This is a genomic window from Streptomyces sp. RPA4-2 (assembly GCF_012273515.2).
GTDB classification, from domain to species: Bacteria; Actinomycetota; Actinomycetes; order Streptomycetales; family Streptomycetaceae; genus Streptomyces; species Streptomyces kaempferi.
Genome location: NZ_CP050975.2, coordinates 3,383,973 through 3,499,315, shown reverse-complemented (window position 1 = coordinate 3,499,315; position 115,343 = coordinate 3,383,973). Strand labels below are relative to the sequence as shown.

The following is a 115,343-nucleotide window of genomic DNA, read 5'->3' as shown; positions in this document are numbered from 1 at the left end:
GATGGCTGCTGGCGCTCACCGTGCTCATAGGCACGCTGAGCACGGCCGGGGCGGCCACCGCCGCCCAGCCGGAGGCCACCACCGGCACCACCGGCACCACCACGCAGGACATCAAGGACCGTCTCCTCGCGATACCGGGCATGAGCCTGATCGAGGAGAAGCCGTACACCGGCTACCGCTTCTTCGTCCTCGGCTACACCCAGCCGATCGACCACAGGCACCCGTCCAGGGGAACGTTCCAGCAGCGCATCACGGTGCTGCACAAGGACACCGCGCGCCCGACGGTCTTCTACACCGGCGGCTACAACGTCTCCACGACCCCGAGCCGCCGCGAGCCGACCCAGATCGTGGACGGCAACCAGGTCTCGATGGAGTACCGCTTCTTCACCCCGTCCCGCCCCGAGCCGGCCGACTGGTCCAAGCTCGACATCTGGCAGGCGGCCAGCGACCAGCACCGCATCTTCGAGGCCCTCAAGCCGATCTACCACCAGAGGTGGATCTCGACGGGCGGCTCCAAGGGCGGCATGACCGCCACGTACTACGAGCGCTTCTACCCGCGCGACATGGACGGTGTGGTCGCCTACGTCGCCCCCAACGACGTGGTGAACGACGAGGACTCGGCGTACGACCGCTTCTTCAGGAACGTCGGCACCAAGGAGTGCCGCGACAAGCTGGACGCGGTGCAGCGCGAGGCGCTGGTGCGCCGGAAGCCGCTGGAGAAGAAGTACGCCCAGTACGCCGCCGACAACGGCTACACCTTCACCACGATCGGCAGCCTGGACAAGGCGTACGAGGCCGTCGTCCTCGACTACGTGTGGGGCTTCTGGCAGTACAGCCTGCTGGCCGACTGCGCCACGATCCCCGCCGACGCGCCGCACGCCACGGACGACGCGATCTGGGACTCCGTCGACACCATCTCCGGTTTCTCGGCCTACACCGACCAGGGCCTGGAGACGTACACGCCCTACTACTACCAGGCGGGCACACAGCTCGGCGCGCCCACGATCCACTTCCCGTACATCGAGAAGAAGCTGATCCGCTACGGCTACCAGCCGCCGCGGAACTTCGTGCCGCGCTCCATCCCGATGACGTTCCAGCGGTCGGCGATGCGGGACGTGGACACATGGGTCGCGCACCACGCCCACCACATGCTCTACGTCTACGGCCAGAACGACCCGTGGGGCGCGGAGCGCTTCCGCCTCGGCAGGGGCGCCCGTGACGCGTACGTCTTCACGGCTCCCGGCCTCAACCACGGTGCCAACGTCGCCGGTCTCGTACCCGACGAGAAGGCGCTCGCGACGGCCCGCATCCTGCAATGGGCCGGCGTCGCCTCCGCGGCCGTCCAGGCCGACCCGTCGGCGGCCCGGCCGCTGGCCGGATTCGACGCGAGGCTCGACCGGCGCGACATCGAGCGCGAGCCCGCGCTGCGCCCGTAAGGCACGGCTGCGCCCGCCCACCGGTCACACCGGGCGGGCGCAGCCCACCGGTCTGCCGCCGCCCAACTGGACGTAGAGGGCCGTGACGGACGGGCACTCGGAGCGCTCGGCGACCGCCGAGGTCACCCGGTACTCCGGGGGCTTCCTGCCCTTGCCGTCGCAGGCGGTCTCGCGGACCTGACCGCTGCCCGCGCTGTAGACGCAGTCGCCGACGATCGTGCGGGGGCCTCCGCCGCCGCCCGGGTCGCCGGGGTGCGGGGCCTCCAGCTTGCGCATGCAGGCGTAGCCCTGCGGGACCGCGCTGTCGCCGTTCCCGTCCGCGGCGGCCCGGGTCTCGCTGATGTGCAGGACGAAGTCGGTGGTCGGCGGGCACGGCGGGCCGTCGGTGACCCCGCCGTCGTAGCGGGCGACCACGCGGGCGGCGGCCCGTTCGCTGGTGCAGGGCACCTCGGTGAAGCTGGTCGTCCCGAAGGAACTGCACTCGTCGACCGCGAGGAACACCGCGCCGTAGCCGGAGGGTCCGGCCGACGTCGTCACCGCGCCGGGTCCGGCGCTCCTGGAGTCCGACCAGTGGTCGCAGCCGGTGAGTGCGGCCACGGTCAGCAGCAGCGCGCACATCACCCCGGCGCAACGCCGACCCACCGAGCTGGCTCGCATGTCTTCCCCCCGATACCCCTGTCCAGCGTGACCCGCCGCGGCGGGCACACGCCAGACATCCGGGGTGCTTTGCGTATGTTGGGGGTGGTGCGCCCGGTCTGCGGCGTAGGGCTAATACGTCAATCCGTACCCGATCGGATACAGCACCTGAGCAGGGTCGTCCGCCCGCTGGACCGCGACCGGAAGCCTGCCCCGCGGCTTGACCCGGCCGGCGATCACCCGTGCGGCGGCCCGCAGTTCGACGTCTGTCCAGGAGTATGCGGCCAAGTGGGCGTCGGCGGACGGAAGGTGAGCCACGTCGTACGGATTGCGGATGGCGATCACGACGACCGGCACGCCGGTGGCGACCAGCCGGTCGACGAGCGTCCGCTGGGAACTCGCCGCCGTGACGTTGTACGTCCCGACGACCACGGCGTCCGCTCCCGCGGCGGCCGCGACCGCGCCGTCGATGGCCGCCCCGGTGGGCGTCGTCCCCGTGGACAGCGCCGTGGCCGTGAAGCCCAGCGCGGTCAGCGCGGTCGCGAGGACGGTGGTGGGCGGGCCGTCGGTGCCGGAGGGCGAGGCGGGGTCGGCGCCCACGACGAGCACGTTCCTGTGCGTACGGCGGGAGAGCGGCAGCAGGCCCCGCTGGTTGACCAGCAGGGTCGTCGTGCGTTCGGCGATCCGGTCGGCCGCCCTGAGGTGGGCCGCGGTGCCGACCGAGCGGTCGACCCCGCCGTCGCTGACGTACGGGTTCTCCAGCAGCCCGAGCCTCGCCTTGAGGCGCAGGACGCGCAGGAGCGACTCGTCGAGGCGGGCCTCGGTCAGCTCGCCGCCGCGCACCGCGTCGAGCACGGCGTGCCAGGCGACGTCGATGGACGGCGGGTTGAGGAGCTGGTCGACGCCGGCCTTCAGGGCCAGCACGGGGACGCGGTCGTCGCCGTACTTCGTCCGCACGCCCTCCATGCCGAGCGAGTCCGTCACCACCACACCGTCGTAGCCGAGTTCCTCGCGCAGGATGCCGGTGAGGATGGGGTGGGAGAGCGTGGCCGGGTCGCCGGCCGGGTCGAGCGCCGGGACCATGATGTGGGCGGTCATGATCGAGTCGATGCCGGCCCGGATCGCGGCACGGAAGGGCACGGCGTCGAGGTCCGACCACAGCTCACGGCTGTGTGTGATGACCGGGAAGCCGAAGTGACTGTCCACGGCCGTGTCGCCGTGCCCCGGGAAGTGCTTGGAGGTGGCGGCCACGCCCGCGCCGCGGTATCCCTCCACCTCGGCCGTCACCAGATGGGCCACCGCGTCCGGGTCGGCGCCGAAGGAGCGCACGCCGATGACCGGGTTGGCCGGGTTGACGTTCACGTCGGCGACCGGGGAGTAGTCCTGCCGGATGCCGAGCGCGCGCAGTTCGGCCCCGCCGAGCCTCCCCACGGTGCGGGCGTCCTCCCGTGAGCGGCCCGCGCCCAGCGCCATCGCGCCCGGGAAGAGCGTCGCGGGCTTGCCGACCCGGGCCACTATGCCGTGCTCCTGGTCGGTGGAGATCAGCACGGGCAGGCCGCGCGGCTGGGCCAGGGAGACCCGCTGGATACCGTTGGACAGGGCCGCGATCTGGTGCGGGTCGCGGGTGTTGTGGGCCCAGGTGAAGTAGATGATGCCGCCGACGCGGTAGCGGGCGATCAGCTCGGCGGCCGTTCTGACGCCGAGTTCCGCGAGGTTGGCGTCGATGTCCGCCTGGTCGGGGGCGGTGGCCGAGTGACCGTACACCCGCATCACGAAGAGCTGGCCGACCTTCTCCTCCAGCGTCATGCGGGAGATCAGGGCGCGGAGTGACGTTTCGTCATGGTGGCCCCCGGCGGCTCGGGCGGGGTCCGTGCCCAGGGCGAGAGCGGCGGTGGTTCCGGCGGTGGCGGCGAGAACCGTACGTCTGGACGGTTGTGCGGTGCTTCCCGTGCTGGAGTCGCGCACGAGCGCTCCTTCCCTCGTGAAGGAAACTTCCGAGGAGTCACGAATATCCTGGAAGTTTCTTCCAGTCAAGAGTGTGCACAGTAGCCGGACAGGGGCCGTCACCGGCGCAGTTGGAGGGGGGCGCGCCGGTGACGGTGTGCTGCCGGCCGCAGGCGGCGGAGAGGGTGGTCAGCGATCGCAGCCAGCAGCGAGGCCGACACCGCGCTGCGGAGACTCGTGCGGCAGCATGCGGATTGGACGAGCCGGCACCGGTCCGGGTTCCCCGATTCCGGCTGATCGGCGAAGTCGGTACGGGAGTGCCGGGCGGGTCCGGTGGGGCGCCGGGGCGCCGCTCACGGGGCGTCGTGCCGGGACGCCGAGGCCCAGTGGGACCGGAGCGTACGGACCGTCTCCGCGATGGCAGGACGCCGCGCCGCGCCGGTGCGCCACAGCGCGTACAGCCGTCGTACGGGCATCGGGTCGAGCGGCACCTCCACCACCCCGTCGGGAAGCGCGCCGCGCCCGAGCCGGGGGATGAGCGCGACCCCGAGCCCGGCCGCGACCAGGGCGACGAGGGTCGGGTTCTCGTCCGCCTGATGGACGATGTGCGGCTCGCAGCCCGCCGCACGCAGGGTGCGCACCAGCCAGTCGTGGCACACCCGCCCGGGCGGCTGGCAGATCCATCGCTCGCCGGCCAGCTCCTCCCGCCGCACGGACACCCGCCCGGCGAGGGGATGCCCGGCGGGCACGAGGAGGTCGCAGAGGTCGTCCCCGATCACCGCCTGCTCCACGCCCGGCGGGGCGGGGAGCCGCGCGATGTCCCAGTCGTGCGCGACGGCCACGTCGACGGCGCCCTTGGCGACCAGGTCGACGGAGAGATGCGGGTCGACCTCGGTGAGCCGGGTGTCGAGGGCCGGATGCCGGACGGCCAGATCGGCCAGTACGGCGGGCAGCAGCCCGCGTGCCGCACTGGCGAAGGCGGCGAGGTCCAGCCGGCCCGCGGGCACTCCGCGACGCTCCTCGAGTTCGGTCTCGGCCCGCTCCACGATGGCCATCAACTGCTGTGCCGTGGAAGCCAGTTGAAGGGCCTGTTCGGTGAGCCGCACACCGCGTCCGCGCCGTTCGAGCAGTACGGTCCTGGTCTCCCGCTCCAACTTGGCGATCTGCTGGGACACGGCGGAGGGCGTGTACCCGAGCGCGGCCGCGGCGGCGCCGACCGTGCCGTGCACGGAGACGGCGTGCAGGGCACGCAGCCGCTGGAGATCGAGCACGACCCGCCCCTTTCATCAGGAATGCTTCATCCAACCATGCAGCAGGATTCGCTGGTGCTTAACGGTTCGTGGGCGTGATCCTCGACCCATGCGACCTGCCCACCTCTGTCTCGCCGTCCTCGTCGCCGCCGTCTGGGGCGTGAACTTCACCGTCGTCGAGATCGGCCTCGGCCACTTCCCGCCCCTGCTCTTCTCGGCACTGCGTTTCCTGGTGGCCGCGCTGCCCGCGGTGTTCTTCGTGGGGCGGCCCAAGGTCGCGTGGAAGTGGATCGTGGCGGTGGGACTCGTCCTGGGCGTCGCCAAGTTCGGACTGCTCTTCATCGGCATGGACGCCGGGATGCCGGCCGGCCTGTCGTCCCTCGTCCTCCAGATCCAGGCGGTCTTCACGGCGCTCATCGCCCATGTCGTCCTGGGTGAACGGCCCACCGGCGTCCGGCTCGCGGGTATGGCGGTGGCGCTGTGCGGCGTGGCCCTGGCCGCCGTGGACGAGGGCACCGGCGGCCCTCTCGGCGCCTTCGCCCTGGTGATCGCGGCGGCCGCCTGCTGGGGCGTGTCCAACGTCCTCACCCGCAAGGCGTCCCCGCCCGACTCCCTCAACTTCATGGTGTGGGTGAGCACCGTCCCCGTACTGCCGCTGCTGGGCCTCTCGCTGCTGACGGAGGGCCCGGCCCGAGACCTCGACGCGCTGCGCGCCCTCGACTGGCGGGGCGCGGGAATCGTGGTCTACGTCGCCTGGATCACGACCGTCCTCGGCTTCGGGGCATGGGGCCGGCTGCTGCACCGCTACCCCGCGTCCACGGTCGCGCCCTTCTCCCTCCTGGTCCCGGTCTTCGGCATGTCGTCGGCGGCCCTGTTCCTGGGCGAGCCGATCGGCCCACTGCGCTGGGGAGCGGCGGCGCTGCTGGTGGGAGGGGTGGCCCTGACCTCGCTGGCACCCTCGCGGACGACCCGCGCGACGGTCCGTCCGGCGGACGGGCCGACGCGGGACCGGATCGGGGAGCCGGCATGAGTTCCCGGGTTTCCGGGGCCGCCCGTCAGTGCGGGATGCCGTCGATCAGTTCGCGGGCTCCCTGGCGCAGCAGGGCGACGGCGACCGACGTGCCGAGGGTCGCGGCGTCGAGGCGGCCCGCCCACTCGTGCGCGTGCAGGACCGTCTTGCCGTCCGGAGTGAACACGCAGGCGCGCAGCGACAGTTCGCCGCCGCGGTCGACCTTCGCCCAGCCCGCGATCGGTGAGTTGCAGTGGCCCTGCAGGACATGCAGGAACATGCGCTCCGCGGTGGCCTCGCGGTGCGTGTCCGGGTCGCCGAGGTCGCTGATCGTCTCGATCACGTCCGTGTCGCCCTCGCGGCACTGGAGGGCCAGGATGCCCGCGCCGATCGGCGGCATCATCGTCTCGGGCGACAGGACCTCGCTGATCACGTCCGCGCGGCCGATGCGTTCGAGCCCGGACACCGCGAGCAGCAGCGCGTCCGCCTCACCCGCCGCCAGCTTCTCCAGCCGGCGGTTGGCGTTGCCCCGGAACGGCACACACTCCAGGTGCGGGTGCGAGGCGGCGAGCTGCGCGACGCGCCGCACGGAGGACGTGCCGATCCGGGTGCCCTGCGGCAGCTCGTCGAGGGTGAGCCCGGCGGGGTGGATCAGCGCGTCGCGGATGTCGTCCCGGGCGAGGAAGGCGGCGAACATCGTTCCCGCGGGCAGCGGGCGGTCCGCGGGGATGTCCTTCACGCAGTGCACCGCGAGGTCGGCCTCGCCCGCCAGCAGCGCCGCGTCGACCTCCTTGGTGAACGCGCCCTTGCCCTCGACCTTGGACAGGTCGCCCATCCACTTGTCGCCGGTCGTCTTCACCGGGACGACCTCGGTGCGGATCTCAGGGTGGATCGCGCTCAACTCGGCGCGTACGCGCTCCACTTGGGCCAAGGCCATGGGGGAGTCGCGGGAGACGATACGGATCAGTTCCGGGGCCGACATGCCGCCCACGATAGCCGGTTTGCCGGGGGTGGGTGGGGGTAAGGCGATCGCCCCAGGTCGTGGCGCGGAATCGGGTGGGGGTGGTTCGCGGCGATGGGGGGGATGGTGGGGGTGGTTCGCGATCACGGGCGCGGTGGTGGGGAGGCCGCGTGGGTGATTCGCGGGCGCGGGTGCTGCGGCGGGGTGCGGTGGCGGGTGCTCAGCCGGTGGCCGGGGCGCCGGGTGGCTCAGCGGCCGGGGCGCCGGCCGGCTCGGAGTCGGTGTCCTTCGCGCTTCGGAGTTCGGCCGTACTCGCGCCGACGGCCACGACCGCGAGCACGCACAGCAGCCCGCCGCTGACCAGGGCGGTCGTACCGGAGGTCCAGCCGGCCACCAGGCCTCCGCGCAGGCTGCCCAGGTTGGGGCCCGCCTGGCCGACGATCTGTTCGGCGGCGGTGACCCGGCCGAGCAGCGCGTCCGGCGTGCGCGTCTGGACGATGGTGCTGCGGGAGATGACGGACACGGTGTCGCCGGCACCCGCCAGCACCAGCAGCCCGAGACCGGCCCATGGGTTCGTCGTCAGACCGAAGAGGGCGAGGGCGATGCCCCAGACGGCGGCGCCACAGAGCATCACCGGACCCGGGTGGGTGAGGCGGGTGAGGGAACCCGACAGGGCCGAGGCGGCGACGCCGCCGACCGCGAGCGCCGACAGGAAGAGGCCGAGCATGCGCGGGTCGTCGCCGAACCGTTCGGCGTTGATCAGCGGGAACAGGCTCATCGGCATCGACAGCACGGTCGCGGCCAGGTCGGTGATCAGGGCGCCGCGTACCACCCGGTGGCCCGCCAGGAACGCCAGCCCGTCCAGCACACCGCGCAGCCCGGCCCGTGACTGCTCGGCCTCGGGCGGCAGCGGCGGCAGCCCGAACGCGGCGTAGAAGGAGAAGCCGAAGCTGACGGCGTCCACGAGATAGCAGACGCTCACGCCTCCCCAGCCCAGGACGAGACCGCCGAGCGCCGGGCCCGCCAGCAGCATCGCCTGGAAGAAGATCTGGTTGAGGGCCAGCCCGGCCGCCACCTGGTCCTTGGCCAGCAGCCGCGGCACGAACGTGCCCGCCGCCGGACCGCCGACCGCGCCGAAGGCGGACTGCGCCGCGACCAGGGCGAGCACCACCGGCACCGGCGGGTGTCCGGCGAGGGCCTGCACCGCCAGCAGCGCGGAACAGGCCGCCTGGCCCGCCGTGGAGGCCAGGTACAGCCGCCGCCGGTCGCCGCGGTCCACCAGCGAACCGGCGAACAGTCCGAACGCGATCAGCGGCAGCGCCTGCGCCAGTCCGACCGCACCGGTCCACACCGTGCTGTGCGTGGACTGCCAGACCTGGTACATGACGGCGACCATCGTCATCATGGTGCCGAGCACGGAGGCCGTCCGGCCGATCAGCAGCCGGCGGAAGACGGGTGAGGTCCGCAGCGGCCGGACGTCGATCAAGGTGTGCGTCAGGCCCACGGGGTGGCCCGGATTCGGGTGGGACGGTGCTCGTTCACCGGCGGAGGCTAACCACTGACCCCGTGCTCGTGCCAATCAGTTTGGTTCCCGCGTGGTCATGCTCCGGTCCGCGCGGGCGGCCGGGGCCGGGTTCGGAAGGGGCGGCGCGGGGCTACGCCGACTCGTTCAGCAGACGCCCGAGGTGGTCCCGGCCCGGACCCAGCAGTTCCGGAAGCGGCGCGGCGGCCTCGTACCACCGCTTCTCGTACTCCCAGCACAGCCAGCCGTCCCAGCCCTCCCGGGAGAGCAGCTCCACACACTCCGCGAGCGGCAGAACACCGGCGCCCAGCGGGAGCGGGGTGGTGTCCTCGGCGGAGGCGATGTCCTTGACCTGCACATAGCCGAGATACGTGCACAGTGCCGCGTACGTCGTCGGCGGCTCCTCGCCGCCGAGCCAGGTGTGCATGACGTCCCACAGCGCGCCCACGTGGTGATGGCCGACCAGGCCCAGGATCCGCATCGCGTCCGCGCCGGTGCGGTGCGAGTCGTGGGTCTCCAGCAGGATGCGTACGCCCACGTCGGCGGCGTACTCCGCGGCCGTGCCGAGCCGTCGCGCCGCCGTCGCGTCGGCCTCCTCGGTGCTCTGTCCGGCACTCGCGCCCGGGAAGACACGGACGAAGGGGGCCGAGAGGTCCCGCGCCAGGTCCAGGAGTTCGCGGATCTCGGCGACGACGGGGGCGTCGTCACCGGGCGTCGCCACCCGTGCGTACCCGGCCAGACCCATGATCTCGACACCGCCCGCCTCGAACGCCGCGGCCACCCCGGCCCGCTCGGCCGGCCCGAGCCCGGGATGCACCGGCTCCTCGGGGTGTGCGCGCAGTTCCACACCGTGATAGCCGTGCGTGGCGGCGAGTCGTACGACGTCGGGGACGGGGAGCGCGGGCACGCCTAGCGTGGAGAAGGCCAGCTTCATGGACCGGGACCCTACCCGGCACCGCGGATCATCCCGGGGAGACGTGCAGGTCCAGTCGCCAGTCCTGGCCGACGAGATCCGCGCCGAAGGATCGGTGCGGTTTCTCGGCGACGAGGGAGAAACCGTGGCGCCGGTAGACGCGGCCGGCCGCGGTCAGGACGTCGTTGGTCCACAGGACGAGGTCCCGGTAGCCGCCGTCCCGCGCGAAACCGACGACCGCCTCGACCAGCCGGTCCCCGATGCCGAGGCCGCGGGCGTCCGGCTCGACGAGGAGCAGACGCAGCCGGGCCGTCCCCGGGGCGTCGTCCCGCACGCACATCACGCCTCCCACCGGCCGTCCGGCCAGCTCGGCGATCCAGACCCGCTCCAGGTGCGGATCGTGGTCCTCGGCGAAGTCCGCGACGATGCGGGCGACCAGGCCCTCGTAGTCGGTGTTCCAGCCGTACTCGGCCGCGTACAGCGCGGCGTTGCGCTGCACGATCCAGCCGAGGTCGCCGGGGACGGGCTCACGCAGCACGACGTCCTCGCGGTGACGGCGCGCGCTCGGGGCGGGGCGACGGGAGGACAGGAGCGTGCGCACGGTGTGCATCGCCTCGGCGAGGCGGGGGCGGTCGTCGGCCGGGACGGTCGCCAGCAGGGCCCCGACGGATTCCCGCGAGCGCGCGTCCAGGACGGCCGCGGTCTCCCGGCCGCGCTGCGTGAGCGTGATCCGGCGGCGGCGCGGGTCGCGTTCCGAGGGCGTCCGTTCGATCAGTCCGTCCTGCTCGAACTTGCTCAGGATCCGGCTCAAGTACCCGGAGTCCAGCGACAGTTCGCCACGGAGGTCGGCGGCGTCGGTGTGCGGGGAGTGGGCGAGCTCGTACAGCACGCGTGACTCGGTGAGGGTGTACGGGGCGTAGAGGTGGCGGCCGTAGTCGAGTGCGCCGATGACGTTCGTGTAGAAGCGGTTGAAGGAGCGGATGTCCTGGACGGTCATGGTCAACCCCGGATGTCGGCTCTGAGTGTCGGCTCTGGGCGATCGGTGCGGGTGGATGTGGGGGGAGTGGCGGGGGCTGGACTGGGCGAGTGGTGGGGACGGTTGACTCAGTCAGAGGTACGGGTCGAGCGTACGGGGGCGGACGAGGCGGAGTCCACGGGGTGGGCGTGTCCGGCGGTCGTGGAGCCCACGTGAAGGCGGCCAAGTCCCGGCAACGGCCGGGCGACGTTCCGGCGGCCCGGGTCATGGCTTGGCCAACCCCTTTCCGTGCGTTGTCCACAAGTTCACCGCGCGCCTCTGCCAACCCTCCAAAACCCCTAGGAGAGTGAAACGGCGGGGCCGTCCCGGCGTGCCCCCGCAGTTCGACTCCGGAGAGCTGACGAGGTCTCAAGAAGGGGCATCCGTGACTGAGTTGACACGTCGTAGACTCCTGGGTTCGGCCGCCAGCGCGCTGGGCGGCGCCGCGGCACTCTCCCTCCTCCCGCCGAGCGTCCAGAAGGCCGTCGCGGCCGGACCGCCCCGCCGCGGATCGCTCCGCGACATCGAGCACGTCGTCATGCTGATGCAGGAGAACCGGTCCTTCGACCACTACTTCGGCACGCTGTCGGGCGTCCGGGGTTTCGCCGACCCCCACGCGCTGGAGCTCGACACCGGGCGGTCGGTCTTCTACCAGCCCGATGCCGTGAACCCGAAGGGGTACCTGCTGCCCTTCCACCTGGACACGCACACGTCCAGCGCTCAGGCCATCCCCTCCACGAGCCACGCGTGGGCGGTGCAGCACGAGGCGTGGAACGGCGGCAGGATGGACCGGTGGCTGCCGGCGCACCGCAAGGCGGACGGGGCGAACGGTCCGTACGTGATGGGGTATTACACGCGCGAGGACATCCCGTTCCAGTTCGCGCTCGCCGAGACGTTCACCATCTGCGACAACTATTTCTGCTCGGTGTTCGGGCCCACCTGGCCCAACCGGCTCTACTGGATGACGGGGACGATCGACCCGGGCGGGACCCAGGGCGGACCGGTCCTCGTCAACAAGGCGCCGACGCCGTACCGGTGGACGACGTACGCGGAGCGGCTGCAGGCGGCCGGGGTCAGCTGGAAGGTGTACCAGCAGGACGACGACTACGGCTGCAACATGCTGGAGCAGTTCGCGAACTTCCGCGCCGCGCAGCCGGGATCCGACCTGTACGAGCGGGGGGTACGGCCGCAGCCGGAGGGGACGTTCGAGGACGACGCCCGCAACGACCGGCTGCCGGCGGTGTCATGGATCATGCCGACCAGCTACCAGTCGGAGCATCCGGACTATCTGCCCGCGGCGGGTGCGGATTTCGTCGCCTCGAAGATCGAGGCGATCGCGTCGAACCCGAAGGTCTGGCGGAAGACGGCGTTCATACTCAACTACGACGAGAATGACGGCCTGTTCGACCATGTGCCGCCGCCCACCCCGGCGGCCGGGACGGCCGACGAGTTCGTGCAGGGGCTGCCGATCGGCGGTGGGTTCCGGGTGCCCGCGATCATCGTCTCGCCGTGGACGGTGGGGGGCTGGGTGGCGACGGAGTCGTTCGACCACACGTCGGCGCTGCAGTTCCTGGAGCGGTTCACGGGGGTCGAGGAGCCCAACGTCAGCGACTGGCGTCGGTCGGCGTTCGGTGACCTCACGTCCGCGTTCCGTTTCTCCCACTCCCGTCCGCGTGCGCCGCGGCTGCCGGACGACACGGCGGAGCAGTTGGAGATGGCGAAGGAGGAGGTGGCGACGCTGCCGAAGCCGACGCTTCCTGGTGCCGACCAGTCCTTCCCGCATCAGGAGCGGGGCGGCCAAGCCGCACGTGTGAGCGGCTGTCGGTGGGGGGTGGGGCGGGGCCGTGCCGGTGTGTCGAGGCCGTCGCCGCCGGATCAGGCGTGGGCCGGGCATGCGAGCCGCTGCTCGATCCGAACGTAAGCGACGGCCTGCGACACACCGGCACGGCCCCTCGCGTGCGTCGGCGGCTGCGGGAGGGGGCTTCCCCGGTGCGGGTGCGCATCTCCGGGCCGTTCGGAACCGTTCGGTGCAGGCCGGTGTCTCCGGGCCGTCCGCGACCCTTCAGCGCAGGTCCGCACCCTCAGCCCGTCCGGCGTTCGAGGACGAGCCCTTCGGGCGATGCGGGGGGCCAGGGGGTGCAGCGCCCTTGGCGGGGTCTCGGGGCGGAGCCCCGGGATGATGGGGTCCCCCTGCTCGAGCGAAGCCGAGAGCTTGGGGGAGGGTAGGGGCGGCGGGGGCGAGGAACCGTTCGGGGGCGCCCGGCAAGAGGGCGGGGCGCCTCAAGTCTTGGGCACCCCGGTGGACCCCCGCACCATCAACTCCCCCCGCACCGTGGCGATCCCCCCGGGGGGAGCCTCCTCACGGCCCATCGCGACCCGCCCCGCCCGCGCCCCCGCCTCCGACAACGGCAACCGCACCGTCGTCAGCGCGGGCACCACGTCGACACTGAACGGCAGATCGTCGAACCCGGCGACCGACACGTCGTCCGGGATACGCAACCCCGCGTCACGCAACGCCGCGCACGCGCCGAGCGCGACGGTGTCGTTCGCGGCGACGACCGCCGTCAGACCCGGCTCCCTGCGCAGGAGCTCGACCGTCGCCTCGTACCCGGAGCGACGGTCGTAGCGTCCGTGCACGGTCCACCGCGGATCGTCCTCGATCCCGTGCGCGGCGAGCGCGGCCCGGTGCCCCTCCAGCCGGTGCCGGGTCGTGGTCCGCTCCTCGGGCCCGGCGATGTACCCCATCCGCCGATGCCCGAGTCCGATCAGATGCTCGGTGAGCCGCTGCCCGCCACCCCGGTTGTCGAAGGTGAGCGCGATCGCCTCGGGGGCGTCCGGCGCGGGCGGCCGTCCGCACAGGACCACCTGTGTCCCCGCCTCGCCGAGCTTGCGCAGCTTCGCCGCGACCGCCGCCGCGTGCGGCGCGTCCTCGACGGCGCCCCCGGTCAGCACGACCGCCGCGGCGCGCTGCCGCTGAAGCAGCGTGAGGTACGTCAGCTCGCGCTCCGCGACGCCACCGGTGTTGCACACCACCCCGAGCCGCTCCCCGCCCGCACGGCCCCCGGGGCCCTCGATCTCCGACTGGATCGCGGCCGCCATGATCCCGAAGAACGGGTCGGCGATGTCGTTGACCAGGATCCCGACCAGGTCGGAGGTGGCGGCGGCCAGCGAACTGGCGGGCCCGTTCAGTACGTAGTCCAGGTCGTCCACCGCGCGCAGCACCCGCTCGCGCGTGGACGCCGCGACGGGATAGTTCCCGTTCAGCACCCGGGACACGGTCGCGGGCGAGACCTGCGCCCGCGCCGCCACGTCCGCCAGGGTCACGGTCATCTCGTCGTCCTCCGGTCACGCGTCTCGTTGTCGTCGTGCAAACAGGCGGGTGCGAGGAGTCGGGGCGCTGACGTGCACGGGCAGGCGTCGCGCACACCCCCCCGCACCCGTGTACGCCCGCCACGTGCGGGTCCATCCGATCGTGCCCGCGCCCTCAAGTCCAGACGTCCGGCCGGTCGAACATCTCGTCACCCGCGTGGTCTTGTCCGATCGGCTGGACAGAGGCTAGCTTCTCTCTTGGATAGAAAGCGCTTGCTGTCACGCTCGTCAGTGGGGCGTACGCGGCGCGGAACCCGCGTACGAAGGGGAAGACGTGACACGCAAGACGGTGCGTATCGCCATGAACGGCGTGACGGGACGCATGGGCTACCGCCAGCACCTCGTCCGCTCGATCCTCGCCCTGCGCGACCAGGGCGGTCTGGATCTGGGCGGCGGTACGACGCTGTGGCCCGAGCCGGTCCTCGTCGGCCGCCGCGAGCACGCCCTGAGGACGCTCGCCGAGCGGCACGGGCTGGAGCACTGGTCGACGGACCTGGACGCGGTCCTCGCCGACCCGGATGTCGACCTCTACTTCGACGCGCAGGTCACCTCCGCCCGCGAGGAGGCCATCCGGAAGGCCATCACGGCGGGGAAGCACGTCTACACCGAGAAGCCGACCGCCACCGGTCTCGACGGCGCCCTGGAACTGGCCCGGCTCGCCCACGCGAAGGGCGTCAAGCACGGGGTCGTGCAGGACAAGCTCTTCCTCCCGGGGCTGCTGAAGCTCAAGCGCCTGATCGACGGCGGCTTCTTCGGGCGGATCCTGTCCGTGCGGGGCGAGTTCGGCTACTGGGTCTTCGAGGGCGACTGGCAGCCCGCCCAGCGTCCCTCCTGGAACTACCGCGCCGAGGACGGCGGCGGCATCGTCGTCGACATGTTCCCGCACTGGGAGTACGTCCTGCACGAGCTCTTCGGCCGGGTCACCTCCGTCCAGGCACTCACCACCACCCACGTCCCGCAGCGGTGGGACGAGCAGGGCAAGCCGTACGACGCCACGGCCGACGACGCCGCGTACGGCGTCTTCGAGCTGGAGGGCGGTGCCGTCGCCCAGATCAACTCCTCCTGGGCCGTGCGTGTCAACCGTGACGAACTGGTCGAGTTCCAGGTCGACGGGACGGAGGGCTCGGCTGTCGCCGGGCTGCGCGACTGCCGTGTCCAGCACCGGTCCGCCACCCCCAAGCCGGTCTGGAACCCCGACATCCCGGCCGCCTACTCCTTCCGCGACCAATGGCAGGAGGTCCCCGACAACGCCGAGTTCGACAACGGATTCAAGGCGCAGTGGGAGCTGTTCCTGCGGCACGTCTACACCGACGCGCCCTACCGCTGGGACCTCCTGGCCGGCGCCCGCGGCGTCCAGCTCGCCGAACTGGGCCTGAAGTCCTCGGCCGAGGGCCGCCGTCTCGACGTACCGGAGATCTCGCTGTGACCGTGCGACTGCCGGACCCGGCGGGCGGGGTGAGGCTGTACGAGCCGCGCGCCGAGCCCCTGGCGCTCACCACCGGGGCCCCCTTCACCTCCCGTACCGTCTTCTCGGCGGCGCACGTCGTCGCCGACCCGTACGCCGACGTGTCCCCCGACTCGCCCGCCGCCGTCGACTGGGACACCACCCTCGCCTTCCGCCGCCATCTGTGGTCCCACGGCCTCGGTGTCGCCGAGGCGATGGACACCGCGCAGCGCGGGATGGGCCTGGACTGGGCGGGCGCCGCCGAACTCGTCCGCCGGTCGGCCGCGGAGGCGAAGGCGGCCGGCGGCCGGATCGCGTGCGGGGTGGGGACCGACCAGATCACCGCCGGCTCCCTGGCGGAGGTCCGCGCCGCGTACGAGGAGCAGCTCGCGCTCGTCGAGGAGACCGGCGCGCAGGCCGTCCTGATGGCCTCGCGCGCCCTGACCGCCGCCGCGCGGGGCCCCGAGGACTACCTCGACGTCTACGGGCATCTCCTGCGTCAGGCCTCCCGGCCGGTGATCCTGCACTGGCTGGGCCCGATGTTCGACCCGGCGCTGGAGGGCTACTGGGGATCCGGCGACCTGGACGCGGCGACGGACGTCCTCCTGGAGGTGATCGAGGCCCGTCCCGACAAGGTCGACGGCGTCAAGGTCTCCCTCCTCGACGCCCGGCGCGAGGTCGCCCTGCGCCGCAGGCTCCCGCACGGGGTCCGCTGCTACACGGGCGACGACTTCCACTACCCCGAGCTGATCGCGGGCGACGAACAGGGCTTCAGTCACGCCCTGTTGGGCATCTTCGACCCGCTGGGACCGCTGGCGGCCGAGGCGGTGCGGGTACTCGACACGGGGGACGTGAAGGGATTCCACGAGCTGCTCGATCCCACCGTCGAGCTGTCCCGTCACCTGTTCCGGGCGCCGACCCGCTTCTACAAGACGGGAGTTGTCCTCCTGGCGTGGCTCGCCGGACACCAGGGGCACTTCACGATGGTGGGCGGCCTGCAGTCGGCCCGTTCCCTCCCGCACCTCGGGCGTGCGTACGAACTGGCCGACGGGCTGGGTCTGTTCCCGGACCCGGCCCTGGCGGAGACCCGGATGAAGAACCTGCTCACGGTGCACGGAGTGGATCAGTGAGCGCGGTCGGGCCGGTGAGTCCGGTGAGTCCGAGGGGCCCGGCGGGCAACGCCCTTGAGCGGTTCAGCATCAACCAGATGACCGTCAAGCAACTGGCGATGCCCGAACTGGTCGCCGCCTGCGTCGAGTCGGGCGTCCCCGGTGTGGGGCTCTGGCGGGAGCCGGTCCGGTCCTACGGCATCGAGGCCACCGCCAGGCTCGTGCGTGACGCGGGGCTGTCGGTGACGACGCTGTGCCGCGGGGGGTTCCTCACGGCGATCGAGCCCGCCGAACGGGCCCGAGCCCTGGACGACAACCGCGCGGCGGTCGACGAGGCCGCGACGCTCGGCAGCGACACGCTGGTCCTGGTCTCCGGCGGCCTGCCGGCCGGGTCGAAGGACCTGCGCGGGGCCCGTGAACGCATCGCCGACGCACTGGCGGAACTGGGTCCGTACGCCGCCGGGCGCGGCGTACGGCTGGCCGTCGAACCCCTCCACCCGATGTACGCCGCCGACCGCTGCGTCGTCTCGACCCTCGCCCAGGCCCTGGACCTCGCGGAACGATTCCCCGCCGACCAGGTGGGCGTCACCGTCGACACCTACCACGTCTGGTGGGACGACACCGCGCCCGCCCAGATCGCCCGTGCGGGGGCGTCCGGACGTATCCACAGCTTCCAACTCGCCGACTGGACGACCCCGTTGCCCGAGGGAGTCCTCAACGGCCGCGGCCAGATCGGCGACGGAGCCGTCGACATGCGGGAGTGGCGGGGGTACGTCGAGGCGGCGGGCTACACCGGTCCCATCGAGGTCGAGCTGTTCAACGACGGGCTGTGGGCCCGTGACGGGCGGGAGGTGCTGGCGGAGACGGTGGCGCGGTTCGTGGAGCATGCCGGGTAGCCGGGTAGCGCTAGCGGGTGCCGGGTGGCCGTGGCGGCGCCGTCGTCGGAGCGCGCGGGGAGGCTACTTCCGCGTTCCGCGGGCGGCCCGCTTGGTCAGGACCGACAACAGCACCGGGATCACCAGTTCGATCACCCGGGCCACCGTCGCCGGAGGCAGCCCCGTCTTCCTGGCGACCGCGTTCGCGACCGGCCTGCTGATGCGGGCGAGCAGTCCGCCCATCAGGCCGCCGGCACCCATGCCGCCCAGACCGCCCAGGGTGGCCACACCGCTCAGCGGGGCCTCCTGCGCCTCCGCGTAGGCCTGCTGGACCTCGCCCGGATCCGTGACCGCACGGTCCTGGAGGCCTCCCGAGAATTCCGACACCGTCGTGCCGACGACCTCGCGCGCTCCGGCCGCGTCCGTGCCGAGCAGACCCGCGATCTCCTGGAGCCCGGCGTCGTCGAGCGCGTCGAGCACGTCCTGCTGGAGTGGCTCCTCGTTCATGCCGCAAACGCTACGTGCACCCCGGTCGGTCGGCACGCCGAAAAAATCCCGGAAGTCCGTACAACCATCCCCGCACCTGGTGGGTCGTACTTGGCATCAGGACTTCTGGAGGGGGGATCTGGGGGGATCGCGGGGGTTCTGATGCGGAGGGGAACCCGAGGGGGCCCGGTCGACGGACCGGGCCCCCTCGAAACGTTCCGGAAGCGCCCGGACACCGGTGCCTAGAAGAACACCCCGCACCGCAGCAGCACGTTCGCGTACGGCCGAGCCTCCCCCGTGCGGACGATCAGCCGCGCGCCCGCCGACAGCGACTTCAGTTCCTCGTGCGGGACCAGTTCCAGCGTGGGAAAGCGTGCGGTCAGCAGCGCGGAGGCCGCCGGGTTCGCCGCGTGGACCTCGCGCGCGGCGGTGGCGCCCTCCACCACCAGCTCCGCCAGCAGCCCGTCGAGCACCTCGGCGAACGACGGCACCCCGGCCCGGAAGGCCAGGTCCACGACGCGCGGCCCCTGGGGTATCGGCATCCCCGCGTCGCACACCAGCACGCCGTGCCCATGGCCCAGTTCGGCCAGGGCGCCCGCGAGATGGCGGTTCAGAATTCCGGCTCTCTTCACAACGACTCGACCTCCTCGGCGGTCGGGAAGGACTCCTGGGCACCGGGCCGGGTGACGGCGACGGCGCCCACCCGGGCCGCGTACGCGGCGGCGACGGACAGCGGCTCGCCGAGCCCCAGCCGCCAGGCCAGCGCCGCGGTGAACGAGTCCCCCGCGCCCGTCGTGTCCACGGTCTTCACCCGCACGGACGGCACCCGCGCGGCTCCGTCCGCGTCCGCCACCAGCGCGCCCCGCGCGCCCAGCGTGACGACCACCGAGCGCGGGCCCAGGGCGAGCAGGGCCGTCGCCCAGTCCTCGGGCTCAGGACCCGCGCCGTCGCCCAGCACCACCCGGGCCTCGTGCTCGTTCACGATCAGCGGGTCGCAGGCCGCCAGCACCTCGGCGGGCAGCGGCCGGGGCGGCGACGGGTTCAGCACGAAACGGCTGCCGGGCGCGAGGGTCCGTACGGTCTCCACGACCGTCTCCAGGGGGATCTCCAGCTGTGCCGAGACCACCCGGGAGGCGCGTACGAGATCCGCGGCCGCGCGGACGTCCTTTGGCGTCAGCCGGCCGTTCGCGCCCGGTGAGACCACGATGCTGTTGTCCCCGGACGGGTCCACCGTGATCAGCGCCACGCCGGTGGGTGCCCCGCCGACGAGCACGCCCGCGGTGTCCACGCCGGCCGCCCGCTGCGAGTCGAGCAGCAGCCGGCCGTGCGCGTCGTCGCCGACCCGGGCGAGCAGGGCCGTACGGGCTCCGAGACGGGCGGCGGCGACCGACTGGTTGGCGCCCTTGCCGCCGGGGTGGACGACGAGGTCGGAGCCGAGCACCGTCTCGCCGGCCGCGGGCCGCCGCTCGACCCCGATCACCAGGTCCGCGTTGGCCGAGCCCACGACCAGCAGGTCGTAGTCGTACATGAACTGTCTCCCTGTGTAGCTGAGGTGAGTCGGGGCGGCCGGCCGGTCGCGTGGACCGCCCTGCCGCCCCACCGCCGGTCGGCTCAGCCGGTGAACCCGGCCACGTTCTGCGCCGTGACCACCTTCACCGGCACCATCACGGTCTTCTCGACCTTCTTGCCCTCGGCGGACTTCAGCGCGTTCTCCACCGCGATCCGGCCGAGCTCCGTCGGCTGCTGGGCCACGGAGGCGTACAGCGTGCCGTTCTTGACCGCCTTCAGTCCGTCGGGGGTGCCGTCGAAGCCGATGACCGAGACCGACTTGCCGGCCTTGGAACCGAGCGCCTTGATCGCGCCGAGCGCCATCTCGTCGTTCTCGGCGAAGACACCCTGGACGTCGGGGTGCGCCTGGAGCAGGTTCGTCATCACGTCGAGGCCCTTGGTGCGGTCGAAGTCCGCGGGCTGCCGGGCGACGACCTTGATGCCGGGGTAGGCCTTCAGGCCCTCGGCGAAGCCCGCGCCCCGCTCACGGCTCGCGGACGTGCCGGCCAGACCCTGAAGGATGACGATCTTGCCCTTGCCGCCCAGCTTCTCGGCGAGCGCCTTGGCGCCCAGCTTTCCGCCCTCGATGTTGTCGGAGGCGACGAGCGCGGCCGTGTCCGCCTTGTTCACACCCCGGTCGACACCGATGACGGGGATGTCGGCCTTGTTCGCCGAGCGGACCGACGGGCCCGCCGCGTCCGAGTCCACCGGGTTGACGATGATCGCGCCGAGGCCCGAACTGGTGAAGTTCTGCAGCTGGTTGGCCTGCTGGGAGGCGTCGTTCTGGGCGTCGGTGACCGTCAGTCGCACGCCGAGCTTCTTCGCCTCCTGCTGCGCGCCCGCCTTGATCTGGACGAAGAAGGGGTTGTTCAGCGTGGAGAGGGACAGGCCCACCTTCTTCGACGCCGTCGAGGAGGAGCCGGTGTGCAGGAAGGACATCGCACCGACGATCGCCGCCGCGACCACGGCCGCGATGATGTAGGTCGCCGCCTGCTTGCCCCGGTTGCCCGGGGTACCGGCCCCGGCGGCCACCGGGGTCGCCCCGGCCTTGCGCCGCACCGTGTCGAGCAGCACCGCCAGCGCGATCACGACACCGATGACGACCTGCTGCCAGAAGGCGGAGACGGACAGCAGGTTGAGGCCGTTGCGCAGCACCGCGAGGATCAGCGCGCCGATCAGCGTGCCGGACGCCTTGCCGGTGCCGCCCGCGAGCGAGGCACCGCCGATGACGACCGCGGCGATCGCGTCGAGTTCGTAGCCCTGCGCGGCCTGCGGCTGCGCGGAGGAGAGCCGGGAGGCGAGCACGATGCCCGCGGCGGCCGCGAACAGACCCGACAGGGCGTAGATCGCGAGCTTCTGCTTCTTCACCCGGAGGCCGGAGAGGCGGGCCGCCTCCTCGTTGCCGCCGATGGCGTACATGGAGCGGCCGATGTACGTACGGCCGAGGATCACGGCCGTGATCAGGCCCATGACGACCATGACGAGGACCGGGACGGGCAGCCAGCCGCCGAGGGTGTCACCGAGGTGCGAGACCGAGGAGGGGAAGGCGATCGGGCTGCCCTGCGAGATCACCAGGGACAGACCGCGGCCCACCGAGAGCATGGCGAGCGTCGCGATGAACGGCGGCAGTTTCCCGTACGCGATCATCACGCCGTTGACCAGGCCGACGGCGATGCCGGCGGCGATCGAGACGATCACCGCGATCCAGACCGGAACGCCCTGCGTGGTCGCCATCCAGGCGAGGACGGTGGCGGAGAGCGCGGCGACCGAGCCGACCGACAGGTCGATGCCCGCCGCGACGATGACGAAGGTCGAGCCGAAGGCGAGGATGGCGGTCACGGCCGCCTGGACGCCGATGTTGAGCAGGTTGTCCGTCGTCAGGAAGTCGCCGGACAGCGCCGCCATCGCGATGACGAGGGCGATGAGCGCGGTGAGCGCTCCGTTGTCGAGCAGGAGGCGGCGGACCGCCGAGGCGCCACTCGCGCCCGATGTGCTCTTGAGCGTGTCAGTGGCCACGGGAGCCCTCCACAGCGGTTTCGGAGTTGGTGGTCGGTGTGCTGACGGCGAGTGCCATCACGGAGTCCTGCGTGGCTTCGGCCGCGGACAGTTCGCCCGCGATCCGGCCCTGGGCCATCACCAGCACCCGATCGCTCATGCCGAGCACCTCGGGCAGATCGCTGGAGATCATCAGGACGGCCGCGCCCGCGGCCGTCAGTTCGTTGACTAGCTGGTAGATCTCGACCTTGGCGCCGACGTCGATGCCGCGGGTCGGCTCGTCGAGGATCAGCACCTTGGTGTCGGCCAGCAGCCACTTGCCGATGACGACCTTCTGCTGGTTGCCACCGGACAGGGTGCGTACGTGCTGGCCGAGACCGGCCATCCGGACGCCGAGCTGTTCGGCGATCCGTGCGGCGGCCACCCGCTGACCCCTGAGGTCGACGAGTCCGCCGTGGGTCGCGCCCCGCATGGTGACCAGGCCGAGGTTCTCCTCGACGGAGGCGTCGAGGAGCAGTCCCTGGCCCTTGCGGTCCTCGGGGACGAGCCCGATGCCGGCCCGCATCGCCGCGTTCACGTCGTGGCGGCGCAGCTCGGCGCCGGCGACCTTCACGGCGCCCTTGTCGTACGGGTCGGCGCCGAAGACCGCGCGGACGACCTCCGTACGTCCGGCGCCCACGAGCCCCGCGATGCCGACGACCTCACCGGCCCGCACCTCGAAGCTCACGTCGTGGAAGACACCGTCACGGGTCAGTCCCTCGACGGTCAGCAACGCGGTCCCGGTACCGGTTCCGTCACCGGTCCCGGCTTCGGGGCGCTCGCGCGGATACTGCTGTTCGATCGAACGGCCCACCATGAGGCGGACCAGTTCGTCCTCGGGCGTGGTCGCGGGCACCTGGCCGACGCTCTTGCCGTCGCGGATGACCGTGACCCGGTCTCCCAGGACCGCGATCTCCTCCAGGTGGTGCGTGATGAAGACGATGCCGACCCCGTCCTCGCGCAGTTGGCGCACGATCGCGAAGAGTTTCTCGACCTCTTCGGAGGTGAGCACCGCGGTCGGCTCGTCCATGATCAGGACGCGCGCGTCGAGGCTCAGTGCCTTCGCGATCTCGACCATCTGGAGGCGCGCGATGCCGAGTTCACGCACCCGCGCGCGGGGCGACACGTTCACGCCGACCCGTTCGAGCAGCGCGGCGGCCTCGGCCTCCATCGTCCGGCGGTCGATCAGCCCGTAGCGGCGCGGCTGCCGGCCCAGGAAGATGTTCTCGGCGACCGTCAGATCGGGAACGAGGTTGAACTCCTGGTAGATGGTCGCGATCCCGAGGCGCTCGGAGTCCTGCGCCCCGTGGATGCGCACCTCCTCACGGTCCACGAGGACGCGCCCGGAGTCGGGCTGATAGGCGCCGGAGAGCATCTTGATCAGCGTGCTCTTGCCGGCGCCGTTCTCGCCGAGCAGCACGTGCACCTCGCCGCGGCGCAGATCGAAGTCGACGCTGTCCAGCGCGACCACGCCGGGGAAGGTCTTGCGAATGCCCTCGATGCGCAGCAACTCGTCCTGGTTGCTCACGACTGGCTCCTTTGTACGGGGGACTGCTGTGCGGGGGTCGTCTCTTGGGGGGTCGGTTGTGCGGGGGGCGGTTGTACGGGGGTCGTCCGTACCGGAGGCGGCTCGCCGCACGAGCGGCGGACGACGAGACGGGCGGGGAGGGTGACGGACTGCGGGGGCGCCCCTCGATCCGGTCGACGAGCGCGCGTACGGCGGCCCGTCCCAGCTCACCGGTCGGCTGGGCGATCGCGGTGATCGGGGGATCGGTGTGCACGAACCAGGGGATGTCGTCGAACGCGGCGAGCGCGATGTCCTCGGGCACCCGCAGCCCACGTGCCCGGACGGCGTCCAGCGCGCCGAGCGCCATCAGGTTGTCGGCGGCGAAGACGACCTCGGGCGGTTCGGCCAGGTCCAGGAACCGTTCGGTGGCGCGGCGCCCGCTCTCGGCCTGGAAGTCGCCCTGCCCGATGTAGGCGTCCGGCAGGGCGATGCCGTGGGCGGCGAGCGCGTCCCGGAACGCCTCGACCCGCTCGCTGCCGGTGGTGGTCGCCGCCGGGCCCGTGATGATGGCGAGCCGGCGGTGGCCGAGACCGTGCAGATGGGCGACGAGGTCACGTACGGCCGTGCGTCCGTCCGCCCGTACGACGGGGACGTCCACGCCGGCGATCCAGCGGTCCACGAAGACCATCGGGGTGCCGGCGCGCGCCGCGTCCAGCATCGCAGGGGAGCCGCCGTCGGTGGGGGAGACCAGCAGACCGTCGATGCGCCGGTCCAGCAGGGTCCGTACGTGGTGGTCCTCGATCTCGGGCCGCTCGTCGGCGTTGCCGATGATCACGCTGTAGCCGAGGGCGCGGGCCTCCTCCTCGACGGAGCGGGCCAGTTCGGTGAAGTACGGGTTGAGCACGTCGCTGATGACCAGGCCCAGGGTGCGCGTCTGGTCGGTGCGCAGCGAACGGGCGACGGCGTTCGGGCGGTAGCCCAGGTTCGCCACGGCCGCCAGCACGCGAGTGCGTGCGTCCGGGCTGACCGACGGGTGGTCGTTCAGCACACGGGAGACCGTGGCGACGGACACACCCGCCTCCGCGGCGACATCCTTGATGCTCGCCATGACCGCCCCACCTCCTCGTGGAATCGATTACACGGAGGATTGGAATCGATTACACGGGCATCGGGCAAGGGTCCAAAGACCCTCTGAGACCGGATCGTGATGAAACCCCGCCGCGAGGGCGCCTCCCGTGCCGGGGCCGCCCGAGCAGGCAGGGCCCGCGATGTCGGTCCCCGCGGGTACCTTCGGATCATGTCCAAGCAGGAGGGGACCGGGGCACGGCAGCAGGCCGTCCTCGAAGGCGTGCTGGAGCGGATCACCTACGCGAACGAGGAGAGCGGCTACACGGTCGCGCGGGTGGACACCGGCCGCGGCGCGGGGGACCTGCTGACCGTCGTCGGCGCGCTGCTCGGCGCGCAGGTCGGCGAGTCGCTCAGGATGGAGGGCCGCTGGGGCTCCCACCAGCAGTACGGCAAGCAGTTCACGGTGGAGAACTACACGACGGTCCTCCCGGCCACCGTCCAGGGCATCCGCCGCTACCTCGGTTCCGGCCTGGTCAAGGGCATCGGCCCGGTCTTCGCCGACCGCATCACCCAGCACTTCGGGCTGGACACGCTCCGGATCATCGAGGAGGAGCCGAAGCGGCTCATCGAGGTCCCCGGCCTCGGCCCGAAGCGGACGAAGAAGATCGCCGACGCCTGGGAGGAGCAGAAGGCGATCAAGGAGGTCATGCTCTTCCTCCAGAGCGTCGAGGTGTCGACGTCGATCGCGGTGCGCATCTACAAGAAGTACGGCGACGCATCGATCTCCGTCGTGAGGAACCAGCCCTACCGGCTCGCCGCCGACGTCTGGGGCATCGGCTTCCTCACCGCCGACCGGATCGCCCAGTCCGTCGGCATCCCGCACGACAGCCCGGAGCGCGTCAAGGCGGGCCTCCAGTACGCCCTTTCGCAGTCCACCGACCAGGGGCACTGCTATCTCCCGGAGGAGCGGCTGATCGCGGACGCGGTGAAGCTCCTCCAGGTGGACACGGGCCTGGTCATCGAGTGCCTGGCCGAACTCGCGGCTCCCCCGGAGGGCGACGTGGAGCCCGGTGTCGTACGGGAGAAGGTGCCCGGTCCCGACGGCGGTGAGCCGGTGACGGCCGTCTATCTGGTGCCCTTCCACCGCGCCGAACTGTCCCTCTCCGCACAGCTGTTGCGCCTGCTGCGCACCGACCAGGACCGGATGCCCGGCTTCCGGGACGTGGCCTGGGACAAGGCGCTGACCTGGCTCGAGGGGCGTACGGGCGCGGAGTTGGCGCCCGAGCAGGAGGAGGCCGTGCGGCTGGCGCTGACCAGGAAGGTCGCCGTGCTCACCGGAGGCCCCGGCTGCGGCAAGTCGTTCACGGTCCGCTCGATCGTGGAACTGGCGCGCGCCAGGCGGGCGAAGGTGGTCCTCGCCGCGCCCACGGGCCGCGCGGCCAAGCGGCTCGCCGAGCTGACGGGGGCCGAGGCCTCGACGGTGCACCGGCTGCTGGAGCTGAAGCCGGGCGGGGACGCGGCGTACGACAAGGACCGGCCGCTGGACGCCGACCTGGTGGTCGTGGACGAGGCCTCCATGCTCGACCTGCTGCTCGCCAACAAGCTGGCCAAGGCGGTGCCGCCGGGCGCCCACCTCCTGTTCGTGGGAGACGTCGACCAACTCCCCAGCGTGGGCGCGGGCGAGGTCCTGCGGGACCTGCTCGCCGAGGGCGGCCCCGTCCCGTCGGTCCGGCTGACCCGGATCTTCCGCCAGGCCCAGCAGTCCGGGGTGGTGACGAACGCCCACCGGATCAACTCCGGGCAGCACCCGGTCACCGACGGCCTGAAGGACTTCTTCCTCTTCGTCGAGGACGACACCGAGGAGACCGGGCGGCTGACGGTGGACGTGGTGGCACGGCGGATTCCGGCCAAGTTCGGGCTCGACCCGCGCCGTGACGTGCAGGTGCTGGCGCCGATGCACCGGGGGCCGGCCGGCGCGGGCACCCTCAACGGCCTGCTCCAGCAGGCGATCACGCCCGCGCGCCCCGAGCTCGCCGAGAAGCGCTTCGGCGGCCGGGTCTTCCGCGTCGGCGACAAGGTCACCCAGATCCGCAACAACTACGAGAAGGGCGAGAACGGTGTCTTCAACGGCACCGTGGGCGTCGTGACCTCGCTCGATCCGGTCGAACAGCGTCTGACGGTGCTGACGGACGAGGACGAGGAGGTGCCGTACGACTTCGACGAACTGGACGAGCTGGCCCACGCGTACGCGGTGACGATCCACCGTTCCCAGGGCAGCGAGTACCCCGCGGTGGTGATCCCGGTCACCACGGGGGCCTGGATGATGCTCCAGCGCAACCTCCTCTACACGGCGGTCACCCGGGCCAAGAAGCTGGTCGTCCTCGTCGGCTCCCGCAAGGCGATCGGCCAGGCCGTCCGCACGGTGTCGGCCGGCCGGCGCTGTACGGCCCTGTCCTTCCGTCTCGGGGGCCGCCCCTTGTCCCACGCGCCCGCTCCGGAGCCGGCCCACCGGCCCTGACCCGCTCCGGCCGGTCCCGGCGCACGGTCGGTCTCGCCCCTTCGGTCAGGTGTCCCAAAAAAATGATCGATCAAAGGAGTCGTAAAGGTCACACACCACTTCCGGAACCAGGGCGAAGGGGGGCAGGATGAGCAGGCTGGCGGCACTCAGTGCCGCCGATAGGCCCAATGGTCGACCCCGAGTGCACTCTCCAGGGCCAAATGGGGGATGGTAGAGACAGTCAGGGCACCTCGAAGAAGAGGCACAACGTCGGTGAGGGATGACGTGAGCGACAACTCTGTAGTACTGCGGTACGGCGATGGCGAGTACACCTACCCGGTGATCGACAGCAGCGTCGGCGACAAGGGCTTCGACATCGGGAAGCTCCGCGCCCAGACCGGGCTGGTGACGCTGGACAGCGGGTACGGCAACACCGCCGCCTACAAATCCGCGATCACCTATCTCGACGGTGAGCAGGGCATCCTCCGGTACCGCGGCTACCCGATCGAGCAGCTGGCCGAGCGCTCCACCTTCCTGGAGGTGGCCTCGCTGCTGATCAACGGCGAACTGCCGAACGTGGACGAGCTCTCCACCTTCAAGAACGAGATCACGCAGCACACCCTGCTGCACGAGGACGTCAAGCGCTTCTTCCAGGGCTTCCCGCGCGACGCGCACCCGATGGCGATGCTGTCGTCGGTGGTCAGCGCCCTGTCGACGTTCTACCAGGACAGCCACAACCCGTTCGACGAGAAGCAGCGGCACCTCTCGACGATCCGCCTGCTGGCCAAGCTTCCGACGATCGCGGCGTACGCCTACAAGAAGTCGATCGGCCACCCCTTCGTCTACCCGCGCAACGACCTCGGGTACGTCGAGAACTTCCTGCGCATGACCTTCTCGGTCCCCGCCCAGGAGTACGAGCTCGACCCGGTCGTCGTCTCCGCGCTCGACAAGCTGCTCATCCTGCACGCGGACCACGAGCAGAACTGTTCGACCTCCACCGTGCGCCTGGTGGGCTCCTCGCAGGCGAACATGTTCGCCTCGATCTCCGCCGGCATCTCCGCCCTCTGGGGTCCGCTGCACGGTGGCGCCAACCAGTCCGTGCTGGAGATGCTCGAGGGCATCCAGGCCTCCGGCGGCGACGTCGACTCCTTCATCCGCAAGGTGAAGAACAAGGAGGACGGCGTCCGCCTGATGGGCTTCGGGCACCGCGTCTACAAGAACTTCGACCCCCGGGCGAAGATCATCAAGGCGGCGGCGCACGATGTCCTCTCGGCGCTCGGCAAGTCCGACGAGCTGCTGGACATCGCCCTCAAGCTGGAGGAGCACGCGCTCTCCGACGACTACTTCGTCTCGCGCAGCCTCTACCCGAACGTGGACTTCTACACGGGTCTGATCTACCGCGCCATGGGCTTCCCGACCGAGATGTTCACGGTCCTGTTCGCCCTCGGCCGCCTCCCGGGCTGGATCGCCCAGTGGCACGAGATGATCAAGGAGCCCGGCTCCCGCATCGGCCGCCCGCGCCAGATCTACACGGGTGTCGTCGAGCGCGACTTCGTGCCGGTCGAGGCTCGCTGATCATCTTCGTACGGGCATAGCCGTACGAAGGGTTCGAAACCGAGCGAACCGAACAGAACCAGCAAAACGGAAAGCGCCCTGCTACCGGTCCCCCCACGGGCCGGCAGTCAGGGCGCTTTCCTTGTCCCGGTGCGGATTCCCCCCACGGGATCCGGCCGGGCGTCTGTGGACAGCGCCTGAATCGCTGCGAGCAAAACGAGCAGAACTCTTCGTGCTACCGCGTGCTCCCGCACGCGCTCCGGTGCGATCTGCCGGGACCCGTACCGACGGGAGGGCCGCTCAAAGCTCCCCGCTGTACGTGCCCCGGCAACGCAGTTCCGGGAACGTCCCCCAAGACATCCCCAGATGTCAGAAACGCCCCCCAAGACGTCTCTGGCATCGCCAACTTAGACTCACGAACCCCTTCGCTGGTTACGTTCACATCACTGTGATCTGTGTCTCTTGCGTATGTCCTGAAGATACGCAAGAGCCCCGATACGGGAATCGGGGGCCAAGCGTAAGGAAGATGCGCGAGCCTTGTGAAGAGCTTATGTGAGGCTCCCGTTGGACTCTAGGGGGACTCTTACTCCGTCGTCATGAGAATGTCCTGAGTCGAAGGCTGTTCGTCACCACGAACACGGACGAGAAGGCCATCGCGGCCCCCGCGATCATGGGATTGAGGAGTCCGGCCGCGGCGAGCGGCAGCGCCGCCACGTTGTAGGCGAAGGCCCACACCAGGTTTCCCCGGATCGTGGACAGCGTCCTGCGGGACAGCCGGATCGCGTCCGCCGCCACCCGGAGATCCCCGCGGACCAGCGTCAGATCGCTCGCCTCGATCGCCGCGTCCGTGCCCGTGCCCATCGCGAGGCCGAGGTCGGCGGTGGCGAGCGCCGCCGCGTCGTTCACCCCGTCGCCGACCATTGCCACGGTCCGCCCCTCGGCCTGCAGCCGCCGGACGACGTCGACCTTGTCCTGCGGCAGCACCTCGGCGATCACGTCACCGGGGTCGATGCCCACGGCGCGCGCCACCGACTCCGCGACCGCCCGGTTGTCACCGGTCAGCAGTACGGGGGTGAGCCCCAGGGCGCGCAGTTCGCGCACGGCCTGCGCGCTGGTCTCCTTGACCGTGTCGGCGACGGTCAGGACGCCGAGCGCTTCCCCGTCCCGGGTGACCACGACGGCCGTCCGCCCGTCCGCCTCGGCCCCGGCCTTCGCCCGGGCCAGCTCCTGCGGGAGCGATCCCTGATCGAGCCGCCCCACCCGGACGTCGTGACCCTCCACGCGCCCGCGCACGCCCAGGCCGGGGGTGCTCTCGAAGTCCCGCACCGCGGGAAGGGCTCCAGCCCGCTCCTGGGCGCCCGCAGCGATCGCGCGGGCCACCGGATGCTCGGAGGCGTGTTCCAGGGCGCCTGCGAGCCGCAGGAGCTCCTTCTCGTCGCCGCCCGCGGTGACGTACACCTCGCGCAGCGTCATCCGCCCGGTCGTCACCGTGCCGGTCTTGTCCAGGACGACGGTGTCGACACGGCGGGTGGACTCCAGGACCTCGGGGCCCCGGATGAGGATGCCGAGCTGGGCGCCGCGGCCGGTGCCGACCATCAGGGCGGTCGGGGTGGCCAGGCCCAGCGCGCACGGGCAGGCGATGATCAGCACCGCGACGGCCGCGGTGAAGGCGGCGGCCGTGTCGCCGGTGGCGCCGAGCCAGACCGCGAAGGTGCCGAGTGCGATCAGCAGCACCACCGGTACGAAGATGCCCGAGATCCGGTCGGCGAGCCGCTGCACCTCGGCCTTGCCGTTCTGCGCGTCCTCGACGAGCCGGGCCATCCGCGCGAGCTGGGTGTCGGCTCCGACCCGGGTCGCCTCGACGACGAGCCGGCCCCCGGCGTTCACGGTCGCGCCCGTCACCACCGAGCCCACCGTGACGTCGACCGGCACCGACTCGCCCGTCAGCATGGAGGCGTCCACCGCGGAGGCGCCCTCGACGACGGTGCCGTCCGTGGCGATCTTCTCGCCGGGCCGTACGACGAAACGGTCACCGGCCGTGAGCCGCTCGACGGGGACGCGCACCTCGCGGCCGTCCCGCAGCACCGCCACGTCCCTGGCGCCCAGTTCCATCAGCGCCCGCAGCGCCGCTCCCGCCCGCCGCTTGGAACGGGCCTCCAGGTAGCGGCCGAGCAGGATGAACGCGACGACCCCCGCGGCGACCTCGAGATAGATCGTCGACGATCCGTCCGTGCGGGAGACGGTGAACTCGAAGCCGTGCCGCATGCCGGGCATCCCCGCGTGCCCCCAGAACAGCGCCCACAGGGACCAGCCGAACGCGGCGAGCGTGCCCACCGAGACGAGCGTGTCCATGGTGGCGGCGCCGTGCCGCGCGTTGGTGAACGCGGCCCGGTGGAACGGCAGGGCGCCCCAGACGACGACGGGCGCGGCGAGCGTCAGTGAGAGCCACTGCCAGTTGTCGAACTGCAGCGCGGGGACCATCGACATCAGGACGACGGGGAGGGCGAGCAGGGCGGAGACGACGAGCCGCTCGCGCAGGGAGGCGAGTTCGGGGTCCTCGGCGGCGCCGGCGGCCGGTTCCGGCGTTCCGGTCGGTGGCGGTGGGGGTTCCTCGGCCGTGTATCCCGTCTTCACGACGGTGGCGATCAGGTCGGCGACGGGTACCCCCACCGGGTACGAGACCTTCGCCTTCTCCGTCGCGTAGTTGACCGTGGCGGTGACGCCGTCCATGCGGTTGAGCTTCTTCTCGACGCGGGCCGCGCAGGAGGCGCAGGTCATTCCGCCGATCGTGAGTTCGACTTCGGCGGTGACGGGGGCGGCGGCGGTCGGGGAGGCGGTCGGCGGCGTCTTCGCTATGGGTGACTCGGGTGCTGCGGTGGTCATGGTCCGGCTCCAGGGAATGAGCCGGGCCGTACGGAGCCAGTATCAGCTGGTCGGTACGGCCCGGTGTGGAGAGCTAGGTGGAACTGGGCGGAACTGGGCTGTGCGCTCAGGCCTTGGTGACGAGCTCGAAGCCCGCCTCGTCGACCGCGGCACGCACGGCCGTCTCGTCGAGCGGCGCGACGGAGACCACGGTGACCTCGCCCGTCGCGGCCACGGCCTGGACCGAGCTGACGCCGGCGATCGCGGAGATCTCACCGGAGACGGAGCCCTCGCAGTGCCCGCAGCTCATGCCGGTCACCTGGTAGACGGCCGTGATGGAACCCTGGGTGTCGGTCTGCGTGGTCATGGCGTGCTCCTCGTCGAGGCGTGTGCGGGGTCGCGGGGTGAGCAGTGTGGGCGGAGTGTCGGAGGTGGGTCGCGGCGTGATGCCTGTGGGCCGAAAGGGTCCTGAGATTCCAGGGTTCCCTTCGATGTTCACAAGACTATACCCCTAGGGGGTATTTTTCCAAGGAGGGTCCGGGCGGGCGCGGATGGGTCCCGGGGGCGGGGTGCATCTCGGAGGGTGAGGGATCTCGGACGATTTGTCCGAACCTTATGGCAGGGAACTGCCATGTCGCAGTGTTCTGCGTGTCCGCCCGGTTGGCGGGCGCGACCCGGCGACCGGGGGGCGTGCGCGGCCTACCGGTCGGGGGTGTTCCGGAGGGCCGGGGGCCCGGGTCAGGGCTGGGTGGCGAGGGTGTCGGGGGTGAGTGCCTTGCCGTCCGTCAGTGGTTCGACGTAGCGGAACAGGACGTTCTTCAGCTCCTGGATGTAGGCCGCCCGCTCGGCCCCCTCGTTGGCGAGGATCAGTTCGAGCCCCGCCTTGTAGATGCCCAGGCACACCTGCGCCGTGCGTGTGATGCCGGCGGCGGGCGTGTCGGGCAGGAACGCGGAGAGCAGTCCCTCGACGCGGGAGATCAGGGTCAGGTGCAGCGCGTCGTGATCCTCGGCGATCCGGCCCGGGATGTCGGGGCCGTGCATCAGGGCGAAGAAGACGGGGTGGTCGCAGTTGAAGGCGACGAAGCGGTCGACCGCGGCGCCGACGGCCTCCTCCAGTGTGGTCGCGGGGGCGACCGGGCCGAGCGCCTCGCCGTAGGTGGCCCGCATCTCGTGCATGAGCCGGTCGCCCAGTTCGATCGCGATGGCTTCCTTGTTCGGGAAGAACTGGTACAGCGTGCCCGGTGAGACGCCGGCCTCCCGGGCGATCGCGTTGGTGCTGGCGGCGGTGTAGCCGGTGGTGCAGAAGACGGAGGCCGCGGCCTCCAGCAGCTGGGCGATCCGGCGTTCGCCGCGGGCCTGCCGCCGGCGGGGCCGCTCGTCGTCGGCGGTCCGGTCGCCGAGGGTCCGCGCGTCGGCGGTCTGCGCGTCGGTGGTCCGCGCGTCGGCGGTACGCCGCTTCTCGGGCTTGTCGGGCACGAGTTATCCCCAACTCTCCGAACGTGTTTGACAAACGCGAGCGGTCGCTCGCATTCTGGTGAAACGCGAGCGATCTCTCGTGTTTGTCGATTCTATGGCAATGACCGACCCATGCTGCCTGAGCGCACGGACGGACGTGGACGCGCGGACACAGGGTCACGGTGAAGGGGACACCGCGCGATGACCGAAGTCAACAGCGCAGATCAGGACCGGGGCAGGGGTGCGGGGCGCGGGAGGGGCGCGCGAGGCGGAGACGGTGCGGACGGTGCCCCGCCGACGGATGAGGCCGCGCTCGCGGGCCACCGTCCTCGGCCGGGTGACACCCTTCGGCCGGGCGGCAGCGCGCGGACGGGTGGCAGCGCGCGGACGGGTGACGGGCCACGGGTGGGCGGCTGGACCCGGTTCGTGACCGCGCGGCCCCGGCTGTCCCTGCTCGTCGCACTGCTGCTCACCGCCCTGGCGGTGGTCGCCGGCAGCGGGGTCGCCGACCGGCTGGGCAGCGGCGGCTGGCAGGACCCGACCGCCGAGTCGACGTACGCGACGAAGGCGCTGGAGCGGGAGTTCCCCGCCTCCCAGCCCAATCTGCTGCTCCTGGTCGACTCCGGGCGTGCCGCGGTCGACGCTCCCTCGGTGGCCGCCGAGGCGAAGCGGCTGGCGGCACGGCTCGCCACCGAGCCGGGTGTCACGGGAGTCGGTTCGTACTGGGAGTCGGGCGCCCCGGGGCTGCGCGCCGCGGACGGCCACGAGGCACTGATCGCCGCGCGGATCACGGGCGACGAGAAGATGGCGAGCGAGACCCTGGACCGTCTCGCGCCGTCCTACCGCGGCACGCACGGCCCGGTCGAGATCAAGGTCGGCGGCCCCGTCGCCGTGCAGCACGAGATGCAGACCACCATCCGGGAGGACCTGACCCGGGCCGAGGTCATCGCCCTGCCGGTGACCCTCGTGCTGCTGGTGATGGTCTTCGGCAGCGCGATCGCCGCGCTGCTGCCGCTGGGCGTCGGCATCGTCGCGATCCTGGGGACGAACGCCGTGCTGCGCGGTCTCACGGAGTTCACCGACGTCTCGGTCTTCGCGATGAACCTCACCACGGCCCTCGGACTCGGCCTCGCGATCGACTACGCCCTGTTCATCGTCCGCCGGTTCCGCGAGGAGCTGGCGACCGGTGCCGGGCCGGTGACCGCCGTCGGCACCACCCTGCGCACGGCGGGCCGCACGGTCCTCTTCTCCTCCCTCACGGTCGCCGTGTCGCTCGCCGCGATGCTGCTCTTCCCGCAGTACTTCCTGCGGTCCTTCGCCTACGCGGGCATCGCGGTGGTGCTGCTGGCCGCGGCGTCCGCGCTGATCCTGCTCCCGGCGGCCCTGGTGCTGCTCGGCCACCGGGTCAACTCCCTCGATCTGCGGCGCCTGTTCCGGCGCGGCGAGCCGCGTACCTCCGGCGACGGCGCGGCCTGGGGGCGCATGGCCTCTCTCGTCATGCGCAGGGCGCCGGTCTTCGCGGTGGCCACCACCGTCGGGCTGGTCGTCCTCGGACTGCCCTTCCTGGGCGTGAAGTTCGGCACCGCGGACGACCGGCAGCTGCCCTCGGGCGCGGTGTCCCACGTCGTCCAGCAGCACATCCGGGACGGCTTCCCGGGCAGCCCCGGCGGCGGACTGGAGATCCTCGCGGAGGGCCGGGCCACCGAGGCGCAGTACGCGGCCTACAGGAGCCGCATCGCCGCTCTCCCCGGGGCGCTGCGAGTGGACGGGCCCCTGGTGAAGGGCGACGCCGCGTACTTCACGGTGCAGCCGAGGGGCGAGGCCGTCGGTGACGGAGCCCAGCGCCTGGTGCGTGAACTGCGGGCGACGGACGCCCCGTTCGGCACGGCGGTGACGGGCACGGCGGCGGTCCTGGTCGACTCCAAGCACGCGATAGCCGACCGGCTCCCCTGGGCGGCGGCGTTCATCGCGATCGTCACGCTGCTGCTGGTCTTCCTCCTCACGGGCAGTGTGCTGATCCCGGTCCAGGCGGTGCTGCTCAACGCGCTCAGTCTGACGGCGATGTTCGGCGCGGTGGTCTGGGTCTTCCAGGACGGCCATCTCTCCGGCCTGCTCGGCTTCACCAGCCCGGGATCGGTCGAGACGACCCTCCCGGTGCTGATGTTCTGCGTCGCCTTCGGCCTGTCGATGGACTACGGCGTCTTCCTCCTCTCCCGTATGAAGGAGGAGTACGACCGCACGGGCGACCACCGGGAGTCGGTCCGCTTCGGTCTCCAGCGCACCGGCGGACTGATCACCGCGGCCGCGGTCATCCTGGCGGTGGTGATGGTCGCGATCGGCACCTCGCGGGTGACCAACACGAAGATGCTGGGGCTGGGCATCGCGCTCGCCGTCCTGATGGACGCGATGGTCGTGCGCAGCCTGCTGGTCCCGGCGGTCATGCGCCTCACCGGGCGCGCGACCTGGTGGGCGCCCGCGCCACTGCGCCGCTTCCACGACCGGTTCGGACTCAGCGAGGGCGAGACACCGGAGCAGGCGGCCACGAAGGAGGCCGAACGCGGCACTCCGAGCGAGGAGGCGGACGACCGGGACCGGGACAAGGCCGAGGTGCGCGGCTAGCGTTCACCCCTGAAGGTGATCTTCGGGCGGAGGGTGGCACGGATGCGGGCAGTGGTGTTCGAGCGGTACGGGGAGCCGGCCGGGGTCCGTGAGGTGGCGGACCCGGCGCCCGCCGACCACGGAGTGGTGGTGCGGGTCGAGGCCACCGGGCTGTGCCGCAGCGACTGGCACGGCTGGATGGGCCACGACCCGGACATCACCCTGCCCCATGTACCGGGCCACGAACTCGCCGGAGTCGTCGAGGCGGTGGGCGCGCGGGTGATGGGCTGGCGCGCCGGCGACCGGGTCACCGTCCCGTTCGTCTGCGCCTGCGGGAGCTGTCCCTCCTGCGCGGCGGGCGACCAGCAGGTGTGCGAGCGGCAGACCCAGCCGGGGTTCACGCACTGGGGGTCCTTCGCGCAGTACGTGGCACTGGAGCAGGCCGATGTGAACCTGGTGGCGGTGCCGGACGGGATGTCCTTCTCGACGGCGGCGTCGCTGGGCTGCCGGTTCGCCACGGCGTTCCGCGCGGTGGTCGCGCAGGGCCGGGTGACCGCGGGGGAGTGGGTCGCGGTGCACGGCTGCGGGGGCGTGGGCCTCTCGGCGGTGATGATCGCGGCGGCGGCCGGGGCGCGGGTCGTGGCGGTCGACCTCTCGCCCCGGGCCCTGGAGTTGGCGCGGACGTTCGGGGCGGTGGAGACCGTGGACGCCGCGCGCACCGAGGACACGGCACATGCGGTGCGTGAGCTGACCGGTGGCGGCGCCCACCTCTCCCTCGACGCGCTGGGCTCCCCGGTCACCTGCGCGGCCTCGGTGAACGGGCTGCGCCGCCGGGGGCGTCACGTCCAGGTCGGTCTGCTGCCCGAGGCCCCCGCCGTTCCGATGGCCCGGGTGATCGGCCTCGAACTGGAACTGCTGGGCAGCCATGGGATGCAGGCGCACGCCTACCCGCGGATGCTGGAGCTGGTGCGCGCCGGTGTCCTCCGGCCCGACCTCCTGGTCACCTCCACCCTGGCACTGGACGGCGCGCCGGCCGCCCTCGCCGCGATGGGGACGGCGCCCGGGACCGGGGTGACGGTCATCGAGCCCTGGAGCTGAGCGTGTCCGCCGCGGGACGACCACGATGGACGGCCCACTCGTCGGCGAGGATCGCCCTCGGCGTCTCGGATGACGAGTTCAAGGAGCAACGGGATTCGGGGCCGTGCATGGCGGGGGAGAGGGGAACGGGTTCTTGTGTCCCGCCCCGTCCGGTGGAGACCGGGCGGGACGGGACAGGCCGGGGACAGTGGACGGGGATGTGAGGCAGGGCCGTGCCGGGGGCCGGGACGGGACGTAGGCGCGGACCGTGGGCCGTGGGCCGACGGATGGGGTCAGTCGGATCTGCGGCCGCGGTTTCCCGGGCGGGAGGCGACCCAGGCGCGGACGGTGTCCGCGTACCAGTAGGGCTTTCCGCTCTCCACGTGGTCAGGAGGGGGCAGCAGCCCGTGTTTGCGATACGACCGCACGGTGTCCGGCTGCACCTTGATGTGCGCCGCGATCTCCTTGTACGACCAGAGCTTTCGGTCGGTCATGAGGGGCACCTCCCTGCGCGCGCCGCGGCGGCGGCCGGGGGCGGCCGTCGGGGGAGCCGGGCGCTGCGCTGGTGATCACAAAGCCTGTGCCCGGTGAACGACACAGCGTCAGCGCAGGGCAGTGCTTGTCGACCGGGTGTGACGCAAGACCCGCGTACACGGGACATGTGTGACAGGAAGGTGGCATTTGTGACACAGGTGACGCAATGGGAGGGAGCGTCGAGTGGGTGCGGGCGCGGCGGGGGCACTCGTCGCCCCCGCGCCCCGGCCCGCCGTCCGCCCTATCCCCGGCCCCGGATCCTCGTCCGCCTACGTGCCCCGCGGATGCCCCGAGGCCGTCAGGCCCCGCACGACCGCAGGAACGCCCGGGTCCGCTGGGCGATCGGCAGCGGCTTGTCCGGCGGGCACGGGTACATGTCCTGCTCGACGATCGCGAAAAGGTCGATGTCGAGCTTCTGCGCGGCGGCGAGCACCGGCTCCAGCGCCGGCACGCCGGACGGCGGCTCGCACATCACGCCCCGGGCGACGGCGGGCCCGAACGGCACCTCGTTCGCCCGCACCTCGGCCAGGATCGACGGATCCACCTGCTTGAGGTGCAGGTACCCGATGCGCTCCCCGTACGTCTCGATGAGCTTGACGCTGTCGCCGCCGCAGTAGGCGTAGTGCCCGGTGTCGAGGCACAGCGACACCAGCGAGGAGTCGGTCGAGTCGAGGAAGCGGGTGACGTTCTCCTCGCTGTCGATGTGCGTGTCGGCATGCGGGTGGACGACGATCCGCAGCCCGTACCGCTCGCGCACCTCATGGGCGAGCCGCTCGGTCTGGGCGGTCAGATCGCGCCACTGCGCGGGCGTGAGGGTGCTGTCCTCCAGCACCTCGCCCGTCTTGTCGTCCCGCCAGAAGGCCGGGATCACGACGAGGTGCTCGGCGCCCATCGCCTGGGTGAGCGCCGCGATGTCGGAGACGTGCGCCCAGGTGGCGTCCCACACATCCGGCCCGCGGTGCAGCCCGGTGAAGACGGTGCCTGCCGACACGGTGAGCCCGCGCCGCGCGGTCTCCTCCCCGAGGACGGCCGGGTCGGTCGGCAGATAGCCGTAAGGGCCCAGTTCGATCCACTCGTATCCGGACTGGGAGACCTCGTCGAGGAAGCGCTGCCAGGGGACCTGTTGCGGGTCGTCGGGGAACCACACGCCCCAGGAGTCCGGAGCCGAACCGATCCGGATGCGGGACAGTGAGGACTGGGGTGATGTCTGCGGTGACAACGACGTCATGGGCGTCAGCTTCCGACGGCCCCGGTGAGGGTGTCAAGGCCTGGTCCGAATGTCTGGACAAACCGTTGACAGGGCGTCCCGCTCAGAGCTAGACCTTGGGGAGGCCGAAGCGAAGGGAACTCGATGGCGTACGACCTGATCACCATGGGACGGATCGGTGTGGACCTGTATCCGTTGCAGACGGGGGTCCCGCTGGCGAGGGTGTCGTCCTTCGGGAAGTTCCTCGGCGGCTCGGCGACGAACGTCGCGGTGGCGGCGGCCCGGCTGGGGCGCGACACGGCGGTGATCACACGCACGGGCGACGATCCCTTCGGCACCTACCTTCACGAGGCGCTGCGCGACTTCGGCGTCGACGACCGCTGGGTCACCCCGGTCGCCGGGCTGCCGACACCGGTCACGTTCTGCGAGGTCTTCCCGCCGGACGACTTCCCCCTGTACTTCTACCGGCAGCCCAAGGCCCCGGATCTGGAGCTCGACGCGCACGACCTCGACCTGGGCGCCGTCCGTGAGGCGCGCATCTTCTGGATGACGGGCACCGGCCTGAGCGAGGAGCCCAGCCGCACGGCGACGCTCGCCGCGCTCGCCCACCGTGACAGGTCCGGTACGACGGTCTTCGACCTCGACTGGCGTCCGATGTTCTGGAAGGACCCGGACTCCGCGCGGCCCTTCTACGCCGAGGCCCTGCGTCACGCCACCGTGGCCGTCGGCAACCTCGACGAGGTCGAGATCGCCACCGGCGAGCGCGAACCGCACGCGGCCGCCCGCGCGCTCATCGACGCCGGTGTCGAACTCGCCGTGGTCAAGCAGGGACCCAAGGGAGTCCTGGCGGTCCACCGCGACGGCACGTCCGCCGAGGTCCCGCCCCTCCCGGTGACGGTTCTCAACGGACTCGGTGCCGGTGACGCCTTCGGCGGCTCCCTCTGCCACGGCCTGCTGTCCGGCTGGGACCTGGAGCGGATCATGCGGCACGCGAACGCCGCGGGCGCCATCGTCGCCTCCCGGCTGGAGTGCTCCTCCGCGATGCCGACCCCCGAAGAGGTCGAGGACGCGCTCGTGGCGGGAGCGGTCCGATGAGGGCGGGGCGCGTGGGACACGAGGGCGGCGATCCCTCGGCTCACGGACATCAGGACGGCCATGACGGGCGCGACGGGCACGACGGCCGCGCGGGCGACACCGGGCGTGCCGGCGACACCGGGCGCGGCCCGCACGACACGCCCGACGGCCCCACCGGACGTACTGGCCCCACCGGCCCCATCGAGCGTGACAGCCACACCCCGCGCGCCGGCCACACCAGCAACGCGGGCCACACCAGCGACGCGGGCCCCCGGAACGTCGACGTCGCCGCGCTCGTCCAGCTGCGTGCCCGCCACCCGGAGGCCATCGCCGAGGCCGCCGCGCGCCGCCCGCGCCGGCCCCTCCTCGACGACTCCGGCCGGCTGATGATCGTCGCCGCCGACCATCCGGCCCGCGGGGCGCTCGCCGTCGGCGACCGCAAGTTCGCCATGGCGAGCCGCGCCGACCTGCTGGAGCGGCTCTGCCTCGCCCTCTCCCGCCCCGGCGTCGACGGCGTGCTCGCCACCGCGGACATCCTCGACGACCTGCTGCTGCTCGGGGCCCTGGACCACAAGGTGGTCCTCGGTTCGATGAACCGCGGCGGTCTGGCGGGAGCCTCCTTCGAGCTGGATGACCGCTTCACCGGCCACCGCCCGCGGGACATCGAGCGGTTCGGCTTCGACGCGGGCAAGCTGCTGCTGCGCATCGACTACGACGACCCGGGCTCGCTGCGCACCCTGGAGTCCACCGCCCGCGTGATAGACGAGATGGCGGAGCGTCAACTCCCGGTCTTCGTGGAACCGTTCCTTTCCCGTCGCCGTGCGGACGGGAAACTGGTCAACGATCTGAGCGCCGACGCCGTGATCAAGTCCATCGCCATCGCCAGTGGCCTGGGCGGCAGCTCGGCGTACACCTGGCTGAAGGTCCCCGTCACCGAGAACCCGGACGACATGGCCCGGGTCATGGAGACCTCCACCCTGCCCGCCGTACTGCTCGGCGGCGACGTCGGCGAGGACCAGGAGGGCGCGTACGAGAAGTGGCGCGGCGCGCTCCAGCTCCCCACCGTGCAGGGCCTGGTCGTAGGCCGCTCGCTGCTGTACCCGGCCGACGGCGACGTGACCGCCGCGGTGGACACCGCCGTAGGACTGTTGTGAGGATCCGATGACGAGCAACGACCTGTACGTCCCCAAGGGCGCCACCGCCGGGGGGCCGTACGCCGTCGACATCAGCCCCGAGCGGGCCGGCTGGACCCACAGCAGCCTGCGCGTGGTGGAGCTGGAGCCGGGAGGTACGCACACCTTCACCACCGGTGACAGCGAGTGGATCGTGCTTCCGCTGAACGGCGCCTGTACGGTGCGCACAGAGGACGAAGAGTTCCAAATCCTGGGTCGGGAAAGCGTGTTCGCGGGGGTAACCGACTTCGCGTACGTGCCCCGAGACGCCCGGGCACAGATCGCCTCCGGCGCGGGAGGCCGCTTCGCCCTGGCAGGAGCGAAGTGCGAGCGCCGACTCCCCGCCCGCTACGGCCCCGCGCCGGAGGTTCCCGTCGAAGACCGCGGCAGCGGCAGCTGCGCCCGCCAGGTGCGCAACTTCGCCTCTGCCGACGCCTTCGACTGCGACAAGCTCATCGCCGTCGAGGTCATCACCCCCGGCGGCCACTGGTCCTCGTATCCGCCGCACAAGCACGACGAGCACCGGCCGGGCGAGGAGAGCGAGCTCGAGGAGATCTACTACTTCGAGATCGACGGCCCGAACGGATTCGGCTATCAGCGCGTATTCCCTTCGCGTGAGGGCGGAACCGACGTCCTCGCCGAGGTCCGCACCGGCGATGCCGTGCTCGTCCCCGACGGCTGGCACGGTCCGTCCGTCGCCCAGCCCGGCCACACGATGTACTACCTGAACGTGATGGCCGGGCCGGGCGAGGAGAGGGAATGGCGGATCTGCTTCCACCCGGGACACGTAGAAAGCACAGAGGGCTACCGATGACGGATCCGATGACGAAGACGTCAGAGGCGCCGACGACGACCAGGCTGACGGTCGCACAGGCGCTGGTGCGGTTCCTGGCCGCGCAGTACACGGAGCGGGACGGCGAGCGGCAGCGGCTGATCGGCGCCACCTGGGGCATCTTCGGCCACGGCAACGTCGCCGGGATCGGCCAGGCGCTCGTCGAGTACCCGGACGAGATGCCGTACCTCCAGGGCCGCAACGAGCAGTCGATGGTCCATGCCGCGGTCGGCTACGCACGGCAGAGCAATCGGCTGTCGGCGCACGCCGTGACCACGTCCATCGGTCCCGGCGCGACCAATCTTGTCACGGGCGCCGCGCTCGCGACGGTCAACCACCTCCCGGTGCTCCTCCTGCCCGGTGACACCTTCGCGACCCGCCCCGCGGACCCGGTGCTCCAGCAGCTCGAACTCCCGTACGCGGGCGATGTGTCGGTCAACGACTGTCTGCGCCCGGTGTCCAGGTACTTCGACCGGGTGACCCGCCCCGAAGCGCTGATCCCGGCCGCCCTGCAGGCCATGCGCGTGCTCAGCGACCCGGTCGAGACCGGCGCCGTCACGCTCGCGCTGCCGCAGGACGTGCAGGCGGAGGCGTACGACTGGCCGGTGGAGTTCTTCGCGGAGCGGACCTGGACGGTGCGGCGCCCGGCGGCCGACGCGGCCGAGCTGGCCGCCGCCGTCACGGCGGTCCGCGCGGCCCGGCGCCCGCTGATCGTCGCGGGCGGCGGCGTGCACCACAGCCGTGCCGAGGAGGCGCTCGCGGAACTCGCCGCGTCCACCAGGATCCCGGTCGCCTCCACCCAGGCGGGCAAGGGCTCGCTGCGCTGGGACCACCCGCAGGACGTGGGCGGCATCGGCCACACGGGCACCGCGACCGCCGACGAGCTCGCCCGCACGGCCGACCTGGTGATCGGCGTCGGCACCCGCTACACCGACTTCACCACCGCCTCCGGCACGCTTTTCACCGCGCCGGGCGTCCGCTTCCTGAACGTCAACATCGCGCCCTACGACGGCCACAAGCTCTCCGGGATACCGCTGGTCGCCGACGCGCGGGCCGGGATCGAGGCCCTCACCGAGGCGCTGCTGCTGCACGAGCACCGTGCCGAGCCCGGGTACGTCACCGAGTACACGGACGACAAGGAGCGCTGGGAGTACCGGGTCGACGCGGCGTTCGAGGCCGAGGACATCGACCTTCGGCCCACCCAGCCGCAGGTCCTCGGCGTCCTCGACGAGCTGGTCACCGACGACGACATCCTGATCAACGCGGCCGGTTCGCTCCCCGGTGACCTGCACAAACTGTGGCGGGCGCGGTCGCGTGACCAGTACCACGTCGAGTACGGCTACTCGTGCATGGGCTACGAGATCCCGGCCGCGATCGGCGTCCGGCTCGCGGCACCCGACCGCCCCGTGTGGGCGCTGGTCGGCGACGGCACGTATCTGATGATGCCGACCGAGATCGTCACCGCCGTGCAGGAGGGCGTCGCGATCAAGGTCCTCATCCTGCAGAATCACGGCTACGCCTCGATCGGCGGCCTCTCCGAGTCCGTGGGCGGCGAGCGGTACGGCACCGCGTACCGCTTCCGCTCCGAGGACGGTACGTACACGGGAGCCCCGCTGCCCGTCGATCTCGCCGCCAACGCGGCCAGCCTCGGCATGCGGGTGCTGCGTGCGAAGACCGTCCGTGACCTGCGCTCGGCCCTGGCCGAGGCGCGCGCCGCGGACACTCCCACTTGTGTCTACGTGGAGACCAGAACGGCAGACACAGTGTCGGGCGCGCCCCCGGCCCAAGCCTGGTGGGATGTACCCGTGGCCGAGACCGCGACCCGAGTGTCGGCGGTCAAGGCGCGTGAGGAGTACGACCGGCACGTCGCCGCCCGACGCCGCCATCTGTGAAGGAGTTCTTGGCCATGACGAAGACCGTCGACCACTGGATCGGTGGCAAGCCCGTCGCAAACGCCGCGGGCGAGTCGGGTACGTACGGGCCGGTCACCGATCCGGCGACCGGCGCCGTGACCACGCGGGTCGCCTTCGCGACCGTGGACGAGGTGGACGCCGCGGTCGCCGCGGCGAAGGACGCCTACGCGACCTGGGGCCAGTCCTCGCTGGCGAAGCGGACCACGATCCTCTTCAAGTTCCGGGCGCTGCTGGACGCCAACCGGGACGCGATCGCCGAGCTGATCACCGCCGAGCACGGCAAGGTGCACTCGGACGCACTCGGTGAGGTCGCGCGCGGCCTGGAGATCGTCGACCTGGCGTGCGGGATCACCGTGCAGCTGAAGGGCGAGCTGTCGACGGAGGTGGCCTCCCGGGTCGACGTGGCCTCCATCCGGCAGCCGCTGGGCGTCGTCGCGGGCATCACGCCGTTCAACTTCCCGGCCATGGTGCCGATGTGGATGTTCCCGATCGCCATCGCGTGCGGCAACACCTTCGTGCTGAAGCCGTCCGAGAAGGACCCGTCGGCCGCCATGAAGCTCGCCGAGCTGCTGGCCGAGGCCGGCCTGCCCGACGGTGTCTTCAACGTCGTGCACGGTGACAAGGTGGCCGTGGACCGGCTCCTGGAGCACCCGGACGTAGCCGCCGTGTCCTTCGTCGGCTCGACGCCGATCGCCCGCTACATCCACACCACCGCCGCCGCGCACCACAAGCGTGTCCAGGCCCTGGGCGGCGCAAAGAACCACATGCTGGTCCTGCCGGACGCCGACCTGGACGCGGCCGCCGACGCCGCGGTCTCGGCCGCGTACGGCTCGGCCGGTGAGCGCTGCATGGCGATCTCCGCGGTCGTCGCGGTGGGCGCGATCGGCGACGAGCTGGTCGCCAAGATCCGCGAGCGCGCCGAGAAGATCAAGATCGGTCCCGGCGACGACCCGGCCTCCGAGATGGGCCCGCTGATCACGGCGGCGCACCGCGACAAGGTGGCGTCCTACGTCCACGGCGCGGCCGCGCAGGGCTCGGAGGTCGTCCTCGACGGGACCGGCTACACCGTGGAGGGCCACGAGGACGGCCACTGGATCGGCCTCTCGCTGCTCGACAAGGTGCCCACGACCGCGGACGCGTACCGGGACGAGATCTTCGGCCCGGTGCTGTGCGTGCTGCGCGTGGAGACGTACGAGGAGGGCGTCGCCCTCATCAACGCCTCGCCGTTCGGCAACGGCACCGCGATCTTCACCCGGGACGGCGGCGCGGCCCGCCGGTTCCAGCTGGAGATCGAGGCGGGCATGGTCGGCGTGAACGTGCCGATCCCGGTGCCCGTCGGCTACCACTCCTTCGGCGGCTGGAAGGACTCCCTCTTCGGGGACCACCACGTCTACGGCAACGACGGCACGCGCTTCTACACCCGCGGCAAGGTCGTCACGACCCGCTGGCCGGACCCGTCGGAGGCGCCCTCCGGCGTCGACCTGGGCTTCCCGCGCAACCACTGAGGCCCTACGGCCACCGGTGCCCCGCTCCTCGCACGAGGGGCGGGGCACCGTCGTGTCCGGCCTACTGCCGCGTGGCGGGCGGGGCCTTCACATCGGCGGCGGCGCCGAACTTCTCGAAGTCCATGGTGACCGTCATGGTGCCGATCACTTCCCGGAGTGCGGACCAATCCTGGTCAATTTCGATGCCTCGACTGCGGTTCTCGCCATGCGGTGATGAAACGGGTACCGCAGGCAGATTGGTGACATGACCTTTGAAAGCAAGGTCACACTCCAGTGGGTATTGATGATTGGCACGGAAAGGTGGCAAGGCCTGGGAAAGCGATGCGGTGTGCGCCGCTCCGCTACTGCGAATTCCGAAGGTAAACGGCCATTGACGCAACGGTTTCCGTCAAGGTTCCATCAACGCGGGAGCGGACGACGAGACGTACGACACGAGCCGCCGGAGGCGATAGCGCTCCCGCCCGAACCACCTGACGCACGAGTCGATCGGAACCGCTCCATGACCGACACGCTCCGCCCTGTCGAGACCGCTGCCCCGGACACCGCCTCCACGGCCTCCGACAGCCCCCAGAAGCTCAAGCGCTCCATCGGCATCGTCGGAGGCACCCTGCTCACGCTCTCCTGCGTGACACCCGCCTCCACGCTCTTCGTGGTCGTGCCCGACCTGTTCTCGTCCCTCGGCACCGCGACCGCGCTCACCATCGCGATCGGCTCGCTGCTCTGTATCGCCGTGGCGTTCTGCTACTCGGAACTCGGCACCCTCATCCCCAGCGCGGGCGGCGAGTACGCCATGGTCTCCACGCTGGCCGGCCGGCTCGCGGGCTGGCTGGTCTTCGTGCTCTCCCTGCTCGTCGTCATGATCGTGCCGCCGGTGATCGCGATGGGCACCGCGGACTACCTGGCACCGATCGTGCACCTCAACGCGTCGCTGGCCGGTGCGGGCGTGATGCTCCTGGCCACCCTCGCGGGCCTGCTCGACCTGCGGGCCAACGCCTGGATCACCGGTGTCTTCCTGGTCCTGGAGGTCATCGCGGCGGCCGTGGTGGCCGTCCTGGGCTTCGCGCACAGCCAGCGCGGCGCCGGCAGCCTCGTCTCGATGCAGGTCGCGGGCTCCGGCGGCCACACGGACACCGTGACGGCCATGCTGGTGGTCTCCGGACTCGCCATCGCCCTCTTCATCACCCAGGGCTTCTCGACCGCGGTCTACCTCTCCGAGGAACTGGAGAACCCGCGCCGCAACGTGGCCCGTACGGTCCTGGCCACCCTCGCGATCTCGTCCGTGATCATCCTGGTCCCGGTCGTCGCGATCACCATGGGCGCCCCGGACCTCTCGGCCCTCACCGGCGGCGACATCAGCACCATGGTCACCGCCTGGTCCAACTCCGCCGTCGGCACCTTCGTCAGCCTCTGCGTCGCCCTCGCGATCATCAACGCGGGCATCGTCATGGTCATCCAGAACTCCCGGGTGCTGTTCGCCTCCGCCCGCGACAAGGCCTGGCCCGGACCGGTCAACAAGGGCCTCTCCCGGCTCGGCCGCTTCGGCTCCCCGTGGGTCGCCACCCTCCTCGTCGGCGTGCCGGGCGCCGCCCTCTGCTTCGTCAACCTGGACACGCTGTACGGCGTCACGGGCGTGTCCGTGACGGCCATGTACCTGCTCGTCGCGGTCGCCGCGCTGCTCGCCCGGCGCGGCAGCCACGCCCACACCCCCGCCTGGCGCATGCCGCTGTGGCCCGCCGTGCCCGTCCTGCTGATCGCCGTCCTCGCCTACATCCTCAGTCAGCAGGAGACGGTCTACCTCGTGTGGACCGGCGGCATCACGGCCGTCGCCACCCTCTACTGGGCCTTCTACCTGCGACCGCGCCGCGAGACCCGCTGGCTGGTGTCGATCCCCGAGGACGCGCAGGCCTGACCCTCACGTGAAGTCCCACGTCACCACCGTGCACGTCCCGTCGTCCTCGCCACCCGCACTGCGGTACGCGGCGAGGGCGACGTCGTTCCCGGTGTCCACACCGACCCACATCCCGTAGCAGCCGCGTTCCCGGGCGAGCGCGGCGAGCGTCAGGACCAGGGCCCGACCGGTGCCGCGACGCCGGAAGGGCCCGGCGACCGCCAGCTCGTACAGGAACATCTCGGCGCCCTTGTCGGGATGGACGGTCTCGACACCGCTGACGAATCCCACCGGGCCGCCGTCCTCGTGGGCCAGGAACAGGTGATGACCCGGGGAGTCCAGGAAGCGCCGGGCCCACTCGGGGCGAACGGCGTGGTCGAAGAGGTGCTCGGCCGCCACGAGTTCGGCGACGGAGGTGGCGCGGCGAATCTCCATGGGGCGTTCGTACCACGGGCGCGGTACGCCGGAGCCGACGTCTACTCCCGCAGGAGGGGCGAGGGTTCCGACCGGCGGCGGCATCGGTCGTCGGCGGCGGCCCGTACCGTTGACGCATGGATCTTCGACTGCCCCGACTGCGTGGGCCCGCGCCGCGGACGCGGCGCCGGTGGACGACCGCGGCGGCCGCCGTCGTCGTGCTCGCCGGCGCCGGTACGTGGACGGCTGTGGCCTCGGACGACGGGCCGGCCGTCCACCGCTCCGACCGCGTCATGGCCATGGGCGGCGGGGTGCGCATCGACACCTCGTACTTCACCGCCGGCTCCGGCCGCCGCCCCGCCGTGCTGATCGGGCACGGCTTCGGCGGCAGCAAGGACGACGTCCGGCCGGAGGCCGAGAAGCTCGCCCGCGACGGGTACGCGGTGCTCACCTGGTCGGCGCGCGGCTTCGGCCGGTCCAGCGGCAGGATCGGGCTGAACGACCCCGAGGGCGAGGTCGCCGACGTCTCGAAGCTCATCGACTGGCTCGCCGCCCGCCCGGAGGTCCGGCTCGACAAGGCCGGCGACCCGCGCGTGGGCGTCACCGGTGCCTCGTACGGCGGGGCGGTCTCACTGCTGGCCGCCGGACACGACCCGCGGGTCGACGCGATCGCCCCGTCGATCACGTACTGGAACCTGGCGGACGCCCTCTTCCCGAACGGCGTCTTCAAGAAGCTCTGGGCCGGCGTCTTCATCAACTCCGGCGGCGGCTGCTCCCACTTCGAGCCCCAGCTGTGCGCCATGTACAACCGGGTCGCGGAGGCCGGGAAGCCGGACGCCGCGGCCCGTGCCCTGATCGAGGCCCGCTCCCCGTCCGCCGTCGCCGGCCGCATCAAGGTCCCCACGCTGATCACGCAGGGGCAGACCGACTCCCTCTTCCCGCTCGGCCAGGCCGACGCCATGGCCAAGGCGATCCGCGCCAACGGCGCGCCCGTGGACGTCGACTGGATCGCCGGCGGCCACGACGGCGGGGACCTGGAGACCGGCCGGGTCGAGGCCCGCGTCGGTTCCTGGTTCGACCGCTATCTGAAGGACGACAAGAACGCCGACACCGGCCCCGCGTTCCGCGTCACCCGCACCGGAGGCATCGACTCCACCGACGGCGCCGTGCAGCTCAAGGGCGCGAGCGCGGACGCGTACCCCGGCCTGGAGGGCACCGAGCGCACGGTCCGGCTCGGCACCGGCCGGGAGCAGAGCTTCCAGAACCCGGCCGGCGCGAGTCCACCCGCGATCTCCGCCCTCCCCGGACTCGGCGGCGCCGGTGGCCTCTCCCAGCTCTCCTCCCTCGGCGTCGGTGTCTCCCTCGACTTCCCGGGCCAGTACGCGCGGTTCGACTCCGCGCCCGTCCGCACCGGTCTGCGTGTCACGGGATCGCCGACCGTGCAGGTCCACGTCACGTCCACCACCGACGACGCCGTCCTCTTCGGGAAGGTGTACGACGTCGGCCCGGGCGGCGCCCAGCCGGTGCTGCCGGCCCAGCTGGCGGCCCCGCTGCGGGTGACGGGAGCCAAGGCGGGCAAGGACGTCACGATCGTCCTGCCCGCGATCGACCACGAGATCCAGAAGGGCCACCGGCTGCGGCTGGTGCTCGCCTCGACCGACCTCGGCTACGCCTCACCGGCCGCCCCGGCGACGTACACCGTCTCCCTCAGGAGCGACCTGAAGGTCCCGACGGCGCCCGGCGTGCGGACCGCCGCGGCGCCCCTGCCCTCGTGGGTGTGGTGGCTGCCCCTGGCCGGAGCGCTGGTCGCCCTGGCACTCCTGCTGACCGGCCGCCGCCGTATGACGCCCGGGGTGCCCGACCCGGCCCTCGCCGAAGTCCCGCTGCAGATCACCGACCTGAGCAAGCGGTACGCGAAGTCCGCGGACCGGTACGCGGTACGCGACCTGTCGTTCCGCGTCGAAAGAGGCCAGGTCCTGGGACTCCTGGGACCGAACGGCGCGGGCAAGACGACGACCCTGCGCATGCTCATGGGCCTGATCAAGCCCGACGGCGGCGAGATCCGCGTCTTCGGGCACGCGATCCGGCCGGGCGCGCCGGTCCTCTCCCGGGTCGGCGCCTTCGTCGAGGGCGCCGGCTTCCTGCCGCACCTCTCGGGCCGCGAGAACCTGGAGCTGTACTGGCGGGCGACGGGCCGTCCGCCCGAGGACGCGCACCTGGCGGAGGCACTGGAGATCGCGGGGCTGGGCGACGCGCTGGCCCGCGCGGTCCGCACCTACTCCCAGGGCATGCGCCAGCGCCTCGCCATCGCCCAGGCCATGCTCGGCATGCCGGACCTCCTGATCCTGGACGAACCGACCAACGGCCTGGACCCGCCCCAGATCCGGGAGATGCGCGAAGTCATGATCCGCTACGCCGCGGCGGGCCGCACGGTCATCGTCTCCAGCCATCTGCTGGCCGAGGTCGAGCAGTCCTGCACGCACCTGGTGGTCATGGACCGCGGACGGCTGGTGCAGGCGGGCCCGGTGAGCGAGATCGTCGGCTCCGGCGACACCCTCCTCGTCGGCACCGGTTCCCCCGTGGACGGCCCGGTCGTCGAGAAGGTCGGCGCGCTGCCGGGCGTCGCCTCGGCCGTCGCCGCCGAGGGCGGGCTGCTGGTCCGCCTCGACGCGGACGGCAGCGCGGAACGCCTGGTCGTGGAACTCGTACGACTCGAAGTTCCGGTCGCGTCGGTGGGCCCGCACCGACGCCTGGAAGACGCCTTCCTCACCCTGATCGGAGGTGCCGCATGAGCACGCTCACCGAGCGGGCCGAGACCGCGGACGGCTACCGCCCGCGGCACACGCTGCCCCTGCGCGTCGAGCTGCTGCGGCAGCTCAAGCGCCGCCGCACCCTCGTCATGGGGGCGATCCTGGCGGTGCTGCCCTTCGTGCTCGTCGTCGCGTTCGCGATCGGCGGCGGGCCCGGCTCACGCAACGGGCAGGTCACGCTGATGGACACGGCGACGGCGTCGGGCGCGAACTTCGCCGCGGTGAACCTGTTCGTGTCCGCCGGCTTCCTGCTGGTCATCCCGGTCGCGCTGTTCTGCGGGGACACCATCGCCTCCGAGGCGAGCTGGTCCTCGCTGCGCTATCTGCTGGCGGCCCCGGTGCCCCGGACCCGGCTCCTGTGGTCCAAGCTCACCGTCGCGCTGGGCCTCAGCCTCGCCGCGATGGTGCTGCTGCCGGTCGTCGCGCTGGCGGTGGGCACCGCGGCCTACGGCTGGGGCCCCCTGGAGATCCCCACCGGCGGCGCGCTGTCCACGGGCACCGCGACCCAGCGGCTCCTGGTGGTCATCGCGTACGTCTTCGTGTCCCAACTGGTCACGGCGGGGCTCGCGTTCTGGCTGTCGACCAAGACGGACGCCCCGCTGGGCGCGGTCGGCGGCGCGGTCGGCCTGACCATCGTGGGCAACGTCCTGGACGCCGTCACCGCCCTCGGCCACTGGCGCGACTTCCTCCCCGCGCACTGGCAGTTCGCGTGGGCCGACGCCGTCCAGCCGCAACTGGAGTGGGCGGGCATGATCAAGGGCACGGCGATTTCGGTAACGTACGCGCTGGTCCTGTTCGCCCTGGCCTTCCGGGGTTTCCGGCGCAAGGACATCGTGTCGTAGATCTCCGGAGCGTCACCTACCGGTCTCGACGGCCGCCCTTCGTGGCCGCTTCGAGATCCATCCGCAACGCTCCGTGTCGCACGCCGGAGCCCCCTCGGACGTCACAGTCACAGACATCGGCCCAGTACACGGGCCGGCGGGCGACTCACCGAGGGGGCACGGATGGGGAACGACCACATACGGCGACCGTGGCGGACGGTACGTCCTGGACGGATCGAACACCCGGGACGGCCCGAGCGCGCCGGGTGGCCGGAACACCTCGATCGGTCGGAACACGCCGGGTGGCCGGAACACGCCGGGCGGTCGGAGCGCCCCGGGTGGACGGGGCGACCGCGCGGCACCCTGCTCGCCCTCATCCTCGCGGGCGGCCTGCTGCTCACCGGCTGCAGCGGGAGCGGCGGCAGCCACAGCTCCGCGGACGGCGCGGCGCGCGGGTCCGGCGGATACGCGGGCCCGCTGCCCGCCCCGGACCGGACCTCGGGCTCCGGCCAGGGCGAGCCGGACGGCGAACAGACGGGCGACGCGCGAAGGGATATCGCGCCGTCCCCCGACTACCTCTCCACCTTCGCCCTCGACGTCGACACCGCCTCCTACGGCTACGCCCGCCGAGCCCTTGACGACGGGCGGCTGCCCGACCCCGCCACCGTCCGCCCCGAGGAGTTCGTCAACAGCTTCCGCCAGGACTACCGGCGCCCCGACGGCAACGGCTTCTCCGTCACCGTCGACGGCGCCCGCACCCGGGACGAGGACTGGTCACTGGTCCGCGTCGGTCTCGCCACCCGCACGGCCGCGCGGGACGGCGAACGGCCGCCCGCCGCCCTCACCTTCGTCATCGACGTCTCCGGCTCCATGGGCGAACCCGGCCGGCTCGACCTCGCCAAGGACTCCCTCGGCGTGATGACGGACCGGCTGCGCGACGACGACTCGGTCGCCCTGGTCACCTTCAGCGACGAGGCCGAGACCGTGCTGCCGATGACCCGCCTCGGCCACCACCGCGGCCGCGTCCACGACGCGATCGACGGGCTCGAACCGACGGAGTCGACCAACCTCGGCGCGGGGGTGCGCACCGGGTACGACACGGCCGTCGAGGGCCTGCGCAAGGGCGCCACCAATCGTGTCGTCCTGATCTCGGACGGCCTCGCCAACACCGGGGAGACCGACGCGGACACCATCCTGGAGCGCATCTCCGGCGCCCGCCGCGAGCACGGCATCACCCTCTTCGGCGTCGGCGTGGGCAGCGAGTACGGCGACGCCCTCATGGAGCGCCTCGCCGACAAGGGCGACGGCCACACGACGTACGTCTCGAACGACGACGACGCCCGCAAGGTCTTCTGCGAGCAACTCCCCGAGAACATCGACCTCACGGCCCGCGACGCCAAGGCGCAGGTCGCCTTCGACCCGGGGACCGTACGGCAGTTCCGGCTCATCGGGTACGACGACCGTCAGGTGGCCGACCAGGACTTCCGGGACGACCGGGTGGACGGCGGCGAGATCGGTCCCGGCCACACGGTCACCGCGCTCTACGCCGTGCGCACCCGGCCCGGCGCCTCCGGGCACCTCGCCACCGCGAGCGTGCGCTGGCTCGACCCCCGAACCCGCGCCCCGCACGAGGAGTCCGGCCAACTGGAGACCGGCTCCCTCGACGACGACCTGTGGACCTCCGCACCCCGCCTCCAGGTCGACGCGGTGGCCGCGTACTTCGCCGACGCCCTGCGCACCGGCGGCGACCACGGGAGCGCGCTGCCGGGCGCGCTCCCGCTGTCCGAACTCGCGCGCCGGGCCCGTACGGTGGCGTCCGCCGCCGAGGACGGGGCGGTGCGCGACCTCGCCGACTCGGTCGAGCGGGCGAGCCGACTGGCGGGCTGACGGCGCGGACCGGCGACCCGGTCGCAGCCCCACGGACTCTCGACCTCTCGGCCTCGCGCGTCCGCGACCATTGAACTTCCTTTACGACTCGGTAAGTTGACTCGCGAGTGGGCAAGAACCCCGCGACCTGGTGGAGCCGTCATGGGCGTACGCAAGGATCTGAGACGGGCACGGCGGCGGGGCGACCTGGCGGCCCGCGCCGGGATCGAGCTGATCAGGGACGCGAGCGGTGCGGTGCGCGAGGTGCGCACCGCACCGCTCGCGCCGCGGCCCGCCACCGGCAGCCTGGCCGACCTGCCTCTCACCAACGCGGCCGAGGCCCCGGACGCCGTGGTCCTGCGCCGAATGGAGGGCACCACCTGGCGCCCGGTCACCGCGGCGGCCTTCGCCCGGGAAGTCGCCGACACCGCCAAGGGCCTGATCGCCGCGGGCCTCGAACCCGGCGGCCCGGTCGCGCTGATGTCCCGTACCCGCTACGAATGGACGGTCCTCGACTTCGCGATCTGGGCGGCGGGCGGCCTCACCGTCCCGGTCTACGCGACCTCCTCCGCCGAGCAGGTGGAGTGGATCGTCAGGGACTCGGGCGCACGGTTCGTGGTCGTCGAGACGGCCGAGAACGCGGACACCGTCGCCACCGGCACCGCCCGGCACCCCGAACCCCCGGACGTGCGGCGGCTGGACGCCGGCGCGATGGCCGAACTCGCCGCCCAGGGACGGCACATCTCCGACGAGGAACTCACCAGGCGCCGCACCGCGCTCACCCCGGACACGGTCGCGACGATCTGCTACACCTCCGGCACCACCGGCCGGCCGAAGGGCTGCGTCCTCACGCACGCCAACCTGCACGCCGAGGCCGCCAACACGGTCGAACTGCTGCACCCGATCTTCAAGGAGGTCACCGGCCAGACCGCCTCGACCCTGCTCTTCCTCCCGCTCGCCCACGTCCTGGGCCGCGCCCTCCAGATCGCCTGTCTGACGGCACGGATCGAACTGGGCCACTGCCCCGGCATCAAGCCAGACGAACTCCGCCCCGCGCTGCGGCAGTTCCGCCCCACCTTCCTCGTCGGTGTGCCCTATCTCTTCGAGAAGATCCACGACACGGGGCGGGCGACCGCCGAGAGGATCGGCCGCGGGGCCTCCTTCGACCGCGCCGACCGCGTCGGCGTCCGCTTCGGACAGGCCTGCCTGGACAAGTTCCTGGGGACGGGCAAGGGCCCCCGCCCCGGCCTGTACGCGGCGTGGGCGCTGTACGACCTGCTGGTCTACCGACGTATCCGCAGGGAACTCGGCGGCCGCATGCGCTACGCCATCAGCGGCGGCGCCCCGCTCGACCGCAACCTCAATCTGTTCTTCTACGCCGCCGGCGTCATCGTCTACGAGGGGTACGGCCTGACGGAGACCACGGCCGCGGCGACGATCGTGCCGCCGTTGCGTCCCCGCCCCGGCACGGTCGGCCTCCCGGTCCCGGGCACCGCGGTCCGTATCGCCGACGACGGCGAGGTCCTCGTCAAGGGCCCTGTCGTCTTCGGCTCCTACTGGAACGACCCGGCCGCCACCGACGCCGTCCTGCGCGACGACTGGTTCGCGACCGGCGACCTCGGAGCCCTCGACGAGGACGGCTACCTCACCGTCACCGGCCGCAAGAAGGACCTTCTCGTCACCTCGGGCGGCAAGAACGTCTCCCCGGCCGTCCTGGAGGACCGGCTGCGCAGCCGTCCGCCCGTCGGCCAGTGTGTCGTCGTCGGCGACAACCGCCCCTTCGTCGCCGCCCTGATCAGCCTCGACCCCGACGCCGTCGCCCACTGGCTCGCCGTCCGCGGACGGCCCGCCGGCACCCCGCTGTCCGAACTCGTGAGAGACCCTCTGCTGCGCGCCGACGTGCAGAGGGCCGTGGACCACGCGAACGAGGCGGTCTCGCGCGCCGAGTCCATCCGCGCCTTCGCCCTGGTGGCGGGCGAGTTCACCGAGGACAACGGGCTGCTCACGCCGTCCCTGAAGGTCAGGCGCCATGCGGTGGCGGCCGCCTACGCGGCCGAGATCGAGGCGCTGTACGGGACCTGAACACGCGAAGAGCGGGCCGTCGAGATGCTCGACGACCCGCTCCGCGGGGTGCGGGGATCAGCCGTTGTTGGCGCCGTTGCCCGAGAGGACCGGGATCTGGTCCAGGATGTGCGACAGCGGCTCGTCGCCCTTGGCCTGGGTCGAGTTCTCGACGCACTGCTGGTTCTGCGGGGCCGACAGGATCGGGACGTCCTGCACGGCGATCGGGACCAGGCCGACGAGCGAACCGGCGTTGACCTTCGCGGGCAGGCCGACGCACGGCTTGTTCAGCGAACCCTGGACCAGCGAGAGCTGCGGGCTCATGGCACCGAACGTGGCGGAGTTGCCGAACGACTGGGTAGCTCCGTTGCCGCTGACCGACGTGGTGCCACCGTCGTCACCGATCGCCAGGGCCTGGGGGGCGGCCGCGGCCGCGATGCCGGCGACGGAAGCGGCGATAGCGGCGGTTGCCCACAGCTTCTTCATGTTCGTTCCCTTCGAAAAGCGGACTCCTGGGGGAGGAGCTGCATGATCATCAACTGGGGGAACTGTGACGGGGTTTCGGGTTGTGCCCCATTCGGCGCAGCGCCCGGGGAGCTCGATTCGCCTCGTGTACGCCGGTGAGCTCCCTCGAAAGAAGACGCCATGACCGAAGCGGGGCGCATCGTGCGGTCGGGAAAGGAATTTGCCCGAGGAGCGGAAGGGACGAAGAGGTGGAGAGGTGAAGAGCCGAAAAGGTGAAGAGTCGAAAAGGGGAACGCGTGAAGAGCCGAACGACCGAAGACCCGAACACATGACGAGCCGAATGTGTGAAGAGTCGGAAGGTCCGGAGAAACGCCGACGGGCCGCCGAATGTTCGGCGGCCCGCTGACGGGAACTCAGGAAGTGGACTACCTGTTGCCCATACCGTTGCCCGAGAGGACCGGGATGTCGTCCAGAATGTGCGACAGCGGCTCGTCGCCCTTGGCCTGGGTCGAGTTCTCGACGCACTGCTGGTTCTGCGGGGCCGACAGGATCGGGACGTCCTGCACGGCGATCGGCACGGCGCCGACGAGCGAGCCGAGGTTCGCCTTGGCCGGCAGACCGATGCAGGGCTTGTTCAGCGAGCCCTGGATGAGCGCCATCTGCGGGCTCATGTTGCCGAACGTCGCCGAGTTGCCGTACGACTGAGTGGCACCGTTACCGCTGGTGGACGTCGTGCCACCGTCGTTTCCGATGGCCAGCGCCTGCGGCGCGGCCGCGGCGGAAACGCCGACGACGGAAGCGGCGACCGCGGCGGCGGCCATAACCTTCTTGATCACTAGCTAGTCCCTTCTGGAGAAACCCCGTCCACCGGAGCGCACTGGTCAACTGCGGCGGACGGCCTTGGTTGCTCCCATTCACTCCGATGGCGCACATCGAAGAGGGCCTCCGGGCTCGCGCGCGCGATGGATTCCCGCGCATTCCCGGCCGCTGAACGGGCCAACCGGGTGAATCACCGAAACCAATGCGAGGCCGCCGGGTTGATGCCAGGGCAGGAACACGTGTCTCTGCCAGGAAAGGAACGCGAAATGTTCAAGAAGGCAATGGCCGCGGCGGCGGTCGCCGCTTCCGTCGTCGGTGTCTCGGCGGCGGCCGCGCCCCAGGCGCTTGCCATCGGTGACGACAACGGCACGACCTCCGTCAGCGGGAACGGCGCCACCGAGTCGTTCGGCAACTCGGTGACCGGCGGCAACATGAGCCCGCAGCTCAGCCTGGCGCAGGGCACGCTGAACAAGCTCTGTGTCGGCCTGCCGGCCAAGGCGAACGCCGGTTCGCTCGTCGGGGTCCTCGTGCCCGTCGCCGTCCAGGACATTCCGGTCCTGTCGGCCCCGCAGAACCAGCAGTGCGCCGAGAACTCGACCCAGGCCAAGGGCGACGAGCCGCTGTCGCACCTGGTGGACGACATCCCGGTCCTGTCGGGCAACGGTGTCGGCAACCACTGACCGTCGCCGCTGAATCTTCGCCTCGAAGAGGCTCGGGCCGCCCGTCGCGTTCGACGCGGGCGGTCCGCTGCTCTTTCCGGCAATTCAGGGAAGCGTTTCTTCTCTTGTGCGGCCTCGGTCCCGCCAGGGAAACAGGGCAATTCGAGTGAATTCCCAAAGGGCATGCGTTCCGCAGTTTCTTCGGGCGTCCCGGCCTCGTTTACAGCCTGCAGGTCATGAAGCGAGCCGTTCCTGTTGTGCTCGCTCGGCTTCGGCCGTCATAGGGGCATGACCGCAGAGAAGGGAAAGCACGTGAAGCACAAGAAGAGCGCTGCTGTCGTCGCCGGCGCGATCATGGCCCTGGGTATGGCCGCCCCGGCCTTCGCGGACTCCGGTGCCGAGGGCGTCGCCATGGGTTCCCCGGGTGTCCTCTCGGGCAACGTGATCGAGGTCCCCGTGCACGTCCCCGTCAACCTGTGCGGCGACTCGATCGACGTCATCGGCCTGCTCAACCCGGCCCTCGGCAGCCGCTGCGCCAACGACTGACGCGACAGGACACCAGCCACCCGGCTGTGTCACGGCCGGCCTTGGATCGCCTTTTCCGGTTCCGGGGCCGGCCTTCCTCACTTCTCACTTCTCACTTCTTCACACAGGGAGGACAAGAGATTGCGACAGACCCTGAGCAAGGGAATGGTCATGGCCGCGGCCACGACGAGCATCCTGTCCCTGTACGGCACCCCCGCGTTCGCGGACGCGCAGGCTGGCGGCGGCACGGCGGACTCGCCCGGCGTCGGTTCGGGCAACACGCTTCAGGTTCCGCTGAACGTGCCGGTGAACGCCTGCGGCAACACCGTCGACGTGATCGCCACGCTCAACCCGGCCTTCGGGAACTCCTGCGCCAACGGCTCGGGTTCGCAGGGGCCGCGCGGCGTGACGCATCAGCCCGTCCACCAGGTGGGCCGCCCCGGCCACGGCGGTGGGCACATGTACCACGACGAGTCGGGCCACCACGGCGGCCTCCCGGGCTCCGGCACCCACGGCTCCGGCACCCCGGGTACGGGTTTCGACGACTCCGGCCCGCTGGGTCCGGGTTCCCACGGCTCCGGCGCCTGGGCGCACAGCGAGACGCACGGTTCGCCCGGCATCGGGTCGGGCAACAACGTGCAGGTCCCGGTGGACATCCCGGTGAATGCCTGCGGCGACTCGGTGAACGTGGTCGGCATCGGCAACCCCGCGTTCGGCGACGACTGCGAGAACGGCTACGGCGACACCCCGCCGCCTCCCACGACGCCGCCGGTGACTCCGCCGCCGCCCACCACCCCGCCGCCGGTGACTCCGCCGGTGACTCCGCCGGTGACGCCTCCCGTCACTCCGCCGGTGACGCCTCCCGTCACTCCGCCGGTGACGCCGCCCGTCACCCCGCCCGGTCCTCCCACCCTGGCCCAGACGGGCAGTGAGGACGTACTCGGGTTCTCGGCCGCCAGTGCAGCGCTGCTGATCGGCGGCGCCGTCCTGTACCGGCGAGGCCGAGCCACGTCGCGTCGCTAGTACGCGGCACCAGCAGGATGCCCGTACGACGCTTCGGGTGCCGGACGCCTTGCCGTGTCCGGCACCCGAGCTCGTCGTGCGAGCCGGTCCCGGGTCTGTTCCCGGGGCCGTCATGAACAGACCCGGCACCGAGGACCCGAGGTCCCGGCCGGCCGCGGGCGAGCCGTCGGCGACTACGGCCAGACTCCTGCGCCGCTCGTCGACGAGCGGACCGAGCCGTTAGCGGGCCGCCCCCGAACCCGTCGCCCGCGACGTGACGTTCGGCCTCCGGCGGCGCCGCGCCGCCTCTCTGCCCCACCGCCTCCAGCCCCGGCCCCAGCCGTACGCCGCCCGCCGACGCGCGGGCCGCGGCGCTCGCGTCATCCATCGGGATGAGCACCGCCGGACGAGATGGACGCGCGGCCACTCGGAGCAACGCCGGGGCGACGCCCGTGCCGCTCACGCCGGGCGTGTCCCGCGGACAAGGGTGCGATCCACGGACGGGAATTCCCGTGTAATCGGCGGCCACGCACATTTCCAGGACCGTTCCACCCTGCAGCGGCACGGAATTTCCCCTCGGTTCGGTCACCCTCGTGGGTGACCGGTGTGCCGCAAAGATGACGCCTCTGTTGGCGGAATGGGTATTTATATGACTTGGTGTCAGTGGAGGAGGAGAAAGCAAGCAGCCGGAGCAGCAGAGAGCGGAGAGAGGAGCAGGCATGGCCCCACAACAGCAATGGTCCCGGAACGGAAGGCTGGTATTCGTCGCGGCCGGCGTCGTCGCGTCGATCGCCCTGGCGCCGGGTCCGGGATACGCCGTGGGCGCCGGGGCGGTGCGCGTCGCCGATCCTCCGGCACCGTCACCGACGTCGGTGACACCGCAGGCGCAGACGCCCGTGCCGCCCGCACCGCCCGTGCCGCCCGCACCGTCCACGACGCTTAAGCCGCGCCGCCGCCTCCCACCGCATCCGTGACACCCGCCGTCCCACCCACCGCACCCGTGACGCCGCCGAAACCCGCGACGCCCCCGACGCCCCCGACGCCCGTGAAGCCCGTGAAGCCCGCGACGCCCGTGCAGCCCACGACGGTCACACCGCGCCCGGCCTTCGGGGCCTACCTCGACTACGGCCCGCTGGGCGTGGCCCGGATCGCCCAGCTCAGCCAGTGGCTGGGCGGCACCGAGCTGCGCGTCGGGCACACGTACCTGCCGGGCGACCGCTGGAGCAACATCGAGGGACCACCCGGCTTTCTGGACGTCTGGGCCGACTGGCGGCGTGAGCGGGCCGACCGGATGCTCGTCCTCAACGTGCCGATGCTGGAGCGCAACGAGGAGAACGTCTCCGACCCCGAGGTGCGGGCGCTGCTGCGGCAGGGCGCCGACGGGGCGTTCGACCGGCACTTCCACGCGCTCGCCCAGCGGCTGGTCCGGCTGAAGGTGCCGGACACCGTCGTCGTGCTCGGCTGGGAGATGAACGGCATCACGTACACCCACCGCTGTGGGCCGGACCCGGAGGCGTGGAAAAAGTACTGGAACAGGATCGTCACCGTCATGCGGTCGGTTCCGGGCCAGAAATTCCGGTTCGACTTCACCCCGAGCCGCGGCCTGGACGCCGTTCCCTGGACACAGTGCTATCCCGGGGACGACACGGTCGACATCATCGGCATGGACTCCTACGACCAGCCGAGCGGACTGTCGTTCGACGAAGAGGTGAAGGAGCCGTACGGCCTTCAGGAACACGTGGACTTCGCCAAGGCCCACGGCAAGCCCATTTCGTATCCCGAATGGGGACTCTTCCGTAACGGCGACAACACGGCGTACATGAAGCGCATGCTCGCGTGGATGGACGACCACCAGCCCCTGTACAACACGCTGACCGACTACTGTCCGCACGGCGTGTGGCAGTGCGCGGACAACCCGAAGGCGTCCGAGGTGTACCGCGAGGTGCTCTCGGGCCACATCGGCCCGGCATCGGAGCCGACGCCGACGCCGGTGCCGTCCGTGCCCAAGCCGGTGCCGACGCCGGTACACCCTCCCAACTGTTCGCCGGTGGACCTGGGTGACTGGGTGGAGCACTGGCTCGGAGGGAAGCTCTGCCTCCGCTTCGACTGGTGGTCGCGCAACCGGTGACCGGGACATCGCGGTGGCGGCGGGCCGTTCACGGCCCGTCGCCACCACGCTCCCTCCAGCGCCGCACCAGTTCCTTGCCCCGGCTGCGCGCGACGACGTCGCAGACCACCGCCGACAGCAGCGGCGCCGTACGCCGCCGGGCCAGCAGCAGCCGTTGGTTGACGACGGGGTACGGACGCCAGTGGTACTTGTAGGGCTCGTCGCCGCGCAGCAGGCTCAGTGCCCCGCGGCGGTCCCCCTCGGTGTGCCGGGCGCAGGCGTCCAGCAGTATCACGGCGACGTCGGCCTTCCGCTCGCGCAGATCCGGATGGGCCCCGTAGAGGTAGCCGCCCGCCAGCCGCGGGGACAGCAGGGTGAGATCCACCGCCATCACGGTGCCGTCGAGCCGGAACTCGGTGACCACCGCGTCCCCGGAGCTCACCATCGGTCCGACCGACCGGACCAGGTGTTCGGCGAACCGCTCCTGGAGGTGCTCGGACGTCACCTTCCGCCCCTGCCACTGCAGTCGGTGCAGTTCCAGCAGGCGGCGCAGTGCCGTGTCCACCTCCCCGGCCGGCACGATCCGGCGCTCGATGCCCAGCGCGGAGAGCTTGCGCAGCTTGGCCCGCACGCGCTGGGCCTTCGAGGAGGGCAGCCGGCGCACCAGTTCGTCCATCGAGAGGGCGGGCAGTTCCAGACAGAGCGAGTCGCGTACCCGCCGCCGCGGTCCGTCCCAGCGCTCGTAGACCCGCTCCACCGCGCCGCCAGGCCGTACCTCGCGGAAGTCGATCACCGCGCTGCGGGCGGCCAGGGACAGCCCCTCGGCGAGCGTCGCCGCCGCGCGGTCGGCGTACTCGTCGTCGATGAGGACGTCGCCGTAGTCGGAGATGGACCCGCCGAGGGGGACCAGCGCCGGCAGCGGACGGCGTACGCGCATCAGCGGCGCGACCGCGCGGAGCTCGTCGCCCTCACGGACCAGGACCAGACGCAGGCGGCCGGGGGTGCCGTACGACAGCCACCAGGAGTACAGCCAGGCGTGGTTCTGGAACGGGGTGGCGGCGGAGCACCGGCCGTACAGGCGCCCCCAGGCGGGTGCCAGGGCGGCGAACTCCCGCTCCTCGGTGATGATCTCGGCCCGCAGGGTGCCGGCGAGCCCGGCCCGCAGGGCGCCGTTCACAGCTGTCCGCGCGCGTCGGCGGCGGTCGCCGGGTTCGGTACGGAGGCCGATCGGGCCGAGTCCGTGCCCCGCCGCGGACGCACCAGCAGGACCAGGCCGCCCAGCAGCCCCCCGGCGCTCGCGCCGACCAGACCGGTCACCTTCGGCGACGGCGAGGAGGGGGCGGTCGGCTTCATCGCGGGGGAGAACTGCAGGAGTTCGACGTGGGTACTGGCACGGGTGGCGTTGGCGTGCTCGGTCAGCGAGCGCGAGACGGCGTTCGCCATACCGGCCGCGAGACCCGGACGCGAGGACGTGGCCGACACGGCGACCATCGGAGCGTCGGGCGAGGTCGCGGTCTGCACGCTGCGCTGCAGGGTCCTCACCGGCACCCCGGCCCGCACCTGCGCGTCCTCGAGCACGGCGAGCTGCGTGGCGACCCGGCCGTACGCCTGCGCGAAACCGAGCGCCGGCGCCGGGTCCGACTTCTCCGTCGGGACGGCGATGACGTAACTCGTCGCCGTGTACGTCGGGGGCTTCTCGACGCCGTACGCGCCACCCAGCGCGCCGCCGAGCAGGGCACCGGCGACGAGCAGGGTCCACCGCGGCAGGCCCCTCCGACGGGCGACGGGCGTGCTCACCGGTCCGGGTGGGACCACCGGTTCGGCCGGGCCGGGCGTGTCTCCCGGGCCGTCCGGTTCGGCCGGGCGGTGCTGCCTGGTGGGGATTTCGGTCATGAGGAACTCACTCCCAGAGGGGTGCAGGAGACGGCGGCCGCGTACACGTCCATGAGCTGCGCGGCGCTGCGGGTGATGCTGTAGTGGTGGGCGGCGTCCGGTACCGAGCGGGGCCCGGGACCCGCTCCGCGCACCGCCCGGAGGGCTCGTACGAACGAGTCGGCGCCGCCCTGGACCCGGCGGGCGCCGGGCGCGGCGCCCGCCGGCAGGTCCTCGACCGCGGGGCAGGAGACGTACAGGACCGGCAGCCCGGCCGCCATCGCCTCCACGACCGCGAGCCCGAAGGCCTCTTCGGCGCTGGGCGAGGCGAGGACGTCCATGGCCGCGGTCAGCGACGGCAGATCGGCGCCCGGGAGGCCACCGGTGGGGCGCTCGCCGGTGAACAGCACCCGGTCCGCGACGCCGGCCCGCTGTGCGGTCCGGCGCAGCACGCTCTCCTCGGTGCCGCCGCCGACCAGCAGCAGCCAGTGGTCCGGGGGCAGTTGGGCCAGCGCGCGGATCAGGACGTCGAACCGCTTGCCCGGCGCGAGCCGGCCGACACCGCCCACGACGTAGGCGTCCGCCGGCAGTCCGAGCCGGCGACGGGTGCGTTCGCGCAGGACCGGATCGAAGCGGAAACGGTCCACGTCGATGCCGTTCGGGACGACCTCGATGCGCGGTCCGGGCACCCCCCAGCGGCGCAGCCGGTCGGCCACGGTCGGTGAGACGGCGACGGTGGACCGGCCGAGCCGCTCGCTGGCGAGATACAGCGCGCGGACGCCCGCGCTCAGTCTGCGCCCCTCCATCTGCGAGTCGCCCAGGGAGTGTTCGGTGGCCACGACGGCCTTCACCCCGGCCAGCCGCGCGGCGATCCGGCCGTACACGCACGCCCGGTAGAGGTGGGTGTGCACGAGGTCGTAGCGGCCCCCGTGGATCAGCTTCGTCAGCCGGGGGAGCGCGGCGAGGTCCCGGTTGCCGTTCATGGCGAGGTCGACGACGCGTACGCCGTCGTCGGCGAGTCCGTCGGCGACCGCGCCGGGGTTGGTGAGCGTGACGACGTCGCAGTCGACGGGCAGATGCCGCAGGAGCAGCCGCAGTTGCTGCTCCGCCCCCCCGACACCCAGGCCGGTGATGATGTGCAGGGCCTTCATCAGGCCCCCTCGACCGGGCGCCGCCGCAGCCGGTGCAGCTTGAGTTTCAGCAGCAGGCGTACGGCGGTGTCGTTCTGCCCGATGTGGACGCGCGGCAGGGCGTGCGGGCCGGTCAGCGGGCCGGGGTCGATTCCGCAGCCGTAGCGGTAGCCGGCGTCGCGCACGGCGTCCACGACCCGCGCGTCGATGGTTCCGTAGGGATAGCAGAAGCCGTCGACGAGAGCACCCGTCAGGTCCGAGAGCACCGCTCTGCTCCCGGCGACCTCGGAGTGCAGCAGGGCGTCGTCGACCTGTGTCAGGTCGATGTGGGTGAGGCCGTGCGAGCCGATCTCGATGCCCTCGGCGGCGGCCAGCCGGATGCCGCGGGCACCTAGCAGCGGCTTGCGGGGGCCGAGCGGGTCCCAGGCGTTGTCGCCGTCCAGCCGACCCGGCAGGACGAAGAGGGTGGCACCGCAGTCGTGCTGGTGGAGGAGGGGCAGGGCGGTCTCGACGAAGTCGGCGTATCCGTCGTCGAAGGTGAGACCGACCAGGCCGCGGCCCTTTCCCCGGGCGCGTGCGGCGAGCAGTTCGGCCATGCTCACACCACGCAGCCCGCGGCGCCGCAGCCACCCCAGCTGGTGGTCGAGACGGTCCGGCGAGACCGTGATGCGGTACGGGTCGTCGGAGCAGTCGCCCACGGAGTGGTACATCGCGACCCAGGGGACCGTGTCGGCGGCCCGCACGGCGGTGTGGAAGCAGGTGCGGCGACGGAGGTCGGTGGCGGCGCGTGCGTCGACACGTCTGAAGCGGTCAGCGGAAACGGACATGCGGCAGCCTTCGTTTGAGGGAACGGAGGACGGGTGTGAGGGCTTGGACCCCCAGGGCCCAGGCCAGCACGGCGAAGACGACGGTCACGACGGTGCCGCCGAGGAGGAGACCCACCAGGGGAGAGTGCGCGCGGCTCGCGCAGAACGCCCCCACCGCGCCCGCGACGAGCGCCGCGCGCATCGGTTTGCCCAGTTCGGCGACCACCCGACGGGTGCGGATCGGCACGCTGCGCGGGCCCATGCCGCACAGCAGGAGCAGGGCGCTGAGGGTGATGCCGCCCGCGTTCGCCGCGGCGATCCCGCACACCCCCCAGCTGCCGACGGCCAGCGCCCCGATCCACGAGGTCGCGACGATCCCGGCGGTCATCGCGAACAGCGGGTACCAGGTGGGCCGCCCGGACGAGAAGTACGAGCGCACGAGCGCGCCCACCAGCGTGTGGCCGAGCAGTCCGACCGCGTAGACCCGCATCACGGCGGCGGTGGCCGCGGTGTCCTGCGCGGTGAACGCGCCTCGCTGGAACAGCAGTTGGATGATCTGGGGTGCGCACGCGACGACCGCGGCGGTGCCGAGGAGCACGGTGCAGGAGACCAGCGCCAGGTCGCGCTCGACCCGGACGCGGGCCCGCTCGGTGTCGCCCTCGGCCATCGCCTGCGCCACCACCGGGAAGGTGACGGTGCACAGCATCAGCGAGAGCACCATCGGCATCTGCGCGACCTTCTGCGCGTAGTTCAGGTGCGAGATGGCACCGGCGGGCAGGGACGAGGCCAGGAACCGTTCGACCAGGACCTGGGACTGCCGGCACAGGGCGAAGAGCAGGACCGTGCTGATCAGCGTCAGGTCCATCGGACGCGCCTGCGCGACGGCCGCCCCGTCCACGGTCACCTCGTGCCGCCTGAGCTGCCGCCAGAGCGAGGGCGCCTGCGCGACCACCATCAGGGCGCCGCCCACCGCGACCCCGAGGGCCGCCGAGCGCACCCCCCAGCGGCCGCCGAGTACGAACATGGCCGTGATGATGCCGGTGTTGTACGCGACGTAGATGACCGCGGGCGCGACGAACCGGCGGTGCGCCCGCAGTGCGGCGCTGCAGTATCCGGCGAGACCGAAGGTGAACACGCAGGTGGCCGTCAACCGGGTGCAGTCCACGGCGAGCCGCGGGTCCGGCAGGCCCGGCGCGAGAGCCTCGACGAGGTAGGGCGCCCCGGCGATCAGCAGCGCGGCGACGGCCGTGACGGCGAGCGTCAGACGGGGCAGGGTCGCGGCGACCAGCGCGCGGACCGGGTCGCCGACGGCGCCCTGGGCACGCCGCGCCACCGCCATGCTGAACGCCGGTACGAGCACGAAGGCCAGGCCGTCCTCGATCAGCAGTGTCGCCGCGAACTCCGGCAGGGTCCAGGCGACCAGGAAGGCGTCCGTCGCGGAGTCCGCTCCGAACAGGTGCGCGAGGGCCTGGTCGCGGCCGAGGCCCAGCAGGGCTCCGGCGATCGACAGCGTGATCGTGACGAGGGCGGCCTTGGCGAGGAACCGGTTGGAGGGGCTCTCCGGTGGGGTGGTGGGGGTGGAGGAAGCCGTGGGGGCGGACGGAGCGGAGGGGGTGAAGGAAGTGGAGGGACAGGAGGGGGCGGAGGGGGTGGCGGAGACGGGCGGGGCGGGCGGGAAGGAGGGTGGGAGAGGGGAGGGAGGGGCGAGTGATCCGGGTGGGTCGTAGGTGGGGGCGTCGTCGCGGGCGCCCGGCAGGGCGAACGTGCCGTCGGTTCCGGCGCCGCCGCCGTCGGCCGCCGTCCGGGGAGGCTGCACCGTCATCGCGTCGAGGCCTCCTCCGGAGAGGGGGCCGCCGGCGAGGGCGTGGACACGGGCGACGCCGCGGCTCGGGAGGCCAGCGGTGCCGGGGGTGCCGGGAGCGCCGGGTACCCCGCGGCTTCGGAGGCCAGGGACACCGGGGACGCCGGGTCCACCAGTGCCCACCAGGCCACCAGGCCGAAGCAGACACCCGTCAGCACGGTCGAGGGCCCGCCGATGTCCGCGTACACGAAGTCCACCAACTGCCAGCCGAGCAGCCCGCACGCGACCAGCGCGCAGTCGAGCCCCGACGGGGCCGGGCGGCCGCGCCCCGCCACGGTGCCCGACGACGTCCGGCGCACCCGGACCAGGCCGCGCAGCGCGCACATCAGGAGCGCCAGCCAGCTGCCGGCGAGGGTGAGCAGCCCGATCAGGCCCTGCTCGCTCAGCACGAGCAGATACATGTTGTGCGGGGAGAGCAGCGGCTGCTTGCTGTACGCCGTTCCGGCGCCCCCGATGTCGCTGCCCGAGGAGAGGGCGAGCGAGGCATGGCCGTCGCGGTGGTCGGGGAAACCCTTCAGCCCGACGCCGGTGAGCGGGTGGTCCCGCCACATGTCGACGGCCGCCGCCCACATGGTGTACCGGTCCACCACCGACTGGTCCGGGGCATCGGTGACCTGCGTGATGCTGTCGACGCGCTCCTGCAGCATCGCCGTACCGACGCCGAGTCCGCCCACCAGGATCACGGACACGGCCGCGACGACGGCGCCGACCTTCACCGCGCGCCGCAGCCCCGCCAACGTCAGCTGGGCACCGCACGCCAGAGCCGTGGCGATCCACGCGCCCCGGCTGAACGACAGCGCGAGCGGCGGCAGCAGCGCCAGCGCGCACACCACGGCGGAGGTCCGCTGCCGTACCGGGCCCGAACCGAGCGCGAGCGCGAGCGCGCACACCAGCCCGAAAGCGACCACCGTCGCCATGCCCATCACGTCCGTCGGCCCGAAGGTGCCGACGGCCCGGACGTCCTCGCCCTGGTAGGAGGCACCGGTCCCGGTGACGTACTGGTGCACCCCGACCGCCCCTTGCCAGAGGGCCAGGGCGACGAACGACCAGGCGAGCAGCCGGAAGTCGCGGCGGTCCCGGACCAGCAGCAGCACGGCCGCGGGCACCAGGACGAAGATCTGCAGATAGCGGGTGAGACCGGTGACCCCGGCCCCGGGGCTCGCCGCCCCGGCCGCCGCGACCGCGATGCCGACCACGGGCAGCGCGAGGATCACCACCGCGCCCGGTGACAGGGGGCGCCGACGCTCCCGTACGAGCCGTACCGCGCAGCAGAGCACGACCAGACCGGACATGGCGTCCGCGATGCTCGCGCCGCCCTCTCCGCTCGGCGCGATCGGCAGCCCGAGCAGCGCGATCACCGCCATGACGGGCAGCACCGGCAGCGCGTGGCGGGCCCCGGACAGCAGGGTGCCCAGTGGCGAGCGGGCGGTGGCCGGTGGCGAGCAGGGGGTCGGCGGCGGGTGGGGGACGGCTTACGGCGAGTGGGGCAGGGCTCGACTCATCGGCTCAGCTCCCCGTCGGGCGGACCAGCGAGGCTGCCGTGCGCAGCAGGATGCAGACGTCCTGCCACAGCGACCAGTCGTCGATGTACGCGTTGTCGAACCGGCAGCGGTCCTCGATCGAGGTGTCGCCGCGCAGCCCGTGGATCTGGGCGAGGCCGGTGATGCCGGTCTGCATGCGGTGGCGAGCCGCGTAACCCGGATAGGTCTGGCTGAACTTGGCCACGAAGTAGGGCCGTTCGGGGCGGGGGCCGACCAGGCTCATGTCGCCCCGCAGGACGTTCCACAGCTGTAGCAGTTCGTCGAGCGAGGTGCGCCGCATGAAGTGGCAGAAACGGCTCATCTCCCGCTCGCCCGCGACACTCCAGCGGGTCGCGGCCTCGTGCGCGTCGACCGGGCGGTGGGTACGGAACTTCAGCAGGGTGAAGGGCCGCCCGTCCTTGCCGATGCGTTCCTGGCGGAAGACCACGCCGGGTCCGTCGCTCAGCCGCAGCGCGACCGCGCACACCAGCAGCAGTGGGCTGATCACGAGCAGCAGCGCCCCGGAGACGGCGACGTCGAGAAGCCGTTTGCCGAGGTTCCCGCGCGGCCTGGAGACGTTGATCCGCTTAAGCAGGAGAACCCGGCGAGCCGCCCGCTCCCGCCCGCCCTCCCGTTCGCGCCTCCGTAGGCTCTGCCCCGCGGCACTCCGTACGAGGTGTCCTGCGACGGCGAGTCCGCGTCGACGTGCCACAGCACACAGCCCGCCTCGCTCAACGCCCGCAGCAACGGACCGTGTTCGCTGCGCGGTTCCACCGCGAGCACCGCACGCACGCTGTTCTGGACGAGGGCCCGCTGCACCTCCTCACCGGTGGTGAGGACCGGCAGCCCCTCGGCGCCGGCCGTCTGAGCGGCGACGACGCCCACCGGACGCAGGCCGCACCGCGGGTGACGCAGGAAGGCCGCGGCCACCCGCTGGGCGGTTCCCGCGGGGCCGATCACGAGGGTGGCGTCGGGGCGCAGGACCAGGGCCCGGCGGCGTCGCCGGTGCAGGACGCCGCGGGCCGCGCAGCTCACCGCCGACTGCAGTGCGCAGCCCACGGCCAGGGTCCGGGCGGGCAGCGCCGCGGCCGGGGAGAGCGCCGCCAGCAGGGCCGCGAGCGTGCACCACGTCACCACGACGCGCGCGCACACGGCGGGCAGGTCGTCGAGCACCGTGGGAATCCGCCCGGGACGGTACAGCGTCCCGTGAGTGTTCAGCGCGAGCACGCCGAGCAGCAGCGCGACGAGGAGCGGTGGGTGCCGCTGGACCTGGGCGAGGGACAGTCCCGTCAGCACCGCCGCACCGCCGTCCGCGACGAGCAGGGGCAGCCACGGGGCGCGCGGGGCGGACAGCCGTCGCCCGGCGGGGAACCTGAAGCCGTCGGCGGCCCCGCGCGAAGGGATGACCGAGACGGGCGAGAATCCGTACTCCCGGGGCTGTCCGCCGGGGGAGGGAACGGTGCTTTCCGCAGTCACGTGTGGATGGGCTCCCTGCACTCGGAGTGTTTCCCGCACACGGCGCGCCCGCCGGGCCCCGCGGTGAGCAACTCGCGGTAGACCCCCGCGACCGCGTCGGCCACGCGCCGCACGTCGTGCGTGGTCAGTACGTGGCGTCGCCCCTGCCGGCCCAGCGACTCGCGCAGCGGCGGATCGGCCAGCAGGTCGCAGATCGCGCGGGCCAGCGGGCCCGGCGCCTGGGAGGGCACCAGACAGCGGGTGTCGAGGCCCGGCGGGAGGCTCTCGCGGGCGCCGTCCACGTCCGTCAGCACGACCGGACGCCCGCAGGCCATGGCCTCCAGCGGCGCCAGCGCCATGCCCTCCCAACGGGACGGCAGCACGACCAGATCGGCGGCCTGGTACCAGGGCACGGCATCGTCCGCGGCCCCGGCGAACAGCACGTCGCCGGACGCCCCGGCCCGCAGGCGCGCGGCCTCCGGACCGTCCCCGACGAGCACGAGCCGGGCTCCGGGCATCCGCCGCCGTACGGTGTCCCAGGCCTCCAGCAGGACGTCCTGGCCCTTCTGCCGGCACAGCCGTCCGACGCAGACGACCAGGGGAGCCGCCGGATCGAGCCGGTCGAGCAGTGGGATCCCGGTCCGCACGGTCCTCGCGTCGGCGGGGTGGAAGCGCTCGGTGTCGACCCCGTTGGGGATCACACTCCACGTCGCCCTGACCCCGGCGCGCACTCCGGTGACGCGCTCCGCCTCACTCACACACACCACCCGGGACGCCCATCGCGCTCCCCACCGCTCCCACTTCAGCGCGAGGCCCGCCGCGAGGCCGTCGACCGCCTCGAAGGACCAGGCGTGCGGCTGGAACACGGTCGGCACCCGACCACGCAGGACGAGCCGGGCGGCGAGTCCGGCCTTGGCGCTGTGCGCGTGCACCACGTCGGGCCGCGCCTCGGCGACCACATGAGCGAGCCGTCGTACCTCCCGGACCAGCCGGGGACCCGGCGCGCGCGTCGCCTGCCAGTGCGCCACGTCGCAACCGAGCGCCCGGAGCGTGTGCGCGAGGCCGCTGTCCTGCGGGCAGGCCGCGGTGACGTGGAGTCCGGCGGCGAGCTGCGCCTTCACCAGGTCGGTGAGCACACGGGCCACTCCGCCGTCGACCGGCTGGCTGAGGTGCAGGACCCGCGGCGGAGGGTCGCTCGATGGCAATGACATGCGCGGGTTCCTTAGTGACGGGCGGCGCTCTGACGCACGCGTCACCGCTGCGCGTCGACGGCGGCGAACAGCGCTCCGACCCAGGCCGCGTCCCGCTGCGAAACGAGTCGGACGGTCAACTGGTCACCCCCGAAACGGAATTCCGTGTCCAGGGCGAGGACATCGGCGTCGTATCCGGGTGTGTTCGAGCACCTGGGCGCGCGTTCGGCCGGTGCGTTCCCCCGCTCGGTGATCGACGAGCCGAGTACGTCGTCCGGGGGGTCGGCGGCGGCGCTCGGCGCGGTCGGCTCGCCGTCGTCGGCCCACGGACCCAGCGGGTCTCCGGTGCTGCCGCGGTCGCCGTCGACGTTCGCGGGGCCGCCGCCCGCTGTCCGGAGGGCGACGAGGGCGGAGCGGCCCACCATCGCACGGCGCGGCAGAGGGCCCGGGGAATGACGCATGACCGGCGTTGCCCTTTCGGGAAAAGGTTCTGGACCGGCGGAGGAACGGAGATCCGCAGATCACTTGGGTGCGCGCTGACTCCCCCGTCGGTTTTCGACTTTCGACGCCTTCCGGCATCTGGTTCCAAGCAGCCTCGGGAGGTGACCGACTCTAGCTGCTATAGGTATTTATTTGTCGAAACCTGACAAGTGTGTCGTAATAGGGAGGTATTCATCGAGGTCAGGGGCGGGTGTGACTGCTCGGGGGCCCAGAGCGGTCGACCGGGGGTTCGCGAGATCACTCCTTTGGAGGCGCAACCCGTGCGTGCGCCGCGCGTTGATTCCAGCGCTGGGCATTCCGCCCGGCTGTTGTGACGATTTCAAGGAGCACTTCTCCATGTCGCGTATCGCGAAGGGCCTGGCCCTGACCTCCGTTGCCGCCGCCGCCATGGCGGGCGCCGCCGGCATCGCCGCCGCCGACAGTGGCGCAAACGGCGCGGCCGCCAACTCCCCCGGTGTCCTGTCGGGCAACGTTCTTGAGGTTCCGGTCCACGTCCCGGTCGAGGTCTGCGGGAACACCGTCGACGTGATCGGCCTGCTGAACCCCGCGTTCGGCGACGCCTGCGCCAACGGCTGACGTCACCGCGGACCCTTCTGCCGGCCGTCCTCCCCAACGGGAGGGCGGCCGGTTCGCGTTGCCTCGAACGGGGGAAGGGGGCGTGTGGCCCCGGTGTGGCTCCCCACCAGCGGCGATGGGGGTGGTAGGGGCGAAGGGTGACTACGGAGAGCGCTCGTACGGTTGCGCACAGCAATGACGGCTTGGACGGTGGGCACACGATTCGAAAGCACCACCGAAGGGAATATCCATGCGTGCTCTGCCCGCACGGCGCATCGCGTCCTCCGCACTCTGTGCCACGCTTCTGCTCGGGATAGCCGGGCCGGCCGCGGCAGCGGCCGGCAGCGACTCGGCACGTGGCCGCACCCATGCGGCGGCACCCGTCCCCGGCGCGGACGCGGTTCTGACGCAGGTTCAGTCGCTCGCGAACGTCAGCGGCGTCCTCGCCCCGGTCACCGACCTGCTCAACGCCGCCCTCAAGGCGGACGGCGGACAGCTCCCCGCCGCCGACGCGACGAAGCTCGGCCAGGCCGTGAAGGACGCGATCGCCAAGGCCACCGCGACGCTGCCGGCCGTGCCCGCCACGCCCAGCGTGCCGGCGCTGCCCAGCACGCCGGCCCTCCCTGCGACGCCGGCTCTGCCCGCCGTGCCCTCGCTGAAGAGCGCCGATGAGCAGGGCAGTGCCGAGGAGCGGGGTGACGTCGAGGGGCGGAGGGCCGAGCAGCAGGACGACAAGGCGCCACGTGCCAAGGGTTCGCGAGCCGCGGCGAACCTCGCGGCCGACGCGCTCGTCGCGCTGCAGAAGGCGGTCGACGCGCTGGTGAAGGCGGTCACGTCCGGCGATGCCACCCAGGTGGTCCCCGCGGCCACCGCCGTGGTGACGGGCCTCGTCAACTTCGTCGTCGCCGTCGTGCTCGGTGGCGGCCTGCCAGCACCGAACCTGCCCGGTCTGCCGGCGCTGCCGAGCCTGCCGGCGACATGATCGCCGGTGAGGTGATCGCCGGTGAGGTGAACGCCCACGACGTGAACGCCCGCGACGTGATCGCCCGTGCGGTGAACGCCTGAGTCATGAACGTCGACCACATGAACGCCGGTGACCGGTCTCCTGTCCTCCTGGGCGCGGGGAACGGTGCCTGAGGCGACGCGGTCGCCTGCCCGCCGTCGTGCCGACCGATCCGGTCGGCACGACGGTTTTCCGCGTCGGCGGTTATCGGCGCCTCTTGTATGAGAATGCGATGCGCCGTTCCCGGGGTGGGGTGTTCGGGTGGGGTGCAGGAATCTTCTGCATACGGGGTTTCCGTACAGTGCGGGGCTCGTTAGTCAGGGCGCAGTGAAAAACTCCCTCCGGTGACGCGAGTCGCCGACGAAAGGAACACGATGAAGTCCCTGAAGGCCGCCGCTGTCGTCGCCGGGTCCCTGGTCATCGCTGGTGCCGCCGCGCCCGCCTTTGCCGCCGGGTCCTCCGACCTCACGCCCACCAGCCTCAACGGCGCCCTGGAGACCATCACCAGCCAGCGCTCGCTCAGCCTGAAGGACGTGCAGCCCCTGCAGCACCAGTCGGACGCGCTCGACACCGAGAAAAAGGGCTCGGCCCTCAACTCCCTGAACGGCGCGACGAAGACGCTCAACTCGACCGGCGGCCCCGCCCAGCTGCTCGGCGGACTTCCGCTCCAGAGCTAATCCATTCCTTAGGAGCGTGTCCTTTCCAGAAGGCCTTCGGGCGTATCCGTGGGCTGCGGCACATCCCCAAGGAAAGGACGGACGATGAACACCGCCAGGAAGACCGCTGTTCTTCTCGTCACCGCCGGAACGACCGCGGGTGCGGCGATCGGCCGCGCCGTCGCCGTCGCCGACGCCGGTGCGCAGGGCGCGGCAGCCAAGTCCCCCGGTGCGGCCTCCGGCAACGCCATTCAGGCCCCGTGAATGTTCCGGTGAACCTCTGTGGCACCACGGCCGACGTCGGCGGCCTGCTGAACCCGGCGGTCAGGAACACCTGCGCCAACCAGTGACACCCCGCGCGTACGACCGACGTCGCGCGTCCGAGGGCGGAGGCCGTCGGCATTGGGGAAGGGCCGGCTCCGTGCCCCGCGGATCCGGCCCTTTCGAATGGAGAACGGCTCCCGGCGTGTTCGAGGGGCGTCCCTCTTTCGTGTGGTCGCCCACCCGCTTGTCGCCCGGTCGAGTGAGAAAGCGTGAGGTCCGTTCGGGTGCGTCGATAAGGTTCCGCGGTGACCTCAACCTCAAGCGAAACGCGCCCTTTCCGGGCCGCCGATCTCGGCACGCTCGCCGTCATGGCCTTCAGTGGTGAAGCCCCCGACGGAGACATGCCCTATCTCCTCGCCTATTCCCTGGGCGACGGAGAGGGCGGCCCCGGTGCCTCCACGGTCGCCATCGAGGAACTGCTGCGCAACAACGGTCTGCCCATCGGCGACACGCTCCTCGACGGATCCCGGCAGCCGAGCCTGCCGTTGACCCTTCTCGTGGAGGCGGGCCAGGCCGTCGTCACCATGCCGTACCTCAACGCCCAGTGCGTCGTGCCACCCGAGTGGCTGGCGGCGGTCGGTGAACGCGGCTACGCCTACTTCCTGTTCGCCACCCGGGCCTGGCCCGAGGCGGAGCCGGGCAGGCCCGTCGCCCCCGAGAGCCTGACCGCGTTCGCGGGTGACGAGGAAACCCTGCTCAGCGCGGCGCACGTGCTCCTGCCCGCGCGCAGCCTGCGCGGCTGATGACCCGGACCGCGGGGGGCAGCCGTGCGCTCGCCCTGTTGCTGGTGATCACCGGTGCGGCCGGTCTGCTCGCCGCGTGGGTCATCACGATCGACAAGTTCAAGCTGCTGGAGAACCCGGACTTCGTGCCGGGGTGCAGCCTGAACCCGGTCGTCTCCTGCGGCAACATCATGAAGAGCGAGCAGGCCTCGGCCTTCGGGTTCCCCAACCCGATGCTGGGCCTGGTGGCGTACGGCATCGTGATCTGCGTCGGCGTGAGCCTGCTGGCGCGGGCCGCCTTCCCGCGCTGGTACTGGCTGACCTTCAACGCCGGCACCCTCTTCGGCGTCGGCTTCTGCACCTGGCTGCAGTTCCAGTCGCTGTACCGCATCAACTCGCTGTGCCTGTGGTGCTCGCTGGCCTGGGTCGCCACGATCATCATGTTCTGGTACGTGACGTCATTCAACGTACGAAATGATTTCCTGCCCGCACCTCATTGGCTGAGAGGGTTCCTGGGTGAGTTCACCTGGGTTTTCCCACTGCTGCACGTCGGCGTCATCGGCATGCTGATCCTGACCCGGTGGTGGGATTTCTGGACCAGCTGACCATTGAGGCCGTCGGGGGAATCCCGAGGTGAAGTCGTCCGCGGGATCGTTACCCGGTACGGACCCAGATCCCCCGAATCCTGAAAGGGGCCGTACCTGAGATGAAGCCGAGCACTCGAGGAACTCTTGCCGCCGTCGTGACCGGTGTCGCGGCAGTCATCGGCGCGGCCGCCGCGACCCCGGCCGTCGCCGCCGGGACGGCTCCTGTCCCCGTACCCCTGGACGGTGTGGAACGGGGCCTCAACCTGCCCGTGCCCGAGATCGCCGGGCAACTGCCGGTGCCCATGCCGGGCAGCCCCGAAGGGCCGCGGTACGTGGAGGGCCGGCTGCTCCCGGACGGGACCGTGCCACAACTGCCGGTCAGCGCCGGGCTGCCGGGGGCCGACGTACGGACGCCCCTTCCGCATCTCCTAGGGGAGGGCTTCGACCACCTCGGGCTCGACGCGCCCGCGGCTGACCTGGCGACCCTGCCCCCCGGACTGTCCCTGGACGCCCCGCTCACCGCGCCGAACCCCGAACACCTCGGCATGCCCGACCCGAAGCTCCCTCAGGCCGCCGTTCTCACACCGCCGCTGAAGACGGCGCCGGAGGCCGACCTGGGCATGGGCGCGGGAGCGTAACCGCGTCACGAGCCGTGGGCCGTGTGGGTCACCGCCGCTTCAACCGACCGAGTCCGCCGAGGAGAGAATCATGTCCGTCAGCAAAGTGTCGAGCCGAGTGCCGGTGACCCGGAGGGGTGTGATGCACGGTCTGCTGGTGTCGGCGGCCGCCGCGGTGCTGGCCCCCGTCGTCGCCGCGTCCTGGCCCCCGCACCGGCCCGGCTCCGACGACCTCTCGTTCGACGAGGTGTACCACGGCCGTCACATCCTGGGTGCCAGGACCGGAGCGGGCGGCCGTGCCGCGGTCGGCGGCGGTGAGTGGCAGGTCACCGTGGACGGACGGCCGCTGCACCTGATGCGCCGCGCGGACGGCAGCTATTTGAGCATGGTGGACCACTACCAGTCGTATCCGACCGCGCTGGCGGCCGCGCGTGCGGCCGTCGACGAACTGGGTCCCTCGGAGCAGCTTCGCGGCGTGGAGGCGGAGGGGAGCGGCCACCATGGCGTACACGCGTAAGAACGTCAGCAAACTGACCGGCGCGGAGCGACGCCGGTTCGTCGCCGCGATGCTGGAGATCAAACGCCGGGGCGAGTACGACGAGTTCGTGCGGACGCACATCGAGTACTACGTGGCGGACGGCGACCGGGGCCTGCGCTCGGCCCACATGGCGCCCTCGTTCCTGCCCTGGCACCGACGGTTCCTGCTGGAGCTGGAGCGGGCGCTGCGCCGCGTGGACTCCGCGGTGAGCGTGCCCTACTGGGACTGGACGCGGCAGCGGAAGCCGTCCTCCGTGCCCTGGACCGCTGACCTGCTCGGAGGTAACGGGCGGCGCTCCGACCGCCAGGTCATGACCGGGCCCTTCGCCTACGCCCACGGGAAGTGGACGATCAAGGAGGGGGTGACCGACGGCGCCTACCTCACCCGCGACTTAGGGCGTCGGCAGAATCCGTTCGAGCTGCCCACGAAGCGTGAACTGGACTCGGCCCTCGCCGACCCCGTCTACGACAGCGCCCCCTGGAACTCCACGTCCACCAAGGGCTTCCGCAACAAACTCGAAGGGTGGGGGCGCGGGTCCGGCAGCGTGGCCTGGCACAACCACAACCGGGTCCACCGCTGGGTGGGCGGCGTCATGCTCGGCGGCGCCTCGGTCAACGATCCCGTCTTCTGGCTGCACCACGCCTTCGTGGACCTCCAGTGGTCCCGCTGGCAGCAACGCCATCGCGGTGCCCGCTACCTGCCCGCCCGGCCGCCGGGCCCCGGCAACGACCAGCACGGACGGATCGTCGCCCGGCACGAGCGGATGCCTCCCTGGGACGTCACGCCGGACGAACTGGAGGACCACAGTCGGATCTACCGGTACGCGTAGCCCCCACCGCCGTCCCCTCGCGTGGGAAGCGGTGTCGCCCGTGTCATGGCGAGGCCCCCGGCAGCGCCTGCTGCGGGGGGCCTTCCTCGTGCGTACGACGGTCAGTTGCCGTAGCCGGAGTCGGAGCCGTAGCCGCCCGGGGTGGAGGTGACCGGGGCGCCGACGTTGGCGCAGGTGCTGCCGAAGGCCGGGTTCAGCAGACCGACGACGTCGACGGTGTCCCCACAGAGGTTGACCGGCACGTTGACCGGGACCTGGATGGCATTGCCCGAAAGGATGCCGGGGGAGCCGACGGCCGCACCCTGGGCGCCCGCGTCCGCCATGGCGAGACCGGCCCCGCCGAGGACCACGGCGCCCGTGCCGAGTACGACACCGGTTGCCTTCGCGATGCGAGACATCACGTTTCTCCTTTGGATCGGTGAGCGCGGCTGCTCGAACGCGACCGCACTCCCCTTTCAACGCGCCCGCTCACGGGCGGTCACGGCATACGCCTGGGGGATCACCCGTCGCGGGCGGACCGCTCGCCGCCGGGGCGTGCCCAGGCCGGTGTCGCGGACGGAAATTCACTACGGCCCGCGCCGCGCCCTCAACTAGCCTCCCAGGTATGCCTACCGACCTGTCGGCCTCTCCATCGGCCAACCCGCCGGCCAACCCGCCGATCGATCCGCCGATCGATCCGCCTGTCGACCCGTTGGTCGGGCTGTTCGCCGAGGAGACCCGGGTCCGCGCCTTCGCCGCGGTGGCCCTCGGCGCGGACACGCCCACGAAGGTCATGGAGCGGGCGGGACTCTCCCCGAGGGACGCGACCACGGCGCTGCGCCGGCTCCTGAGCCAGGACGTCATCACCGACGACGGGGGACTGGCCGTCGCCTACGGCCACTTCAGGCAGCTCGCCCGCGGCACACGGACACCTGCCGAGACCTACGGCACCGAGGACGAGCGGACCGAGGCCGTCCTGCGGACCTTCGTACGCGGCGGACGCCTGGTCCGGCTGCCCGCCCAGTGGCAGCGCAAGCTGGTCGTGCTCCGGCACATCGCCGAGCAGACCTTCGAACCGGGCGTCGAGTACCCCGAGCGGACCGTCAACGAGAAGCTGCGCGCCTGGTGCGAGGACGCGCCGGTCGACCATGTGACCCTGCGGCGCTACCTCGTGGACCTGCGCCATCTGACCCGGCAGTACGGCTTCTACTGGCGGCCCGCACAGGTCTGAACCGACGCTTCCGGTCCGGGGCAGGGGCAGGGGCAGGGTCCGGGTCCGATCCGGTCCGGGTCCGATCCGGTCCAGGTCCAGGTCCAGGTCCAGGTCCGGCCCGGACCGGTCCGATGAGGACCCGGCCTCAGCCGAGGAGGCGTACGGGGCTTCCCGCGAGGAAGGCCCGGATGTCCTCGACCGCCCCGCCGTAGTACGCCTCGTAGTTGGCCCGCGACACATAGCCCAGATGCGGGGTGGCGAGAAGACGCGGCGCCGTGCGCATGGGGTGGTCGGCGGGGAGGGGCTCGACATCGAACACGTCCACACCCGCCCCGGCGATCCGCCCCTCGCGCAGGGCCGCGAGCAGCGCGTCCTGGTCGACGATCGCCGCGCGTGAGGTGTTGACGAGATAGGCGGTCGGTTTGAGGAGGGCCAGTTCGGCGGCGCCCACCAGGCCACGGGTGCGCTCACCCAGTGCGAGGTGCACGGAGACGAAGTCGCTGCTCGCGAGCAACTCCTCCTTCGAGTCCACCCGTTCCACCCCCACCTCCGCGGCGCGCTCCTCGGTGAGGTTCCGGCTCCACGCGCCGACCCGCATCCCGAACGCGAGGCCCACCCGCGCCACCCTGCCGCCGATCTTCCCGAGCCCGAGCAGACCCAGCCGGCGTCCGTGCAGATCGGCGCCCACGGTGCTCTGCCAGGAGCCGCCCGCCCGCAACGCGCCGTTCTCCTCGACGAGACCCCGCGCGAGGCCCAGCAGCAGCGCCCACGTCAGCTCGACCGGGGGCGTCGAGGAACTCGGAGTGCCGCACACGGTCACCCCGTGCGCCTCGGCGGCCGCGTAGTCGATCACCGTGTTACGCATCCCGGAGGCGATCAGCAGCTTCAGGCGGGGCAGCCGGGCCAGCAACGAGGCGGGGAAGGGCACCCGCTCGCGCAGGGTCACCACGATGTCGAAGTCCGCGAGCGCGGCGGCCAGCGCGTCCTCGTCGGCGAGGTGTTCGCGGAACCCGACCACCACGACGTCGTCCGCGACCGGCGACCAGTCGACGACCTCGGTCGCCACCCCCTGGTAGTCGTCGAGCACAGCACAGCGAAGTCGCATGTCAGGTCCCTCCCAGGCTCGACCGGAGCCTAACGGAGAGCCGTTCGAGGCCGCCGCGGAGCCCCCGCGGGAGGCGACTGAGGGGGAAGCCACGACGGCCGTCCGCTCCCCGTGGCAGTATCTGGGCTTCATGAGTGCGTCCCCAGAGGTACGGAGCCTGCGCGCGGCGGTGTTCGCCGTGCTGTGCGTGCTGCTGGCCGCCGGCGGTCACGGGCTCGCTTCGGGGGAGGCACCGCCGCTGTGGGCGGACGGTGCCGGATTCCTCGCCGTGTTCGCGGCCGGCTGCCTGCTGAGCGGGCGCGAACGCTCACTCCTCGGGATCGGCGGCGCGATGCTGGCCACCCAGGCCGGACTGCACGTCGCGTTCGAGGCGGCCCGGCCGCGGATGACGATGAACATGCACGGCATGTCCATGGGCCACCCGCACGCGCACGCCATGACCCCGCACGCCACGGCCGCCCATGTGGCGGCCGCCGCGCTGGCGACCTGGTGGCTGCGGCGTGGCGAAGCGGCGTTCTGGTGCCTGCTGCGCCGGGCCGTCGCGCTGGTGCCGGGGCTCGCCGCCTGGTGGCGGGTGCGGACAAGGCCGCCGGCCGGTCCGGTCCGGCCGGACGTCGTCTGCCCGAACGCCGCCGCCCCCGGGCCGCTTCGGCAGGTACTGCTGCGGCACGCGGTCTCACGCCGGGGACCACCGCCGCGGCCGTCCTACGCGCCCTGACCGCAATCCCACCAGTACGGAGTTCCGCCGATGTCCCCGATGTCCCCGATGCGCACCACCGTGCGCCGCGCCGGCCTCGTCACCGCCCTCACCGCGGCCGGGATCCTGACCGCCGCCGGTGCCGCCTCCGCGCATGTGACCGTCCACCCCGAGAGCTACGCCAAGGGAGCCACGGACGGTGTCCTGACCTTCCGCGTCCCCAACGAGGAGGACACTGCCAGCACCACGAAGGTGCAGGTCTTCCTCCCGACGGACCACCCGGTCCTCGGAGTGCTCGTCACCCCCCAGAGCGGCTGGACGGCGAAGGTGACGACCACGAAGCTCAAGACCCCCGTCAAGACCGACGACGGCACCATCACCGAGGCAGTCTCGGAGATCACCTGGACCGGCGGCCGGATCCGGCACGGCCAGTACCAGGACTTCGACGTCGCTTTCGGACAACTTCCGGATGACGTCGGACAGTTGGCGTTCAAGACGCTGCAGACGTACTCGGACGGCAATGTCGCCCGCTGGATCGAGGAGACGCAGAAGGGCGGGGAGGAGCCGGAGAACCCGGCACCGGTGCTCGCCCTCACCGCCAAGGCGGCGGGGGACAGCGGTTCCGACGCGGACTCCGGTGCGGGCTCGTCCGCGGATTCGGGGTCGGGTTCGGAGGCGGGCTCGGACTCGGGCTCTGACACGTCGTCGGCGTCGAGCTCCGCTCCGGCCTCCGCGACCGGGAGTTCGGCGTCGAGCAGTGACTCCACGGCGCGAGGTCTGGGCATCGCCGGGCTGGTGGTGGGCGTCCTCGGCCTGGGCGCTGCGGCGTTCGCCCTCGTACGCGGCCGCAACGCCGGTTCGTAACCTCGGCGAGTGGACGGTCCTCGCCCCGCCGGCCGCCATGCCGCCGACGGGGCGACGGACCGCCGAAGGCCGCCCACGATCACAGCGGCGCGCAGGATCACAGCGGCGCGCGCAGGATCACAGAGGTTCGCTCTGGGGAACAGAGGCCCGCTCAGGGGCACGAGACAGTCCGGGATCACCGGGACCACCGGAGGGGGCGGCCTGGACCGCCGGGGCTCCGCCTGGACTGCCGAGGCCCGTCCGGGACCGCCTCTCCGGCACGGGTCGCCCCCGCTATGAGTGGAGCCTGGCCGGGGATGAGCGGGGTGTGGGAAATTTCCGTACCAGTCCGTGACGACCGGCACCCGGATGCGAGGATGAGGCCGCCATGACAGCTGGGTGGTGTTCGCGCACGGTACGGGCCGCGGTGTTCGCTGCCGTCTGTGTGCTCCTCGCCGCCCTGGGGCACGTGATGATGTCCGGCGGTGAGGTGCCCCCACGGGTCCTCGGCGCCTCGGTCGTGGTGATCGGCGGCACGGGGTGGGGCCTGGCCGGCCGGGAGCGTGGGCTGCCCCTGATCGTCTCCGCGGTGATGGTCACTCAGGCGGCACTCCACTCGACGTTCTCCCTCGCCCAGGCGTCGGCATCCGCCTCGCCCCCGACGAGCACCCCGGGAATGGGCTCCATTTCCGCGGGAGTCATGTCCACTGGCGCCATGTCCACAGGCGCGATGCCGATGGGTGCGATGCCCATGGGGCCCGCTCACATGGACTCCATGAACACGGGGGTCATGGGGGCCATGGACCACATGGGCGACGGGGCGGGCGGCGCCTCTTCGCTCGGCATGCTCGCCGCCCACCTGGTGGCCGCCCTGCTCTGCGGCCTCTGGCTCGCGCACGGAGAGCGCGCCGCCTTCCGCATCCTGCGGGCCCTCGCGGCCCGGCTGGCCGCCCCACTGCGGTTGCTCCTCGCGCTGCCTGCCCCGGGGGGCCACCCACGCCCGCGCCTGCGCCGTCATCGTCCGGCGCGCGCTCCGCGTCTGCTCCTTCTCGTCCACGCGATCACTTCTCGGGGCCCGCCCGCCGGGACCGCTGTCGTCTGACGACAGCCGGTATCCCGGGGCGACCACCGTGCGTCCCGGGCCCGGCCGCGCCTCCGCGCGCGGCCGTCTCCCTCACCGGACCCCCGGCCCACTCCTGCGCTCCGGGGGCCGGATCCCGGATGACCCGAGAAGGACACCAGGTGACCACTCCTGCCCTGCCCACCTCACGTGACGCCTCGCTGACGGCCTGGGCGATGGCCGCACGCGGCGGCGACCCCGAAGCCGTGGACCACTTCGTCCGCGCCCTCCACCGGGACGTACGCCGCTACGTCGCCTACCTCGGCGTGGACCCGCAGTCCGCGGACGACCTGGCCCAGGACACCTTCCTGCGCGCCCTCGGCAGCCTGCACCGTTTCGAGGGCCGCTCCTCGGCCCGCGCCTGGCTGCTGGCCATAGCGCGCCGTGCGGTGATCGACAGCTTCCGGAGCGCGGCCACGCGGCCCCGGCCCGCAGACTTCGACGACTGGCGACTCGCCGTCGAACGCGCCCAGCCGCGCGGCCTGCCGGGCTTCGACGAAGGCATCGCGCTCGACGACCTGCTGGCCGGACTGCCCGAGGAGCGCCGGGAGGCCTTCGTGCTGACGCAACTCCTGGGACTGCCCTACGCGGAGGCGGCCCTGGTGAGCGACTGCCCGATCGGCACGGTCCGCTCACGCGTGGCCCGTGCCCGTACCTCGCTCATCGCCTCGCTGTCCGACGCCGAGCGCTGCGGGCCGGTCGACGCGGCGGCCTGACGGGGGCGGTCTGTCGTGAGAGGTGGCGGGCCCTGACGGGTGCGGCCTGGCACGAGGTGGCGGGCCCTGACGGGTCCGCCTGCCGTGTGAGCGAGGGCATGGAGGCCGGAGAGGGCGCGGCCCCGGACGCCTGGGGGGCGGGCCGGGGCCGCGGGCTCACGAGGACACCGTGCTCGCGGTCACTCGCTGTTGAGTTGCCAAGGTGCAGTGCCGCTCAGTGCCTGCCCGGCGCCTGTTCAGTCCCGCGTCGGCGTCTTCTCCCGGCGGAGGAGCAACATGATCCCGCCACCAACGACGACCAGGGCGATGGCGGTGCCCGTGATGATCGGGGTCGCGGTGGAGCCGCCCGTCTCGGCGAGGTCGGTGCCCCCGGTGGAGGTGGCGTCCAACGCGGCCGGGCTGGGCTCACCGACCGTCTGGGTCGTGACGTCGCTCGCGCTGCCCTGTGTCTTGCAGTCGAACATGCCGGTGAACCGCTTCTCGAAGCCGTTCGCGCCCGTGACCGCGAAGGCGTATGCCTGGTCCTCCCGCAGTGGGACCGTCACCGTCAGGGACTTGCCGGCCGCGACCGTGTGCTCGCCATCCATCAGCTCGAAGGTGAACGGCGCGTCGCCCGCGTTGGCCGCCGTGACGTCCACACCGCCCTCGGCACAGTTCTTCTCGGCGGAGAGCGCGGGTATCGCGCCCTCCGCGGCCCAGGTGGCCGTCGCCGTCGCGGAGACCGCTGACTCGCTGGAGCCGGCCAGGATCTGCGTCTGGCTGCGGGTCTCCGAGGCGAAGGCCCGGCCGACCGGCACGATCGTCGACGCCTGGAGGGACAGGGCCGCCGAGCCGTCCGGGCTGTCCTTCGGCACATCGAAGTAGAGCCGGCTGCCGTTGGCCGCGGAGGTGATCGGCCTGCCGTCCTTGTCGACGACCTTCACGCCGCTCGCGAAGGCGTCCGCGGGCGGTGTCACCGTCACACTGTCAGCGTCGGTGCGCACCGTGATCGGGCCCACCTTCTGGCCGGCGTGACCGGAGATCGCGGGAGGATCGAGGGTCAGTGAGGCCTTGGGCTCCGGCATGCTCCGCGCGCTCTTCTGCAGATAGTCCGCGAGCTTCTCCGCCTGCGGGTTCACCGCGTCCACGTCGGCGCCGTCCGAATACCGCCAGATGGCCACCTGTGTGCCGGCCGCGGCGTCCTGCTCGGTGAGGCCGCTCGCGCCGGCCTTCTCGGCCAGCGCCGCCAGGTCGTTCACCTGCGGGTACGAGTGCTGCAGGATCCAGCGGATGCGGCCCGCGTCCTTGTTGCCGTTCAACGACGTGCCGCTCCAGGACGTCTCCTGGTACTTGGCGTCCCGCTGGGTCGGGTTGTGAAGGTCGATGCAGTAGGTCTGCAGCATGCCGCCGTTGTCGACGGACATCTCGAACAGACCCGCGGACACCTGCTGGTCCTGGCCGTTGTCGTGGATCACCGCGGGCCCGTACGTCTTCAGACCGGTGATGGTCGCGGTCGCGCCGCCCTGACTCCGCGGGACCTCGTCCGCGACGGCCGTACCCGTGGTGACCATCGCTCCGGCGGCGACGAGTCCCGACACCACCGTCGCGGCGACGAGGCGGCCGGCCCCTCGCCTGCGCGCCGCCGCCGCGGACGCCGCAGAGAACGCAGAGAGCGCAGAGAGCGCAGAAAACACAGAATTCCCCTTCGAGCAGGACCCGTTGACATGGGGGGACGGTCCCGCCAGCAGAATCAGAAGCCCCGTGAGCTATGCCCGGCATCCTAAGGACGCGGCGCACCACGCTCCCCGGGCATTCCATCCGATAACCGATCCGAATCGGAATCGTTATCGGTCAGCAAGGCTGTGAGCTGCGCTTATCGACAAATCCATGGCGGGTGTCGGAGCAGAACTCCGTGACGAAGCATCATGTATGCGTCGATAAGCCGCAGTTCGGTCGGCCCGTCCGATGGCCGGGATGCGCGCGACAGCGGCACCGTCCCCGTGTTCACCGCCCGGACACGCACGCGACCGTCCCGATCCGGGCTCAGGTCACCCCGGCCGGTACCGCCTGCTGAGGGGAAGCGGCCTCGGACGGACTGCCGGGCCCCGTCTCCCAGTTGGGCTCGGGCCGGGGAGCCGGCGGTGTGTCACCTTCCTTGTGCGGGCGCCGGAAGGCCGACGTGCCGCGGGAGAGGTCGTGGCCGATCGCCACCGCGTCGATGTCCGCCGACGTCCAGCTCTGCCCCTCGCGCGTCTCGGTGCGTACCTTCAGCCTGCCCTGCACGATGACGGGATCTCCCACCGACAAAGACGCCCCCACGTTGGTGGCGAGCGCTCGGTTGGCCCACACGGTGAAGAAGTTGGTGTGCCCGTCCGTCCACGTGTTCTTCTCGCGGTCCCAGTACCGCGCCGTCACCGCGAGTCGGAACCTCGCCGAGGCTCCGTTCGCCAGATCTCGGTACACCGGCTGTGTCGCCACGTTGCCCACCGCGCAGACCATCGTCTCGTTCATGCCCGGACCCCTCTCCCGTACGACTGCGTCTGTCGCGGCGATCGCATGCGCTGCGATCGCCGCGGATCCAGACTGCCCTCGCCGGGCCGAGCCCGCCGGGCGCTGTGCACCGCCCGAGGATTGTGGACAACCGCGTCACCCGTGGGAGTGCGGCGCCATCGGTCGCGGCCGCGTCCCCAGGTCGCCGACGGACCCAGGTCGCCGACGGCCTCAGGCCACCCGGCGGCCTCAGGCCACCGGCGGCCTCAGGCCACCGGCGGCCCCAGTTCACCGACCGCCCCGGACAAACGACCTGCCCAGGCCGGCCGGCCGACCGGTCACGGGCAAGCAGCCGGCCCCGGCTAACCGACCGTCGCCCCCGTGACCCGTCCGAACTGCTCCCGTACCTCCCGATACCGCAGCAACTCCGCGGCCACCGGATCCAGGACCCGCGCCCTCCCACACCCGGCGGCGGCCTCCCGCAACCGTCGTTCCGCGTCGAGTCCGTACCGTCGGGCCGGCCCGCGCGCCGCCAGTCTGCTGCTCCACTCGACGAACGGACCGCCGATGATGCCCGCCACCATCAGCAGCACCGGCACCCAGAGGTTCGGCGCCATGAACCCGATGATCTGCGCCAGCAGCCACAGCCCGCCGACGATCTGAAGGATCGTCATCGCCGCCTGGGCGAGGACGGCGACCGGCCACCAGCCCGGCCGCGGCGGCCGCCCCGCCGGTGTCGTGGCACGCGTCGCCATCTCGTCCAGAGCTTCCGGCAGCCCCTGCGCACCGCGTACGGCCGCCTCGCGCACCGCCATTGCCCAGGGTGCGGGGAGACCACGGGCCGCCCGGTCCGCCACCGTACGGACGGCCTGCTCGACACGCTGGCGGGCCGTGGCCTCCTCGTCGGCGGGCATCCGCAGCGCATGCCGTCCGGTCGGTGGGTCGCGCCGGTCCTGGCACCAGTGCCACAGCCGCAGCCAGGGGGTGCCGCAGGCGCGGTTGGCGTTGCGGCGCCACGCGCGCTCGGCCGCCTGGCCGGCCGCGGTGGCGCCCACCGCGTCCGCGAGCCGGTCCGAGAACTCGTCGCGCGCCTCCTCGCTGAGACCCGTGTGCCGGCCGGTCGCGTACACCGGCCGCAGCCGGGTGGCGGCCGCGTCGAGATCGGCTGAGATTCGACGTGCGGCTGCGCCGCGCTCGGCCACGAACTGCCCCAGTGCCTCGCGCAGTTCGCCGATGCCGTCCCCGGTGAGCGCGGACAGCGCGAGCACGGTCGCGCCCGGTTCGCCGTACTCGCCCAGCGCGATCCCGTCCTCGTCGAGCAGCCTGCGCAGGTCGTCGAGGACCTGGTCGGCGGCCTCGCCGGGGAGCCGGTCCACCTGGTTGAGGACCACGAAGGAGACCTCCGCGTGTCCCGCCATGGGCCGCAGATAGCGTTCATGAAGCATGGCGTCCGCGTACTTCTCGGGATCCACGACCCAGATGACCGCGTCGACGAGTGCCAGGATGCGGTCCACGTGTTCGCGGTGCTGGACGGCGGCGGAGTCGTGGTCGGGCAGGTCGACCAGGACGAGACCGTGCAACTGGGCCTCCGCCTCCGGGCTCTGCAGAGGGCGCCTGCGCAGCCGTCCCGGGATGCCGAGCCGGTCGATGAGCGTCGCCGCGCCGTCGCTCCAACTGCACGCGATGGGTGCCGCGGTGGTCGGCCTGCGGACACCGGTCTCGGAGATGGCCACCCCGGCGAGCGCGTTGAAGAGCTGCGACTTGCCACTGCCGGTGGCTCCGGCGATGGCGACGACGGTGTGCTGCCCGGAGAGCTTGCGCCGCGCGGCCGCCTCGTCGAGAACCCTGCCCGCCTCGGCGAGCGTCCTGCCGTCGAGACGGGCGCGTGACAGCCCGACCAGCTCCCGGAGCGCGTCGAGGCGCGAGCGCAGGGGGCCGTCGTACGCGAGAGGGGGCGGGGGGCCTGTGCGGCGGTCCTGGTCTCCGGTGCCGGGGATTCCTGGCCGCCGGGAGCGTCGGACGCGCGGCGGGCGATCAGCCCGTCGTCCCAGACGGACTCGGGTTCGGTACGGGCGGGGGTGCCGTCGCCCTTCACGCGCGCGTGCCCGGCGTCGTCCTTCACGCGCGTGTGTGCCGGGTCGCGCTCCTGGTGTGTGTGGCCGGCGTGGTGAGGGATGTCCGGGGGGCGGTTCTCGGCGGCCTCGGTGCCCTCGCGGGTCTCGCGGGTCTCGCGGGTCTCGTGGGTCTCACGAGCCTCGCGGGTCTCACGGGTCTTGTACGGCTCATGGGTTCCGTGGCCCTCGTGGTCCTTGTGGCCGTGCCGGGACGCACCAGGCACGGGCTCCCTGTCCGCGATTTCCTGGTGGGTGCCCACTGGGGACCGGCCTTCGTCCTGCGAGCCCACGGAGGGACCGGCGCCCGCTGCCCCCTGGGCGGAGGCCTCCTGGGCGGCGGCGTCCCGCTCGGAGACGCCGTGGTCCGACACGCCGTGGCCCGACACGCCGTCTTCGGAGGGCCTGTCTCCGGTGCGGTCGATGTGCTCGCCGTGATCCGTGTGTTCGGCATGATCCGAGCGATCTGTGTGATCCGTGTGGTCCGTGTGGTCTGTGACGGCGGTCATCGCGGTCACCTCTCCTTCTGCAGTACGGACAGCGCGGCGATGAGTTCGGACTGGGGCTCCGGATGGACGTCGAGGGCGTCGAGCGGGGCCAGGCGCCGTTCGCGCTCGGTGTGCAGCGTCTGGTCGACGTACTCCGTGAGGAGGTGTCCGCCCCGTTCGCACAGCCGCAGGGCACCCTGCGCGCCGATCCGGTCGGCGAGCTGCTCACCCGCGGTCTGGGCCCGTCGGCCGCCCAGGAGCGTGGTGGCGACCAGCGCGGCGACGGTCTCGGCGTCCGGGGCCGCGCTCTTGTCGAGGTGACCGACCTCGTCCTCGGCGTACTCCTCCAGGACCCGCCGCCACCGTCGTACGGCCACCCCGATCCGATGCTCGGGGCTTTCCAGGGCCGGATCACGGTCCGTCAGCTCGGAGACCTGCGCGGCCGGTTCGCGGCGCCAGGCCTCGTCCACACGTTCGTCGGCTGCCGTGACGGTGCACAGCATCAGGGCGGCAAGACTCTCGACGAGCGAGTCGAGCAACTCGCCGGCGGTGCAGTCCAGCGGATAGGCGCGCCACCGCTTGAGCGCGTCCCCGGCGAGCACGGCACCGGCCTGCAGACGCCCCTGCACGCGCGCGTGCTCCCTGTCGTACGCACCGTCGACGGCCGCGGTGAGCCGCAGCGCGGCGGCGTACTGTGCCGCGGCCGCGCTCGCCAGTTCCGGCATCCGGACCTTCAGGGAGTCGAGGACCCCATGTGCGGTACGGGCCATCGCCTGGCGTCTGGCGCCGGGATCCTGCGTCTGGTGCACGAGCCACGTACGCAACGGCGCGACGGCGGAGGCGGGCAGCAGGCCGCCGCCCCACGCCGACTCGGGCAGCTCGGGCACCGTGAAGCGGGGCACCTCGCCGAGCCCGGCCTTGGTCAGCAGCGCGCCGTACTGCCGCGAGACCTCGGACACCACCTGGTGGGGCACCCGGTCGAGGACGGTGACCAGGGTGGCCCTGTGCTCCTTGGCGGTACGCAGCAGGTGCCAGGGCACGGCATCGGCGTACCGCGCAGCCGTGGTCACCATGACCCAGATGTCAGCCGCGCTGATCAGTTCCGCGGCGAGTACGCGGTTGTCGGCGACCAGGGAGTCGACGTCGGGGGCGTCGAGCAGGGCGAGGCCGCGGGGGAGGGTGTCGACGGTCTCGACCCGCAGCACCCGTTCGCCTCGCTCGACGGGCGGGGCCAGGTCGTCGCCGGGCTCCTGGTGGGGCGTCCACACGCGGGTGAGGTCGGGCAGTACCCGCATTCCGCTGAACCAGTGATGGTCCTCCGGATGGCACACCAGTACCGGTGTACGGGTCGTCGGCCGGAGCACCCCGGCCTCGCTGACCCGGCTTCCCACGAGGGAGTTGACCAGGGTGGATTTACCCGCGCCGGTGGATCCACCGATCACGGCCAGAAGTGGCGCTTCGGGGTCTCTCAACCGGGGCACCAAATAGTCGTTGAGCTGTGCGAGCAGTTCGTCGCGGTTGGCACGCGCGCGTGGAGCCCCCGCCAGGGGCAGCGGGAAGCGTGCGGCGGCGACACGGTCGCGCAGGGCGGAGAGTGCGTCGAGCAGCTGGGGCCGTACGTCCAAGGTCACCACATGCGAAGAATGCCCAATTTTGGAGGCTTTCTGAAGCATATGGACATGCCTGCGCGCCGACAGGACACATCGGGGTGGAAGGGGCGACTGGGGTGCAGGCATAACGAGTGCACAACACCCGGGGCGCCGGGCGCCAAAAGCGGTGCATGATTCGTACCTGCCTGCGATTATCAGGACCGCTTCACTGAACCTCCACATCGAGCCACGGAGGCGAAGCGCCAGGGACAAGGACCCGGGAGCCCTATCCTTGTCCCCGACAAGGTCACGGATCGGCCCACACCCGGGCACTGCGACACCGGCCACCACACCCGGCCCCCGTAGCTCAGTGGATAGAGCAGGCGCCTTCTAAGCGCTTGGCCGCAGGTTCGAGTCCTGCCGGGGGCGCAAGTCTCCGCCCTCCCCTATGGGAGGGCTTTTTGCAGGTCAGGGCATGTTTCCCTCGGGCCGACGAAGCCCCGAACACCTCCCCGATGATCAAGGGGAAGGTCCGGGGTCGTCCGGCTGTCACCGGGTTTTCGCGGGTGGCTGTGTCGAATACGTGTCGAAGTTTTGGGCGGGAACCCTCAGCCCGCGTCGGGCGGCTCGGGGAGATCTCCCGCGGCTTCGAGGCGCCGTTTCAGGTCAGGAAGCTGCCCTTCGACGCATCGCGCGTAGGTCGCCAGGAGCACCGGGACGCTGTTGCCGGCCCAGTCCGCCACCTGTGCGGGTGGAATCCCGTCGTTCAGCCACTTGGTCAGGCGCGTGTGGCGGTTGTCGTACACGCGCCTCCCCGTGGGCGACTCGAAGACGTGCGGGGGCAGGACGGCCTTCCGCGCGCCGCGCCATGCCCGGCGGATGACCGAGCCCGCGAGAATGCCGCCGTTCTCCCCCTGGAAGAGCAGGTCACCGGGCTTGAGCTGTTCGTCCTCGATGTGCTGCCGCAGGATGCGGGTCAGTGCCGGATGCCCCGGCGCGCTGCGTGTCTCGCCCTCGGCACGGCCCTTCAGGTCGCGTTCCTCGTGGATCTCTCCGGTATCGGTCCACTGCTTGCCCACCTCCGGGGTCGCCGTGTGGATCAGCAGCTCGCACCACTGGTCCGCGGCATCCGGTCCGGGGAGGGTGACGTCCTGCACGCGCATGGCTACCGCTTCCTCCGGCCGGAGAGCGCAGTAGTACAGGGTCGCGAAGAACGCGTGCAGTCGCTTTCCGCCGCGGGGCCGGCGCCGGATCCAGTCGAGGAGCGCCGCCGCCTGGTCCGCGTTCAGCAAGGACCGTTTGTCCACGGCGTTGCTGGTCTTGGTGACGGCAGTCGACTCCTTGCCCTTGGGGAGCGGGTTGGTCCGCAGGACGCGCCGCCGGATCGCGTGCTTCATGACGACGTTGAGGATCCGGCGGTGCCGCTTCCGGGACCAGGCGGCCGCCTGCCTGCCGTCGAGGCGCGTGTCGACGGCTCGCAGGACCTCGTCGGCCCTCTCGTCGTCCTCCCAGGCCGAGACGGGCAGAGAGTTGCGTTCCACCCACCTGAGGATGGTCACCACGTCGCGGGGAGCTTCCGCACGACGGGACGAGTTGAACGCCCACTCGCGTAACGCGGTCCGCACGGCCACCGGGGCGAACTGGGTCGGCTGGGCCCGCAGCAGGGCGATCGTGACCGCCGTCAGGGTCTTGGCGGTGTTCTTGCGGCTGTTGCCGCCGAGCTCCGGCCATCGGGCGTCCACGTACTCGACGGCGAACGTGTACCAGCTCATGGCGGCCGATTTGGAGCGGTGGGATACCGGCAGCCCGGTGGCGATGACGAAGGCCTCACCCTTGCCCGTCGCCCGGATGAGCTCGGAGCGGAAGCCCTCGGCGAGGGCAACGGTCCGGAAGGGCTCCCGCCATGGCTTGCCCGCGACCACCCATCGCACGGTGTGCGTGGTCTTCCGGGCGCCCTTGTACGTAAGGATCTTGTAGATCTTGACGTCGTACGAAGTCTCCATCAGGCGGCGTCCTCACGGTCGTCGAGCCAGTGATCGAGATCGCTCCGCCGGATCCTGAGATCGCCGTTCGGGAGCTTGATGCAACGCGGGGCGCGCCTCTTGGCCCGCCAGTCGTAGAAGGTGGAACGGGAGACCTTCAGCTCCTCGCAGACCTCGGCGAGCGTGAGCTTTTCGTCTCGCGACCTCACAGTGGACGTCGTCACGAAATAGCTCCTTCCAGTTCCGCCAAGGCTTCGCGGGCTGTTTCGCGGTTGTGCTGGAGGTCGCGGGCGATGGTGGCGGCGAGGGCGGATTCGCCGGGGGTGTGGCCGTGGCCGGCGTATTGCCAGTCGGCGAGGACGAGGACGGTGTCCGGCTCGCGATCCTCGAGGCCGAGGGCGTCGCGTTCTTGTGCGGCGCGGTAGTCGGCGCGGGCCTGGCGGAGTTCGCCGAGGGTGGTGGAGTAGCGGCGCGACTTGGAGGAGAAGTGGCCTCGGAAGCCGAGCATGTGAGCCCACGCCCACAGCCGCCGTTCGGGATAGAGCGGGTCGAGGTGCTTGCAGGCTTCGATGAGGCGGCGGGTGTGGTCGGGGATCTGGTGGCGGTCGAGTTCGGCGAGTTCGCCGATGCGGCGGTCGAGGGTGCCGGTGTTCTCCGCGGCTTTGGTGGCGTACTTCGCGACGTAGGAGGCGACGGCCTGCTCGGTGATGTCGGAGCCGTCCCCGAACGCCTTCACGGGGCGGACGTCGAGCTGAGTTCCCCACCGGAAGGTGCGCGCCGGCTGCGCGTCGGCGGCCGGGACGGAGACCGAGGTGTAGGAGTGCGCGGCGGCGGCGTGGATGGCGTCGGTGAGGAGGTCGGCCGTTGCCCAGGACGGGGGAGGGGTGTCGGGTCCTTCGGGTCCGTCGACGCGGATCACGGCGTGGAAGTGCAGGGCGCCGCGCTTCTGGAACTCGGTGACCTTGCCGTACGACAGCCGTACATGGTCGGGCAGTTCGCGGCGGGTGAGGCTGGCGCGGGCGGCGATCTCGCGGCGGAGGCGGGTGGTGAAGCGCTGCCAGAGGTCGCCCGCGTGGTTGTTGAACAGGACGGCGCCCGCGTAGTCGTAGGCGGCTGGGTCGAGCGCTGTGCCGAGCGCGGGATCGTCGCTGGGGTGGCGGGTGCCGCAGCGACAGGTCCCGCGGTCGGGTCGGTTGTGGACGGGGCCGAAGGAGGGGGCGGTGAGGGTGGCGAAGACGCGGGGGTGGTCGCGGACGGTGGAGGGGATGTCGCGGCGGTCGTCTCCGGCGAGGCCCGCGCGGATGAGGTGGTAGGTGTCGCCCGCGTAGGTGAAGGCGCAGGAGGGGCAGCGGGAGGCCCGCCGGTTGCCGCACGCGAGACGGAGCCGTCCGCCGGGCTCGGATTCGGTGGAGTAGTGGTGGAGGGTCTCGCCGGTGGTCTTGTCCTTGGTGAGGGTCCAGCCGGTGAGGTGGATGGGGTCGGCGCAGCCGCCGGTGCGGCGGATCTGCTCGTGCCAGCGGTCGAAGTCGTCGGCCGAGGCCACCCTCAGCAGGTCGCCGAGGGTGGTCGGGTCGAGGAGCGTGTCAGACACGAGCACCCTCCCGGACAGGCGAGCGGCGAGCGGTCCCGGTGCCGTGGCAGGCGGGGCAGTGGGCGGTGATGGTCCGTAGGTGGCCGTTGCGGTCGCGGCCGCCGAGGGTGATGGCGGCGGAGGCGAAGCCGTCGCAGTTCGGGCAGATCCGGGACGGCGGGCGGGTGCGGTGCGTCATGCTGGGGGTTCCTTCCGGTTGCGAGATCGGGATGGGGCACGGCTCCCGGGCGGCGGAGACTTGGTGGTTGAGGCCGCCCGGGGGCCGGTCAGCGCCGCTTGGTGTCCGCGTTGATGAGCGAGCGGATGACCAGGGCGCAGATGGCGATGGATGCGCCGGTGATGGCGACCGCGAGGAGCATCGAGACCAGGACGGCGCCTACGACCAGGACCACGGCGGTGCCGCTGCCGACGAGGGCGATGACGGCGCCCGGGGGTGAGCTGCACGGCCGGCCGCGCCGGGACCGGAGCCGCAGAGACGAACGGAGCGGGAGCCGGGGCCTGCGGGGTGTGCTGGATGACGGCGGTCGGCTCGACGACCGCGGGCGGAGTCACGAAGCCGGTGGGCTGGGGCATGGCCGGGACCTTGGGACGGAACATGGCGGATCTTCCTTCCAGGGCTGTTACTTGACGGCGGTGTCGATGGCGGGGGCGAGCAGGCTGTCGGCGAGGAGGTAGCCGCCGAGGAGGAGGACGGCGACGAGCCACCAGGGCGGGCGGATGAGTTTGACGCCGAGCCAGCCGACGACGATCAGGGCGAGCCAGAGCGGGACCTGCACGGGTGTCTCCTCAGCGGGCGGTGCAGCGGTGGGTGCGGGCGGCGAGTTGTGCGGCGGACTGGCTGGAGTAGTCGGCGGACCAGCCGCAGCGGTCGTTGGTGCACACGGCGGCGTGTTTGGTGTGGCCGTGGCGGTCGCGGTGGGTGCCGATCTGCACGGGGCCGATCCGCATCACGGAGTGGAAGTGGTCGCGGGCGGGCATGACGGGTTCTCCCTTCGGGTCAGGTGAGTTGGGCGGCGATGGCGTCGGCGAGGTGGGGCGGGACGCCGAGGCGGGCGCGGAGGGTGTCGGTGTCGATCGGTGCGCCGGTGCGGGTGTGGTGGTCGGCGGCGAGCTTGCGGGCGTGGTCGACCAGCGCGGCCGGGACCTGCGGACCGGTCGGAGCCGGGGGAGCGGGGGTCAGCGCCGGAGTGTCCTCAGCAGTGGCCGTGATGGGAGAGGGCTCCGGTCGCGGGGCGGGCACAGGTTTTTGCTCGACTTCCGCTGCGGGGACCGGGGCGGCGGTGGCTTAAGCGGATTCGGCTCCGGGGCGCTGGCGGTGTGGGAGTGGGCGAGGAGGGTGCCGCCGAGGAAGGCGAGGGCGGGCCATCCGGCGATGCCGAAGCGCAGCCAGGCGGGCGGGTGGGCGAGGTCGAGGAACCCGGCGGTGGCGACGTTGGCGCCGAGTGACGCGACCAGGGCGATGAGGAACCAGGACCAGGCCAGCCGGGACGGTCCGTCCGAGCGGAGTCGTCGCCAGGCAGCGACGAGGAGCAGGTCCACGGAGATGGGGTAGGCCCATGCCTTCCAGCCGGTCTGTCCGGCGGCGTCGGCGAGTTCGTGGAGGTGGGCGAAGGAGAGGGCTCCGGCGATGACGGCCTGGACGGGGACGGCGTCCACACGGAACGCAGGGCGGGCCATCACGAGCCGCCGGGGTATTCGGGGCCGTCGGTGGGGTCGTAACCGGGCGGGAACATGCCCGGCGGGGGCTCGGGAAGCGACGCCGCGAGCGACGGGCCGATGGTGTCGATGAACAGGTCGTCGGCGCCGGGCGTGTCCGCGTAGAGGGCCAGGGCGCCGAGCATCAGCACGGTGCGGTGGAAGTCCTCGATGTGCTCACACATTGGGGGCGTTCCTTCCTTCCGGCATGGAGGGGGTAGGGACCCGGCGCGAGACGGTCACGCCAGCCGTGGAGCGGGAGAGGTCAGACGGTCGCGGGAGCAGCCTTGGCCAGCGGTCCGGAGGCCGGGGCCGGGGTGCCGACGACGGGCCGGAACGGCGCGAGGGCGGGCAGGTCCGGGGTGCGGCCGGCGTGCTTGTTGCAGAGGTTCACGGCCTGGCGCAGCGTGGTGTGCGGGGCGCGGATGCGGGCCCAGCCGCCGGAGGAGTCGCCGGTCACGGCGATGCCGGGGGTCTCGGTGGGGATCTGGATGGCGGCGAGGACGGCGTCCGGGGCGATGTCGCCGAAGGCCATGTTGGCGGAGGATTCGTCGTTGACGCGGTGGGCGGTGCGGCCGGTGAGCTGGGCACGGAGCATGGTGATGCCCTTGCCGAGTTCGGAGCCGAAGCGCTGCCCGCAGATCTCCAGATAGATCCCGGCAGCCCGGCCGAGCTGGGCGAGCCGGACCAGGGCGGTGATGATCCGGTCCCGGCGCTTCTCCTCGTCCTTCGTGGCGAAGAGGGCGAGTTCGGCGACCTCGTCCACCAGGACCACGATCGGGACCGGGCGCAGGTGATCGGGGAGGTCCCAGATGTCGGAGGCGATCTCCGCATCCGGCACGTTCACCGTGATCCGCTGCTCGGCCCGGATCACCTGGTACACGTCTTCCATGTGGGAGACGAGGGCTTCGAGGAGGTCGAGGGCGGCGTCGGGGTTGTCGGCGAGTGCGGAGAACCGGCGGGCCAGGGGGAAGAGTTCCACGCCTTGTTTGCAGTCGATCCCGACCAGAGCGACGTCCATAGGGGCGAGGCCGGCCACTAGGTTGCGCTGGTAGACGGACTTCCCGGATTCCGTGGCGCCGAGGGTGAGCCCGTGGGGGATGGTCCGGTAGTCGCGGTAGTGCACCGCACCGTCCTCGCGCAGGGCGACCGGGACCCGCATCGGAGCCGGATCGGTCTTCGCAGGCATCTGGACCCGCTTGAGGACGTCATAGCCGGTCATCCGGACCTCGACGACGCCGGAGCGCAGTTCACGGGAGGTGACGCCGCACATGGCGAACGAGTGCCGCAGCCGGTCGCACGAGGCGGAGACGTCGAAGGCGTCCTGCCCGGGACGGAGCTTGAGACGGAGCACCAGGCCGGTCCGGGTGGGCCGCAGACGCAGGATGCGCGGGGCACGGGATTCGGGGACGGGCCGGTTGGCGAGACGGGCCATGGCCAGGCGCCAGCGCGACGGCGGCACCGTGAGCCCGCAGGCGTCCATCACGGAGGTGTACTGGAACAGGACCCGCACCGCGGCGAAGGCGGCACCGAAGGCCAGCCAGTACCAGGCGGGCCGCCGCCACCGCAGGACCAGCGCGGCAGCGACGACCAGCACCAGCGCGACCGTTAACGCGGTCATGATCAGGCCGCCTTCGACGTCGAGCCAGCGGCGGCGAGCGAGGTGACGGCGACCGCACGGAACGCGATCCCGTGCCGCTTCTGCCCGTTGAACTCGTTCTCCCACGCCGAGGCGACCAGACCCGTCAGCGCGACCGGGGTGCCCATGGCCAGGTCCTCGGAGACGCCCGGCGCCGGAACGGTGAGCTTGAGAATCTCCACCTCGTCGGGCGTGGAGAACATGACCTCCACCGTCATCAGCGTGACGCCGTCCTTGTCGAGGGCGATCTCACCCGTCCGGCGGTCCTTGACCTTCGGCTGTGGGGCCTTGGCGACCATCACGGTCGCGTTCGTGGTGTCGACGGGAATCTGGCGCACAGCGATTCACTCCTCTATAGAGGCTGGACTCCGTCACTCATGTATATGAGTGACATGAAGAAGAGTGCATGACTCCTGTACATGAGTCAACCCGCCGCGAAGAAGAACTCGCGACGGGCTGAGGGGAGTTGAGGACGCGTCAGTCGACGGCGGGGATCCGATACTCGAAAACGAACTGGTCAGCGGCCATGAGCGTGTCGCAGACCTCGACCACGCGACCCTCGGTCGTACGGGCCTCACGGATCAGGTGGATGACCGGGGCGCCGGGGCTGAGAGCCAGCTCCGAGGACTCCGCCTTGGATGCCGGCCGCCCTTGCAGGGTCTCAACGAACTCCTCGAACTCGTGCCCGTGGTCTTCGAGTCGGGCATAGATGCCGCCACCGCCGGGGTTCTCGGCGAACAGCTCGGGGATGTCCTTCACGACGTCCCACGGGAGGTACGACGTCGCCGTCTCGACGGGCGTGCCGTTGCGGAAGTTGAGGCGTCGCCGGGCGAGCACCTGAGTGCCGGCGGGGACGCCCAACCGCTCTGCGGCATCCTCAGGTGCCTCCATCGGGCCGATGTAGAGGACGCTCACCTTGGCCGTGGCGCCGGACTGCGCGGACTCGGCGAGATAGGCGGCCTTCCCACCCTGCCGAAGTGAGCGCCGGAAGCGGTCGGAGGACCGATGGCGCACGGGCGGTCGATCCTTGACGATCGAGCCCTTGCCGTGCCGTGTCTCGACCAGCCCGCTCGCACGCACCTCGACCATGGCCTTGCGGATCGTGCCGCCCGATACGCCGTAGCGGTCGACCAGCTCGGACTCGCTGGGCACCATGTCGCCGGGTTTGATGACACCGGCCCGGATCTGCTGCACGATCTCGTCGGCGATCTGTACGTAGCGAGGTACGGACCGCTCACCTCCTACTGCTGTTCCCATAGTCCTTCTCTTCCTCCTATGCTCCTGCACATGAGTAACAGTGCCCAGGAAGGCGAGTCAACGCCGCTCCACTCCGTGTCCGTAGCCGGAGTGGTCATCGGCGAGGACGGCCGACTCCTGGCGATCCGCCGCGCGGACAACGGCACTTGGGAACTTCCCGGCGGCGTACTCGAACTCGACGAGACCCCCGAGGCCGGCGTCGCCCGCGAGGTCCTCGAGGAGACCGGCATCCACGTCGAGGTGGACCAGCTCACCGGGGTCTACAAGAACACCACCCGGGGCATCGTCGCCCTGGTCTTCCGCTGCAAGCCCTCCGGGGGCACCGAGCGCACGTCCAGCGAATCGACCGCGGTTGACTGGCTCACGCCCGAAGAGGTCAGCGAGCGCATGGCCGAGGTCTTCGCGGTCCGCCTCCTGGACGCCTTGGACGGCAACGGTCCTCACGTACGGAGCCACGACGGCAGGCGCCTCATCCCAGCGGGATAGAACTTTCTCTACTTCATCAAGCCCCACCCTTCGGGTGGGGAGGGGCCCTCCCGGCCGCAGCCCGCAGCATCCGGCAGGCCTCAGCCGTGGCGCACTTGAGATAACAGAAGCCCACCGCACCCTCGTTGGCCCCGTAGCTCCCTCACGCTTCGCCGACCTCAGCGGCAACGCCTCAGCCCCCGGCAGGTGGCCTACGGCTTCGCGGGACATGGCGAGGGGCTCTTGCCTTCGGCATCCGGGCACGCTGGCCCAACGGCTTCCGCCCGACGCTACGGAGATCGCACCCCACAGGCCCGCGCCGCGGGCCGGCGCACGGCTCGGGACTCGGGGCTGCGCTCATGCCTTCGGCCCGCGCCGCCCCGGCCCCGGCCCCGCGCCACCCACCATCAGCCTGGGGGCATCACCGTTTCACGTCCGGCACGCCAAGGGCCGATGCGCCGGACCAAGCCAGATTCCCCACCCCTCCCACACGCCAGGCCCCACCCTGGGCAGGCATCGCCGCACGGCCGGGACGCATGATCCGCATGGACCCGAAAAGACGCTTTGGGATCAAAAAGCAGGTACGCCACGGCTGAGGCCTGCCGGACACCACAGGCAGCGGAGGGGCGGGCTCGGTGGGGGCTGAGGCGGTCGGCTCCACGACTTTAGGCAGCCACCATGGGGCGAGCCTCGAAGATCATGGCCCCAACGTCGTGCTTTAGCGGGCAGGTCCACAGACTGCCCGACTCGCCGGAAGCTTAAGGGGCCATGATCACTCGCCCCATGGCAGCTCCCGCCCAAAGTCGCTCCACCGACCGCTCTGTAAGGTGCACGGCCGGTCGGCGTCACGGAGGATGAGCCCGTCCCAGCAGGCGAAAAAGCTTCCTCCCAGCTCCTCACCTGTCGTCGCCCACCGGTCCATGAGCGGGCAGGGCCTGCTCAGTCCAGATGGTCTTGCCACGTCCAGCGCGGCGGACTCCCCAGTGCTGGGCCAGTTGCGCGACCAGGTACAGGCCGCGACCGCCTTCGTCGTCGTCCTCCGCGTGCCGCAGATGGGGGGCGGCGTTGCTGTTGTCGGAGACCTCGCAGATCAGCGTACGGTCGTTGATCAGCCGGAGCTGTGCCGGCCCCGTGGAGTAGCGGACGGTGTTGGTCACCAGTTCGCTGGCGATCAGTTCGGTGCTGAAGGTGAGGTCGTCGAGGTCCCAGTCGGTGAGCTGGCCGGCGACCAGGCGGCGGGCCGCGGCGGCGCTCTCGGGTTCGTGGGGCAGTGTCCAGGAGGCCACCTGGTCCGGGCCGAGTGAGCGGGTGCGGGCCAGCAGGAGCATGGCGTCGTCGGCAGGGTTGTCGGGGAGCAGTGAGGTCATCAGGGTGTCGCACATGTCCTGCAGGCGGCCGGTCAGGCCTGTGGGTGTGCTGAAGGCGTCCCGGAAGGCGGGAAGCTGGTCCTGATCGGTGTCCTGGAGGAGTTCCGCGTTGTGGAGGGTGAGGATGCTGCCCTCGGGCAGATCCACGCTGGTGGACCGGTACGAGGCCACGCCGCGTCCCAGGTTCGGCCCCGCCGGGACGTCGATGACGTGGATACTGCCGTCGGGCAGGGCCACGACGGGCGCAGGATGTCCTGCCCGGGACAGGGTGCAGGTGCGGGTGACCGGGTCGTAGATCACAAAGAGGCAGGTCGCCGTTAGCTCCGACTGGTCGGAGTTCTCGGCGGGCACGTGTTCGCGGGCGAGCTGCTCGGTCAGGTCGTGGAGATGTTCGAGGAGTTCGTCGGCCTGCAAGTCCATCGCGGCCAGGGCGCCGACCGCCGTGCGCAGCCGGCCCATCGTGGTCACGGTGGGCAGGCCGTGGCCGGACACGTCGCCGGCGACGAGCGCGATGCGTGCACCGGAGAGAGGGATGACGTCGTACCAGACGCCGCTGGAGGCGACCGGCAGGAAGGTGTACGCGGTCTCCGCGGCGGTGTACGAGGGCAGACGGTCGGGCACCAGGGCGCGCTGGGTGAGCCGGGCGATCGTGCGCTCACGGGTGTAGCGGCGGGCGTTGTCGACGCACAGCGCGGCCCGGGCCACCACAGTGGCGGCGACGCCGAGGTCGTCATCGTCGAAGGGCGGTGATCCGGGGCCGCGGTAGAAGGTCGCCATGCCGAGCACCACGCCGCGCGCGGCCAGCGGGACGGCCATCAGCGAGTGCACCCCCGCCTCACTCACCCTCTCAGCATCCGCTGGATGCCGGACCAGCCACGGGTCGTTGGCCTTCAGGTGCCGGACGAGCCGTGGCCGCAGGTCGCTGAGGGCCTGCGAGAACGGGGTGCCCCGGGGAATCACCCTGACTTCCCCGACCTCGTACATGGTCGAATCCACCGTGATCGCCTCCACGGCTCGGGAACCGGCCTGACGCACGGTGACCGGGTCGAACAACGGTCCCGGGCGCGGCGCCTCGCCGTGCAGCACGGCATCGAGAACAACGACCGACACCACATCGGCCAGCTCGCCCACGGCGACATCCGCGAGTTCCTGCGCCGTGCGGAACACATCCAGGCTGCGCCCGAGCCGCTCACCGGCCCGGTACAGCAGGTTCAGGCGCCGCTCGACGCGATCCTGCACGGTGATGTCCACCACTGTGCCGGCCACTCCCAGCGTGCGCTGTTCGGCGTCCTGGAGGCGGAACGCCGAGATCGACAGCACCCTCTCCATGCCGCCCAGGACATCCGGACGGCCCCGGTACTGGAAATCGGTTACCGCCTCGCCCGTCTCCAGCACGGTGCGCAGCATGCTCTCCACATCGTCCGCGGCGAATCCCAGCTCGCGCCAGGTACGGCCGACCGCGTCACTCATGTCGAGGCCCTGAACACCGGGCGCGGCGGAGTTGAAGCGCACGATCCGCAGCTCCGGATCCAGTACATGCAAGCCGATGGGTGGCTGAGTGAACAGCGCGTGCAGCACCGCCGCATCGAAGTCAGAGTCCACGTCTACGACAGCCTCCTTCGCACGATGACTGCCAGCATCAACGCCACACCGCACTCCAGCGCGGCGACACCACCGCCGAGGTGCCTGACATCACCCCACCGGCCTTCCCGAGTGTCGCGGGCGGGGTCATCTGGCATGCAGACCACAACTGCCAGGTGAAGATCAAGCTGGACGAGTGGGACCGGCCTGAACGATCACTCTGGGCCGTCCCTGGGCCGTGCGAGGTCGCTCGACAGTGACCGGCGGCGACAACCCGTGACAGGTCAGCTACCAGGGCAGCTGGTGAACGGCCAGGTCACAGCCCCCTGACCGAACGCGTTTCCTTCGAAGGGTGGCCGTCAGGCAAGATGGGGTGTTTCTCACCAGGCGGCTTCCCGGAAATGCCGATACGTCCTCAGGGTGCCGTCGATAGGCTCGGCGCCGTGTGCGAAGACGCCCGCCTCATAGCGAACCACCGAGTCCACGTCGTACCCGCGGTACTGGCTCTGGCCAATCCACCCTGGCAGCAGGACGTCTGGCTCGACCCATCGGCGTTCGAGAGCCTGGACCACGTCTTCCACACGCTCTTTGACGACTTCTGCGACGCCGACGAGCCCGAGAGATTTCTCGGCGTCAGTCTGAGAACTGAGGAAGAGGTGGCTCGCATGCGTGAGTTGGGCATCGCGCTCAACGCCGCAGCGGCCCAGGCGCCCAACGACACGGACGAGGAGTATCTACAGTCGCCCTCTTGGCCAAAGGTCGTTGCCGTCGCCGGGCGCCTTGCTCAGGTCCTGGTCGCGAACGACCTGAAGGAACTCGCTGCGCTGCATGAGTCCACCTGAGCCTCAGCACCCGACAGGGGCCGCAGCGTTGAGTATCTAACTGCGTGACAACGCGGACGGACAGCGGCGGACACGCAAGGACACCTACGGACCAGCGCAGCAGGTCAGACGAGCAGTGGCCCAAGGTCAGCAGCCCACCCAAGTTGCTTCGGGACGAAGAGGTCCTGGGTTCAAATCCCGCCACCCCGACAGGTCAAGCACCAGGTCAAGCCTCAGCATCCTCACCCCTCCGGTCATTTAGGTCAGTATCTGACCTCCATGCCCCCTAGCGTCCTCCTTGCCCGGCACAAGACGAACCACGGAAGGCAGCGACCATGAGCGAGACCGTGACTGTCAACGAACTGGCCACCCACGACTCGGCCCATGAGCCCACCGCTACCGGCGAGCGCGCCGACTTGCTGGAGGCCCTGGCCAAGCATCGTCATTTCCTGCGATTCACCACCCGTGACCTCACCGACGAGCAGGCCGGGCGCCGGACCACCGTCAGCCAGCTGTGCTTGGGCGGCCTGATCAAACATGTCACTGCGGTCGAGCGAGCCTGGGCGCAGTTCATCCTGGACGGCCCGTCGGCGATGCCCGACTTCACCTCCATGACCGAGGCCGACTGGGCCCGACGGGCCGACGAGTTCCGGATGCTGCCCGGCGAGACGCTGACCGGCGTGCTCGCCGACTACGCCGAGGTAGCCCGCCGAACAGACGAACTGATCGCCACCCTCCCCGACCTGGACGCCACACAACCGCTACCGAAGGCCCCGTGGTCCGAACCGGGCACGCGATGGTCGGCCCGCCGGGTACTGATGCACATCATCACCGAGACCGCCCAGCACGCCGGCCACGCCGACATCATCCGCGAGTCCCTGGACGGCGCCAAGACCATGGGTTAGCCAGCGGCGCGGCAGGGCGTATCGCCCCCTACCTGGGGGCGATACGCCCTGTGACCCCGCAAACGCCTTTGCCTCACGATCCGCGGTTCAGGGACGTCAGCGAGCCAGCTGACATCGAGTCCTGACATCAACGGGCGCGAACGTCGGCGTATTAGTGCAGCTGAGGGCGCACCCACGAACGGCGGTACGAAGCCGCTATGCAGGCCTCGAAGGGCCGCCGGATCGAACTCCTAAAGCGGGTGTCGCGCACCCGTCCCTGGATGCGATGTCCAGCACCCGACGCGCATTGAACTCCTGCACGACACCAATGTGAGGATCCAGATCCCTGCGGTCGGAATCGAGCGGATCGTAGATCTCGGCCTGTCGCGGGTGTCTGTGCGGCCGAAGGTATGCGGAGGACGCGGAAGGGGTGCCCTCCCCAACAGCGGAAGTGCACCCCCAAGGACGGTCAGCGGTGGTCGTCGCGGTGGTGACCCCAGCGGCCGTCGTGGTCGTCGCGGTGGTGGCCCCAGCGGCCGTCGTGGTCGTGACCCCAGCGGCCGTCGTGGTCGTCGCGGTGGTGGCCCCAGCGGCCGTCGTGGTCGTGACCCCAGCGGCCGTCGCGGTCGCCGCGGTGGTGGCCCCAGCGGCCGTCGTGGTCGTGACCCCAGCGGCCGTCACGGTCGCCGCCCCTATGGTCGTGACCACGGTCGTGCGTGGCATGAGATACCACCGAAGGCGCGGCGGCGCTGGCGCCAGTGGCGCCGCCTACCAGGATGGCGGCCGCGACGCCCAGCGCGGCGGCAAAACGGGAAACCCGCATTCCGTGCTCCTTTCACGGCAGGTGCCAAATGCGCCTGCCTGGGTCGGACATATTCATATTGACGTCCGCAATGCACCGTTGAGTCCGACTCGCCGTCAAAGACACCTCATGTAACGTAAAATCGTGATTCGGGAACCGGCGCTTGGCGTGTCGTCGTCACACGCGCGCGTACGAGTGGCTCCCCCGTCCACCAGGGTCAACTTGCACCTCACGATCCCGCCGAGCTCGCGCTCCCCTACGACCCACCTCTCCGCGAGTACCTCCACCAGAGGCAACCCCCGCCCCGACTCGTCCCGCAGCACCGGTCCGGCACATGCGGGTAGGCATCAGCGCCCGTGGACCATCCGTGGACATGCGGCCGTCGAGCACGCAGAAGCGGCCCTGTGACCAGCAGCGACGCCACAGGCCCAGAGGGCCTCCGGAGCAGTTGCCCGACCTGCACCCGGCATCCAGAGTGCCGCGGCGCGGACGTATTACAGCGACGAGGGGCGGGCCGTGGAGACTGCGGACATCGTGGTGCCCGCCGCTCACTACGAGATCGTCTACGAGATTTCGATCAACCGTCCATAGCGGCCTACCGGACCTGCGGAAGCAGATGCGCGGGTGTCGCGACTACCTTCAGCGTCGGATGTACCAACCGGCCACCAGCACGATGAGGATGGCAACGACGAAGGCCCACACGGTCGTTGCGCCGTGGTACGAGCGGTAGGCAATCAGAGCAAGCATGTTCAGGCGGATACCCCCGGGCGTACGGCTTCAGCCGACCCGCGTTGCCCGCCACTCTGTCGAATGCGTGTCGAAGGCGCCGCACGTTCGCAGTCGTCAGCCGAAGAACGTGAGGTCAGAGGGCGTGCGCCGGTGATCTCACCAAGCGCCTTCTAAGCGCTTGGCCGCAGGTTCGAGTCCTGCCGGGGGCGCCACTGAGAGCCCTCCCCTGGGAGGGCCTTTTTGCTGGTCAAGGCATGTTTGCCCCCCCCGGCACCGAGAACCGGACCGCCTCCACGTGATCGCGGAGAGGGTCCGGTGCTGTCCGGCGCGGGTCCGCGGCGGCGCCGCGTCGCGGAGCCGTTCGTCCAGGTGAGCCCGTTCTTTGCTCATTCCGCGGGGACACCGGCGGTCCACGAGCACTCGCTCGCCGTCCCGCGACGAGGTGTCCTCATGGATCCTCCGACGACCGGGAACGCCGCGTGGGCGGGGCCGCCGGCTGCGGTCCCGCCCACGCGGTGCTGTCCCGGGTGACCTCCCGGGGGGTGACGTCAGCGCAGGCCGAAGGCCCGGGTGATCGTCTGCGAGACGGTGTTGCCCGCGCTGTCCCGGGCGCCGACCCGGAGGGTGGCGAAGCCGGCCGACCGCGGGGCGCGCAGGTTCGTCCGCCATCCGTCACCGCACCGGCTCAGGTCGGTCCGCTGCCAGGTCGCACCGTCGTCGTAGGAGACCTCGACGGACGGCTTCGCGATGGCGGCGGTGGTGCCCGGCAGGTGCGAGGCGGTCACGGTCAGCCCGGCGTGGCGGTCGGCCCGGCCGGACTTGTCGGTGTCCACGCCGTAGTCGAGCTGGATCAGCGGCAGTGACGCCGTCGACTCGCTGCCGGTGACCGCGGAGGTGAAGTTCCACTCGGTCAGCGTGTGCGTCGAGTACGGGTTGGCCCAGGCGCCACGGTCGTTGTCGAGGACCAGCCGGTAGGGCAGGCGCTCCGCACCGAGCCCGGGAACCTGCAGATACTCGGCGTTGCCCCAGTCGAGCTGCTGGTCGCCCTGGTACAGCGACATCCAGTCCTTGACGTCGAAGTTCGCACCGGCGTCGCCGACGTGGCCGGACCCCGAGTCGCCCCAGCCGGGCGCGGTGATGTACATCGTGTCGAGGTAGCGAACGGGCTGGTAGTTCGCCGGGCCCATGCGGGGCCGCTGGATCGGGCCGAACCAGTTGACCTTGCCGGTCTTGCGGGCCGAGTACTGCAGCGGGTCGATCGAGTGCTGCCCGGTCTCGCCCTGGATGAAGGCGTCGTCCAGCCAGGTGGTGCCGGCGGTGACCCAGTCGGTGCGCTCGCCCTGGGCGGGCGCGGTGAGCTGGTTGCCGACGGCCCAGCCCTGCCAGACGTCCGGACGGAACTCCATCGCCTTGCCCTGCCGGTAGTTCCGGAAGGAGACGTTCACCCGGCCGAGGTCCTTGGGCTCCTCACGCCAGGTCGGGTCCGCCGGGACGGCGCCGGTCCAGTGGTGCACCACGTCGTAGACGTAGTCCGTCGTGGGGTGCGAGGTGACCTTCAGCGAGACCGCGCCGTGGCGGAGCGAGCCGATCAGCTCGGCGCCCTGGTCGGCGGTGAGCGTCGCCACCGTCACCGGGGCGGGGCTCGCCGGGCTCCAGGGGTTCTCGTCCCAGGGCTCCAGGCGGCCGACGCCGTCGTTGACGACGAGCAGCAGCCGGGCGCCGGCCGCCGCGGCGGCCTCCGCCTGCGCCTGGATCCCTTCCGTGCCGGCGCCCCGCACCACGACGGCCTTGCCGCGCACGTTCTGCCGCGCGAGCTCCTGGGCCGTGCCGTCGCCGGCGAAGACCGCCGTCAGGTTCCGGCTGCCGGCGGGCAGCGGCGTGGCCGCGCGCTTGACCAGCGGGTCGTCGAAGGTCGTCGACTTCGTGCTCAAGGTCAGCGCCGGCTGCTCGAGGCGGAAGCGGGCGCCGGCCTCGAACTCGCCGTCGGTGACCTTCTTGCCGGTCGGCAGCGCCCAGATGCTGTCGTACGACGGGTTGGGCAGCATCGACGTCTCCACCAGGCTGTCGCTGTAGGACCGGTGGGCGTCCAGGCGCGGCGCGACGGCGGTGGTCTGCTGCGGCACGCGCGCCAGGATCCGGCGCGCCTTGCGGCCGTCCAGCGTGACGGTGCGGTCCTGGTCCAGCTTCACGTCGTTGAAGGCGAGCAGCACCATGCCGAGCGACTTCGGGCCTTCGGCGCCCTGCACGTCCCCGGTGAGCCAGCCGCTGTAGCTGCCGACGGGCAGCCGCGTCGTGCCGGTGCCGGACGCGTCGAGGTCCATCACCGTGAAGAGGTGCTCGGCGGTGAGGACGACCCGGCCCGCCAGCGGTTTGCCCGCACGGTCCTTCGCGACGACGGTCAGATTCTGCCGCTGGCCCTCTCGGGCCGCGCCGATCAGGGTCCGGGCGCGAACCGTCCCGGCGCCGTCCGTACCGGTGATCATGGCGCTGACCGACTGGTCGCCCGCGAGCTTGTCCAGAGCCGCGGTCAGCGTGACCGTGGCGGTGCCGTGCGCGGGCACGGTGACATGGTCCTCGGAGAGGTTGAACAACCCGGCGGGGACGGTGCCGTCGACCGCCAGGTCGAGGCCGACCGGGGCGTCGCCGACGTTGGTGTACGTCACCGTCTGGGTGTCGGTCTCCCCGGGCTTCGGGGGCCACGTGTGGAAGCCGGAGTAGGCGGTCGTGGTGGCGAAGACCGTGGTGTGCACGGCCGCCAGCGCGTCGAGCCGGCCGGCGCCCGCCTGGTACGGGGTGTACGCCGGGGTCGCCTTGGCGCTGCTGACCAGCGCCTCCTTGAGCTGGGTGCCCGTCCAGTCGGGGTGCTCGGAGGCGAGGAGCGCGGCGGCACCGGCGACGTGCGGCGTCGCCATCGACGTACCGCTCATCGTGGTGTAGTAGCCGGAGCCGCGCTTGTAGTGCGAGCGCGCCGCGACGATGTCGACGCCGGGCGCGGTGATCTCCGGCTTCAGCCCGCCGTCGCCTTCACGCGGCCCCTGGCTGGAGAAGTCGGCGAGCGTGTCGGTGGAGTCGACGGCGCCGACGGTCAGCGCGGAGTCCGCGGCACCGGGGCTGCTGATGGAGTGCGGGCCGCCGTTGCCCGCCGCGATCACGAACAACGCGCCCGTGTCGTGGCTTAGTTCGTCGACGGCCTGGCTCATCGGGTCGTTCTTGTCACCGCCGCCGCCCAGGCTCATGCTGATGATCCTGGCCTTCTGGTCGCGGGCGGCCCACTCCATGCCCGCGATGATCCAGGATTCCTGGCCGCTGCCCTCGGAGTTGAGCACCTTGCCGACGGCCAGCCGGGCGCCGGAGGCGACACCCCGCTCCTTGCCGTCGGAGGCGCTGCCCGTGCCGACGATGGTCGAGGCGACGTGCGTGCCGTGGCCGTTGTAGTCGGCGATGTCGTCCTCGCCGGGGACGAAGCTGGCGCTGTCGGACACCTGCCCGACCAGGTCCGGGTGTTCGGTGTCCGCGCCGCTGTCGAGCATCGCGACCTTCACGCCCTGGCCGGTGTCGCCCTCCGCCCATACCTTCTGCGCGCCGATCTGGGCGGTGGAGTCGGCCAGGTCGGCTTTCACCTTGCCGTCGAGCCACACGTTGGCGACGCCGCCCGCGAAGGACGGCTTCGCGGAGCGGGCCGCCGCGCCGGAAACCCCGGTGAGCGAGGACCAGAACTCCGGTGCCTGCTTGTGGTTCTGCGCGAGAGCCGCGCCCTGGATGCTGTCCAGGCGGCGGACGTCGGTCGTGCCGGCCATCTTCGTCCGGGTGCGGGCCTTGGCGGCGGCTCCGGAGTAGCGCACGATCAGCGGCAGCCGGGAGCTGTGCGCGTCGTCGTAGCCCTCGGTGATCAACCGCGTCACGTTGAAGAGCTGCTTGTCGAGTCTGCCGGCGCTCACGTACGGCAGGGCGGCGTCGGGGTAGACATAGGTGGCACCGTCCACGACAGCGCGGTGGAAGCCGGTGGTGGCTCCGCTCGCGGCCTGGAAGGAGCGCACGACGGTGCCGTCGGCGGCGGTCCCGATGGTGACCTTGTCACCCGTGATCAGGGTGACGGTGTGCGTGCCGGCAGCGTCGGGGGTTTGGTGTCCGGCGTCGTTGTGCGACACCTCACCGGCGGAGTACGCGGACACAGCGGCAGTCGCCGGTATGACGCCGAGTGTCAGCGCGGCTGCCACGGCGAGGGCGATCGGCCCGGGCCGGGGGATGGGAACCTTGGGCAAGGAAGACTCCTGAGACGCGGCGAAGAGCGAAAGATCACTGGATCCTCCGGCCGCCCCAGCCGTCGTTCAAGGGGTCGCACACGTCACTCTTGTGCCATGGCACAGTTGCGCCGCGTGCAGACGGGGTCGCCGGCCACCGCGCCTCCGGGGGACGGCGGCGGACCGCCTCGCGGCGACCTCCTCACGTCCGTACACGGTTTCCGCCGTCTTGTTGCCAGGCCCGGCGCCGTCGGGGGCTCGCGCAATTCCTGCCGTGGACACTCTTCCTGCTGGCTGGGTATTCCAAGGTCAGATGTGTCCCTCGTTCCCCTCCGAAGGTCATCCCGTCCGGTTACGAAGGTCATCCCGTCCGGTCCTGGGTGCTCGGGCCGGGCCGCTCGCCTTCGGTCAGGCCGATGTCCGGGTGGTGGTCGCGATGTTCTCTAGTGAGCGGATGAGCAGGTCCCAGAGGCGTTCGGTGCGCAGTTCGGTGGCCACGGACGTGTTCGGCGGACCGATGTGGCCGCGGAAGTCGGTGACCGTCATCCCGTAGGTCGCCGTGCCGTGCAGTTCGACCTCGACGTGGGCCTCGACGGCCTCCATCAGAGTGGGGTCGATGGCCCGGCCGACCGCGCACGCGTCGTGGATCGTGGCCGTCGTGCCGTGGACCTTGCCGACGGTGGCGTTGTAGTGGTGCAGGAGATCGACGACGAACCGGGACACCGGCGTGTCCAGCGCCTCGATGCGGGACAGCAGCTCCGGGGTGGCGGCGGCCTGGGCGGTCAGGTCGAGACCGACCATGGTGACGGGCCAGTCCGCCGAGAAGACGATCGCGGCCGCTTCGGGATCGGCGTGGACGTTGAACTCGGCCGCGGGCGTGACGTTGCCGCGGGTGTACGACCCGCCCATGAGGACGACCTCCTCGACCAGCGCGGCGATCCGCGGCTCCCGGCGCAGCGCCAGCGCGATGTTGGTCAGGGGCGCGGTGGGGACGAGCGTGATCTCGCCGGGATGGGTGAGAACCGTCTCCACGATGAGGTCGACGGCGTGCCGGGGGTCGGCCTCCATGGCCGGAGTGATGAAGGCAGGGCCGTCCATGCCCGACTCGCCGTGGATCTCGGCCGCGGTGATCCGGTCACGGACGAGGGGACGGTCGGCGCCCGGTGCGACGGGTACGTCGTGCAGGCCGGCCAGGGTGCAGACCTGACGGGCGTTCAGGGTGACCTTGTCGAGGGTGTGGTTGCCCGCGACGGTGGTGACGGCGACGGTCTCGACATCCGGGTTCCCGGCGGCGAGCAGGATGGCGATCGCGTCGTCCAGCCCGGGGTCACAGTCGATGATGATCTTCTTGGGCATGCGGTTCCCTTCCGGGGCGAGGCGCTGACGGGCGCCGGCCGTCGCGATCGGGCGCGACAGCCGGCGCCCTGTTCATGCCTCGCCACGGGCGCATCACTCGTATCACCGGGTGTCCTGCGGGAAGAGCACACCGGGAAGCGGCACGCCGATGGGCTTGCCGCCAGGCCCGTGGATCACGCCGACGGCCGACGGGGCAGGCCCCGAGTCCGTCCTTGGACCGGCGCCCCGCACTCGGGCACGACGCCCCACCCGGCCGAGCCTTCACCCGGTCGAGTTCCACGTCACCCGGTCAGGGACATGGACGAGACCTCGGCCAGGTGAGCCCCGGCTCCGCCGGACCGTCACTCCCGTCGCAACGTCACCGCAGCGGATGCGAGGTTCTGCCCGACACCTCGTCGATCTCGCCGTGCGCCTTGGTCAGCAGCTTCATCGCCAGTTCGTTGAGCGCCCGCGCTCCCGCGACCTCCTCGCCGACCCTCGGCTGGTTCGAGTCGCTGGGGTGGCGGCTGGCGTACCCGTGCGCCCGCACCTCGTTCCCGTCGGCGAGCCGTAGGAGGGCGGCGGCACGCGTGCGGTGCTCGTCCTCCTCGAACTCCATCTCGACGTGCCAGCCGACGGCGGTCCGCGCCTGCGGTCGAGTCGGCTTCATGTCTGTCGTCTGCGTCATCGTGATCACCTCCGGGGCCGACCCCAGCCCCTGCTACCCCAGCCCTCCTTCCAGAGTGTGCTTCTTCGCCCGGCTCCGCACGGGGTGGGCGAGATGTTGACGCTCGGCAATCGCCTGTGCGCGCAGAGTCGCGCACCTCGGCCATCGGAAGCCCGGAAGCCCGGGAGTCCGGGAAGCCCATCACAGGAAGCAAGGGACTCAGTGGAGCGCGACCTTGGCGGCCACGATGATCAACCCGAGGACGAGGTTGACGGCGGCGACGGACGCCACGGCACCGCGTGAGGCACCGGCCCGGATGACCATGGCCGTGGCCCAGCCGACCTGCTGGGTCACGGCGACGCCCAGAGCGAGCCATCCCGCCCCTTCGACCCCGAGCCCCAGGAGTGGACTGATCGCCACGGCGACGGCGGGCAGGAACGCCGCCTGGACGATCGGCCACTCGCGAGCGCACACCTGGCGGATCTCCCGCCAGGTCACCGACTGATGCCGCAATCGGTTTCCGATGAACCGGACGTAGGCGTGCGCGCCCCAGAACACCACACCGGTGCAGAGCAGGAGGGCCACGAGCTCGCCGCGCGGATGCGGGCCGAGCGCACCGGCCCCGGCCACCACCGAGGCGGCCAGGAGCGACCCGTAGATCGCACCGGTGTAGTCGGTCCGGGGCGTGTCGGGCGTGGGACCGGAGTCCGGTCCGGGGCCCGGCCCGGGGTCCGGACCGTGCGCGGAGGTGCGGTGTGCCACCTTTCCAGGATCACGTGCCACCGGACCAGGATCGCAAGAGAGTCCGGCCGCTGCCATTCCGCGCCGCGCGGGGTCAGTCTCCGGCCACCGGCTTCTGCCAGGGCCACCGCCCGGTGATCTCGAGCTCGAGAGAAAAGCTGAGGAAGGTGCGAATGCCCACGATCAGGGCCAGCACTCCGACGCTTTCGTACGTCGGTGCGACGGCGACCGTACGGATGATATCGCCGGCAACGAGGAATTCCAGCCCCAGCAGGATCGACCGCCCGACGCGACGGCGATAGCCGCGGTACACACCCGCCTGTCGGCGACTGAGCCGGACAGCCGCGAGAACGGTCGCCAAGAGCGTTCCCACGACTATGATGGCCACGCCGAATCCGTCGACGGCTCGACCGACCAGCTCCACGATGTGTTGGAACTCCACGGTATCCCCTATCGCGCCGACCCGAATCCGCTCGTTTGTGGTCCGCAACCCCTGGTGCTACTGACGCGTCGTTCCGGGCACCGACCGCAGTCGGGCTGGACGTGTTTCCACGGAAGCGTAACCATCGGACGGGCGCGAGCGCTATTTCCCGGCTGCGAGTTCCTCAGCGCATTCGATCGAGTACTTCGTCAGTCGACAGCAACGCATGCGCGAAGAAGCTGTAGTTGATGATCGCCGCCTGATAGCCGTCGCCCCACACCGGGTGTCGGGGCCCTGCTGTTGCATCCCTCACCACGGTGACCTCGAATCCCTCCTCGATGAGGTGACGCATATGGGACTCGACGCACATGTTCGCCAGCATTCCGCCAAGAATAATCCTCTGCATTCCCCGCTTGCGCAGTTGCAGTACCAAGTCGTTGGTTTCCGGTCCGAATACCTTGTGCGGGCTGGCGACCACTGTTCTGCCGTCTTCGATATAGGGCTTGAAGCGGTCCAGCCAGTCTGCCCCGGAGCCCCGGAATCCGGTCAGATCGAGCTGTCCCGTCCGTGCGAACGTGTGGGTCTCGAGCTCGCTTGTCTCGAGCGGCCCGTTCATTCGCCATCCGTTGTCGGTCGGGTAGAAGTAATGGGGCGAGATGAAGACCTCATATCCCTCCGCCTTCGCCGCCTCGAAGATCCTCTCCATGTTCTCGACGGTCCTGTTCTCTGTGACGCTCGCCCCCACCGCGTCCCAGTTCGCTCCGCTCTCGCTCAGCACGTCGTTCTGTGGGTCAATGAATACAACCGCCGTGTCGGTATTCTTCATTTCCACCTGGCGCTCCTCACGCGACGACAAACCACTGGTGTGGTGAGTATTCGGTACAGCGGATGTCCTTCCGAAGCGCATTCCGGTACGGTGACGCGAGGTCTCTCCCTCCGTTCCACTGTGACCCACCACGGTGCGTTCTGCATCGCATGACACCGCTCTGTACCGGTGCGCGGAGTGCTCGGTTCGGCTCTGGCGGGATGGCCCGTAACGAGCACGTGAAAGGGCCGCGTGACCGCGGGCGCCCGCCGACCATTCGATGACCTCGACGCGGGGAAGCACCTCCACGCGACCGCGATCGAACTTGCGAAGCGGCGGAAGCGGCGGTCGATGAACCTCCGGAGCGGTCATGCTCCAGCCGTGGATGAGTGCGGATTGCCCCCGCCGGGCGATGCCGTGCCCAACGCCTTGGGACTGGCCGAGATCGGCAGCATGCCGCATGTCCTGGAGCTGCCCGCCGTGGGGCCGAGGTCGCTCACCGTGATCGACGGCGACGATCCGTGACACCCGGCTGTCAGGACAGCCGGTGAACGGCCAGGTCACGGCCCACGGCCGGAACGCGTTTCCTTCGAGGGGTGGCCGTCAGGCAAGATGGGGTGTATCTGCCCACTGCCGATTTCAAGCGTCCGGACGGTTTCTCTTGGCTGAGTTCATTTACACCATGCGCAAGACGCGCAAGGCGCACGGCGACAAGGTGATCCTCGACGACGTCACCCTGAGCTTCCTCCCGGGCGCGAAGATCGGTGTGGTCGGTCCGAACGGTGCCGGTAAGTCCACCGTTCTCAAGATCATGGCGGGCATCGAGCAGCCCTCCAACGGCGACGCGTTCCTGTCGCCCGGTTTCAGCGTCGGCATCCTCATGCAGGAGCCGGAGCTGGACGAGTCGAAGACGGTGCTGGAGAACGTCCAGGACGGCGCCAAAGAGCTGATGGGCAAGCTCAGCCGTTTCAACGAGGTCGCCGAGCTGATGGCGACCGACTACTCGGACGCGCTCATGGAGGAGATGGGGAAGCTCCAGGACGACCTGGACCACTCCAACGCCTGGGACCTCGACGCGCAGCTCGAACAGGCCATGGACGCGCTGGGCTGCCCGCCCGGCGACTGGCCGGTCACCAACCTCTCCGGTGGCGAGAAGCGCCGGGTGGCGCTCTGCAAGCTGCTGATCGAGGCTCCGGACCTGCTCCTCCTCGACGAGCCCACCAACCATCTCGACGCCGAGTCGGTGAACTGGCTGGAGCAGCACCTCACGAAGTACGCGGGCGCCGTCGTCGCCGTCACGCACGACCGGTACTTCCTGAACAACGTCGCCGAGTGGATCCTCGAACTGGACCGTGGCCGCGCGATCCCCTACGAGGGCAACTACTCCACGTACCTCGACAAGAAGTCCGCCCGCCTCAAGGTCGAGGGCCGCAAGGACGAGAAGCGCGCCAAGCGGCTCAAGGAAGAGCTGGAGTGGGTCCGGTCCAACGCCAAGGGCCGTCAGACCAAGTCCAAGGCCCGCCTCGCCCGTTACGAGGAGATGGCGGCCGAGGCCGACAAGATGCGGAAGCTGGACTTCGAGGAGATCCAGATCCCGCCGGGCCCGCGACTGGGCTCCATCGTCGTCGAGGTCCAGAACCTCTCCAAGGCGTTCGGCGACAAGGTCCTCATCGACGACCTCAGCTTCACGCTGCCGCGCAACGGCATCGTCGGCGTCATCGGCCCGAACGGCGCCGGCAAGACCACGCTGTTCAAGATGATCCAGGGCCTGGAGACGCCGGACACCGGCGCGATCAAGGTCGGCGACACGGTCAAGATCAGCTACGTCGACCAGAGCCGCGCCAACATCGACCCCAAGAAGACGCTGTGGGCCGTCGTCTCCGACGAGCTCGACTACATCAACGTCGGTCAGGTCGAGATGCCGTCGCGGGCCTACGTGTCCGCCTTCGGCTTCAAGGGCCCGGACCAGCAGAAGCCCGCGGGTGTCCTCTCCGGCGGTGAGCGCAACCGGCTGAACCTGGCGCTGACCCTCAAGGAGGGCGGCAACCTGCTGCTCCTCGACGAGCCCACCAACGACCTCGACGTGGAGACCCTGTCCTCGCTCGAGAACGCGCTCCTGGAGTTCCCCGGTGCGGCCGTGGTCATCTCCCACGACCGTTGGTTCCTGGACCGGGTCGCGACGCACATCCTCGCGTACGAGGGTGAGTCGAAGTGGTACTGGTTCGAGGGCAACTTCGAGTCGTACGAGAAGAACAAGGTCGAGCGGCTCGGCGCCGACGCGGCCCGCCCGCACCGCGCCACCTACAAGAAGCTGACCCGGGGCTGATCTTGCGGCACATCTACCGCTGCCCGCTGCGCTGGGCGGACATGGACGCGTACGGCCACGTGAACAACGTGGTCTTCCTCCGGTACCTGGAGGAAGCCCGTATCGACTTCCTGTTCCGCCCGGAGAAGGACTTCCAGCAGGGATCCGTGGTGGCACGCCATGAGATCGACTACAAGCGGCAGCTGGTCCACCGGCACACGCCGGTGGACATCGAGCTGTGGGTGACGCAGATACGAGCGGCGTCGTTCACGATCGCCTACGAGGTCAAGGACCCTGACCAGATCTACGTCACGGCCTCGACGGTGATCGTGCCGTTCGACTTCACGCAGCAGCGTCCGCGCCGGATCACGGCGCAGGAGCGCGAGTTCCTGGAGGAGTACCGGGACGACGTGGACGAGGTCGTCGCTGCATGACCGCCCTGTACCTCGCCGACGACGGGGAGGCGGCGGACCTCGCCGCCTTCCTCGCCCGGCTGATCCACTACGACCGCGCGGCCGCCGTGCGCCTCCAGGCGTCCGGCACCGCGCTCGCCGTCTTCGGGCGCCCGCCGGCGTTCGAGGTCCTCGCGATCCGTACGGTGCGGCTCGACAAGCCGTACGAGAACGGGCTCGACGTCACGCTCGACGTGACCGTCTCCGCCGGTGAACTCCTGGAGTCCGTCGAGGAGTCGGCGGCCACGGTCACCGTTCCCGCGGCCGTCACCGGTCCGCCGTGGGCGGGCGTGCTGCCGCCCCGCGGCGGCTGGCGGCAGGAGCCGGGGCTGCCCGCGACGGACGCCGTGCGCGCGTCGGTCGGTGCCGCGGTCGCCGAATTCCGGTCCCGCACCGAGGAGTTGGCGCCCGACCGGCGTACCCGCGCCGAACTCGACGCGATCGGACGGGAGATCTGGTCCCGCCCGATCGGTGACAGCGGCCTTCCGGTACGGGCCGCGCACGCGGCGCAGTCGCTGGGATTCCTCCGCGCGGCCGGCCAGGGCGCCCCCGCGGAGACCCCGTTGGGCCTGTACGCGTCGGGAGCGTGGCTCCGGCTCCGCACGCCCTACGGGTCGATCGCCGTCCGCCGGGCGGGACTCGGAGCGCTGGACGTCAGCGTCCGCTGAGCCGGCCGCCCGTACGACCGGGTCCTTCGTCGCCCTCTGGGGCGCGACCGGCGCCGCCCGCCCTCGTCAACCGGCCGTGTTCACCATCGAAGCCGCCGCGTACGTCAGGTAGTTCCACAGCGTGTGCTCGTGCTCCTCGGAGAGACCGAGCTCGTCGACGGCCACGCGCATGTGCTTGAGCCAGGCGTCGTGCGCCGCCTGGTCGACGGCGAACGGAGCGTGACGCATCCGCAGCCGGGGGTGGCCGCGGTTCTCGCCGTAGGTCGTCGGGCCGCCCCAGTACTGGATCAGGAACAGCGTGAGGCGCTCCTCGGCAGGGCCCAGGTCCTCCTCGGGGTACATGGGCTTCAGCAGCGGGTCCTCGGCGACTCCCTCGTAGAAACGGTGGACGAGGCGCCGGAAGGTCTCCTCGCCGCCGACCTGCTCGTAGAAGGTCTGCTCCTGAAGCGTGCCGCGCCGAATCTCATTCACGTGTCCCATGGTCTCAGACCCGGTGACCGAGGACTCAAGGCTTAGGACCACTCCATGGGCCGACGCGCCGGAGCGGTCCGCACCC

General features: G+C 71.4%; 95 protein-coding genes, 1 tRNA gene and 11 pseudogenes (1 of these 107 only partly in view). 46 read left to right on the top strand and 61 right to left on the bottom strand.

What is annotated here, in order from left to right:
- Positions 1-1,436, top strand: the 3' portion of a protein-coding gene (locus HEP85_RS15165; RefSeq protein WP_369657719.1) for a S28 family serine protease. Its footprint begins 16 nt before the window's first position; only the last 1,436 of its 1,452 coding nucleotides appear in the window; its start codon lies beyond the left edge, outside the window; the stop codon is at positions 1,434-1,436.
- Between the two features lie 24 nt (positions 1,437-1,460).
- Here HEP85_RS15165 and HEP85_RS15160 read toward each other — a convergent pair whose 3' ends face one another.
- From HEP85_RS15160 to HEP85_RS15150, 3 genes are all read right to left on the bottom strand, one after another.
- The gene (locus HEP85_RS15160) at positions 1,461-2,093 is read right to left on the bottom strand and encodes a hypothetical protein (protein WP_248001940.1); all 633 of its coding nucleotides are present in this window, start codon (positions 2,091-2,093) and stop codon (positions 1,461-1,463) included.
- Positions 2,094-2,204: 111 nt separating this feature from the next.
- Complete coding sequence (locus tag HEP85_RS15155) at positions 2,205-4,037, bottom strand: glycoside hydrolase family 3 protein (RefSeq protein WP_248001939.1); 1,833 nt, start codon at positions 4,035-4,037, stop codon at positions 2,205-2,207.
- Positions 4,038-4,369: 332 nt separating this feature from the next.
- On the bottom strand, positions 4,370-5,287 hold the full coding sequence (locus HEP85_RS15150) for a LysR family transcriptional regulator (protein WP_168528235.1): 918 nt from the start codon (positions 5,285-5,287) through the stop codon (positions 4,370-4,372).
- Between the two features lie 88 nt (positions 5,288-5,375).
- Here HEP85_RS15150 and HEP85_RS15145 point away from each other — a divergent pair, with 88 nt between their 5' ends.
- Positions 5,376-6,296 (top strand): EamA family transporter, encoded by a 921-nt coding sequence (locus tag HEP85_RS15145; protein WP_329287984.1) that lies wholly within the window; start codon positions 5,376-5,378, stop codon positions 6,294-6,296.
- A gap of 25 nt (positions 6,297-6,321) precedes the next feature.
- On the opposite strand, the gene hemC is transcribed toward HEP85_RS15145, so the two are convergent.
- The 4 genes from hemC to HEP85_RS15125 all read right to left on the bottom strand — a co-directional run bounded on the left by hemC (position 6,322) and on the right by HEP85_RS15125 (position 10,668).
- Positions 6,322-7,257 (bottom strand): hydroxymethylbilane synthase, encoded by a 936-nt coding sequence (gene hemC, locus HEP85_RS15140; RefSeq protein WP_168528233.1) that lies wholly within the window; start codon positions 7,255-7,257, stop codon positions 6,322-6,324.
- A gap of 199 nt (positions 7,258-7,456) precedes the next feature.
- Complete coding sequence (locus tag HEP85_RS15135; RefSeq protein ID WP_329526452.1) at positions 7,457-8,740, bottom strand: MFS transporter; 1,284 nt, start codon at positions 8,738-8,740, stop codon at positions 7,457-7,459.
- Positions 8,741-8,891: 151 nt separating this feature from the next.
- Positions 8,892-9,692: a sugar phosphate isomerase/epimerase gene (locus tag HEP85_RS15130; RefSeq protein WP_168528231.1), complete on the bottom strand. Its 801-nt coding sequence runs from the start codon at positions 9,690-9,692 to the stop codon at positions 8,892-8,894.
- Positions 9,693-9,720: 28 nt separating this feature from the next.
- Positions 9,721-10,668, bottom strand: a complete 948-nt coding sequence (locus tag HEP85_RS15125; protein WP_168528230.1) for a helix-turn-helix domain-containing GNAT family N-acetyltransferase — start codon at positions 10,666-10,668, stop codon at positions 9,721-9,723.
- Between the two features lie 403 nt (positions 10,669-11,071).
- On the opposite strand from HEP85_RS15125, the pseudogene HEP85_RS15120 reads away from it, so the two are divergent.
- Positions 11,072-12,481, top strand: a pseudogene (locus tag HEP85_RS15120) (alkaline phosphatase family protein); the annotation flags it as partial.
- Positions 12,482-12,966: 485 nt separating this feature from the next.
- Here HEP85_RS15120 and HEP85_RS15115 read toward each other — a convergent pair.
- Positions 12,967-14,016 carry a LacI family DNA-binding transcriptional regulator gene (locus HEP85_RS15115; RefSeq protein WP_168528228.1) on the bottom strand — a complete coding sequence of 350 codons (1,050 nt, stop codon included), beginning with the start codon at positions 14,014-14,016 and terminating at the stop codon, positions 12,967-12,969.
- Positions 14,017-14,329: 313 nt separating this feature from the next.
- On the opposite strand from HEP85_RS15115, the gene HEP85_RS15110 reads away from it, so the two are divergent.
- From HEP85_RS15110 to HEP85_RS15100, 3 genes are all read left to right on the top strand, one after another.
- On the top strand, positions 14,330-15,481 hold the full coding sequence (locus HEP85_RS15110) for a Gfo/Idh/MocA family protein (RefSeq protein ID WP_168528227.1): 1,152 nt from the start codon (positions 14,330-14,332) through the stop codon (positions 15,479-15,481).
- A complete protein-coding gene (locus tag HEP85_RS15105) occupies positions 15,478-16,629 on the top strand; it encodes a dihydrodipicolinate synthase family protein (RefSeq protein WP_329287975.1) in 1,152 nt (383 codons plus the stop codon). The genes HEP85_RS15110 and HEP85_RS15105 overlap by 4 nt, the downstream gene beginning before the upstream one ends.
- Before the next feature lie 77 nt (positions 16,630-16,706).
- A complete protein-coding gene (locus tag HEP85_RS15100; RefSeq protein WP_168528226.1) occupies positions 16,707-17,504 on the top strand; it encodes a sugar phosphate isomerase/epimerase in 798 nt (265 codons plus the stop codon).
- A gap of 63 nt (positions 17,505-17,567) precedes the next feature.
- Here the strand turns inward: HEP85_RS15100 and HEP85_RS15095 are convergent, their stop codons facing one another.
- The 6 genes and pseudogenes from HEP85_RS15095 to HEP85_RS15070 all read right to left on the bottom strand — a co-directional run bounded on the left by HEP85_RS15095 (position 17,568) and on the right by HEP85_RS15070 (position 24,166).
- Positions 17,568-17,990, bottom strand: a complete 423-nt coding sequence (locus HEP85_RS15095) for a DUF937 domain-containing protein (protein ID WP_168528225.1) — start codon at positions 17,988-17,990, stop codon at positions 17,568-17,570.
- Positions 17,991-18,211: 221 nt separating this feature from the next.
- Complete coding sequence (gene rbsD / locus HEP85_RS15090) at positions 18,212-18,601, bottom strand: D-ribose pyranase (RefSeq protein ID WP_168528224.1); 390 nt, start codon at positions 18,599-18,601, stop codon at positions 18,212-18,214.
- On the bottom strand, positions 18,598-19,497 hold the full coding sequence (locus tag HEP85_RS15085; RefSeq protein ID WP_168528223.1) for a ribokinase: 900 nt from the start codon (positions 19,495-19,497) through the stop codon (positions 18,598-18,600). The genes rbsD and HEP85_RS15085 overlap by 4 nt, the downstream gene beginning before the upstream one ends.
- Before the next feature lie 83 nt (positions 19,498-19,580).
- Complete coding sequence (locus HEP85_RS15080) at positions 19,581-21,533, bottom strand: substrate-binding domain-containing protein (RefSeq protein ID WP_168528222.1); 1,953 nt, start codon at positions 21,531-21,533, stop codon at positions 19,581-19,583.
- Entirely contained in the window at positions 21,523-23,079 is a 1,557-nt protein-coding gene (locus HEP85_RS15075; protein WP_168528221.1) for a sugar ABC transporter ATP-binding protein, read from the bottom strand. The genes HEP85_RS15080 and HEP85_RS15075 overlap by 11 nt, the downstream gene beginning before the upstream one ends.
- Positions 23,076-24,166 (bottom strand): annotated as a pseudogene (locus HEP85_RS15070) (LacI family DNA-binding transcriptional regulator). The gene HEP85_RS15075 and the pseudogene HEP85_RS15070 overlap by 4 nt, the downstream one beginning before the upstream one ends.
- Positions 24,167-24,355: 189 nt before the next feature.
- Between HEP85_RS15070 and HEP85_RS15065 the strand changes: the two are divergent.
- Positions 24,356-26,644, top strand: coding sequence for an ATP-dependent RecD-like DNA helicase (locus tag HEP85_RS15065; RefSeq protein WP_329287969.1), 2,289 nt, complete (start codon positions 24,356-24,358; stop codon positions 26,642-26,644).
- A gap of 264 nt (positions 26,645-26,908) precedes the next feature.
- Entirely contained in the window at positions 26,909-28,198 is a 1,290-nt protein-coding gene (locus tag HEP85_RS15060) for a citrate synthase (RefSeq protein WP_168528218.1), read from the top strand.
- 573 nt (positions 28,199-28,771) lie between these two features.
- Here HEP85_RS15060 and HEP85_RS15055 read toward each other — a convergent pair.
- The 3 genes from HEP85_RS15055 to HEP85_RS15045 form a co-directional block, all read right to left on the bottom strand.
- On the bottom strand, positions 28,772-31,060 hold the full coding sequence (locus tag HEP85_RS15055) for a cation-translocating P-type ATPase (protein ID WP_168528217.1): 2,289 nt from the start codon (positions 31,058-31,060) through the stop codon (positions 28,772-28,774).
- Positions 31,061-31,166: 106 nt separating this feature from the next.
- Positions 31,167-31,406: a heavy-metal-associated domain-containing protein gene (locus HEP85_RS15050; RefSeq protein ID WP_168528216.1), complete on the bottom strand. Its 240-nt coding sequence runs from the start codon at positions 31,404-31,406 to the stop codon at positions 31,167-31,169.
- Between the two features lie 371 nt (positions 31,407-31,777).
- Positions 31,778-32,377: a TetR family transcriptional regulator gene (locus HEP85_RS15045; RefSeq protein ID WP_248002483.1), complete on the bottom strand. Its 600-nt coding sequence runs from the start codon at positions 32,375-32,377 to the stop codon at positions 31,778-31,780.
- A gap of 543 nt (positions 32,378-32,920) precedes the next feature.
- Between HEP85_RS15045 and HEP85_RS15040 the strand changes: the two genes are divergently transcribed.
- Complete coding sequence (locus HEP85_RS15040; protein WP_248001938.1) at positions 32,921-35,113, top strand: MMPL family transporter; 2,193 nt, start codon at positions 32,921-32,923, stop codon at positions 35,111-35,113.
- A 42-nt stretch (positions 35,114-35,155) separates the two neighbouring features.
- Complete coding sequence (locus HEP85_RS15035) at positions 35,156-36,190, top strand: zinc-dependent alcohol dehydrogenase family protein (protein WP_168528214.1); 1,035 nt, start codon at positions 35,156-35,158, stop codon at positions 36,188-36,190.
- A 272-nt stretch (positions 36,191-36,462) separates the two neighbouring features.
- Here the strand turns inward: HEP85_RS15035 and HEP85_RS15030 are convergent, their stop codons facing one another.
- Positions 36,463-36,663 carry an AlpA family transcriptional regulator gene (locus HEP85_RS15030; RefSeq protein WP_148009823.1) on the bottom strand — a complete coding sequence of 67 codons (201 nt, stop codon included), beginning with the start codon at positions 36,661-36,663 and terminating at the stop codon, positions 36,463-36,465.
- A 338-nt stretch (positions 36,664-37,001) separates the two neighbouring features.
- On the bottom strand, positions 37,002-37,931 hold the full coding sequence (locus HEP85_RS15025; RefSeq protein ID WP_168528213.1) for a sugar phosphate isomerase/epimerase: 930 nt from the start codon (positions 37,929-37,931) through the stop codon (positions 37,002-37,004).
- 123 nt (positions 37,932-38,054) lie between these two features.
- On the opposite strand from HEP85_RS15025, the gene iolC reads away from it, so the two are divergent.
- The 5 genes from iolC to mmsA all read left to right on the top strand — a co-directional run bounded on the left by iolC (position 38,055) and on the right by mmsA (position 44,406).
- A complete protein-coding gene (iolC, locus tag HEP85_RS15020) occupies positions 38,055-39,005 on the top strand; it encodes a 5-dehydro-2-deoxygluconokinase (protein ID WP_168528212.1) in 951 nt (316 codons plus the stop codon).
- A 281-nt stretch (positions 39,006-39,286) separates the two neighbouring features.
- Positions 39,287-40,138, top strand: coding sequence for a deoxyribose-phosphate aldolase (locus HEP85_RS15015; RefSeq protein WP_369658119.1), 852 nt, complete (start codon positions 39,287-39,289; stop codon positions 40,136-40,138).
- Positions 40,139-40,145: 7 nt separating this feature from the next.
- Entirely contained in the window at positions 40,146-40,970 is an 825-nt protein-coding gene (gene iolB / locus HEP85_RS15010) for a 5-deoxy-glucuronate isomerase (protein ID WP_168528211.1), read from the top strand.
- A gap of 8 nt (positions 40,971-40,978) precedes the next feature.
- Entirely contained in the window at positions 40,979-42,880 is a 1,902-nt protein-coding gene (gene iolD / locus HEP85_RS15005; RefSeq protein WP_248001937.1) for a 3D-(3,5/4)-trihydroxycyclohexane-1,2-dione acylhydrolase (decyclizing), read from the top strand.
- A gap of 14 nt (positions 42,881-42,894) precedes the next feature.
- Positions 42,895-44,406 carry a CoA-acylating methylmalonate-semialdehyde dehydrogenase gene (gene mmsA / locus HEP85_RS15000; RefSeq protein WP_168528209.1) on the top strand — a complete coding sequence of 504 codons (1,512 nt, stop codon included), beginning with the start codon at positions 42,895-42,897 and terminating at the stop codon, positions 44,404-44,406.
- A 61-nt stretch (positions 44,407-44,467) separates the two neighbouring features.
- Here mmsA and HEP85_RS14995 read toward each other — a convergent pair whose 3' ends face one another.
- On the bottom strand, positions 44,468-44,785 hold the full coding sequence (locus HEP85_RS14995; RefSeq protein ID WP_168524947.1) for a hypothetical protein: 318 nt from the start codon (positions 44,783-44,785) through the stop codon (positions 44,468-44,470).
- A gap of 120 nt (positions 44,786-44,905) precedes the next feature.
- Here HEP85_RS14995 and HEP85_RS14990 point away from each other — a divergent pair, with 120 nt between their 5' ends.
- On the top strand, positions 44,906-46,315 hold the full coding sequence (locus tag HEP85_RS14990) for an APC family permease (protein ID WP_168528208.1): 1,410 nt from the start codon (positions 44,906-44,908) through the stop codon (positions 46,313-46,315).
- A 3-nt stretch (positions 46,316-46,318) separates the two neighbouring features.
- Here the strand turns inward: HEP85_RS14990 and HEP85_RS14985 are convergent, their stop codons facing one another.
- Entirely contained in the window at positions 46,319-46,729 is a 411-nt protein-coding gene (locus tag HEP85_RS14985) for a GNAT family N-acetyltransferase (protein WP_168528207.1), read from the bottom strand.
- A gap of 116 nt (positions 46,730-46,845) precedes the next feature.
- Here HEP85_RS14985 and HEP85_RS14980 point away from each other — a divergent pair, with 116 nt between their 5' ends.
- The 4 genes from HEP85_RS14980 to HEP85_RS14965 all read left to right on the top strand — a co-directional run bounded on the left by HEP85_RS14980 (position 46,846) and on the right by HEP85_RS14965 (position 54,287).
- On the top strand, positions 46,846-49,500 hold the full coding sequence (locus tag HEP85_RS14980) for an alpha/beta fold hydrolase (RefSeq protein ID WP_168528206.1): 2,655 nt from the start codon (positions 46,846-46,848) through the stop codon (positions 49,498-49,500).
- On the top strand, positions 49,497-50,360 hold the full coding sequence (locus HEP85_RS14975; protein WP_168528205.1) for an ABC transporter permease: 864 nt from the start codon (positions 49,497-49,499) through the stop codon (positions 50,358-50,360). The genes HEP85_RS14980 and HEP85_RS14975 overlap by 4 nt, the downstream gene beginning before the upstream one ends.
- A gap of 162 nt (positions 50,361-50,522) precedes the next feature.
- On the top strand, positions 50,523-52,226 hold the full coding sequence (locus tag HEP85_RS14970; protein WP_168528204.1) for a VWA domain-containing protein: 1,704 nt from the start codon (positions 50,523-50,525) through the stop codon (positions 52,224-52,226).
- 141 nt (positions 52,227-52,367) lie between these two features.
- On the top strand, positions 52,368-54,287 hold the full coding sequence (locus HEP85_RS14965; protein WP_369657718.1) for a long-chain fatty acid--CoA ligase: 1,920 nt from the start codon (positions 52,368-52,370) through the stop codon (positions 54,285-54,287).
- Between the two features lie 57 nt (positions 54,288-54,344).
- Here HEP85_RS14965 and HEP85_RS14960 read toward each other — a convergent pair whose 3' ends face one another.
- Both HEP85_RS14960 and HEP85_RS14955 read right to left on the bottom strand, forming a co-directional pair.
- Positions 54,345-54,752, bottom strand: coding sequence for a rodlin (locus tag HEP85_RS14960; RefSeq protein ID WP_168528202.1), 408 nt, complete (start codon positions 54,750-54,752; stop codon positions 54,345-54,347).
- A gap of 404 nt (positions 54,753-55,156) precedes the next feature.
- Positions 55,157-55,567, bottom strand: a complete 411-nt coding sequence (locus tag HEP85_RS14955; protein WP_168528201.1) for a rodlin — start codon at positions 55,565-55,567, stop codon at positions 55,157-55,159.
- Positions 55,568-55,816: 249 nt separating this feature from the next.
- Here HEP85_RS14955 and HEP85_RS14950 point away from each other — a divergent pair, with 249 nt between their 5' ends.
- From HEP85_RS14950 to HEP85_RS14935, 4 genes and pseudogenes are all read left to right on the top strand, one after another.
- On the top strand, positions 55,817-56,230 hold the full coding sequence (locus tag HEP85_RS14950) for a rodlin (protein ID WP_168528200.1): 414 nt from the start codon (positions 55,817-55,819) through the stop codon (positions 56,228-56,230).
- A gap of 267 nt (positions 56,231-56,497) precedes the next feature.
- Entirely contained in the window at positions 56,498-56,755 is a 258-nt protein-coding gene (locus HEP85_RS14945) for a chaplin (protein WP_168528199.1), read from the top strand.
- Positions 56,756-56,875: 120 nt separating this feature from the next.
- Complete coding sequence (locus HEP85_RS14940; protein ID WP_248001936.1) at positions 56,876-57,757, top strand: chaplin; 882 nt, start codon at positions 56,876-56,878, stop codon at positions 57,755-57,757.
- Positions 57,758-58,455: 698 nt separating this feature from the next.
- Positions 58,456-59,864, top strand: a pseudogene (locus tag HEP85_RS14935) (glycoside hydrolase family 26 protein).
- Positions 59,865-59,892: 28 nt separating this feature from the next.
- Here HEP85_RS14935 and HEP85_RS14930 read toward each other — a convergent pair.
- From HEP85_RS14930 to HEP85_RS14890, 9 genes and pseudogenes are all read right to left on the bottom strand, one after another.
- Positions 59,893-61,020 carry a GNAT family N-acetyltransferase gene (locus HEP85_RS14930; RefSeq protein ID WP_168528198.1) on the bottom strand — a complete coding sequence of 376 codons (1,128 nt, stop codon included), beginning with the start codon at positions 61,018-61,020 and terminating at the stop codon, positions 59,893-59,895.
- Complete coding sequence (locus HEP85_RS14925; protein WP_248001934.1) at positions 61,017-61,736, bottom strand: lipopolysaccharide biosynthesis protein; 720 nt, start codon at positions 61,734-61,736, stop codon at positions 61,017-61,019. Before HEP85_RS14925 ends, HEP85_RS14930 begins: the two co-directional genes overlap by 4 nt.
- Positions 61,733-62,866, bottom strand: a complete 1,134-nt coding sequence (locus HEP85_RS14920) for a glycosyltransferase (RefSeq protein WP_329287955.1) — start codon at positions 62,864-62,866, stop codon at positions 61,733-61,735. Before HEP85_RS14920 ends, HEP85_RS14925 begins: the two co-directional genes overlap by 4 nt.
- A complete protein-coding gene (locus tag HEP85_RS14915) occupies positions 62,866-63,672 on the bottom strand; it encodes a polysaccharide deacetylase family protein (protein WP_248001933.1) in 807 nt (268 codons plus the stop codon). Before HEP85_RS14915 ends, HEP85_RS14920 begins: the two co-directional genes overlap by 1 nt.
- A complete protein-coding gene (gene murJ / locus HEP85_RS14910) occupies positions 63,656-65,473 on the bottom strand; it encodes a murein biosynthesis integral membrane protein MurJ (RefSeq protein ID WP_168528197.1) in 1,818 nt (605 codons plus the stop codon). Before murJ ends, HEP85_RS14915 begins: the two co-directional genes overlap by 17 nt.
- The gene (locus HEP85_RS14905; RefSeq protein WP_248002481.1) at positions 65,470-66,876 is read right to left on the bottom strand and encodes an O-antigen ligase; all 1,407 of its coding nucleotides are present in this window, start codon (positions 66,874-66,876) and stop codon (positions 65,470-65,472) included. Before HEP85_RS14905 ends, murJ begins: the two co-directional genes overlap by 4 nt.
- A gap of 142 nt (positions 66,877-67,018) precedes the next feature.
- Positions 67,019-68,508 (bottom strand): annotated as a pseudogene (locus HEP85_RS14900) (exopolysaccharide biosynthesis polyprenyl glycosylphosphotransferase).
- Positions 68,505-69,698 carry a glycosyltransferase family 4 protein gene (locus HEP85_RS14895; RefSeq protein WP_168528194.1) on the bottom strand — a complete coding sequence of 398 codons (1,194 nt, stop codon included), beginning with the start codon at positions 69,696-69,698 and terminating at the stop codon, positions 68,505-68,507. Before HEP85_RS14895 ends, HEP85_RS14900 begins: the two are co-directional and overlap by 4 nt.
- 41 nt (positions 69,699-69,739) lie before the next feature.
- Positions 69,740-70,138, bottom strand: a complete 399-nt coding sequence (locus HEP85_RS14890; protein ID WP_168528193.1) for a hypothetical protein — start codon at positions 70,136-70,138, stop codon at positions 69,740-69,742.
- 376 nt (positions 70,139-70,514) lie between these two features.
- Here HEP85_RS14890 and HEP85_RS14885 point away from each other — a divergent pair, with 376 nt between their 5' ends.
- The 9 genes and pseudogenes from HEP85_RS14885 to HEP85_RS14845 all read left to right on the top strand — a co-directional run bounded on the left by HEP85_RS14885 (position 70,515) and on the right by HEP85_RS14845 (position 76,009).
- Complete coding sequence (locus tag HEP85_RS14885; protein ID WP_168528192.1) at positions 70,515-70,754, top strand: chaplin; 240 nt, start codon at positions 70,515-70,517, stop codon at positions 70,752-70,754.
- A gap of 229 nt (positions 70,755-70,983) precedes the next feature.
- Complete coding sequence (locus HEP85_RS14880; protein ID WP_356016913.1) at positions 70,984-71,715, top strand: hypothetical protein; 732 nt, start codon at positions 70,984-70,986, stop codon at positions 71,713-71,715.
- A 395-nt stretch (positions 71,716-72,110) separates the two neighbouring features.
- Positions 72,111-72,413 (top strand): hypothetical protein, encoded by a 303-nt coding sequence (locus tag HEP85_RS14875; protein WP_168528191.1) that lies wholly within the window; start codon positions 72,111-72,113, stop codon positions 72,411-72,413.
- An 84-nt stretch (positions 72,414-72,497) separates the two neighbouring features.
- Positions 72,498-72,742, top strand: a pseudogene (locus HEP85_RS14870) (chaplin).
- A gap of 219 nt (positions 72,743-72,961) precedes the next feature.
- The gene (locus HEP85_RS14865) at positions 72,962-73,459 is read left to right on the top strand and encodes a DUF5949 family protein (protein ID WP_168528190.1); all 498 of its coding nucleotides are present in this window, start codon (positions 72,962-72,964) and stop codon (positions 73,457-73,459) included.
- Positions 73,459-74,043 (top strand): vitamin K epoxide reductase family protein, encoded by a 585-nt coding sequence (locus HEP85_RS14860; RefSeq protein WP_168528189.1) that lies wholly within the window; start codon positions 73,459-73,461, stop codon positions 74,041-74,043. The genes HEP85_RS14865 and HEP85_RS14860 overlap by 1 nt, the downstream gene beginning before the upstream one ends.
- A 101-nt stretch (positions 74,044-74,144) precedes the next feature.
- A complete protein-coding gene (locus tag HEP85_RS14855) occupies positions 74,145-74,663 on the top strand; it encodes a hypothetical protein (RefSeq protein ID WP_168528188.1) in 519 nt (172 codons plus the stop codon).
- A gap of 70 nt (positions 74,664-74,733) precedes the next feature.
- Positions 74,734-75,159: a tyrosinase family oxidase copper chaperone gene (locus tag HEP85_RS14850; protein ID WP_168528187.1), complete on the top strand. Its 426-nt coding sequence runs from the start codon at positions 74,734-74,736 to the stop codon at positions 75,157-75,159.
- Entirely contained in the window at positions 75,143-76,009 is an 867-nt protein-coding gene (locus HEP85_RS14845) for a tyrosinase family protein (RefSeq protein WP_168528186.1), read from the top strand. The genes HEP85_RS14850 and HEP85_RS14845 overlap by 17 nt, the downstream gene beginning before the upstream one ends.
- Before the next feature lie 101 nt (positions 76,010-76,110).
- On the opposite strand, the gene HEP85_RS14840 is transcribed toward HEP85_RS14845, so the two are convergent.
- Complete coding sequence (locus HEP85_RS14840) at positions 76,111-76,407, bottom strand: chaplin (protein WP_168528185.1); 297 nt, start codon at positions 76,405-76,407, stop codon at positions 76,111-76,113.
- 206 nt (positions 76,408-76,613) lie between these two features.
- Between HEP85_RS14840 and HEP85_RS14835 the strand changes: the two genes are divergently transcribed.
- The gene (locus HEP85_RS14835) at positions 76,614-77,219 is read left to right on the top strand and encodes a DUF2087 domain-containing protein (RefSeq protein WP_168528184.1); all 606 of its coding nucleotides are present in this window, start codon (positions 76,614-76,616) and stop codon (positions 77,217-77,219) included.
- A 127-nt stretch (positions 77,220-77,346) separates the two neighbouring features.
- On the opposite strand, the gene HEP85_RS14830 is transcribed toward HEP85_RS14835, so the two are convergent.
- A complete protein-coding gene (locus HEP85_RS14830) occupies positions 77,347-78,306 on the bottom strand; it encodes a D-2-hydroxyacid dehydrogenase family protein (RefSeq protein ID WP_168528183.1) in 960 nt (319 codons plus the stop codon).
- Between the two features lie 130 nt (positions 78,307-78,436).
- Here HEP85_RS14830 and HEP85_RS14825 point away from each other — a divergent pair, with 130 nt between their 5' ends.
- The 4 genes from HEP85_RS14825 (at position 78,437) to HEP85_RS14810 (ending at position 81,682) form a co-directional block, all read left to right on the top strand.
- A complete protein-coding gene (locus HEP85_RS14825; protein ID WP_329287940.1) occupies positions 78,437-79,024 on the top strand; it encodes a hypothetical protein in 588 nt (195 codons plus the stop codon).
- A gap of 39 nt (positions 79,025-79,063) precedes the next feature.
- On the top strand, positions 79,064-79,867 hold the full coding sequence (locus HEP85_RS14820; protein WP_168533634.1) for a YcnI family protein: 804 nt from the start codon (positions 79,064-79,066) through the stop codon (positions 79,865-79,867).
- Between the two features lie 367 nt (positions 79,868-80,234).
- Positions 80,235-80,948, top strand: a complete 714-nt coding sequence (locus HEP85_RS14815) for a hypothetical protein (protein ID WP_168528182.1) — start codon at positions 80,235-80,237, stop codon at positions 80,946-80,948.
- Between the two features lie 119 nt (positions 80,949-81,067).
- A complete protein-coding gene (locus HEP85_RS14810; RefSeq protein WP_168528181.1) occupies positions 81,068-81,682 on the top strand; it encodes a sigma-70 family RNA polymerase sigma factor in 615 nt (204 codons plus the stop codon).
- Positions 81,683-81,918: 236 nt separating this feature from the next.
- Here the strand turns inward: HEP85_RS14810 and HEP85_RS14805 are convergent, their stop codons facing one another.
- The 4 genes and pseudogenes from HEP85_RS14805 to HEP85_RS14790 form a co-directional block, all read right to left on the bottom strand.
- Positions 81,919-83,232 (bottom strand): Cys-Gln thioester bond-forming surface protein, encoded by a 1,314-nt coding sequence (locus HEP85_RS14805; protein ID WP_168533632.1) that lies wholly within the window; start codon positions 83,230-83,232, stop codon positions 81,919-81,921.
- 472 nt (positions 83,233-83,704) lie between these two features.
- Positions 83,705-84,172 carry a single-stranded DNA-binding protein gene (locus HEP85_RS14800; RefSeq protein ID WP_168528180.1) on the bottom strand — a complete coding sequence of 156 codons (468 nt, stop codon included), beginning with the start codon at positions 84,170-84,172 and terminating at the stop codon, positions 83,705-83,707.
- 341 nt (positions 84,173-84,513) lie between these two features.
- Positions 84,514-86,771, bottom strand: a pseudogene (locus HEP85_RS14795) (GTPase).
- 5 nt (positions 86,772-86,776) lie between these two features.
- On the bottom strand, positions 86,777-88,384 hold the full coding sequence (locus HEP85_RS14790) for a dynamin family protein (protein WP_168528179.1): 1,608 nt from the start codon (positions 88,382-88,384) through the stop codon (positions 86,777-86,779).
- Positions 88,385-88,695: 311 nt separating this feature from the next.
- On the opposite strand from HEP85_RS14790, the gene HEP85_RS14785 reads away from it, so the two are divergent.
- Positions 88,696-88,768: transfer RNA gene (locus HEP85_RS14785), tRNA-Arg, on the top strand.
- A gap of 179 nt (positions 88,769-88,947) precedes the next feature.
- Here HEP85_RS14785 and HEP85_RS14780 read toward each other — a convergent pair.
- From HEP85_RS14780 to HEP85_RS14725, 12 genes and pseudogenes are all read right to left on the bottom strand, one after another.
- Positions 88,948-90,342: a site-specific integrase gene (locus HEP85_RS14780; RefSeq protein WP_168528178.1), complete on the bottom strand. Its 1,395-nt coding sequence runs from the start codon at positions 90,340-90,342 to the stop codon at positions 88,948-88,950.
- Positions 90,342-90,545 (bottom strand): AlpA family transcriptional regulator, encoded by a 204-nt coding sequence (locus tag HEP85_RS14775; protein WP_168528177.1) that lies wholly within the window; start codon positions 90,543-90,545, stop codon positions 90,342-90,344. The genes HEP85_RS14780 and HEP85_RS14775 overlap by 1 nt, the downstream gene beginning before the upstream one ends.
- Entirely contained in the window at positions 90,542-91,912 is a 1,371-nt protein-coding gene (gene repSA, locus HEP85_RS14770) for a replication initiator protein RepSA (protein WP_168528176.1), read from the bottom strand. Before repSA ends, HEP85_RS14775 begins: the two co-directional genes overlap by 4 nt.
- The gene (locus tag HEP85_RS14765) at positions 91,905-92,090 is read right to left on the bottom strand and encodes a hypothetical protein (protein ID WP_168528175.1); all 186 of its coding nucleotides are present in this window, start codon (positions 92,088-92,090) and stop codon (positions 91,905-91,907) included. Before HEP85_RS14765 ends, repSA begins: the two co-directional genes overlap by 8 nt.
- Positions 92,091-92,178: 88 nt before the next feature.
- Positions 92,179-92,509 (bottom strand): annotated as a pseudogene (locus HEP85_RS14760) (SpdD-like protein).
- A gap of 23 nt (positions 92,510-92,532) precedes the next feature.
- Positions 92,533-92,688: a DUF4175 domain-containing protein gene (locus HEP85_RS14755; RefSeq protein ID WP_168528174.1), complete on the bottom strand. Its 156-nt coding sequence runs from the start codon at positions 92,686-92,688 to the stop codon at positions 92,533-92,535.
- A 10-nt stretch (positions 92,689-92,698) separates the two neighbouring features.
- The gene (locus HEP85_RS14750; RefSeq protein ID WP_069764280.1) at positions 92,699-92,890 is read right to left on the bottom strand and encodes a mobile element transfer protein; all 192 of its coding nucleotides are present in this window, start codon (positions 92,888-92,890) and stop codon (positions 92,699-92,701) included.
- Positions 92,891-92,909: 19 nt separating this feature from the next.
- A pseudogene (locus tag HEP85_RS14745) lies at positions 92,910-93,589 on the bottom strand (DUF2637 domain-containing protein).
- Positions 93,589-93,792, bottom strand: a complete 204-nt coding sequence (locus HEP85_RS14740) for a hypothetical protein (protein ID WP_168528173.1) — start codon at positions 93,790-93,792, stop codon at positions 93,589-93,591. The pseudogene HEP85_RS14745 and the gene HEP85_RS14740 overlap by 1 nt, the downstream one beginning before the upstream one ends.
- 80 nt (positions 93,793-93,872) lie before the next feature.
- The gene (locus HEP85_RS14735; RefSeq protein WP_168528172.1) at positions 93,873-95,228 is read right to left on the bottom strand and encodes an FtsK/SpoIIIE domain-containing protein; all 1,356 of its coding nucleotides are present in this window, start codon (positions 95,226-95,228) and stop codon (positions 93,873-93,875) included.
- A gap of 2 nt (positions 95,229-95,230) precedes the next feature.
- Complete coding sequence (locus HEP85_RS14730; RefSeq protein WP_168528171.1) at positions 95,231-95,584, bottom strand: hypothetical protein; 354 nt, start codon at positions 95,582-95,584, stop codon at positions 95,231-95,233.
- A 139-nt stretch (positions 95,585-95,723) separates the two neighbouring features.
- Positions 95,724-96,503, bottom strand: coding sequence for a GntR family transcriptional regulator (locus HEP85_RS14725; RefSeq protein ID WP_168528170.1), 780 nt, complete (start codon positions 96,501-96,503; stop codon positions 95,724-95,726).
- Between the two features lie 18 nt (positions 96,504-96,521).
- Between HEP85_RS14725 and HEP85_RS14720 the strand changes: the two genes are divergently transcribed.
- Positions 96,522-96,989: an NUDIX hydrolase gene (locus tag HEP85_RS14720; RefSeq protein ID WP_168528169.1), complete on the top strand. Its 468-nt coding sequence runs from the start codon at positions 96,522-96,524 to the stop codon at positions 96,987-96,989.
- Between the two features lie 875 nt (positions 96,990-97,864).
- On the opposite strand, the gene HEP85_RS14715 is transcribed toward HEP85_RS14720, so the two are convergent.
- Complete coding sequence (locus tag HEP85_RS14715; RefSeq protein ID WP_168528168.1) at positions 97,865-99,937, bottom strand: SpoIIE family protein phosphatase; 2,073 nt, start codon at positions 99,935-99,937, stop codon at positions 97,865-97,867.
- Between the two features lie 422 nt (positions 99,938-100,359).
- On the opposite strand from HEP85_RS14715, the gene HEP85_RS14710 reads away from it, so the two are divergent.
- Positions 100,360-100,758: a hypothetical protein gene (locus HEP85_RS14710; RefSeq protein ID WP_211117971.1), complete on the top strand. Its 399-nt coding sequence runs from the start codon at positions 100,360-100,362 to the stop codon at positions 100,756-100,758.
- Between the two features lie 314 nt (positions 100,759-101,072).
- Complete coding sequence (locus tag HEP85_RS14705) at positions 101,073-101,642, top strand: DinB family protein (RefSeq protein ID WP_168528166.1); 570 nt, start codon at positions 101,073-101,075, stop codon at positions 101,640-101,642.
- Between the two features lie 264 nt (positions 101,643-101,906).
- Here the strand turns inward: HEP85_RS14705 and HEP85_RS14700 are convergent.
- A pseudogene (locus HEP85_RS14700) lies at positions 101,907-101,996 on the bottom strand (SAM-dependent methyltransferase); the annotation flags it as partial.
- Positions 101,997-102,090: 94 nt separating this feature from the next.
- Complete coding sequence (locus tag HEP85_RS14695; protein WP_211117969.1) at positions 102,091-102,444, bottom strand: hypothetical protein; 354 nt, start codon at positions 102,442-102,444, stop codon at positions 102,091-102,093.
- Positions 102,445-102,909: 465 nt separating this feature from the next.
- On the opposite strand from HEP85_RS14695, the pseudogene HEP85_RS14690 reads away from it, so the two are divergent.
- Positions 102,910-103,014: pseudogene (locus HEP85_RS14690) on the top strand (GntR family transcriptional regulator); the annotation flags it as partial.
- Positions 103,015-103,491: 477 nt separating this feature from the next.
- Here the strand turns inward: HEP85_RS14690 and HEP85_RS14685 are convergent.
- The 7 genes and pseudogenes from HEP85_RS14685 to HEP85_RS14655 all read right to left on the bottom strand — a co-directional run.
- A pseudogene (locus HEP85_RS14685) lies at positions 103,492-103,608 on the bottom strand (DUF488 family protein); the annotation flags it as partial.
- A gap of 92 nt (positions 103,609-103,700) precedes the next feature.
- A complete protein-coding gene (locus HEP85_RS14680) occupies positions 103,701-107,414 on the bottom strand; it encodes a S8 family serine peptidase (RefSeq protein ID WP_329526390.1) in 3,714 nt (1,237 codons plus the stop codon).
- A gap of 387 nt (positions 107,415-107,801) precedes the next feature.
- Positions 107,802-108,749 (bottom strand): nucleoside hydrolase, encoded by a 948-nt coding sequence (locus HEP85_RS14675; RefSeq protein WP_168528165.1) that lies wholly within the window; start codon positions 108,747-108,749, stop codon positions 107,802-107,804.
- Positions 108,750-109,107: 358 nt separating this feature from the next.
- Positions 109,108-109,416, bottom strand: coding sequence for a DUF1876 domain-containing protein (locus tag HEP85_RS14670; RefSeq protein ID WP_248001930.1), 309 nt, complete (start codon positions 109,414-109,416; stop codon positions 109,108-109,110).
- 198 nt (positions 109,417-109,614) lie between these two features.
- Positions 109,615-110,157: a hypothetical protein gene (locus tag HEP85_RS14665; protein WP_248001929.1), complete on the bottom strand. Its 543-nt coding sequence runs from the start codon at positions 110,155-110,157 to the stop codon at positions 109,615-109,617.
- A gap of 73 nt (positions 110,158-110,230) precedes the next feature.
- The gene (locus tag HEP85_RS14660; protein ID WP_168528164.1) at positions 110,231-110,578 is read right to left on the bottom strand and encodes a DUF1622 domain-containing protein; all 348 of its coding nucleotides are present in this window, start codon (positions 110,576-110,578) and stop codon (positions 110,231-110,233) included.
- A 163-nt stretch (positions 110,579-110,741) separates the two neighbouring features.
- Positions 110,742-111,383, bottom strand: coding sequence for a cysteine hydrolase (locus HEP85_RS14655; protein WP_168533627.1), 642 nt, complete (start codon positions 111,381-111,383; stop codon positions 110,742-110,744).
- A 640-nt stretch (positions 111,384-112,023) separates the two neighbouring features.
- On the opposite strand from HEP85_RS14655, the gene ettA reads away from it, so the two are divergent.
- The 3 genes from ettA to HEP85_RS14640 are packed head-to-tail and all read left to right on the top strand — an operon-like array spanning position 112,024 to position 114,787.
- Positions 112,024-113,688: an energy-dependent translational throttle protein EttA gene (gene ettA / locus HEP85_RS14650; RefSeq protein WP_168528163.1), complete on the top strand. Its 1,665-nt coding sequence runs from the start codon at positions 112,024-112,026 to the stop codon at positions 113,686-113,688.
- Between the two features lie 2 nt (positions 113,689-113,690).
- Positions 113,691-114,101: a thioesterase family protein gene (locus tag HEP85_RS14645; RefSeq protein WP_168528162.1), complete on the top strand. Its 411-nt coding sequence runs from the start codon at positions 113,691-113,693 to the stop codon at positions 114,099-114,101.
- Positions 114,098-114,787 carry a hypothetical protein gene (locus HEP85_RS14640; protein ID WP_329287917.1) on the top strand — a complete coding sequence of 230 codons (690 nt, stop codon included), beginning with the start codon at positions 114,098-114,100 and terminating at the stop codon, positions 114,785-114,787. Before HEP85_RS14645 ends, HEP85_RS14640 begins: the two co-directional genes overlap by 4 nt.
- Positions 114,788-114,853: 66 nt before the next feature.
- On the opposite strand, the gene HEP85_RS14635 is transcribed toward HEP85_RS14640, so the two are convergent.
- Positions 114,854-115,267 (bottom strand): globin, encoded by a 414-nt coding sequence (locus HEP85_RS14635; protein ID WP_211117965.1) that lies wholly within the window; start codon positions 115,265-115,267, stop codon positions 114,854-114,856.
- Positions 115,268-115,343: the final 76 nt, after the last annotated feature.

Coding starts and splice junctions, on each gene's coding strand:
- HEP85_RS15160 (WP_248001940.1), bottom strand. CDS start 2,093: ATGCGAGCCAGCTCGGTGGGTCGGCGTTGCGCCGGGGTGATGTGCGCG.
- HEP85_RS15145 (WP_329287984.1), top strand. CDS start 5,376: ATGCGACCTGCCCACCTCTGTCTCGCCGTCCTCGTCGCCGCCGTCTGG.
- hemC (WP_168528233.1), bottom strand. CDS start 7,257: ATGTCGGCCCCGGAACTGATCCGTATCGTCTCCCGCGACTCCCCCATG.
- HEP85_RS15130 (WP_168528231.1), bottom strand. CDS start 9,692: ATGAAGCTGGCCTTCTCCACGCTAGGCGTGCCCGCGCTCCCCGTCCCC.
- HEP85_RS15125 (WP_168528230.1), bottom strand. CDS start 10,668: ATGACCGTCCAGGACATCCGCTCCTTCAACCGCTTCTACACGAACGTC.
- HEP85_RS15115 (WP_168528228.1), bottom strand. CDS start 14,016: ATGACCGTGACCCTGGCGGACGTGGCGGCGCGGGCGCAGGTCTCGCCC.
- HEP85_RS15100 (WP_168528226.1), top strand. CDS start 16,707: ATGACCGTCAAGCAACTGGCGATGCCCGAACTGGTCGCCGCCTGCGTC.
- HEP85_RS15095 (WP_168528225.1), bottom strand. CDS start 17,990: ATGAACGAGGAGCCACTCCAGCAGGACGTGCTCGACGCGCTCGACGAC.
- HEP85_RS15085 (WP_168528223.1), bottom strand. CDS start 19,497: ATGTACGACTACGACCTGCTGGTCGTGGGCTCGGCCAACGCGGACCTG.
- HEP85_RS15065 (WP_329287969.1), top strand. CDS start 24,356: ATGTCCAAGCAGGAGGGGACCGGGGCACGGCAGCAGGCCGTCCTCGAA.
- HEP85_RS15055 (WP_168528217.1), bottom strand. CDS start 31,060: ATGACCACCGCAGCACCCGAGTCACCCATAGCGAAGACGCCGCCGACC.
- HEP85_RS15050 (WP_168528216.1), bottom strand. CDS start 31,406: ATGACCACGCAGACCGACACCCAGGGTTCCATCACGGCCGTCTACCAG.
- HEP85_RS15035 (WP_168528214.1), top strand. CDS start 35,156: ATGCGGGCAGTGGTGTTCGAGCGGTACGGGGAGCCGGCCGGGGTCCGT.
- HEP85_RS15030 (WP_148009823.1), bottom strand. CDS start 36,663: ATGACCGACCGAAAGCTCTGGTCGTACAAGGAGATCGCGGCGCACATC.
- HEP85_RS15025 (WP_168528213.1), bottom strand. CDS start 37,931: ATGACGTCGTTGTCACCGCAGACATCACCCCAGTCCTCACTGTCCCGC.
- iolC (WP_168528212.1), top strand. CDS start 38,055: ATGGCGTACGACCTGATCACCATGGGACGGATCGGTGTGGACCTGTAT.
- iolB (WP_168528211.1), top strand. CDS start 40,146: ATGACGAGCAACGACCTGTACGTCCCCAAGGGCGCCACCGCCGGGGGG.
- iolD (WP_248001937.1), top strand. CDS start 40,979: ATGACGAAGACGTCAGAGGCGCCGACGACGACCAGGCTGACGGTCGCA.
- mmsA (WP_168528209.1), top strand. CDS start 42,895: ATGACGAAGACCGTCGACCACTGGATCGGTGGCAAGCCCGTCGCAAAC.
- HEP85_RS14990 (WP_168528208.1), top strand. CDS start 44,906: ATGACCGACACGCTCCGCCCTGTCGAGACCGCTGCCCCGGACACCGCC.
- HEP85_RS14985 (WP_168528207.1), bottom strand. CDS start 46,729: ATGGAGATTCGCCGCGCCACCTCCGTCGCCGAACTCGTGGCGGCCGAG.
- HEP85_RS14980 (WP_168528206.1), top strand. CDS start 46,846: ATGGATCTTCGACTGCCCCGACTGCGTGGGCCCGCGCCGCGGACGCGG.
- HEP85_RS14975 (WP_168528205.1), top strand. CDS start 49,497: ATGAGCACGCTCACCGAGCGGGCCGAGACCGCGGACGGCTACCGCCCG.
- HEP85_RS14970 (WP_168528204.1), top strand. CDS start 50,523: ATGGGGAACGACCACATACGGCGACCGTGGCGGACGGTACGTCCTGGA.
- HEP85_RS14965 (WP_369657718.1), top strand. CDS start 52,368: ATGGGCGTACGCAAGGATCTGAGACGGGCACGGCGGCGGGGCGACCTG.
- HEP85_RS14960 (WP_168528202.1), bottom strand. CDS start 54,752: ATGAAGAAGCTGTGGGCAACCGCCGCTATCGCCGCTTCCGTCGCCGGC.
- HEP85_RS14950 (WP_168528200.1), top strand. CDS start 55,817: ATGTTCAAGAAGGCAATGGCCGCGGCGGCGGTCGCCGCTTCCGTCGTC.
- HEP85_RS14945 (WP_168528199.1), top strand. CDS start 56,498: ATGACCGCAGAGAAGGGAAAGCACGTGAAGCACAAGAAGAGCGCTGCT.
- HEP85_RS14925 (WP_248001934.1), bottom strand. CDS start 61,736: ATGACCGAAATCCCCACCAGGCAGCACCGCCCGGCCGAACCGGACGGC.
- HEP85_RS14920 (WP_329287955.1), bottom strand. CDS start 62,866: ATGAAGGCCCTGCACATCATCACCGGCCTGGGTGTCGGGGGGGCGGAG.
- HEP85_RS14915 (WP_248001933.1), bottom strand. CDS start 63,672: ATGTCCGTTTCCGCTGACCGCTTCAGACGTGTCGACGCACGCGCCGCC.
- murJ (WP_168528197.1), bottom strand. CDS start 65,473: ATGACGGTGCAGCCTCCCCGGACGGCGGCCGACGGCGGCGGCGCCGGA.
- HEP85_RS14905 (WP_248002481.1), bottom strand. CDS start 66,876: ATGGCGGTGATCGCGCTGCTCGGGCTGCCGATCGCGCCGAGCGGAGAG.
- HEP85_RS14895 (WP_168528194.1), bottom strand. CDS start 69,698: ATGTCATTGCCATCGAGCGACCCTCCGCCGCGGGTCCTGCACCTCAGC.
- HEP85_RS14890 (WP_168528193.1), bottom strand. CDS start 70,138: ATGCGTCATTCCCCGGGCCCTCTGCCGCGCCGTGCGATGGTGGGCCGC.
- HEP85_RS14885 (WP_168528192.1), top strand. CDS start 70,515: ATGTCGCGTATCGCGAAGGGCCTGGCCCTGACCTCCGTTGCCGCCGCC.
- HEP85_RS14880 (WP_356016913.1), top strand. CDS start 70,984: ATGCGTGCTCTGCCCGCACGGCGCATCGCGTCCTCCGCACTCTGTGCC.
- HEP85_RS14875 (WP_168528191.1), top strand. CDS start 72,111: ATGAAGTCCCTGAAGGCCGCCGCTGTCGTCGCCGGGTCCCTGGTCATC.
- HEP85_RS14860 (WP_168528189.1), top strand. CDS start 73,459: ATGACCCGGACCGCGGGGGGCAGCCGTGCGCTCGCCCTGTTGCTGGTG.
- HEP85_RS14855 (WP_168528188.1), top strand. CDS start 74,145: ATGAAGCCGAGCACTCGAGGAACTCTTGCCGCCGTCGTGACCGGTGTC.
- HEP85_RS14850 (WP_168528187.1), top strand. CDS start 74,734: ATGTCCGTCAGCAAAGTGTCGAGCCGAGTGCCGGTGACCCGGAGGGGT.
- HEP85_RS14845 (WP_168528186.1), top strand. CDS start 75,143: ATGGCGTACACGCGTAAGAACGTCAGCAAACTGACCGGCGCGGAGCGA.
- HEP85_RS14840 (WP_168528185.1), bottom strand. CDS start 76,407: ATGTCTCGCATCGCGAAGGCAACCGGTGTCGTACTCGGCACGGGCGCC.
- HEP85_RS14835 (WP_168528184.1), top strand. CDS start 76,614: ATGCCTACCGACCTGTCGGCCTCTCCATCGGCCAACCCGCCGGCCAAC.
- HEP85_RS14830 (WP_168528183.1), bottom strand. CDS start 78,306: ATGCGACTTCGCTGTGCTGTGCTCGACGACTACCAGGGGGTGGCGACC.
- HEP85_RS14825 (WP_329287940.1), top strand. CDS start 78,437: ATGAGTGCGTCCCCAGAGGTACGGAGCCTGCGCGCGGCGGTGTTCGCC.
- HEP85_RS14820 (WP_168533634.1), top strand. CDS start 79,064: ATGTCCCCGATGCGCACCACCGTGCGCCGCGCCGGCCTCGTCACCGCC.
- HEP85_RS14815 (WP_168528182.1), top strand. CDS start 80,235: ATGACAGCTGGGTGGTGTTCGCGCACGGTACGGGCCGCGGTGTTCGCT.
- HEP85_RS14810 (WP_168528181.1), top strand. CDS start 81,068: ATGACCCGAGAAGGACACCAGGTGACCACTCCTGCCCTGCCCACCTCA.
- HEP85_RS14805 (WP_168533632.1), bottom strand. CDS start 83,232: ATGGTCACCACGGGTACGGCCGTCGCGGACGAGGTCCCGCGGAGTCAG.
- HEP85_RS14800 (WP_168528180.1), bottom strand. CDS start 84,172: ATGAACGAGACGATGGTCTGCGCGGTGGGCAACGTGGCGACACAGCCG.
- HEP85_RS14780 (WP_168528178.1), bottom strand. CDS start 90,342: ATGGAGACTTCGTACGACGTCAAGATCTACAAGATCCTTACGTACAAG.
- HEP85_RS14765 (WP_168528175.1), bottom strand. CDS start 92,090: ATGACGCACCGCACCCGCCCGCCGTCCCGGATCTGCCCGAACTGCGAC.
- HEP85_RS14750 (WP_069764280.1), bottom strand. CDS start 92,890: ATGCCCGCCCGCGACCACTTCCACTCCGTGATGCGGATCGGCCCCGTG.
- HEP85_RS14740 (WP_168528173.1), bottom strand. CDS start 93,792: ATGTGTGAGCACATCGAGGACTTCCACCGCACCGTGCTGATGCTCGGC.
- HEP85_RS14735 (WP_168528172.1), bottom strand. CDS start 95,228: ATGACCGCGTTAACGGTCGCGCTGGTGCTGGTCGTCGCTGCCGCGCTG.
- HEP85_RS14725 (WP_168528170.1), bottom strand. CDS start 96,503: ATGGGAACAGCAGTAGGAGGTGAGCGGTCCGTACCTCGCTACGTACAG.
- HEP85_RS14720 (WP_168528169.1), top strand. CDS start 96,522: ATGCTCCTGCACATGAGTAACAGTGCCCAGGAAGGCGAGTCAACGCCG.
- HEP85_RS14705 (WP_168528166.1), top strand. CDS start 101,073: ATGAGCGAGACCGTGACTGTCAACGAACTGGCCACCCACGACTCGGCC.
- HEP85_RS14695 (WP_211117969.1), bottom strand. CDS start 102,444: ATGCGGGTTTCCCGTTTTGCCGCCGCGCTGGGCGTCGCGGCCGCCATC.
- HEP85_RS14675 (WP_168528165.1), bottom strand. CDS start 108,749: ATGCCCAAGAAGATCATCATCGACTGTGACCCCGGGCTGGACGACGCG.
- HEP85_RS14670 (WP_248001930.1), bottom strand. CDS start 109,416: ATGACGCAGACGACAGACATGAAGCCGACTCGACCGCAGGCGCGGACC.
- HEP85_RS14655 (WP_168533627.1), bottom strand. CDS start 111,383: ATGAAGAATACCGACACGGCGGTTGTATTCATTGACCCACAGAACGAC.
- HEP85_RS14640 (WP_329287917.1), top strand. CDS start 114,098: ATGACCGCCCTGTACCTCGCCGACGACGGGGAGGCGGCGGACCTCGCC.
- HEP85_RS14635 (WP_211117965.1), bottom strand. CDS start 115,267: ATGGGACACGTGAATGAGATTCGGCGCGGCACGCTTCAGGAGCAGACC.